Below are 115343 nucleotides of genomic sequence, written 5' to 3'. Positions count from 1 at the left end.
CGAGCGTAAAATTTGATGATTGTCGCGCCGTCAAGCCTGCCAATTGTGCGGTTAGCGCAGCCTTCGTAGAGCCGCAGCAAAGGGTCTAGTTCTTCTAAAACGGAGACGTGAACGGAAAGGGAACCGGGCTGTTTGTAGCCGATCGCACTATCTTCGCAGCAGTCAGCCACAATATCAGGTTTGCTCAGACTGTACAGCATTAAATCTGCCAAAGTGCAAGCTTTTTGATAATTGTCAAACAAACCTTTGATGTCGTTGCGGATTTGAGCCGGGAGTCGGCGGATTGAAGGCCGATCGCCCAAACCGTTGAGAGCGAGATATACCAGCAAATCTTGGCGGCGCTTGTCGGCAATTTTCTCCCAATCATCCGCATCCGTTGCTTGCAAAATTACCCTCCAAGCGCGATTAAAACTGTGAAATTCCTCCTTAATCGCCGATTCTTCCGCTAGTTCGCCTTTAACCGGAAGGCGGCCTCGTTCGCTCACAAAAGCCATCAAAGGAGCGAGCATTTCCGCATAATCCTCAAACCGCTTAACTTGCGATCGCACTCTGGGAGTCGATAAGTGCGATCGAAACCGAGAAGCGCGAAAACCTTCACCTTCCGTAGCATCCCGAAACACAAAATAAATCCCCAAAGCAACAGGAATTGCATCCACACTCAAAACTTGGTCAATATAAATCTTCAACTCTTCCTGTTCGTAATACTTTTGAAAAGTATTCCGAGAAGTAATCACCCCATCCCCATAAGCAATTTGACCTTGTTGGCGATCGTCAATCAAAACCTGAGCCGCTACCACTAATAATTTTTTAGTCAATCCCCAAGCATTCAGCAAAGCTTCTCGTCGTTCCGCCAAAGATTCAATGACATTAATCACATAACCAATATTCACAATATCAGCACAAATTCGCGGAGTATCCGGCTGATAGTATGGGTCCCAACCAGAAATAGCATAACCCTCTTGTGCAATATATTTAACATCCCCGCCGTAACCGCAACCGTAGTCAAAAAAAGTCGCCCCGTCCCTCACTAAATCAGCTTCTAGAACCAGACGCAGGGGTTTAGAAAGCGAATTGCGTACCATTGCAGCTTTGTGCCGCTCGATCTTAGGAATTGATACCTCGCTATTTTCCTGTTTCAAACGCTCGACAACAGTATGATCTTGGATTTCTACACCGCAATATCCCAAATATTTGAGCCAACCCTCGCGAGTGCCGATAACGCTAGTATTGTCAAGCAGCCCCCACTTTTCCTCGCAGCGAGTCAGCCGCGCAAACTTTTCGTAATTGGGATAATCCGCAGCTACAAAAGTTTCCTTACGGTGCAAAACAGGGGGATTTTCGCTGTTGCTGTAATCAAAATATTTAACTTCCCCTGTTGCTAGATTAATCTGGATGCTGGTTTGCAAAGCAGGATGAGCATCTGTATCGAAATCAGGGTAAAAAAGATAAGATATTTTAGGTTGATAAAGTGAAATTTTAACTAAAGTTGCTTCATCAATATTTTCGAGATTGCGTCTGGCACAATTTTCGTAGATTCCGAGGACAGGGTTGAGTGTCTGCAAAGCCGAAACGTGAACGTAAAAAGCCGTCGGTAATTTTTTTCCCACCTTGCTTTCCCGACAGCAGCGAACCACTTTTGCTAGGAGATTGTCAACACATAAATTAGTTATTTCATCGAGCGGGTACAGCACCGCATTTACAGCAGAATCTTGCTCAGAGATAGCCTCATTTTCATACAATAAAACTTCCCGAGCAAAAATCATCAAAGGCGTTAGCCGTTTTTCATCATTTTCTAATGAATCGCTATCTAAAATAGTGTTTGTACTGGTATCGTAATTCATAGCTAAATTAATTATTTTTTTAATTAACCGCAGAGAACGCAGAGGAAACGGAGTAAAGAAACAAACAAAATTTTCCTATAATTTCTATATGTAGGATGCACACTCCGTACCGTACCGCTTTATTTATTAGTCTTTTAGAGAGGAACTTAGTTTTTGTAATGGCGATTTTAATCGCCGACTAATATCGACTACGAGCGAGTAAGATATTAACCCAACATTCTAGTTTCCACAAATTCTTGAACCCGGGCTAAATGACTGGACAAACTCACTAATATGTTCTCAACCCTCTCAATATTTAACAATTCCCCCCCTGGTGGTTCAGATTGAAAGCCTCGCGCTTGATGCTCCAATTGTGCGGCCAAATCCGACATCAGAGCAACTCCCACATTAGCCGAAGTTCCCTTGAGACGGTGTGCTTGATATTCCACAGCTTGCCAATCTTTAGCTTCTACAGCTATTTTGGCAGCAGCCATATCAGCTTGGGCGTCTGCCACAAAAGCTTGCAAAAGCCGCTCGGGCAATTTAATATTAACTCGTCCGAGTTGCTCCAATCTGCTCTTGTCGAACAGTCCGTCGTAGTCTCTATGTTCCCAAGTTTGAAGTGCGATCGCCCTCGGTGCCTGTCCAGCCCCAACCTGCGCTTTTTCCACAACTTCTGTATAATTTGTTGCTAATTGAGATTTATTTTCCGAATTAATACTTTTAACTCCATACTTATTTTCACCCTGAACATTTAGGGCTTCATACTTTTTCAGGGCCGCCGCCAAAGCATCTAAATCTACAGGTTTGCTGAGATAATCATCCATCCCCGCCGCCAGACACTTTTCTCGTTCCCCCGGCATAGCATGAGCAGTTAAAGCCATCACAAAAGTATGCCGCTCGCTTCCTTCGATTTGCCTCAACTTTTGCGCCGTTTTGTAACCATCAAGTACCGGCATTTGACAGTCCATCAGCACTAAATCATAGCTTTTTTTTGCGAGCAACTCCAGCGCTTCTTGACCGTTGACCACGCAGTCAGCCTGATAGCCTAAAACTGCCAACTGTTCGACAAGAACTTGTTGATTGATCGGGTGGTCTTCCGCCACCAAAATTCTCAGCGATGACGGCGAATCGGAAGTAACATATTGAGTATTAACTGGTGGCAACTTGCAAGTATTAGCAGCCTCCACTCTCCCAAAATCTCCCGTTCCCTTCACCGGCGCCAGCATTGCCTCAAGCAGGTGGCTTGGCCGCACCGGCTCGATCAAATATCTGTTAAAGCCCTGACGGCAAAGCGATTCAGCCTTCGGCTGTTCTCGCAAAGCAGTCATGGCGATTAACGAACCAACTATAGAGGTCGATCGCACTTTCCTAGCAAATTCCTCCGCATCCAACTCCGGCATTTGCAAGTCCACAAGCACCACATCCCAGCTTTTTTCCCCCTGCCCTGAATGCTGAGAAATCCCGCCCTGGGCATTTTTAAACCAACTCCAAGCCTCAGCAACAGTTTCTGCCTCATCGCAGCGGGCCCCCCAACTTTGAGCGAGCGATCGCACCGCTGCCCTCCTCAAAGCGCTTCCAGAGACTACTAACAGCTTCTTGCCCGCAAGTTCGGGATCGTGAGGCTCAACTGGCAACTGTTTTTCCAAAGGTACAGTAAACCAAAAAGTCGCACCGCTGCCTAGCAAACTGCGAACTCCAATGTCCCCTCCCATCATCTCCACTAACTGCTTACAAATAGCCAAACCCAAACCCGTCCCGCCGTAAGGTCTAGTAGGAGAATCGTCTACCTGAGAAAAAGATTGGAACAGCTTTGTTTGCCCTTCTGCCGAAATTCCAATGCCAGTATCCCGCACCGAAAATAGCAATCTTGCTTCTTGTCTACCGTCTGCCAGTCGGTTGCCCTGTTTCACAGTTACGTGAACGAGAACTTGACCGCTATCGGTAAATTTTATGGCATTCCCCGTCAAATTCAGCAAAACTTGCTTCAATCTGCCCGAGTCCCCCACCAACTTCCTCGGCACCGAGCTGTCAACTAAAATATTCAATTCAATACCTTTTTCTTCGGCCAAATGCGCTACCATTTCTATCACCGACTCAACGCAGCTATCCAAATCAAAATTACCCTTTTCCAGCCGCATTTCTCCAGCTTCAATCTTAGAGAAATCGAGGATATCATTAATAACGTTCAGCAAATGTTCAGCACTGCGGTAAATAGTCTGAGCGCAATCCCGCTGTTTCGGTTCCAGTGGAGCGCGCAGCAGCAATTGAGCCATTGCCAAAACACCATTCATCGGAGTGCGAATTTCGTGACTCATGTTTGCCAAGAATTGCGACTTCACCCGGCTCGCTTCTAAGGCAGTTTCCCGCCCTTCCACCAACTCATTAATCTTGTCGGCAACCATCACAATTCCCCCGACTTTCTCGTCTGGATCGTACCAAGGGTGAGCAGCCCACCGCAGGTACAGAACAGATCCGTCTGCTCGTTCCCAGGCATCTTCGCTCACAGAAACTACCTTGCCTTGGAGCGCTTCTTGGTGCATTACTTTCCAGCGATTCGGCGTATCTGGAAACAATTCGTAATGGCTGAGATTATTCAGGGACGGCAAGTCCAAATTAAATTGACTAACCCATTTTTTAGAGTTAGCCATATAGCGCATTTGTGTATCGAACATCGCCATTGCTACAGGCACGCAAGTAATAATTTGTCTCAGTTGCTGCCGTTCCCTTTCCAGAGCATCTTCCGCCTGTTTGCGCTCAGTAATGTCGCTAATCATACCGGCCATCCGCAGCGGTTTTCCTTGGGAATTCCGTTGAGCTTTTCCCTGAGAAGTACAGTAGCGGTAAAGACCGTTCGAGTGCAGCAGCCGAAATTCTACATTGTAGTCTATTTCTTGTTCCAAGTGAGCGGCGATAGCCCCGACGATTCCCTCCTTGTCATCGGGGTGCAGGCGGTTGTATAGAGCGTCCATAGTCCTGCCAAATTGCTTTCGCGACAAACCGATAATTTCCAAAAGGCGATCGTTCCAATAAACCTCATTTTTACTTAAATCCCAATCCCAAATTCCGTCGTTCACTCCCTCTAAAACTAACCTGTATCGTTCCTCACTTTCCTTGAGTTTTTGACTGGTATGAAACGCCTGAGATTCGGCGCGATAAACGCGCATAGCATTGTACAAACTGCGAGACAAACTATCGGGAGAAAGCTTATTTTTAGCAATATAATCAGAAGCTCCAGCCTTCATTAATTCCACAGCAATTTGTTCGTCGCCTTGACCGGTGAGCACAATTAAGGGAACTTTCAGTCCCGCTTCTCGTAGATTTTTTACCAAACTCAGTCCGTCTCCGTCCGGCAATCCGTAGTCGAGCAATACGCAGTCAAATTTGCACTCAAATATTTGATTTAATAGCAGCCCCTTTTCTGTCTCCTCAACCTCCCTAAAAGGTTGAGATTTATTGTGTTTGGAGAGTTTTGCCGTAGCCGGGGTATAATTTTTGCTGACCGAGAGTTGGCTCAGGGCATCCGCGCAGTCTTCTGCCTCCGTAACTTCTGCCGAAACACCAGCGGACTTGAGCGAGCGTTTGATCGCCATTCGATCGACTGCATCGTCATCAACTATCAGAATTGTGAGAATTTTGTCCATAACAACCGAATTGTGGATTACTCCGAAAAAGCTGCAGTCTGGAAAAAAGAATTAAAACAACTGCATTCCTGAAAAATCACCAAGCCACATTAAAAAATAATTTTTTTATTAAATTTCCCCTATTTTAGGGAATTTCACTCAGCATCCAGTATCTGTTTAGGGTAGCCATCACTTCCACAAAGTTAGAAAAAGTAACAGGTTTAAGAATATAGCCAGCTACATTCAAATTATAAGCTTTTACTTTATCTCTATCTTCATTAGAAGTCGTGAGGACGATTACCGGAATCGACCTCAAACATTCATCCAGTCGCAATTCTTGCAAAAACTCGATCCCGCTCATTCTCGGCATATTCAAGTCCAGCAAAATCAACCGGCGCGCTTGAGGCATTGGAGGATCTATTTTTCCTTCTCCACGCAATATAGAGAGAGCTTCTAATCCATTGGCAGCAATGTAGAGGGGGTTGACGATGTTATTTTTTTTGAATGCTCGCCGGACGTTCATCACATCAACCTCATCATCTTCTACCAAGAGAATATGAATTTTTTTGTCTTCCATAAATGAGCCACTTTGCAGATGTTTTTTAAGCGCCAGTCTCGTTGGCGAGGTTTAGCCCGCACGGATCGCGAACCCAGCAGGTTTAATCTCTATTGTCCTTTGTCAAGAATCATTTATGCCTGGGCCGCTCGCGGGATCTACCTGCAGGTGTACTCGCCCCTCATGCTCTGAGGGGCGCAGCCGAAATCCAAAAACTCGCCAATAATGCCCGATCGAGCTACGGTAAAATCTACAACTCATCTACATTATTAATCGCCATGTCAGCCGATCGCAAACTCTACGAAGGCAAAGCCAAAATCCTCTACTCCACCGAAGACAGCGAAATTTTGCTGACCCACTTCAAAGACGACGCTACAGCCTTTAACGCCCAGAAACGCGGCAGCATCGTCGGCAAAGGCGAAATCAACTGCGCCGTATCCGCCCACCTGTTTCGGATGCTAGAAGCCAAAGGCATCCCCACCCACTTCATCGACACGCCGGCCCCCAACCAAATGCGAGTCTGTCGCGTCCAAATCTTGCCCTTGGAAGTCGTAGTCAGAAACATTGCTGCTGGCAGCCTTTGCAAGCAAACCGGACTCGCCCTCGGCACAATTATCAATCCGCCGCTGGTGGAGTTTTATTACAAAAACGACGATTTGGGAGACCCGCTGCTGACGCGCGACAGGCTGCTGCTAATGCAGCTAGCCACCCCCCAACAAGTAGACCAACTAGAAATCGCCGCCCGCGAAATTAACGAAATACTCAAAGAATTTTTCAGCCAGTGCGGCATCACCCTGGTAGACTTCAAACTAGAATTCGGTATCGACCAACATCAAAATCTGATCCTCGCCGACGAAATCAGTCCCGACACCTGCCGCCTCTGGGACAACGCAGAAGCCGACCCCGACGCCCGTGTTATGGACAAAGACCGATTCCGCCGCGACTTAGGATCGGTAGAAACCGCTTACCAACAAGTTCTCCAACGCGTTCTCGCTCAGAAAGTCTAGAGGCCTTGGTAATGCGCTAGAATTGCACAGTTTGTCACCCTTCTGCTTTCGATGTCAGCAATCAGCGGTCAACAGTCATCAATTAGCGGTCAGCGCGAAATTCAACCGACTTATATAACTAATGACTAATGACTAATGAATAATGACTAATGTGGTGTGTGGATTGCCCAAAAAAGTGAACAAAAATGCGTTTATCTGCTGTATTGGTGGCAGTTTTTACTGCCTCAGCAACATTCGGGTTATCAAATTCGGCAAGTGGCCAAACATCCTACTCTGAATCAGCAGAGGAAGCTTTGGCTGCCGTTCCGCCTGCCCCGTCGATCGAATTACCCGATCGCCCCATTCCAGAATTAACCCAAAATCCTCCTCAAAACCGCAAAGCCGCTAAAACCGGCAAAGGGGAAGCCCTAAAAATAGCTGAGGCCCCTGCCAGAGGAGAACCCAAGGACCAACCCCCAGATCGAGTCACAGAACCGCCTTCGCCGGTTTCACCTCTGATCCTTCAACTCAAACCCGAGCTAGCATCCAACCCCTCCTCCGCCTCTAGCAGCCAAAACGCCCTGCCAGAGGCGCAACAGGACAGCTCGCTCCCCCCCGAGCCATCGGCTGTAACGCCCGCCTGGCTCGCAGCAGAGCTAGGGAAACCAGAGGAATCAGGGGCGATCGCTCAAAACGCCCAAGTTACCCCCAGACCGGCCCCGACCAGACCGCCGGCTAACACCGTTCCCCCATTACCCCCTGGCCCAGCACCGCAGCCCAGACAAACCCCCGCACCCGCCGGGGCGGCAGAACCGCAAGTGCTAGTTGCAGAAGTTACAGTCACCGGGGCGACGGGAGACTTGGAAAGCGAAATTTACCGAGTCATCAGCACCCAACCGGGACGCACGACCAACCGCAGCCAACTGCAACAAGACATCAACGCCATTTTTGCCACAGGCTTTTTCAGAAACGTGCGGGCAGTACCGGAAGACACCCCGTTGGGCGTCCGGGTGACTTTTATTGTGCAGCCAAATCCGGTGCTGCGGGGAGTGACAATCACCGGTCAGCAAGTGCTGCCCCAAAGCGTAATTGACGAAAGCTTCCGCGATCAATACGGCAAAATTCTCAACCTCCGCCGCTTTGAGGAGGGAGTGAAAAAAATTAATGCGTGGTATCAAGAGAACGGCTATGTTTTGGGCCAAATCACTGATGCCCCGCAAGTAGGAGACGACGGCACAGTCACCCTGGTAGTGGCAGAAGGCCAGATCGAATCCGTTGATGTCCGCTTCCTGAACAAGGAGGGAGAGGCAACAGATGCCACGGGTCAGCCGATCGGAGGCAACACCCGTCGCTTTGTCGTCACCCGCGAAGTAGAACTCAAGCCCGGAGACATCTTTAACCGCACCAAGGCGGAAAGAGATTTGAGACGGGTGTTTGGTTTGGGAATTTTTGAAGACGTGCGACTTGCCTTGGAACCGGGAACGACTGACCCCCGCAAGGCAAGGGTAATTGTCAACGTCATCGAGAAAAATACTGGTTCTTTGGCGGCTGGTGCGGGTTTGAGTTCCGCGACGGGTTTGTTCGGTACGCTGAGTTACCAGCAGCAAAACTTGGGCGGAAGGAACCAGAAGTTGGGCGCTGAAGTACAAATCGGGGAACGCCAAAATCTGTTTGACCTGAGTTTTACTGACCCCTGGATTGCGGGCGATCCTTACCGGACTTCTTTCACCGCTAATGTTTTTAGAAGACGATCGATCAGCGTGATTTTTGACGGCGGCGAACGGGAAGTCAGATTGCCCAACGAGGATCGACCCCGCATCAATCGCACCGGTGCCGGCATCAATTTCACCCGTCCCCTGTCGCGCAATCCTTTTGCCGATGCTGAGTGGACAGCTTCAGTCGGCTTGCAGTACCAGCGAGTCTCAATTACCGATCGCAAAGGCAGGCGCGAATCCCGGGACGAACTCGGCAACCTGTTAAGTTTTAGCAATTCCGGCTCCGACGACTTGACAACACTGCAAGCAGGTGTTGTGCGCGATCGGCGCAACGACCCCCTCCGCCCCACTAGCGGTTCTCTGCTCAGGTTTGGGGTGGAACAATCGATTCCTGTAGGTTCCGGCAGCATCCTGTTAAACCGCCTGCGGGCCAGCTACAGCTTGTACCTACCAGTCAAGTACACTAACTTTACCCCCGGCCCTCAAACCCTGGCATTCAGTTTTAGAGGCGGCACCATATTCGGAGATTTGCCTCCCTACGAAGCCTTCGCCTTAGGCGGCGCCAACTCGGTGCGCGGATACGACGAAGGCGACCTCGGAGCAGGTCGCAGTTTCCTAGAAGCCAGCGTTGAGTACCGTTTCCCGATTATTTCGTTTATCGGCGGAGCGCTATTTTTGGATGCTGGCACTGACTTGGGTACGGGCCAAGATGTCCCGGGCGACCCTGCCGGTATCCGCGGAAAGCCGGGTAGCGGTTACGGTTACGGCCTCGGCGTGCGGATTCAATCTCCTTTAGGGCCGATCCGGATCGATTACGGTATCAACGACACGGGCGACAATCAAATTCACTTTGGGATTGGTGAGCGATTCTAATTAACGAAGAGTCAGTAGTCAGCAGTCATTAGTTATTAGTTAGGAGTAATTGGTAATTGCTAATTGCTAATTGCTAATTGCTAATTAGTAAGCTACGCCTCGGCGCACCCTACAAATCATGTCTAAGGTGCGCGACCAGGCGCACCCTACTGTTAACTTCCCTCTTCCTTCTTCCCTCTTCCCTCTTCCTTCTTCCCTCTTCCCTCTTCCCTCTTCCAAATGACTCAACGTACCTTAAAATCTGAATTTGAACTGTCGGGAATCGGTTTGCACAGCGGCGAACAAACTCGCGTCCGAGTTTTGCCTGCTGCGGTTGGGGAAGGCCGCTATTTTGTCAGAATTGACTTGCCTGGTGCTCCGATAATTCCTGCAAAAATTGAGGCGGTTTGCCAGACTGCACTTTCAACTGAACTGGCAGGTATCGATGCTCAAATTCGCACTGTAGAGCATTTATTAGCCGCTTTGGCGGGGATGGGAGCGGATAATGCTCGAATAGAGGTTGATGGGCCGGAAGTGCCTCTGCTGGACGGTTCGGCTGTGGTTTGGGTAGAGGCGATCGCCCATACCGGCTTAGTTCCTCAAGAATCGAAGCAAGACCCCACTTCCTCCTTCGTCCTAGAACAGCCAATTTGGGTGCGTCACGGGGATGCTTTTGCAGCGGCTTTACCCTCAGCCGAAACTCGATTTAGTTACGGAATTGATTTTGAGGAACAGGCGATCGGCAATCAATGGTACAGTTGGTCGCCAGAGGCAGAAAGTTTTGCTAGCGCGATCGCCCCAGCCCGCACTTTTGGACTTGCTCGCCAAGTTGACCAATTGCGACAAGCAGGTTTGATCAAAGGTGGTACCCTAGAGAACGCCCTAGTTTGCGATCGATCCGGGTGGCTCAACCCGCCTTTGAGATTTACAAACGAACCGGTGCGCCATAAAATCCTAGACTTAGTAGGCGACCTCAGTCTGCTCGGAACTTGGCCAAAAGCTCACTACTTGGCTTACAAAGCCAGTCACAATCTGCACGTCCAACTCGGCCAAGCCCTGAAATCGGAAGCTCTAGCTACGCTAGATAAAAGTTAGGAAAAAACACGTGCTCTGTTAAGATTGCATATTCCTTCTGCCATACTACACTCAAAAGTCTTCAAGCAATGTCCACGCTGACTGAAGTTAACACCCTCAATACTGCGAATTCTGAATCCGTTCCCACTGAAAACGGTGAGGATTCTCCAGCGGTTAAATCTACTTTTACTCTCGAAGAAATTCAGAAATTCTTGCCTCATCGCTATCCTTTTGCACTGGTTGACAAGATTGTTGATTACGTGCCGTCGGAGAAGGCTATAGGAATTAAAAATGTGACTTTCAACGAACCACATTTTCAAGGGCATTTTCCCGGACGGCCAATTATGCCTGGGGTATTAATTGTTGAAGCTATGGCTCAAGTTGGCGGTATTGTTCTCGCTCAGTTGCCCGACATCAAGCAAGGATTGTGGATGTTTACCGGAATCGATCAAGTGAAGTTCCGTCGTCAGGTTGTACCGGGCGATCAGTTGCGGATGACTGTAGAATTGCTGTGGGTAAAACGCCGCCGCTTCGCAAAAATGCAGGCTCTGGCTGAAGTAGACGGACAAAAAGTTTGTGAAGGAGAATTGACGTTTTCGATGGTAGATTAAATTGGGGAAGTGGTGAGGGCTTGCGGGTAATTGTGACTTGTGAGTTTTGAATTTAAATTAAAACTGCTAAGTGTTCGTCGGAACGACGCAATCTTAAAATTTCTAAAATTCCCTCTTCCTTCTTCCGTCTTCTGTCAACATCCATCCGTTAAATCCGTTCAATTCCTTACACTGCGCTTAGCCGAACTTCCTTCCCACTTACCAGCAAAAAAATTGACAAATGCTTACTTTGATTCACCCAACTGCTGTGATTCATCCCGGCGCTGAACTTCACCCGACTGTACAAGTGGGAGCTTATGCTGTAATTGGGGAAAGAGTGAAAATCGGGCCGGATACTAAGATTGGCGCTCATGCAATTATCGACGGGCTAACAGAAATAGGCGCTCGCAATCAAATTTTTCCCGGTGCGGCGATTGGTTTGGAACCTCAAGATTTGAAATACGAGGGTTCTCCGACTAGGGTGAAAATTGGCGACAGCAATCAAATTCGGGAATACGTGACAATTAACCGCGCTACTGGAGCGGGGGAAAGCACGACAATTGGCAATCATAATCTATTGATGGCTTATGTTCATGTGGGACACAATTGCGCGATCGCCGATCGAGTAATTATCGCCAATGCTGTAGCCTTAGCCGGACACGTTAAAATCGAGTCTCAAGCCCGCTTGAGCGGTGTTTTGGGCGTTCATCAGTTTGTCCACATCGGCCGCTTGTCTATGGTGGGGGGCTTGAGCAGAATCGATCGAGACGTACCTCCTTATATGCTAGTCGAAGGCAATCCTTCGAGAGTGCGAGCAATCAACAAAGTCGGTCTCCAACGCGCTGGTTTGACAGAAGAAGATTTGCTAGTTTTGAAGAAAACTTTTCGTATTTTATACCATTCAGGCTACACTCTCAATCAAGCTTTGGAACAGTTGGATTTGTTACCAGAAAACGCCCACTTGCAGCACCTGCGGAGATTTGTACAGCAGTCTATAACCAAAGGGCGGCGCGGTTTGATTCCTGGCAAAAAGTAAATGAGGTAGAATAAACCTATTGTTTGTAGTAAGGACTTTAGTCCTTATTAGCTAAAAGTCGCGTCAGATAGGACTGCAGTCCTCACTACAAACCTATGAGCAGTTAGCTGTAGGGTGTGTCAGTTTCAAGCCTTGACGCAGCTAAAAAAGTTTTGCTCCGGGGCACCTTACTGATGATATCGAGGATTTTATGAAAATTTTTATCAGCACTGGTGAGGTTTCTGGCGATTTGCAAGGAGCTTTGTTAGTTGCAGCCTTAAAACGTCACGCTGTCGCCGCTGGTTTTGAGCTAGAAATAACCGGATTGGGCGGCCCTCGTATGGCAGAAGCTGGGGCTACTATTTTAGGCGATACTGTGGGCATTGGTTCTATGGGTCTGATAGAATCAGTGCCGTATATTTGGCCAACGATCAAAGTTCAGCAAAAAGCTAAACAATATCTCAAAAACTTCCGCCCCGATGCTGTTGTATTGATTGATTATTTGACTCCAAATCTCGGTATTGGCAGCTACATCCGCCGCTGTTTGCCGGATTTGCCGGTGGTTTGGTACATCGCACCTCAAGAATGGGTTTGGTCGATTTCTCGTCGCAATACCGATCTGATTGTCAATATTAGCGACCAACTTTTGGCAATTTTCCCCGAAGAAGCTTGTTATTATCGAAAAAAAGGAGCCCAAGTGAGTTGGGTTGGTCATCCTTTGGTGGATAGAATGCAATCTGCGCCCAGCCGGGAAGTTGCCCGCAAAACTTTGGGAATTGGGCCGGAACAGGTGTCGATCGCCCTAATTCCCGCTTCCAGACACCAAGAACTCAAGTACCTGATGCCGGTTATATTTGAGGCAGCTCAAATTATTCAAGCTAAATTGCCGGAAGTTCATTTTTGGATTCCGCTTGCTAACAAAGCTTTCCGCAGCAAAATCGAAAAAGCGATCGAGAATTACGGTTTGCGGGCTACTTTGTTAGAAAATCAAACTCTGGAAATCTTGGCGGCTGCCGATCTGGCGATCGCTAAATCTGGTACTGTTAATCTGGAGCTAGCTTTGCTCGACGTTCCGCAAGTTGTCGTCTATCGCGTCAGTCCGATTACGGCGATTATTGCTCGCCACGTCCTGAAATTTTCGATTCCTTTTATGTCTCCGCCCAATTTGGTGCAAATGAAGCCGATCGTGCCGGAGTTGCTGCAATACGAGGCGACTGCGGAAAATATAGTGAACCACGCACTGGAATTGCTGCAAAATGCCGATCGACGCCAGCAAATCAAAGCGGGTTATCGGGAAATGCGCGAAAGTCTGGGAGATGTGGGCGTGTGCGATCGGGCCGCTGCGGAAATAATGAAAAATGTCAAATTAAATACAGCTTCTTAAAGCAATTTTGGTATTGAAAGGTTATGTATAAACCCGGTTTCTTTGTAGATGGCTCCTTGACAAACTCAAGATTTATTACCAAAAACCCGGTTAATTTCCTTAATTTCTCTTAAAGCAACTTTGTTATTGAAATGTTATGCCAAGCAATCGGAAAAAGCGACCGATCGCTGTTGATTTATTTGCAGGCGCGGGCGGCATGACCCTGGGCTTTGAACAAGCAGGTTTTGATGTACTTGCCTCAGTCGAAATTGACCCAATTCACTGCGCCACACACCAGTTTAATTTCCCGCTGTGTTCTATTCTGTGCAAAGATGTCGCACAGCTTACGGGTTCGGAAATTAGGAAAAAATCGGCGATCGGGCGGCGCGAGATAGACGTAGTAATCAGCGGTTCGCCCTGTCAAGGATTCTCGATGATGGGAAAGCGCGATGTGGACGACCCGCGAAATTCTCTAATTTTTCACTTTAAACGCTTAGTTTTGGAGCTAAAACCCAAGTTTTTCGTAATGGAAAATGTTCCGGGAATTGCATCAGGAGAACACAAAGAACTCCTGAATATTTTAATTAGCTCTTTCCTGGAAGCAGGCTATCAAGTAGAAGAAAACTATCAAGTTCTCAACGCGGTTCACTACGGAGTGCCGCAAGCTCGCAAACGCTTGTTTTTGATTGGCTGCAAAAAAGATTATGAGCTGCCAAAATACCCTCAGCCAACTACTATACTGCCGAAAGTTAAAATTCCTAAACGCTATAAAAAAGTTAATTTACCTGCTGTCCCGACAGTTTGGGATGCGATCGGAGATTTGCCGGAAGTGGAAAAGTACAGCGAGTTGCTGCACCGAGATTGGGTGATGGCGGAGTACGGAAAGTGCAGCGCTTATGCGAGTATAATGCGCGGAATTGATGGTTTGGATGATGATTATTCCTACGATCGCGAGTACGATCGGCAAATTCTTTCTTGCAGTTTGCGAACTCAACACTCTCTGGAATGTAGAGAAAGGTTTCATGCTGCTAAACACGGCGAAAAAGAGCCGATCAGCCGTTTTTATAAGCTTCATCCCCAGGGAGTTTGCAACACTCTCAGGGCTGGAACCGACCGGGCTAGGGGGGCTTATACTTCGCCGAGACCAATTCACCCGATCGCGCCTCGGTGCATTACTGTCAGGGAAGCTGCGCGACTGCATTCCTATCCTGACTGGTTTAGATTTCACGTTACAAAATGGCACGGTTTTCGCCAAGTCGGAAATTCTGTACCGCCGCTACTGGCGAAAGCTGTAGCAGCGCAGATTATTAGCGCTTTGGGCGTGACAGCAATTAAGCCGAGTCTCAAACTGACCTGGGGAGATGATTCGTTGCTTAAACTGAATTGGTCGGAAGCAGAACAATATTATCTAAAAAGTTAAGAGTTAGATTTAATTATCTCTAACGGGGAATTGGTGAGTAGTAATTGGAAATTGGAAATTGGTAATTGCTAATTGGTAAACAAGTAGTGATTTTTGCCTGTCATCTCCTTCTACAGACCGGATTAGATCAAATCGCATAATTACTTATAGCAATCCTCGCATCATTTGTGAATTTCTTACTCCCGAGCGAGGGGATTCGGGGAGGGTTGCGGTGGGGTAAAAAAATTACGACTCCTGCAAGGATTGCTATATGTAGGACTACCCTTAATTAAGCGCTGGCTACTGTCCCCTGTATCAGTGGACACAGATCGATGACCCGCAGGAGATGTCCGGGGTAGTTAAACAAACCGGGAATGTATTCCGGCGCGTTGTGCAGTTTTTTTAAGGTGACAGTGGGGGAACTGCTTCGACTATGCCTCTGCTATCCAAGGCGGAGCGATCGTCCTATACATCAAATAGCAACATCAATATCTAGATACCATTTAAGATTTTAGATTGTGAAAGTCTCCCGATAAAACATTTTGATAAATTTCGCTGAGTTTTGCAACAATTACGAGTCTTTTGGAATTCTAGAGCTATCGTGTAAAAAGTGTATTTTCAGGAGACTCAACTAATATGGGTTGGTTTAAAAGACTGTTCGGACTCGAAAAGCCTGAAGCCCCGGCTGAACCGATGGCACAAGTAGTACAGCAAGCAGCGCAAGCGCAATCCATCGCTCCTGCTAAAGTCGGCCCAGACGGAAATTTTGACGACAGCGGCCTCGCGAAGCGGGTCGCTTTAGCTTTTGACGGCGATCCAGAAGTTGCTGATATCGAGACTGTTTATGTAGCTCAGCTCAGCAGCACGGTTGTTCTCAAAGGTCAAGTTCCCAGTCAGGAAATTCTCGACAAGTTGGTGGCGATCGCCTCTGCTGAAGAAGGCGCTACAGACGTGCAAACCGATCAGGTGACAGTTGGCTAGTTCTCCGGAACCGAAGCAGTTTCGCTCCGGATGCTGCTCGAATTAGTCAAAAACTCGATTAAACCCGCTGCGGCGGGTTTTTTCTTGCCCTGTGCCCCTCAAAATATTAATTTTTGTAAATTTAACCGATTTATCTTAAAAAACAGTATAATTGAATACAGAAACTAAAAAAGTTTTAGCAAAGAAAACCCAAGCTGGCCTGACTGCCCTTTTTATCTCCATACATATAAGGATCAAAAATATGAAACTCACTTATCGCGGCGTCAACTACGAGTACGACATTCCGACAGTCGATATGATCGAAGGCGAAGTAGCGGGCAAATACCGGGGCCAAGACTGGAACTATCGGTATCCGAGACACATTCCCGGCCCAAATAAATACGGCGGCACAAACTATACTACAAAGCGAGATTCTCAAGGTGGCGATCGGGATAGGGCAGCAGTTCGCACCCCAGGGACGGTTGAATCTTACCCAACTGTTGTGGAAGTGGCGCAAATCCACCAAGCGAATATTTGCAATATTCTCGATCGTAGAAAGCAAGCAGCCAAAGCCAATGGCGATGAAACACTGCTGCGCTTGCTAGAAATTGAGTCCAGACAGATGGTCTGTTAGAGAAAAGCTTCAGAAAACAAAGCGTTTGTCAAGAGGGGGGAAATCAACAGCAGCTTGATTTCCCCCCTATTCCCATAAAGCAATTTTCAGGTAAGTGAAGTACAAATAAATCAGTTTCTGTCACCCCTTGACACAAACCACCTGCTTCAAAGTCGCCACAATTTCCACCAAATCCGACTGCTGACTCATCACCTCATCAATCGGCTTATAAGCCCCCGGAATTTCATCTAAAAATTCCTTATCTTTGCGGCACTCAACCCCCTCAGTCTGCCGCACAAAATCATCGAGAGTAAATACATTCTTCGCTTGATTGCGAGACATCAATCGGCCAGCACCGTGACTGCAACTACAGTAACTTTCAGCATTTCCCTTCCCTTTAACAATGAAAGATTTCGCCCCCATCGAACCCGGAATAATCCCGTAATCCTCTACATCTGCGCGCACAGCACCCTTGCGAGTCACATACACATCTTCACCAAAATGCACCTCTTTTTCCGCGTAATTGTGGTGGCAATTCACCTCTAATAACGGCTTAACAGATTTGCCGCCCGCGACGTGCTTTTCCACAATTCGCTTAAACCGATTCATCATCACATCGCGATTAAAACGAGCATAATCTTGCGCCCACTGCAAATCGTGCCAGTAAGCAGCAAACTCCCGCGTACCCGCTACAAAATAAGCCAAATCTTGATCGGCGAGACTAATTTCTGCCAGTTTAGCTAAATGTTTAGCAGTCTCGATGTGCTGCTGTGCGAGCAAGTTTCCAATGCCGCGAGAACCGGAATGTAGCATCAGCCAAACAAAGTTTTCACTATCAACGCAAACCTCAATAAAATGATTACCGCCGCCGAGGGAACCCATTTGTTTTAAGGCTTTATTGTTTTGGTGCTGCACACCTTGATGAAGTTTCTTAAACTCACCCCATCCCTGCCAGTTGGTGACAGTTTTTTCTACTTCCTTGTTTTCCGCAAATCCCACGGGAATTGCGGCTTCGATATCGAGGCGAATTTGTTTGAGTTTGCCTTCTAATTTGTTGGCGTTAAAAGGCATTTTGACAGCAATTACGCCACAACCAATATCAACTCCGACAGCAGCCGGAATAATCGCTTCTTTTGTGGCAATTACTGAACCGACTAAAGCACCTTTGCCTAAATGTACATCGGGCATTAGTGCGACGTGTTTGAATACAAAGGGCAAAGATGCTACGTTTGCGGTCATCTTGGTTTCTTTTTCGCCCAGGGCGTGATTTGCCCAAGATAATACTGGTTTTGGGGCTGATATGTCTAATTTTTCGTAGGGCATTTTTCTTTAAGTTTGTTTTGCCAACCTGTTATGTAGTATTATTGTAACATACAATTTTTGGATGTCAAACGCATCTGACAGACTAATTCTCGTAGGGTGCGTCAGTCGGGAATTTCTTTTGGGAGTCATAGAATGTTTACTGACGCACCTTACCCACTAATTCTTGCGGCGTCAACTTGACATCAAATGCAGTAGCGGTATTGTTTGTAAGTCCGACAGTCCGACAGGGAATGAATTCCCTGTCTCATAGCTAAAGTCCTCTGAAAGAGGACTGAAATAGATCGTATTTTACCTTAAAATCTAGAGTCGGTTTTAACCGACTTTCGCTTTGAGGCAGGGGTTTAAACCCCTGCCGGATTGCGTCGAAGTGCGTAAAAAGCTGACACTACATTTTACAAATTCGGAGTCTTTCTCGGCGTCTTCTGCACAGGAATAGCTACTGCCTGCGGTTTCTTCTTCGCTGCAAACATCCCAAAGAAATCGTGCAGCAAAATATAGAAACACGGAATAATAAACAGCGTTAGCAAAGTCGCCAGCGACAAACCGGAAAACACCACCACACCCAGCGGTTGCAAGAATTCCGAACCTTCTCCAATGCCCAAAGCTAGGGGAAATAAACCCAAAACTGTGGTAATAGTTGTCATCAAAATCGGCCGCAAGCGCTGAGGTGCTGCCCTGAGAATTGCTGTTGTGCGATCGACCTTTTCCTCTTCCAAAATTTGGTTCGCCAACTCGATCATAATGATGCCGTTATTCACCACAATTCCCACGAGCAAAATTGCACCGATCATCACCGTCGCACCGATCGCAGTTTTGGTCACATAAAGCCCGAATACTCCCGCCGCCAACGCCAGGGGCACTGTCAGCAAAATCACCAGCGGATCGACCAAAGAATTGTACTGCACCGCCATGGCTACAAACACTAGAAAAGTCGCCAATCCCCCCAAAAGCTTGAGAGAAGTTTGCAATTGTTCATTAGTTTCAGCAGCCGAACTCGGCAGAATTCTTACTCCTCGCGGCAACTTCAGTTCTGATAAAACTGCATCGACTTGCTGCACAGCATCGCCGAGACTTGCACCCTTATTCAAGTTTCCGACAACTAAGAAAACTTGGCGCTGATTGAGACGCTGAATTTCTGCAGGCGCTTTGCCGATCGTAATATTAGCCACGTCGCTTAAACGGATGATGCTATTATTACCAGATAACGGAATTTGTCCGAGTTGAGCAATAGATTTTACCGAAGTGCGATCGAACTGCACCCGCACATCTATTAATCGGTTTCCCCGCTGCAACTGAGTGGGAACAGCACCTTCAATTGCTGTCTGAATTGTCTCCCCAATATCTTGGGCTGTCAGCCCGTACACAGCGGCCCTTTCCCAATCGGGACGAATTTGTACCTCTGACTGCGGCGCGTCTGCCTCCGGCCGAAACCGGGCTAATTTTACCTTCTCATCTAATTCTTTTAATATCTGACGGCCGGCTTCCTGCAATGATTGTTCAGTTTCCCCCTGAACCACGACATCAATTTCGCCACCCCGCACGGGAGAATTAGTTAAAACTAAACCCCTAATCGATTCTGGAACTAGCCGCAGACGAGTTCCTTTAGGAAGGTCAAGTTTTTTAAATTCCTCAGTCATTTTTTCCGTAAAATCGGTGGTATTCGTACCTGGTTTTAGCGTAATTGTGCTGCTTCCCCTGAGCAAATTTTCCACCGTATTGTTGCCGAAAAGCAGCCCCCCTGCTGTAGTTAAAGTGTAGTTTGTTTCTGGCTGTGCGAGCAGAAGTTTATCGGCTGCTGCAATCACTTTTTGATTGGTTTCCAAGTTAGTCCCCGGAGGAAACGAGGCAAATAATCTGGCTTGACTTGTATTAACTCTCGGCAAAATTTCTTGGGGAATTTGACCCGCCATCACCCAAGTCCCACCGCCTAAAATCACAAAAGCAACTGCAATGATAATTAACCGCAAACTCAGAACTTTTGACAGCATCGAACCGTAAGCCCGCGTACCGTTCTCAAAGCCGCGGTTGAAATGTTTTATCGGCCCGAACTGACTGATACCGCTGGAATAAGACATTCCCATCAGGCGAGAAGTCAGCATCGGCACTACCGTTAAAGCTACTAGCAGAGATGCTGCTACTGCAAAGCTAATTGTCAAAATTAATTCGTTAAATAGCAGAGAAAAGAAGCCGCCGATCAGCAAAAATGGAAGCACTGATACTAAGTTGGCTGCTGTGGAAGCAACCATTGCTGATTCTACTTCTTCACTCCGCAATACCGACTCTTCTATTGTGCGTTCTTTTCGATCTTTGATTCTGCCTTTTTTCAGATGAGGGTTGCTGTCTAGACCGACTACAATATTTTCTAAAATAACTACGCTGGTGTCGATCGCCTGACCGATACCTAATGCTAAACCGCCTAAACTAAACAAGTTCAGCGACAAGCCGAACAGCCGCATTAAAATAATGGCTGCTAGAGTACACAGGGGAATAGTCAGAGAAATAATCAGCGTTTGTCTGAGAGAACCTAAAAAGAACAAAACTGCGACCGCAGCCAACACTGCACCTGAAACTCCCGCATTCGCCACATCCGCTAAGGAATTGCGGATAAATCGGGATTCGTCTAAGGTAGTAACTACGGTCATGTCTGCAGAAATTAAGCCAGACTCCTGCATTTCTTTGATGCGATTTTTCACTCCGTCTACAACAGTAATGGTGTTGGCGTCCGGCTGTTTTAAGATGCTAATTTTAACGGCTGGTTTTTGATTGAGAAAAACTTTGACTCGCTGTTCTTCCGTGCCGTCATTGACTTGGGCAAAATCGCGCAGGTAAACTCGTTTTGGCGGGTTGGAACCGGATACTTGAAAGGAAAGATTGGCGATTTCAGAGGCTGTTCTAAAGCGACCGATTGTGCGCGTCAGCGGTTCGTTAGATTCTTGCCGCAGGCGACCACCGGAAGTGTCTAAATTGCGCTCGCGCAAAGCATTAAAAACGTCATTAAGATTAACTCCTAAACTTTGCAGCCGGTTCAGGTCAATATTAACTTGAATTTCTTCCTGAACGCCACCGGAAACGTCAACCGAAGCTACTCCTGGAATAACGTTAATTTCCCGGGCTAATTCGTCATCGGCAAATACCCGCAAATCTACCCCTTGTCGCGAGTCTGAAGTCAGGGCAAATTCGTACACCGGCTGTTGAGAAGGGTCAAATTTAAACAGACTGGGCGATTCAACTGTATCGGGAAGTCGGTTGCGAATTCGGTTGACGGAGGCTGTAGCGTCGTTGAGGGCTTGGTTGATGTCGCCCCCTGGCCTGAAAAATAAATCGACGCTGACTTGTCCTTCGCGGGTGCGGGAAAAAACTTGCGTGACTCCTTCTGTTGCTGAAAGCCCTTGTTCGAGGGGGCGGGTAATTTCGTCAACTGCAACTTCTGGCGAGACTCCGGGGGCGTCTAAGCGCACGCTGATGCGGGGATAGGTGATGGAGGGCAGCAAGTCAACGGGCAGTTGGGTGATGTAGAAAATGCCCACGACTATAATCGCAAGTGTCAGCATGAGGGTGCCGATGTGGCGGCGAATCGCGGTCGCGCTAATGCTGAATCCGGGTTTATCGGCGGTCATTTGATTTTAGATTTTAGATTTTAGGTTAAAAAATTGAAAAGTTTACCCAGTCAGCCTGCAAAGGAATGAATCGCAGGGCTGGCGACCAAATTGTTTTCGGTCAGGCTTTATTTTGTATAGGGAGTGAGAGAATATTTACGCTCCGCACCTGACAAGTAGTATAATAAATTTTAATAAATTGTCAAAAATGTTTTTTATAATATTCCTTTAGAGGTAGTCGAGCGCCCAAAACGCAGATTGACATAAGTTGCGAGGGGCTTTTGAATCTCTGTAAGTTATCGCAATCAGGAACAGGCATCTTGCCTGTTCCTAAAGTCTTCTTTCCTTGTTCTCTCTTTCTTCTTTTACTGTACTTGAGAGCCGTGGGCGCGGGGGTCGGAGCTACTTGTTTTTACAGGTCCTGTGGGGGGAGTAAAATTAGAAACTTGACCGCCAGCTTGGACGTGTGGCAGAGGTTTTCCTGCTATTAAAGCTTCTAAGTTAGCTTCCATAATACTGCGCGGCATTTCGCCCATCGTTTCCGCAACGGGGCTGCCTTTATCGTTCAAATAGACAAAGTGCGGAATGCCATCTACTCGATATTTGGTGATTTCTGGCAGCCATTTGTCATTGTCTACATTCAGCATCACAAAATTCATCGGTTCGGCGTATTTCTGTTTGATTTCGCTCAGATCGTTAGCCATTGCCTGACAGCTACCGCACCAATTAGCATAAAATTCCATCAGTGTCGGTTTGCCGTTGATCAAAGCTGTTTCTAATGGCGTTGAAGCTTTTGCCATATCGGTGAGACTGCTTGATGGCGTTTGGGTTTGCAGCCCTAAGAAGATAGATACTGAAAGGGCGATCGCGGCTAACACGATCAATAAGTTTCTGAGGCGCGTGGCGACTTTTGTTTCGGGATTCTTAGCAGCGGGGGGGACAGTTGAGTTGGGGGAATTTTGGGTCATAAAATAAATTGCGGTTTTATTTTTATGTTTTTATTTTAAATAGATTCAGATTATACCACATTTTGAGATAATTCAGACCAATCTCATAAATAATTTTGATAAAGGCAGTAATTAGACCAAGTGCGCTAAAACATAAGATAACTAAGATTGTTTGTAAATTATCGAGGACTTGCAGGGTGAAAAAACGGGTAACACTGACGTTTCCCCAACGATCGATCCAAATGCCTGTCACCTATCGACTGGCAAAGGATTTTAATGTTGCAGCCAACATTATCCGTGCTCAGGTGGCTCCCAATCAAGTGGGCAAACTGGTGCTAGAGTTATCAGGGGACATCGACCAACTAGAAGCGGCGATCGACTGGATGCGATCGCAAAACATCGGCGTTTCCCTAGCCAGCCGGGAAATACTGATAGACGAGGATATCTGCGTTCACTGCGGTTTGTGTACGGGGGTTTGCCCGACAGAAGCCTTGACCCTAGACCCAGAAAGCTTTAAACTAAGTTTTGCTCGATCGCGGTGTATCGTTTGCGAGCAGTGCATCCCTACCTGTCCGGTACAAGCTATTTCAACCAACCTCTAGCCCCTGTAAAAAGTCCTCTGGATCGTCATCTTTTTTTTGCCTGGTTCTCCTAATTGTGCCATTGGATGAAAAAAAACTCTTGGGTTTCCCTAACTCTACTTTTTGTTACTTATTTCACCTTTGGCTGGAAATTATCTGAGTTTGATGTTCCCCCGCACCTGACTTGGTTTTTAGCCATAGCTTCAATTTTAGTGTTCACTGTCGCCTTGTCGTTCCCTCTGAGAGACATAAAAGCCTTAATTATGCGGTGGTTTTCTAGTGATCTCGGTGCTTTTCTTTCTATTATTGTAGGAGCTTTGGTGGCAGTGGTAGTTTTTGCCTGGATGCACCTTTTTGCTACTTGTTTACTCTTGATTTCAGCCGGAGCTTTGGCAAGACTCGATATTCAAATATCTGGTTGGAAAAATTGGCGGGCTTTTGCGGTATTAGCTAGCATTTCTTTAACAGGTGTGGGGCTGGGGGGAGCGATCGAGTTTTGGTCAAAAACAGGCAGGCTCGTATTCTCTTAATGAGAAACGGGAAATTCATCCAACCAAATTCTATAACTCGCAACGGATATTTAGCCGAAAACTATCAGATCGCCCATCAATAAATACAGCTTATTTTGGCGTTGCATAATAGTGATATGAATTGAGGTTAAATCTAATGAAATGTCCTGAATGTGGCTCCAGCCATATCCGTAAAAATGGCAAGATGAGAGGGAAGCAAAATCATATTTGTGTCGATTGTCATCGTCAGTTTATTGATGTTTACACAATCTCCAAAGGATACTCAGATGAAATTAAAGCGCAATGTTTGAAAATGTATGTCAACGGCATGGGATTTCGAGGTATTGAGCGCGTCACAGGAGTCCATCACACCACCGTCATTAATTGGGTCAGACAAGTAGGAGAACGCCTACCGTCCGCCTATGACCCAGAGACGACTCCAGAAGTGGGGGAGTTGGATGAACTAGAAACTTTTGTAGGGCAAAAAAAAAAATCTGGTTGTGGACAGCAGTAGACCACTTTAAGCCAGGAATCTTAGGGTGGGTTTTGGGCGACCACAGTGCGAAGACCTTTGCCCCCTTGTGGGAGCTTGTAGCAACATGGAATTGTTATTTTTATGTCACGGACGGCTGGCGAGTCTATCCAGGATTTATTCCAGATGGAGATCAGATTATTAGCAAGACTTACATGACTAGGGTAGAAGGTGAAAACACACGGTTACGACATTACGCAAGCCCGACTGCATCGCAAGACACTTTGTTATTCCAAGTCAGAGGAAATGCTGAGACACTCGATCAGATTGTTGCTACACTACCTCAAGTTCTGGGATGTGCCGATTCCTCAATGATTCATGGCATCATTCAGCAACGCCCTTATTTTTTTTCAATCCCCCACCCCCGGATTAAAGCCCCGTTCCGCGCCGTAATCAGAGCAGTTTTCAAGCCGGGTGAGGTACAGCATCTCTATTGCCGATTCCCCGCTGGTTGTTACCAATGCCCAATTCCCAACTACCCATTCCCCATTACCAATTACCAACTACCGACGAACCGGGAGTGGAACTGAAAACCGCTATGGCAGTATTGAGGTGTAGCCACTGTTGCTCAAAATGTTATTCCCAAGAGTCCGCAAGTCGGGCAGCCAAAAACTCGATTGCAATAAAAAAGCAGCTTTAGGGAGCTGCTAGTCAGAATGCATGAGGTATTGCTTTTAGAATAGGACAGGTTGAATTCGAGCGGTGCTGGGTTACATTTTTTGATACAGGAAAATTGATGAGTGAATGGACGATCGTAAAATCGTCACATAGGACGATAGCATTGATGCTAAATTTCCCGACAATCAAGTTAGCGTTTAACTGTCCTTGCGCCCTACAGCCCTTCAGCGGTGGGGCCCTTTTATTTTTAGGGAGAACTCAATAGGCGACCTTAACGCATCAGATGAGTCTGCCATTAGTTCTTGTATAAAATCTCCGCATGGCCACATCCTCCTACTTATAAAAGTTACGCCTCACATCCACTCAAACCCGGTGGACTGCAAAATATTGGGTGGTTAAACCGACACATTCAGACAAAAACCAGTATTTTTACCGAAGTCATACCCTTTTAGATTTTAGATTTTAGATTTTGGGAATGACTGATGAAGCTGGTGGTTTGGAGCTTGTGTAGAGTTGCATTATTGTTGGGAACTAATACCACAAGTCCTGAGAAACCTGTTATTTTCTGAGAAACCGGGTTTATGAATGTATCAATTGAGATCGGACCCGGTTTCTGATTTGATAACTTTTTGGATTTCCTCGATCGCCCTAGTGGCCACGGCTTCAGGCCTTTCGCCCACACCAGCACAGACTCGGACATCTGCTTGAGTGTAAAAACGCTCTCGCTCTTTCAAAAGGCTTTGCAGCTTAGATTTGATCTCGCCCTCCTGCAGTAGGGGTCGAGCCGTGTCCGAACGCAGTCGATCGTAAAGTTGATCTACAGGCACATCCAGCCAAACCACTACACCGTAGTGCAAGTAACCCCAATTCATCGATCGGGCCACAATGCCGCCGCCCGTAGCCACAACCGAATTTTGATAAGCAGACAATTCGCCGAGCACTTTAGTTTCTAGTTCCCGAAAAGCCTCTTCCCCCTCTTGAGCGAAAATCTCAGCAATTGACTGATTAGCAACTCGAACAATTAGTTCATCAGTATCAAAAAAACGGTATTTTAATTTTCTTGCCAAAATCCGCCCTACCGTTGTTTTTCCCGCACCCATCATCCCGACGAGATAAATATTTACTCCCCTCAACCCATCCACTGCCAAATCCTCCAATATTTTTCTATTTTTTTAGGTTAATCGATCCGCCACTGGCGCGATCGTCGTCATCAAACTCATCACCCTCATCCAATCCCCAATCATCCTCTGCTTCTGCAAGAGGATTTATTGGTGCTTCATCAGCGGGTTTAGGAATCTCCCCTCCCGGAGGAACCAGCACTCGATACTCCGCATCGTATACAGCCTCAGTTTGCCCCACCCCAGACTGGCTCGGATCTCGATAGCCGTAAGAATATACTGAGCCAGCCCAAGATTTGCTTTTCGGTTCCTGCTTAGCTTCGTAAGCCCTCGGATTTGCCGCTGGAACATCATTTACCTGCGGTCGATCGGGAAAATCGCGATCGTCCCCCCAATCGTCATCACCCCCTTGAGAGCCGGATTTTGAGCCCTCTGAGACCCAATCGTCCTCATCGTCTGCTGCTGCATAAGTCCCCGGTTGAGCGTAATCCTTCGCCCCATCCTGGTTCGGAGTTTCTTGCAGGAAAGTCCGGGAACTGTAACCGGCAGGCGTACCGTACTCAGTTCGGTAGGAACCAGCAGCCTGAGTTTGGCTATTTTCCCTATTCATATCCGGGTCAATTCCCTCTTTTCTAGGAGGGGGAGGTGGCGTGTAAGGTGTTCTCCTGTCCTCTGGGAAAGTATCGGGACGGCTGCGACTGGATCGGCCGGTGCGGTCTCTCGTTACAGATAGGTAATTTGAAAAAGCCAGCAAACCAGAAATCAATAAAGATGTGAGAGATCCCACCACCATGCTGAGCAGAATCCAGATAGATAAGGGCAAAGCAGGCGATCGAACTCCCAAAAACACCAGCGATAATGCTGGCTCCACATTTTGCAGGGCAAAAATAGTCAGCCCCACCACAATTACTAGCAAAAATACAGGTCGCATATTAAAAATATTGGTAATTGGTAATTGGTAATTGGGAATTGCTAATTTAAACTAACAAATCATCAATAACAAATAACAAACTGTCAACTGTCAACTAACTCCCTTCTTCTTCCTTCCAGCGTTTGAGAGGAACGCAATCAATCCCCAACTGGTCTAAAGCGCGAGCCACCACAAAGTCTACCAAATCTTCAATAGTTTGCGGATTGTGATACCAAGCAGGAATCGCTGGTACAATTCTAGCTCCAGCTTCCGCCAAGGTAGTCAAATTCCGCAGGTGAATCAAGCTAAAAGGCGTTTCGCGAGGCACGAGTACCAATTTTCGCCCTTCTTTGAGCTGAACGTCGGCCGCTCTTTCGAGCAAATCCGAACTCAAGCCAGCCGCCAATTTGCCCAGCGTACTCATGCTACAGGGAATAACGATCATCCCTTGGGTGCGAAAGGAGCCACTAGCAATATTAGCACCGACATCTTGCCAGGGATGGCACCGAAGTTTACCCATTGTGGCTACTCCTGCTTGTTCCCGCCAGAATTCCTCTTGAAGCGTCGGCTCTGCGGGCATTCGGGTGTTCTGTTCGCTTTGCCAAACCATGTAAGTAGACTTGGAAGCGACCAGTTCAATAGCGCGATCGGCCTCCAACATAAACTTCAGAGTTCGCACCGCATAAATCAGTCCCGATGCACCGGTAACTCCTACAATGAGGGGGTAGTTATTCGTCATTAGTTATTTTTTAGTTGACCGTTTACTGTTGTTAGTAATTAGTTGTTATATCAAATCTCTTAGCATCGGAATTCTTCCTCTCTCTCTTCTCTACCTCTGCGTGAATCAGCGTCCATCCCTTGTCATCGGCAGTTAATTAATCCTCTTTTTTTTACCGCAGATACAGGTAGATTAACACAGATTAACGCAGATAAATTATATAAATTCCGGTTGCACCGTCCGTGATTGTTAAGTCTTGACTAGATTTTACAAGTCCGATGCTATCGGATTTGATATTATTCCTTAATTATTTAGTGAGGATTGCTGAGTCGAGTTGGCAGCCAACTTCTTAATACTTAGTTGCTAGACAATGACAACTAAGTATTGAGGAAAAGCAACAGTCAACTGTCAACAGTCAACTGATTATTCATCATCATCAAAAGCTTGACTGCCGCCGCCAACAGCAACTAAATCAATTTGCTGGCGGTAGTAGTCAACACTCTTGACCTGAACTTCTACCCGATCGCCCAAACGGTACTGATTGCGGTTTTTCCGGCCCACCAGAGTTTGCTGGCGCGATCGATATTCGTACCAGTCATCCTTCAGCGAAGAAACGTGTACCAGTCCTTCAACTCGCAGGATGTCGCTCTCCGGCGGCCGCACCTCAATTTCCACAAAGAAACCATAAGACTGCACACCTGTAATCAAACCCTGGAAAGTTTGCCCGGTGCGTTCTTTCATCAATCCGGTTTTCTTCAATCCCTGCAAATCGCTTTCGGCATCCTCAGCAACCCTTTCGCGTTCCGTCAGGTGTACCACGGCCGATGCAAACTCCGTCTCAAATTCGTGGTGCAAATCTGGCGGGAGAACATTCCAAGTAATTTGACCGTGACAGGAGGAATGGTGCAAGTCAACTTTTTCCTTAGCCCGTGTTGTGCGACTGCTGCGGCCTTGCTCGAACACCGCTTGCAACACCCGCAGTATCAGCAAATCGGCGTAGCGGGAAAGCGGCGAAGTGCAGCGCGTGTAACCCTCTGACAGCGCCAAACCGAAGTGCGGCTTGGGACTTGTGCTGTAAACAGCGGGCTTCATGGTGTCTTCTAGCAGGTAGGTGAGAACTCTTTCGGACTTAAGGCCGACAAACTGCTGGGTAAATCGCTGAAAGTCCAAGGGCAAAACTTCTTCTTCGCTTTCGAGATACAGTTCCCCTCCGAGGTTGTTGGAGAGTTTGATGAACTCTTGAATGTCTGCCGGGTCTGGCATCGGCTGGACGCGGTAGATTGCTGGGACTCCCAAGGCCTGCAGGTGAGTGGCGACAGCTTGGTTGGCGAGTACCACCAACTCGGAGACAGCCGACTGGGCGGGGGGAGCGAATGCAAAAGCTCCTAATTCGCCTTCGTCGTCGAAGTGAGAGTTAGCATCGGGCAAATTTAGTTCAAAAGCTCCCCGCTTGAGCCTTGCCTTTCTGGCAGCCTGTGAGGCAGCCGACATTTGATCTAGGAAAGGACGGAGGGCGGATGATAAAGGGTGATCTTCGGCACCGCCTGGTTCGAGAATTGCTTGAGCTTGCTGGTAGGTGAGGTGGTAGTCAATTTGAATGACGCTGGCTTGAATTTCGTATTCTAAGAGTTCTCCAGATTCGTCTAGGGTGAGCAGTATGCTGAAGGTCAGCCGTTCGGTATCTGGCAGCAGAGAGCAGCGCTCGTTGAGAATTTCTGGAAGTACGGCGATGATTTTTTCTCCCAGATGGGCGGCGGTGCCTCGCTTGCGGGCTTCGCGGTCGATCGGGGTTTCTGGCTGCACGTACTCGGCGGCGTCGCTGATGTGGATTCCTATTTGCCAGCGGCCGGGCTTCAGGGTTTCGATCGACAAAGCGCGTTCCACTGGCGGATCGGAGAGGAAAGATGTCGGATCGAACTCGTTTTCGGCTCCTCCCTCCGAGAGATTTTCCTCCTCAACTTTAGGGGCAGCGTTTTCGCTGTTGGTTGTTCCCGGTTCGTTTTTGCTGAAGCTAACAGTCAGAATGTTACGCAAATCTAGCCGTTTTTTGATGTCGGTTTTTTTGACTTTGCTGGGCAAATTTTCGGCTGCTTTGATGACGGCGGCGGGGAACGATCGCGGCAAGTCGTGTTTGCAGCATACGATGTCGAGGTCGTCAGCGGCTTCGGCGTCGGAACCGAGTACCTGTACTACTTTGCCGACTGGGCGGTGCGTGCCGAGGGGGTAGCGTTTGACTTCGACGTGTACTAGGTGGTCGATCGCCTCTTGGAGATTTGTGCCATTTGCGAGTAAGTCTAGTTCAAACAACAGGCGATCGTCCAGGGGGATTGCTCTGTAGCTGACTCGGCCGGTGGGGGTGGCGGTTTGCTTGACTCGCGCGAGTACCGAGGGGTTGGCGCGTTCGAGGATGAGCATGACTTCGCCTTCGGGCGATCGGCGGCGGCTACCTTCTTTGATGATTTTGACTAAAACTCGATCGCCATTCCAAGCTGTCGAGAGGTGACTTTCCCGCACGTAAACGTCTTCTGAGCCTTCGGCGTCTTGAATTGCAAAGCAAAATCCTTTGCTGGAACAGCGCAGTTTTGCTTCTACTACGTCGTCTTCAGCTACTCGGCGATAGCGGCCTTTGTCTTTGACTAATATGCCAATTTTCTCTAGAGCTTCTAATGCGATTTGAAGTTTGAGTTGACTGGTGGCGTCGTTGCAGTCGAGTTTTTTCTCCAATGCTTTAGGAGCCACTAATTTGTCTTCTGTAAAATTTGCCAGCAGTGCAGCGATAGAAAATTCCATGTAGCGATCGATCCTCTTGTTTCCAGCAATTAGTCTAAATTTTGGCGAAATCAGCCGCACCCCCTCGGGCCCTCGCAGTGCCTGCTTCCCAACAAATGCGCGGGTTAATAGGTGGAGACGCGAGCACAGCCACCTTGTTTCATCGCGAGGTTTTTTTGAGATTCTCTCCCGACACCGACTTGGTGCTAATTGTCTGCTGTCTGTCTTGAACTGACTGCTGACGGTGCAGACAAATGTCCCGCACGCTATTCCCCAATACAATTTTTTAGCGTTGGTTTGTTTGCTTTTAGGTCAGCAGCGCCGAGCACTTTGCGAATTAGAAAGCCCCTGTCGGTTCTTAAAAGATGGCTCGATACTGAAAGCGACGGCTTGAGTCGAGGATGAGCCGATGGAGGGATGGAGAGGGAGAAAATTTGCATTTCTGCCTTCTGCCTTGTTTCCTTCTGCCTTGTTCCTTCTTCCTTTTGAAGTGCCTCTTGCTTCTTGCTTTAGCAAAGAACTTACCGGAGCGAGGCAAAATTGCTAGTAGCTCGCTGCTGCGATGCCCCTGTTTTTTGCACGCGATCGGCCCTTGCGGACAGAGGTGCAACGAGCGGGTCGGGAGCAATCTGTGCTGTAGAAAGTGCAAGGTACACAAAACCGGAGACTTTTACTACTTTGGCTTAGTTGCTGTGTCATCTCCTATAGGTAGAAATGACCCCCGATGCTTGTTAGCTTAAACCGCTGGATGTGGGATGGGGTTTAGTGGCGTGTAAGGTTGCGCGGATGACTCACCTTTAATTTATTGTATGTTGAATAGGTGCTTTCAGAAAATTGTTTTCTCTCTGGCTGTACTACACTTAAGTCATAAGCCCCTCCTGGTTTCGGGGTCAAAAAATTATGTTTGCTGAATTTCGCGCCCTTTATCCCGCTGGACAGTTAATCTGTGAGTTGCTGACTGTTCATCACGGTAAGTTTGTTGTTCGCTGTCTGGTTCAGGTTGACGGCAAGACTCTTGTTACGGCTATGTCGGCTGCTGAGTCTGTTGAGGATGCTGAAGACCGCGCCCGGTTGCGAGCGATCGCTGTCCTTGGATTTGCTGCGCCCGATCGTGCGATAGCGAGTGTTGATCCGGCTCCGGTTGCTCCGGTTGCTCCGGTTGCTCCGGTTGCTCCGGTTGCTGCTGTTCCCCCTCCCCTTCCTCCTGCTGTTCCGGTTCCTGTTGGGCCGACAAGTGTTCCTCTTCCGGTTCTAGAAATGCCTGTTGCTGATAAAGTGCTTGAAACACATCAAAGCAATTTTGTCAAGACTGAAGCGAAATTAAATGAAGAGCCGATCGCACCTGTACCGGAACCGCTGCCTCCAAAGGTCGATCGCGTAGAGGCTACTGGATTTGTACCGAAGCAGTTAGACTCGGACGCTTGGCTTTCTTCCAGCTACGGCGAACCACTTGAAGAACTGGATGTGCCGACTCCCAGCCAAAGTGAACCGCTACAGGGTGCTGCCGAAGTCAGGGGATTGCAACCGATCGCAGTGGGAATCCCCAGCGATGCGATCGAGGATAATTCTGATACGATCGCCCAAATAGAGGCAATCCTCAGGCGCTTGAAATGGACTAAGAAACAAGAAACTGACTGTCTCGAACAAAATTTCGGCAAGTCGTCGCAGAGAGAGCTTTCTAGCGAACAGTTGGTAGATTTTCTAGAATATTTGGAAATCTACAGCAGAACTACTGAGGAAATCAAACGATTGGGCTGGACTGCCAACCAAGGAAAAGATCATCTCAAACAAGGTTACGGCAAGGAAGCGCGCCATTTCTTAAATCAAGTAGAATTGCTCGACTTCCTGCAATATCTCGAATCTTTGCCTTAGTAATTCTGTAGGGTTTCTAGGTGTGAGGTTTTTTTAGAAAAAGCTAAAAATAGCAGTTTTCAATTGTATGAAATACAGTAATGACTTAACTGTGACGCGGTATCATGCGCCCCAGCATCTGTAATTCACTCCACTGAAAACTGCTATATGACAGTTAAAAATTAAAAATCAAAAATGAAGAATATTTCCTCATTTTTGATTTTTAATTTTTTATTTAGACGACAGCGGCGATCGGTCTGCTGGCGGAAGGACGGCGATCGATCACTTGATCGACTAATCCGTAGTCCTTTGCTTCTTCAGCGGACATGAAGAAATCCCGTTCGGTATCTTCTTCAATGCGGGAAAGCGGCTGACCGGTATGGTTGGCAAGATGTTCGTTCAGGCGGCGCTTGTGGTACAAAATCTCTTTGGCCTGAATTTCAATATCGGTTGCTTGTCCTTGAGCTCCGCCTAGAGGTTGGTGGATCATAATCCGGGAGTGGGGCAAACTCATCCGCTTGCCTTTAGCGCCGGCACTCAACAGAAAAGCGCCCATGCTGGCGGCCAAACCGAGACAAATAGTGCAAATGTCGGGGCGGATGTGGTTCATCGTGTCAAAAATGCCCATACCTGCTGTTACCGAACCCCCTGGGGAGTTGATATAGAGGTAAATATCTTTCTCCGGGTCTTCGGCGTCTAAAAATAGCAATTGGGCAACGATCAGGTTGGCTAAGTCAGAGTCAACCTGTTGGCCCAAGAAGACGATGCGATCGCGCAGGAGTCGCGAGTAGATATCAAAGGCGCGTTCGCCGCGACCGGATTGTTCTATAACGGTTGGGATCATTGACAGGGCCTGCCTATTACGTATCTTTTTTTTATTTTAGCGATTTGGGTTTATTTGTAGTGAGCCATCGGTGGCGGGCGATCGGCTTTTACGCGCAAAATCCTTAAGTTGGGAGGGGTTGAGGCATTTGGGCCGTCGCAATTTCTCGATCGGAAGCTCGATCGGCTGTTTCTGCTTTAGACTAATTGCAATCTAACTGAAATAACGAGATAAGTAGTCGAAACAATTCTGTGTAAAGAAACAGGAAGCAATTGCTAGGCAGTAGCCCTTATGCGAGTCTTGACAGTCGGCTTAAATGTTCTCTGGCAGAGCTTGGTAGGCTGTTGAAATCCTCCTTAAGGCAATACTGCGGACTATTTTGAGATAGGGATGCGATGCCTGCGGCCAGCAACGCTTACGCAGTAGAGCACAGAAGCGAAAAAAGTTAGTCGAATCGGATTTAAAAACAAACAGAAAAAAAAGCACTCTTTTAGGTTAAGCTAAAAAAACACACAACCTCTTCAGATTTACTGATGATTATTATTAAATCAATCTTACAACAAATACCAAGAATTAGTCAACCCAAAAGAAGTTTTTAGGGGTGTTATTTTCAGCTATTTGGCTCGTTTAGGGCAAAGTTAAATTTACAAATCTTAGTTGTCGTTATAGTTTTTTTTAAAAAGTGGAAGAACTGATAATCGTCACTTTCGCAAAGACTTTAACTTTCCACAATTTAATCAAGGCTGCTTAAACAGTGTCGGAACTATTTTTAAGGGAGCTCTGCCTGTCTAATTTTTGACAGATATTGAGTAGGAGAGATACGATGTGTTTAAACTGTATGAAATCTTCTAAGAGAAACGATTAAGCGTTGGCCAAATAAATGGATTTAACCCTCACCTTTGGCATTAAGGCAAATTCGGACGCTGGTTGCGGAACAGGCTCAATCCTATTCAATCGTCATTCGAGAGGGCAGCAAACAGCTTTTAGCTCAGTATTTTTAAGCGAGGTATAGTGTGTGAGTGATTTGGTAGATGAGGCTGCTCCTAAAAATTTATTTGCAGGCGATAGCGAGATGGCGATGCGGATACGATCGCACGATTGGTCGCAAACTTCACTGGGGGCGGTCGAAACCTGGTCGGACAGCCTGAAAACGGCTTGGCAAACCCTGTTGACCGAACTCGATCGCACTCAGCACCCGGAAAAGACGCAGCTAGAATCTAATCTTCTGCCGCAGGAGCGCCCATCAACAGATGCCTTGCGCCAAGCTGCCCAAGCCGATGCGTTTCGAGTCAGGCTCACCAATGCGCTACGCCCGCTGAGTGATGCCAATGAGATTCAGGCAACCGCTGCCCGCATTCTGGGGGATTCTCTAGGAGCAAGCCGCGTCATTTACATCGAAGTGTTACCCGGCGGCAAAGAGGTCATCGTTCATAAAAACTACACGAACGGCGTTGCCGAATTGAGTGGGCTGTACCGTCTGGAAGACTTCGGACGCAACCTGACAGACGACCATCGAGCGGGGCGAACAGCGATCGTTCCCGATGTGGCAAACAACCCTAAATACACAGCAAGCCAGAAGGCAAGTTATCAAGCGATTGATATTGCTGCACATATTGATGTGCCGCTGATCAAGAACGCTCGATTTGTCGCGTTGTTGGCGGTGCATCAGGCAAACCCTCGTCCGTGGAGGGAAGATGAGGTGAGACGAGTCGAGGAAACCGCAGAGCAGACGTGGGGAGCCATCGAGCGTGCCCGTGCCGAAGTCGCATTACGCCAGAGCCGCACCGAACTCGAACAGCAAGTGCGGAACTTCGATGCGATCGTAACTGCAATTCCCGATTTTATTTACACCTTTGATTTGGCGGGACGGTTCACGTATATCAGCCCGGGGTTGCTCGATCTTTGGCAGAAAACTTCGGATGAAGCTCTGGGAAAGAACTTTTTCGAGCTAGATTATCCAACCGATTTAGCGAGCAGACTTCAACATCAGATTCAACAAGTCATCGAGACGTGCCAGTTGCTCAAAGACGAAACGCCCTACACTAGCGCAATCGGGACGCGCACCTATGAATACATTTTCGTGCCACTTTTATGCATAAACGGTGCAGTAGAAGGAGTGGCAGGCGTGATGCGAGACATCACCGATCGCAAACGGGTAGAGCAAGCCTTGCGCCAAAGCGAGGAGCAGACTCGGAATATTCTGGAGAGCATCGCTGAAGCGTTTTTTGCCCTGGATGAAAACTGGCGGTTCACCTACGTCAATCGCTCTGCCGCGACACTGCTCGATCGCACTCCAAGGGGTTTGATTGGCAAGAATTTATGGGAAGAATATCCAGGACTGATTGGCAATGATTTGGAGCAGATTCACTGGATCGCCATGGGCGATCGTGTGGCTGCGTCAATGACCGCGTTTTACCCGGATCACGATCGTTGGTATGAAGTTCGCACCTACCCAGCGCCAAATGGCATCACCGTTTATTTCAACAATGTTACCGAGCAGATTCAAACTGCCGCAACCCTGCGTCAATCCGAAGAACGCTACCGCACTTTATTTGAGTCGATCGACCAAAGCTTTTGCCTCTGCGAAATGCTGTTTGACGAGAACGGTGAACCGATTGATTATCGCTTTCTGGAAGTCAATCCGATCTTTGAAAAGATGACGGGACTTCAGGATGCAGTCGGGAAAACGGTGCGGGAACTGGTTCCAGATCTGGAAGCGCACTGGTTTGATATCTATGGCAAAGTCGTGCAGACTGGTGAATCTGTGCGGTTTGAGAATCAATCCGCTGCGATGAATCAGTGGTTTGATGTCAACGCTTTTCGAGTCGGCGAACCGCAAAATCATCAGTTTGCCCTCTTGTTCACTGATACAAGCGAACGCAAACGGGCAGAAGAAATTTTGCAGCGAGCCGACGAATTCGATGCTTTCGGTGTTTCTCTGGCCGACGCGCTGCGTCCGCTTGCCGACCCAGTGGAGATTCAGGCTACTGCCAGCCGTGTGCTGGGTGAATATCTCGGCGCGAACCGGGTGGCGTACTTTGAGGTTCGCGGTGCTGATTACGTCGTTGAGCGTGATTACGTCAATGGAGCCTTAGGGATGGCTGGCAACTATTCGATTGATTCGTTCGGGCCGAAGCTGCTCGCAGCATACCGCAGTGGTCGCGCCGTGTCCGCATCTGATGTGGAAGCAGATCCCAACCTATCTCCAGATCAGCGATCGGCCTACGCCGCGATCGAGATTGGGGCATACATCGGCATACCCCTGGTCAAGGAGGGCGAGTTCGTAGCGGGGCTGGCAATCCACACATCCGAGCCGCGAGCCTGGACACTGGAGGAGGTGTCCCTGGCCGAAGAAGTGGCCGAGCGCACTTGGGCGGCAGTCGAACGCGCCCGCGCCGAAGCAGCCTTGCGAGACACTGAGGAGCTAAAGCAACGCATACTCCAAAGCAGCCAAGATTGCATTAAAGTCTTAACGCTCGATAGCGAAATTGTCTATATCAATCCAGGCGGATTCTGCTTGTTGGAAATCGACGATCCGTCACTCGTTCTAAACACCAGTTGGCAAGATATCTGGCAAGGTAAATATTATGAAAATGCCAAGGCGGCGATCGCGGCTGCCAAAGCGGGCAACGTCGGTCAGTTGCAAGGCTATCTTCCCACTTGCAAGGGCACACCAAAATGGTGGGACATCATTATCACACCCGTGCGGAATACCACTGGAGAAGTGACGCAACTTTTAGCAATTTCACGTGATATCACGAAGCAAAAGCAAGCTGAAACTGAACTGGAACGAATGCTGGCGCAAGAGCAAGTTGCACGAGAATCTGCAGATCGCGCCAACCGAATCAAAGATGAGTTTTTGGCGGTGCTGTCCCATGAATTGCGATCGCCACTCAATCCGATTCTCGGCTGGTCAAAACTATTGCAGCAGAGGAAATTGGACGCGGCAAAAACCGCAATGGCATTAGAGACGATCGAGCGTAACGCGCAACTCCAAGTGCAACTCATTGACGATTTGCTCGACATCTCTAGGATTTTGCGCGACAAACTGATTTTAACCGTGATGCCCGTCGATCTGAGTAAAGTCATCTCAGAAGCCCTAGAAACCGTTCGCTTGGCAGCAGAAGCGAAAGCCATTCAAATTGACACAACGATTTTACCCAGTGTTGGCATCGTAATCGGCGATGCTGGGCGCTTGCAGCAGGTGGTTTGGAATCTGTTGTCTAACGCAGTCAAATTCACACCTCAGCGGGGACAAGTCGCTATCACCCTCACTTTGGATGAAACCCACGCTCAAATTCAAGTTACCGATACTGGAAAAGGGATTCGCTCTGATTTCCTGCCCTATGTCTTCGAGCATTTCCGGCAAGAAGATGGAGCCACCACCCGCAAATTTGGCGGCTTGGGATTAGGACTGGCAATCGTGCAGCAAATTGTGCAATTGCACGGGGGAACAGTCGCGGTTGATAGCCAGGGTGAAGGACAAGGAGCTACGTTTACAGTTCGGCTTCCGCTGGCGCCTCGCTCTCAGGAATTGCCAGGGATCGAGCAGCCATCCGACTCAACCGCCGGAGATTTAAGCGGCATTCATGTCTTAGTCGTGGATGATGAGGCAGACTCACGCGAGTTTGTGGCGTTTGTTTTAGAACAAGCGGGGGCGATCGTCACCAGCGTTGCCTCTGCAACTAAAGCACTGCAAGCATTCTCCCAAGCGGTTCCAGAGATCGTTGTCAGTGATATTGGGATGCCAGAAATGGATGGCTATATGCTGATGCGTCACATTCGTACCCTGCCGCTTGAGCAAGGTGGACAAATTCCAGCGATCGCCCTCACAGCCTATGCTGGAGAGATGGATTTACAGCAAGCGATCGCCGCAGGCTTTCAACGTCACCTTGCCAAACCTATTGACCCAGATGCAGTGGTTGCGATCGTCACCGAATTAGCTAACCAGACGGGAATCCCCACACTATATCGCTTCGATTAGTGTGGGATGAAAGGCGCGTGAGACTCCTGATTCCACCCGTTGACCAATTCAAGACATAGTTTTGAACAGTAAATGGGTGGATGACGAGACGAACAATCTCTTTATTTAAGAAACCAACCTTGCTATTTAATAAATATAATTATTCACTCGCTTGACAAAGTGTAGTATTTTCTGGTTATTTTATAATAATAAATGCGTCAAGGTCGTAGCGCAATGAAGACAACATATCAGTACCAGTTCTATCCCGAAACCAAACAAAAGCTAACTCTCAACCAGTGGTTAAGAATCTGCCGTTATTGGTACAATCGCCAGCTAGGTGATCGTTTCGATTGGTGGGAGATGAACAGGACTACTGTAAACGCTTGTCCATTGATTGCTAGTATCTCGGCGCCTAGGGAAAAACCCAACTACTACTCGCAAAAGCAACAATTACCCGTCCTTAAGAAAGACTTGGTAAAAGTTTTTCATAGTGGTGAGCTGCTGGACTTTAAACAGGTAGACTCAACCATTCTGCAAGATGTTTCTAAGCGAGTAGATAAAGCCTTTGAGCGGTTTATCGCAGGGGATAGCAAGGGTGGGCGATCGGGTAGACCCCGATTCAAGACTGAAGCGGATTATCGCACGATGACTTTTTCTACGGCTAACAACGATTGGATTAAATTAATTCGCAAGAAGTGGATTTATATTCGATTGCCGAAGTTAGGAGTTGTAAAAATTAGGATGCACCGCTCAATTCCCGCTGGATTTACCATCAGGCAAGCTAGTGTTACTAGGAAGGTTGATGGTTGGTTTATTCAGTTAATGCTTGAAGATGCTTCTGTTCCGGAATTCACACCTGATAAAGTTAGCCCCACTTGGGATAACTCGGTGGGTTTGGATGCAGTGCTGCACGAAGATGTTTATTTGGCAACGTCGTCGGGTGAAAAGCTACCCTCGTTAAAACCACTTCGTACAAATCAAGCCAAGTTAGACCGGATTTCTAGGAAGCGAAACAAGCGGAAACGAGGCTCTAGAGCTAGACGCAAATTAGCCAAAAAAGAAGCTAAACAGCACCAAAAGATAGCTCGTTATCGTCAAGATTTTCATTACAAGACGGCTCACCGATTAGTACGCTCAGGAGCTAAATTCTTTTTTCATGAAGACTTGAACCTCAAGGGCTTAACAAAACGGAACAAAGTTAAGCAGGATAATGAAGGGACTTACCTTCCGAACGGTCAATCAGCCAAATCAAGACTGAATAAATCTTGGTTGGACGCTGCATTTGGTCAATTTTTTAAGACGCTGGAATACATAGCCGAAAAAGCTGGATCAGTCGTCGTTCCGCAAAAACCTGCTTACAGCTCAATGGTTCTGTGCTATCGGAATGAAATCGTTTTCACCGATTGTAGCTTTCGAGGCTATTGGGATGAACAGCATTCTTTGATGGTCGATCGCGATATTAACGCTTCGATTAATTTGAAGAAACTGGGGTTGGGCATTTTCCCCAGTATAAAACGCCGTAACGGGAATCTTTCTGTAGTAGGAACTATGGATGACAGTACCGCAAAGGAAATCTTGTATACCCTTCATCGGGCTGCAAGAAGCCCACGTCATACTGTACTCAGTTGATGTGGGAGTATGTCACTATGCTCTTGTAGTTAATTTAGTAATTAAACAATATAGTCAGCCCGAGTTTTGCCGTGGTATTCACCGACAATACCCAAAGCCTTTTCAAGTAGATCGGGCGCTACCCAGAAAAGAGTTATATCCACTACATACCAAACCACTCAAATTTTTATCGCCCAACCACGGCGGTACATTCCATACAAAATTAACCACCAAAATAAGACCGCAGTCACGGCAAATGCTAGGGAACCATTCAGCGGTCCCGCCCACGGCAAAAACCAGTTCTCGTAAATCCAAGTGTAGGTACTTGGAGCATTTTCACCAGTACCGATATGGGTTTTTAGAAGAATTCTGGCGACAATACCGGAAGCAACAAACAGGAAAATAGCATTCAATCCCATGATTTCAAACGGTCTCCCCCATTTCCAACCTCGCACTTCTATTGTTTCGTAGCAAGCTGCTAGCAATAGCAACGCCCAACCAGCAGTAAACACTACATAGGAACTTGTCCACAGTTGTTTGTTGATCGGAAATAAAAATCCCCACAAGTGGCCGATTACCACGCAACTGAGGCCGCAGATTGCTAAGTTTAAACTGGTGCGGGTTTTGATTTGCTGCACGCGCAGCCATTCTCCGGTAAAGTAGCCGATCAGGACTGTGACAACTGCGGGTAAGGTACTCAACAATCCTTCGGGGTCGAAGGGGCCGCCTTTGTACAGGTGTTGGCTACCGAGAATTAGCCGATCGACATATCCTCCTAAATTTCCTTCTGGCGTGAGTTCGCCGGCAGTGTACCCCCCTACAGCAAACACGGTTAAGGCAGCCCAATAGCCCAAAAGTACGGCAACTGCGAGCAGTTTTTGATTGCGGGGGGAAAGGTTGAGAATGGCGATCGCACTGATGAAATAAGCTAAGCCGATGCGCTGCAATACTCCCATGATGCGGATTTTACCGAAGTTTTCAAGCGGGGCGCTGTTGAGAAGTACGTCAAGGGCGATCGAAGATGTATTTAGCAGCAATCCTAATATAAATAAAATCGCGGCGCGGCGCGCAATTCGGCAGTAAATATTTGAAGAAGGAAGAAGGAATAAGGAAGAAGGAAGAGGGTTTTTGGCGAATTCTGATTTTTGCTTTATTTGTGTAATTTTTGAGGTTTCTATTCCGGTTTTTGGATAATTTTGAATATATTTAGACAGCGAGAAAGACATCGCGCAGCCAACGATGAACAAGAAAAACGGAAATATTAAGTCTGTCGGGGTGCAGCCGTGCCATTCTGCGTGCTCTAGCGGTGGATACACCTGTTCCCAACTACCGGGGTTGTTGACTAGAATCATCGAGGCGATCGCAATTCCGCGAAAAACATCAAGGGATTTTAAGCGCATGGGAGAGAAGAGAGAAGGAAGAGGGAACAGCGAAGACAGAAAAACTACTAATTACCAATTATCAATTACCTATTACCCATTAACTAAATTTCTATTCCTTCCAGAGTCATAATGACTGCATTCTTCATCAACATCTCGCAGCGTTCTGCATAAAAAGATGCGGCCTTATCATACTTATTGATTTGCAAAACGCGCAGAAACATTTGCCTTGCTTGCGCGAATTGCTGCTGGTAGTGAAAAAAAATCCCCTGTTCAAAATAAGTTTGAGTTTGTGCTTTTAGTTCGATCATTGCCGCCGAGTCGCCATCGTAAATTTCAAATACAGCAACAGGTGTTTGTTTTCCTTTGACTTGAACGCGATCGAGAAATCGGCACTTGTAATGTTGAGGATCGTCTATCCGGCAAAGGGTTTGGACGCTAGCTACAATAGCCACCCCATAAAGCTTTGTCAATCCTTCCACGCGGGAAGCTAAATTAACGGCATCAGAAATCACCGTACTTTCCATTCGTTCCGCTTCGCCAATCGTACCTAACATTAAAGTCCCCGTATGCAAACCAATCCCTATCGAAATAGGTTGATATCCACTGTTTTGCCTGTGTTTGTTATAAATTTTCACTTGCTGCTGCATCTCAATTGCTGCTTGCACAGCATCTTCAGCCCTGTTAGGAAACAAAGCCATAATCCCGTCACCAATGTATTTATCTATAAAACCGTTGTACTCGCGGATAACTGGGCCAACTCGGCTTAAGTAAGAGTTAATAAATTCAAAGTTTTCTCGGGGAGACATACTTTCTGACAGACTTGTAAATGAGCGAATGTCGGCAAACATAATCGTCATTTCTGCTTGTACAGAGTCTCCTAGTCTGGCATCAACTATGCTTTCTCTTTTGAGAAACTTCAAAAATTCACGGGGTACAAAACGGGCTGATGCGGCTGCAATTTTTTCTAGTTCGCTTTTGCTGGATTCGATTTGATTGAGCGATCTAAATGCTCTCAGTGCGGTGACTACTGTGGTAAATAATTTTTTGTTAGTAAGTTCTGTTTTGGTTTTGTAATCATTGATATCGTAGCTGACAATTACTACATCTTCTGGTACTTGTCCGGGCTGTCCAGTGCGTAAAATAATTCGCACAATTTGATTATTTAAAATATCGCGGATGTATTTAACTACTTCCAAGCCTGCTTCTTCTGTTTCCATAACTACATCGAGTAAAATCAATGCTATGTCGTAGTTATTTTGGATTATTTCTTTAGCTTCTTTCCCTGAGTAAGCGCTGATAAACGTTATACTTTTTCCTTCAAATTTAAAATCGTTTAACGCTAGTTTAGTAATATTGTGAATTTCTATTTCATCATCTACAATTAATATTTTCCAACTGTCTTCTAGCGGTTTTTGTTCCGCCTCGTCTTCTTCTGCAAATATTAATTCATCGTCGCCCGCCGCGATTAATTCCTCATCGCCTGCAGCCAACAGGTTTTTACTAGCTTCTGACATATATCGTTCTCCTATATAAAACTTATATCCATGTTGGCGGTCTAATAACTAATTGCTCATTTTAGCGGGAAATTCAATTATAAATTTTGTGCCTTTATTTACTTGACTTGTGCAGTTAATTGTGCCTTTTAGTTTTTGAGTAACAAGGTTATAAATAATGTGCAGTCCCAATCCCGTGCCTCCCTGACCTCTTTTGGTAGTAAAAAACGGTTCAAAAATTTTACTTAGATTTTCTGGGTCAATTCCTTTGCCGTTATCGGCATATTCAAATATTAGCCGATCGCCCTCTAGTTTGAAATCAAAAGCCAGAACGCCTTCGTCTTCTCCATCGTAAGCGTGAATTAGGGAATTCAACACCAGATTTGTCACAATTTGACACACTACGCCCGGGTAACTGTCCACTACAATATTTTCATCACACTTAATCTCTATTTTGTGCTTAGTTCTTCTTAGTTTGGCTGTTAAGGATGTCAAAATTTCCTCTAGATAGTTTTTAACATTAAACGTGCGTTTTAACTCGCTCGACTGATCTACAGCTACTTCTTTAAAACTGTGAATCAAGTCGGCTGCCCGCGTGAGGTTAGATAAGATCATATTACTGCTTTGCACGGCGGTATCAAGAAACTTTTCTAACTCGGAACGTTTTATTTGGCCGTTACTGTAAACCTCAAAAAACTTTGTGGCTTTTTCAGCAAGCAGGGAGGCGGCGGTGATGCCGATGCCGATGGGAGTATTGATTTCGTGGGCAACACCTGCAACCAACCCGCCGAGGGCAGCCATTTTTTCCGACTCTACCAGTTTATTTTGAGCCGATTTTAAGTCTTCTAAAGTTTGGGAGAGCTCGGAGGTACGCTGCTGTACTAAATTTTCGAGATTCTGATTGAATTGGTGCAAGTTCGCGTAAAGTTGGGCATTTTCGATGGAGATAGAAATTTGAGAAGACAGCAGTTTTAATATTTCTAACCTGTCTTGTGTAAAAGCGCCTGTAGTCAGATTGTTTTCTAAATATAGAATGCCAGTGAGTTGGCTTTGATTAATTAACGGAGTGCAAAGAATTGATTTAGGTTGAACAGCCATTATATAGGGTGTGCGAGTAAATTGTCCTTCGCGGCTGGCATCGTTTAAAACGATACTTTGCTGGGTGCGGGCGACGTAATTCACAACTGCAACTGCCACCAAAGTTACTTCTCGATCGTCGGCTACAAAATCTATCGGAATTGATTGCATGACAGCAACGCGATCGACATCTACAGAGCCTGAGGCTTCAATCACCCATTGACCCTCTTTTTCTAGTATTAAAAAGCCTGTTTGCGCCCCCGCATTTTCAATAACAATTTTCATCATTTTTGCCAGCAGTTTGTCTAGAACTATTTCGCCGGCTAAGGTTTGCGATGCTTTAACTGCTGTGGTCAAGTCTAGCACGCCTGCACTGTCGTTCGTAGTGGAAGCGCTGCTGGTAGATTTGTGAGTTTCAATATTAGTTGAAATCGAGCCTGAAGTTAGCAAGTGCGAGTATTTCGATTCTAAATGCGCTGCTTTGGCTGTTGCTCCCCAGCGCTGATAGCAATAACGCGCTTCTGTCAAGTAAGTTTTAGAACTTTTTTCTCGTCCTATCGATAGATAAAATGCTCCTGCCAATTCTGCTGCTAGTGCTTGGACTTGTATGTATCCGTTTTCTTGGGCTCCTTCAATTGCGCGATCGTAATATTCCATTGCTCTCACAACATTGCCCAAAACCCGCGCTTTTTCTGCCGTAAGTAAGTCGCATTTATGCTGAAGATTCATGGGCGCCCAAAGTGCTTTTTGTTGCAGTTTCTTCCGGTTACTGACAGCGTAAAAAATATGCTCTTCTTGTTCCTCATTGGTCGCAGATGGATAGGCTGCAAGGCGGGCTAGAGAATCGTAAAACTGGTATTCAGAAACATTAATAAAGCCTGCAACTCCGTCTAAATATACTTCTGCTTGCGCCGCATTTTCTAGCGCTGTAGCGGTATCCCCAAATAAATACGCTAGTATTAATTTTTGCACATAAAAGTGCTGTAGCCCCACCCGATCGTTAGCTTTCAACAGCAGCGACAACAATTTTTCTTCGCTGTATGCTTCATCTAATATAAGGTGTGGACTTTCCAATTTCCCCATCAATTCCAAAATAGTTTGCCGATATATTTGATTCCAATTCAAGACAGTTTCTTGCTTGAGTTGAAACAGCAAATGGTTGTAACTTACCATTCTCCGTTCCAGTTGGGGCAATTCTTGACCGATGAAATACAAAGACTGACAAATATTTACTGCTGCATATCCGACACATTCTAAATCCCCATTTTCTAGCGCGCTTTGATAGGCGTCCTCTAATAGCGGCAAAGAGTCTTTAACGTGATGCTTGCCGTTCATCAAAATGAATGCTACTAAATTAAGCGTTTTGCTTTTGAATTCTAACGCATTTAATCTCTCGCTCAAATTTAAAGCTAATTGACCAAAGCGATCGCCAGATTCAATATCTCTAACTATTCCTTTTAAAATTGCTCCGTAATTAGCATAGCCGAAGGCAGAAAAAGTAGAGTTTCCGTAATTAATAGATAAATTCACTTGCTCGCACACAATCAGTGGCAGCAGCACCGGTTCAACTATAAATGTAGCTGAAAACATACTGGAAAGCACGCGCATAGTTGCTAGCTTGTGCGGATTTGTCATAATCGGCAAGTTAATTAAATCTTCTATTTTCTTTCCTGTTAAATAAGCTGCGGTTTTAGCCAGTGCTTGCTGAATGTGGAGGGGAATCGGCGATTCTGGAAAGTTTATTCCTAACATTTTTAGTGCTTCGCGACCAATTTTTACCGATTCTTGGAGTTTGGCTTGCATCGCACAAGCTATGATTCTGATTTCAAATACTTTGATTTTGTCTAGTTCATTTTTTGCGTGTTGCAGGACAATTCTCGCCCATTTTTCCATTGGCTCAAAGTCGGTATTGAGGTAAGCAGCTTCTGCTGCTGACTCGTAGAGTGCAAGAGTCAATTCGTAGTCAGTTTCCCAACTTTCCGGGGGCAGCAGTTCAATACCTGCGGTTAAATATTTCAGGGCAAGTTCGTAAGCTGCACTTGCTTTTGCTTTGCGGCCTGCAATTAAATTTAATTTGCATAAATGAAGTTGTTCTAATTGGCTGGTGATGATTTCTTTGGCAAAATTTAGTTGGTTTACGGTATCGAAAATATGCTCTTCTAATTGCTCTGGTGGTGCATTGCGTAATAAAAAACTGCCTATTTTTAGATGAATTTCTTGTTTTTGAGAATCGGATATTAAAGCATAAGCTGCTTGCTGCACTCGCTCATGCAAAAATTTGTAAGTTGCGCTCAAAATATCAGCCACTGGCAGGGAAAATTTATCGGTAAAGTCTCTAGATATTGTGTCTGTTACTTCTGTGCTTGCTGCTAGTGCGATCGGAATTTTGTAGGCGTTATTCACGAGCAAAATCAGACCGGACTGAAGTGCCTCACCGAGGTCGGTTGCTGCGGACGCCAGAGGTTTTTCGGCGATTGTCGAGAGAGTTTTTAAATCAAATTTGTTTCCGATACAAGCGGCTACTTTAAGCAGTTCCTGGGTAGCCTCTGAAAGTTTCTGAATGTTATCTATCATTAATTCGACAACATTGTCAGTTATTCCCATTTCTTGTATTTGTTCGATATCCCACTGCCACTCGCCTGTGATATGGCATTTTTTCACAATTTGCTCTGAGATTGGTTGCGCTAAGCCCGACAGGTTAGATTTAGCTAGCTTGACCAAATTATTCGAGGGTGAAAGTTTAAAGTAAATTAAGTTTTTTGAGTTAAGAAATTTAATCAATTGAGTTAAAAAGAAGGGATTTCCAGCGGTTTTTCGGAAAAGCAATTCTGCTAAACTTAGGGATTTTTCTGGGGCGCAGTTCAAAGTATCGGCAACGAATTGGTTGACGCTGCTTATATCTAACGGCGGAAGGGCGATCGCCCTCACAGTTCCGCCTGCTTTTTTAATTGCTTCGGCGGTCAGCATTAGGGGATGATTTGCATCTACTTCCTGCTCTCTATAAGCTCCAATTATTAATAAATATTGAGTTTCTAGGTCAGTTGCTACCAGTTCTATTAACTTGAGAGATGCTGAATCGACCCACTGCAAGTCGTCGAGGAAAATTACTAGGGGGTGTTCTTTTTGAGCAAAAACGCGGATGAAGTTTTGAAATACTAAATTAAAGCGATTTTGAGATTCATTTGCTCCTAAATCGGGCACGGGGGGCTGCGGCCCGACAATCAGTTCTACTTCAGGAATAGCTTCAATAATTACTTGGCAGTTGCCGCCGAGTGCTTTTAAAATTTTTTGTTTCCAAACATGAATTTGTGCGGCATTCTCTGTGAAAATTTGCCGTAACAAATCTTGAAAAGCTTGGAGCAAAAAAGCGTAGGGAATATCGCGCTTAAATTGCTCAAATTTGCTGTCAATAAAATACCCGTTTTCCCGCCGAATCGGCTTGTAAACTTCATATACTAACGACGATTTGCCCACACCTGCACCACCAGAAATCAGCACGATTTCTGTATTGCCTCGCCTCATCCGCTGGAAAATACTGAGAAGCATATTAACTTCTGCTTCTCGCCCGTAAAATTTTTGCGAAATTTGCAGGTGACTTGACTGATCATGTTCGCCGAGGGTTATGTGGGAAATTTTGCCTGTTGTTTGCAGTTGAGCGAGACAATTTTCCAAGTCGTACAAAAGTCCGAAAGCACTTTGATACCTGTCTTCGGCTGTTTTTGCTAAGAGTTTTATGACGATATCGGAAACGACTTGAGGAATCTCTTTGGTTCCTACTTGATTGATTCTGCCTTCGATGCTTCTGTTTTCTACTTTTTGCTTTCTGTTTTCACAAGGGGAAACTGGCGTTTTAGCAATATGGCAGTGTACTAATTCCATGGGATCGATCGCCTGAAAAGGCAATTCGCCACACAGCATTTCGTAAAAGGTGACGCCTAAAGAATAAAAATCGGTGCGGTAGTCGATCGCCCGATTCATGCGTCCCGTTTGTTCAGGAGACATATAGGCGAGAGTGCCTTCGAGTAAATGGGGATGGCTGGGGGCGGGGTTTTCGCCCGGTAGCAGGGAGGCGATCGCAAAATCAGCAATCTTGACATCTCCTGTCTCGATATTGACAATAATATTGCTGGGTTTAATATCTTTGTGAATAATGTGGTGTTCGTGAAGTTGCCCAATAGTTTCTGCTAGTTTGATGCCAATATGCAGAAATTGTTGTAACTCTAGCTGGTTGTTGCTGAGAAAGTCTTTTAGGGAAATGCCACCAAAATCTTCTAAAACTAAAACAGGAAAGTGATTGTATGTTTCTATTTTGTAAAGCTTGACTATTCCGGGCAAACTCAAATTTTTAAGAATTTCGGATTCGTGCAGGAGTTGGGATATTTGCGCTGGGGTAGGGTATGTCGGCGTGAGAGTTTTGAGGATAACTGGTTTTTCTTCCTCAAGCTGCATCCCTCGATAAATAACTGTGTGAGGGTTTGTATAAAGTTCTTCGTCAATGCGGTATCCAGGGATAGAAATCATGATATTTGGGGTAATTTTAAATATCTGGTTAGACAATTTTAAATGTTAGATTGGGAATAATTGATGACATAAGGTTTTGCATCAGACCTACAGTTGCATTCTTTTTTGCCACAAGTATTATTAAGTAAGTGGAAATACACATCGCGAGCGAGTGTGGTTTTTACGGCAGTAAACTGGCTACTATTATATAGCTGAGCTAAATCCCTCCCCAAAGGGCCCTCCTAGATACTTTTTTTGTCGCTTATTTACTTATCTATATTTTAGTCTTCAAAAAATCAGAAGTCGCACTTTGCTATCCCGCCAGTGGCAAAATAAATGGGTGCTTGCAAATCAACAGCTAAAATCTAAAAAAATCATGCAGAATATAACTGCCTCAAATCCAGCTAATGCGACCGATCGCGCTTTTGGCACCGCAGACATTCAATTGCTGGTAGTGGATATAGACGGCACGATCGCAGGTTTGTCAAATACCATCCGAGAACCAGTCAAGCAGGCAATTTTGGCGGCCGAGTCGCGGGGAGTGAAAGTGGCCGTCGCTACGGGCAGGATGTACCGCTCAGCTTTGCGTTTTCACCGCGACATCGGCTCAACATTGCCGCTGATTTGCTACCAGGGCGCGTGGATTCAAGATCACGCTACTCAAAAACGGCTGCGGCACTTGCCGCTGTCGAAACAAACTGCTCTGCAACTGTTAGATTATTTTGAAGAACCGCATTTGCGACCGCTCCTTTCGATCCATTTCTACATTGAGGATCAACTTTACGTGCCGGAAATTACCGCAGCTACCCGAATTTATGCCGAACGATCGGGCATTGAACCAATGGTGATTAAAGATTTGCGGCGAGATCTTCCGGGGGAACCGACGAAAGTGTTGGCATTGTGCGAGAATCCGGGGGTACTCGACGGCTTGCTCAGCAGTATGCGGCAGCGCTACACGCCTGCGGAGCTTTATTTGACTCGATCCGTTGCTACTTTTTTTGAAGCTACGCATCCTTTGGCGAATAAGGGAGATGCGGTGCAGTATTTAGCGGAGGAACTTTTGGGTTTGCAGGCGGCGAATGTGATGGCGATCGGCGACAATTTTAATGATGTAGAAATGATTGCCTACGCGGGTGTGGGCGTGGCAATGGGCAATGCTCCTGATGCGGTGAAGGCTGCTGCTGATTGGGTGGCGCCGGATGTGGAGGAAGATGGGGTGGCGGCTGCGATCGAACAATTTGTTTTGGGCGATCGTTGATATTTGTAGCACGAATACCGCAGGGGCGGGTTTAGCGACATTTGGAAAAAATGTATATCAACTCGCCCCGACCCAGCGACAATTTATTATTATATAACTCTCTAGTTTTGAGTTCTATGCAATCAAATTTTGATTATAAAAAAAATCCACAATTTCGGATTTTTCGAGATTAAGTCCAGTCAATTACTTTGTTTGCAACATCCGAATATTTATTTAACGAACCGCGAAGACGCTAAAAACGCGTTCGGCGAAGCCGTTCCCGAAGGGTAGGAAGAAATGAAGAAAGCGGGGCGGGCTTACAGATCTTCTGGATGTGAATTTATAGATAATTTCAAACTCTTAAAAATGGGTTCCAACAGAAAGAGCACCGACGACTGGCCGTGTTTCGTCTCGGTGCTCTTACTGGTTCGCTCCTCACACGTCCATCAATATAGCTGACTCAGTAAATTGTGTCAATACTTTTTACAAAAATTGTTTTTTGAGTCGGCTGCTGCCGGGATGCTGGTGCGGTGGAGCGAGGTAGAACCTTTGGAAGGCAAGGGTTTTGCTCGATCGCCCAAGGGTTGGATTCAGCATAAAAATTTTACTTCACTTCCAGCAGCCAGTCCAAAATCAGAGCGTTGACTTCACTCGGCCGCTCGTCGTGGGGACAGTGGCCTGTGTTGGGAATGGAAACAAATTTCACTGGTTTATCGTTGGCGGCCAATTGTTGATAAATTTGGCTGCCGGCGATTGGCGTCCAGGGGTCGTCTGCGCCCCAAAGTACCAATAACGGACGATCGACTTTGGGCAGCAATTCTGACGGTTGAGGGCCTGGAGGGGCAGTGAGAATCGAGGCAAACACTTGTTGAGCTCCGGGCTCGCAGGAGGGGGCGTGGAGGAGTTCTACGAGTTCGTCGGTGATGGCTTCGCGGTTCCCGTAGACTTGGCGCAGGGTGTTGCGGATGCGGTGTTTTTGGCGGATGTTGTTGAACATAAATGGGCCGATCAGGGGCGATCGAACTAATTTAGTAAAAGTCCCCATTACTACTCGCAGCGGGAAATTCAGTTCGTCGGGCCGGTGGTTGAGTCCGCCAGCACAGTTGATTAAGACTGCGCCGGCTGATATTTCTGGATGGTTGGCGACTACCATCAAACTCAGCAAAGCGCCGATCGAATTCCCGACAAATACCGCCGGTTCCTGTACCAGATCCGCCCAGAAATCAGTCAGCAATTCTTCCCACAATTCCAGAGTGTAATCTAGGGCTGGTTTGGCGGAAGCACCGAATCCCAGCAAGTCCAGCGCAAATACGCGATAGCCGCCGGCCGCTAGTGGGGGGATATTTTGCCGCCAATGTCCGATCGAAGCCCCAAATCCGTGAATCAAGATCAGAGGGCGGCCGGTTCCTTGGACGGTATATTGGATTTTGTGACCTTTCCAAGTCCAAATTAGCTTTTCAAAACTCGTTGCAGATACTAATTGTTGTGCAGTCACGGCTATTATGTAAAGTTTCGTTAACTACTTTCATCATAGCAGAAGTCAGTAGTCAGTAGTCAGTAGTCAGTAGTCATGAATTATTGGTTATGTGTTATGTGTTATTGGTTATTGGTTATTGGTTATTGGTTATTGGTTATTTGTTATTGGTTATTTGTTATTTGTTGTAATACCCCATGCCCAATGCCCCATGCCCAATGCCCCATGCCCAATGCCCCATGCCCAATGCCCCATGCCCAATTCCCATTTTTAGTTTTTTTCTAGCAACCAATAAGTCATCATATTCCCCTTACCTTTTACCGGAATCACGCCTCGCCTCTCAAACAAATACTTATCTTTCAAAAGCTCATAAGTAACATCAGTAACTTGAATTCTGCCTGCAAAACCCGTAGCTTCCATCCTCGCCGCTACATTCACCGTATCTCCCCACAAATCATAAGTGAACTTGCTCACACCAATTACTCCCGCAACCACCGGCCCGGAATTGATGCCGACGCGAATTGCCAGTTTTTCCCCTGTCTCAGCGCACAACTTTGCTATTTTTGCCTGCATTCCCAGGGCCATTTGGGCGATCGCCTCGGCGTGATCCTGTCTCGGCGTAGGCAACCCCCCGACTACCATGTAAGCATCGCCAATAGTCTTAATTTTCTCCACACCGTACTTTTCAGCTAACTGGTCGAAGTGGGAAAAAATTACGTTCAAGCGCTTGACCAACTCGGTGGGAGACATTCTAGCAGACAACTCAGTAAAGCCAACAATATCAGCAAATAAAACACTTACTTGGGCAAAACTGTCGGCGATCGTGCTTTGCTCTGCCTTCAAACGTTCTGCTATTGGTTTTGGCAAAATATTTAACAGCAACTTCTCGCTTTGTTCTTGTTGAACTTTTAGGGCTTCTTGTGCTAATTTGCGCTCGGTAATGTCCGAAACAGTACCCTCATAGTAGAGCAGCTCACCTTTTGAATCTCGAACAGCCCGGACATTTTCTGACACCCAAATCCGCCGCCCGTCTTTGCGGCATACCATAGATTCAAACCCCGAAACGGCATTGTCAGCATCCATAGCAGCCACGAATTCGACGCGGCGTTCCTGGTCAACATACAGTTGCTGAGCAATATTTTTAATGTCGGACATCAGTTCTTCTGGGGATTCGTAACCGTACAATTTGGCCAAAGCTGGATTAGCGCTGAGATAGCTTCCTGAAGGCGTGCTTTGAAAAATGCCTTCCATCGCATTTTCTACAATACTGTGATATTTTTCTTGAGCAATACGCAGCAATTCTTCTGCTTGTTTGCGCTGAATTAAAGAACCTAATTGAGTGCCGACTGCATTAAAAACGTCTATAAACCGCGCGTCTTTCCGACAAGACGAAATTTTAAAGAAAACTAGCACTGCCAATACTTCATCGCCTACCAAAATCGGTACGCCAAAACCCGCTTTGAATCCAAGTTCTAGTGCTATTTGACTTCGGAGAAAATGGGGGTAGCCCCGGGAAATATCTTCTACCCATTCCGGTTGCTTGGATGCCCAAACTCGTCCGGGTAGCCCTATATTCATGGCAAATGTCAGTTTTTCGCTTTGCCTGCGGAACGATTCCATCCTCGGGTTGCTGGCATACCAGCCCCGGGCAGATTGCAGGACAGTTCCTTCTGCATCGGGAATCCAAGCTTCTCCTACATCCCATCCGATTGTTTCGCCAACTTGGTGCAGAATTACTTCTAAAGCTGAGTGAAAGTCTACAGCTTCGCCGATCGCCCGCGTAGTTTCCAGCAAAAACCGGATTGATTCTTCAGCCCGCTGCCGTTCTGCGATTTCTTCCTGCAATCTAGAATTGCGATCGTGCAGTTCCGTAGCTTGCAGTTGCAGTTTGGATTGCAGCGAACGAAGGGAAAGTTGGTTTTGGACGCGGGCTAAGACTTCTTCTACTTGAAAAGGTTTAGTAATATAATCCACTCCTCCTACTTGAAAAGCTTTAACTTTTTCCAGCACGTCATCTAGCGCACTAATAAAAATTACCGGAATATCTTTAGTTTTTTCGCTGAACTTTAACTGCTCACAAACTTCATACCCGTTCATTTGCGGCATATTAATATCTAGTAAAATTAGATCGGGAGGAGATATTTGTGCCCCTTGCAAAGCCAAGTGTCCGTTAATAGCCTTCCTGACATGATACCCGTAAGATGTCAGCATAGTGGATAAAAGTCGCAAATTATCCGGCATATCGTCAACGATCAGAATGTCTTTAGGAGTCACTGGTAATGGATGGTCGTTCATCATAATATAATTGAGTTAAATCGATAATGATATCAATCCGAAAATTATCGACTAAATCTGTTAAAGCGTTAGCGAGATTTGCCTCTGTTTCGGGAATTTCCTCGATCAGTTCGAGGATGCGCTGGTCATCTACACAAAGTGCTGCTCGGTGCAACTCGACCACCCAGTCTGTGGGCATTACACTCAAATCTTCGGTGGTCAAACTTTTAAGCAGCGTCGGTGTTGAAAAAGAAGTAGATAAGTTTTCTTTCTCATAAATATAACGCAGGTTGAGGTGATGCGCTATCTTTTCAAAGAGTACCTCTTCCCGAAACGGTTTACAGATCAAATCGTTACAACCAGCCGACAAAATTATTTGCCGCTGCTCGTCAAAAGCACTGGCAGTCAGGGCAATAATTATTGTTTCTCTACCTTCTAGAGTTTTTTTGATCTGTCTTGTCGCTTCATACCCATCCATCACGGGCATCAGCATATCCATTAATATCAAGTGCGGCTTCCAAGTTGAATGCAAAGCAATTGCTTCTTGACCGTTTGTTGCTTCCCGGACTTCAAATCCCAGGGGAACCAGCAGCTTAAGCAGCAGTTGGCGATTTTCCGCTACATCTTCAACTATTAATATCCGATAAGTTTCTTGTCCGGCTTCTAAAGCAAGAACTTGTTTAATCGGTGATTTTTCTTGTTCATCACTTTCTGTTACTAAGTTAACCCAGATATTAAAGCTGAAAGTTGTGCCTTGACCGAGTTGACTTTCAACAGCAATATCACCTCCCATAATCCGGACAAACTGTTGGCTGATCGGCAACCCCAGACCAGTTCCCTGCATGGAGTTTCGACCAGTTTCGGTTTGTACAAAGGGCTTAAATAATGTGGAAAGTTCCAAGGGAGAAATGCCGGGACCCGTATCGGCAATTTCAAAAGACAATAGGGATTTGTTTTCTTCGGTGGCGTCTTTTTCAGCTTGGCTGCTGACGCGCAAAGTAACGGTTCCCTGTTGAGTAAATTTAATCGCATTGCCGAGGAGGTTAATTAAAACTTGCCGCAATTTAGCTTCGTCTGTTTGAATGTACTGCGGCAAATCCTCGGCATTTTCAAAAATTAGGTGCAAACCTTTTGAGTTTGCTTTTAGTTGCAGCATTTCTTTGAGACTGTTGAGAAGGTTGTATAGATTAAAGCGGCTGGGATTGATAGTAATTTGACCGGATTCTATTTTGGACATTGACAAAACATCATTGATGAGTTCCAGCAAATGTTCGCCGCTGCGGTTAATAATTTCTATGTATTCTTTTTGTTCTTCCGTGATAGAACTGTTGCGGGCCATTACTTGGGAAAAACCGAGAATGGCGTTGAGAGGTGTGCGGAGTTCGTGGCTCATGGAAGCTAGAAATTGGCTTTTGGCGCGGTTGGCAACTTCGGCGTTTTCTTTGGATTTAATCAGTTCCATTGACTGCCTTTGAGTGCGGGCGAGCAATTCCGCTTGCTGTAATGCTACTCCTAGCTGAGTGCTTACATCAACTACAACGTTGATTTCAGCTTTGCTCCACTGGCGGGGAGCTGAATTTTGATAGGATGCTAGTAATCCCCAGAGCGTTTTTCCGCAGAAAATTGGCACAATAATGTAGGATTTAGCTTGAAATTTTTCTAGCAAATGGATGTAACAAATATCGAATCCTTGCTTGTAAATGTCTGGGACACAAAGGTAAGTTGTACCTCGGCTGAAAACTCCGCCTTGGGTTTCTTGCAAATAGGTATCGCCTACTTCTTGTGAGGGGCTATCTAATTCTTTGACAACGCAACGTTCGCTGTCTAAAGCGCCTTCAGTAAAGTGAGAATCGAGTTCCTGTTGTTGGATGAAAGAAACCCACTTGTGGTCACGGGATTCGGCTACAAATTCGCCGCTCCAGTCTGGATTGAAACGGTAAATGGCGACTCGATCGCACTTCATGGTTTGGCGCAATTCTCGGGTTGTGGCGTAAAAAATTTCTCGGATATCTAAAGTCTGCCGCATTCTTTCAATGATGCGGGCGATCGCTCTTTGTCGTAAAGCACTTTCTTGCAGTTCGGTTTCTGCCTGCTTGCGTTCAGTAATATCTACAGCCATTAGAGCAATGCCGATCGCTGTACCGTTATCGTCAATTAGCTGAGTATTGTACCACTCGCAGATGATAATTCTGCCGTCTTTAGTCCGATTTTCGGTAGTGCCGCTGGATTTGGCATTCAAGTCATGATTTAAAATTTCAGATAATTGCGGGTGGTAGCTTTCAGGTACGATCAAATCGGAGGCGACTCGACCAATCGCTTCTTGCTCACTGTAGCCAAAAATAGCAACGGCCGCGGGATTCCAAGTGATAATTTCTAAATTGAGGTTTAACTCGATAATTGCGATCGGCGTTTGCTGCAATAAAAACGAGATTCTTTGCTGCGATGCTAGCAGTTTCTCTTCGGCTAATTTGCGGTCTGTGATATCATTAGCCGTGCCGAGAATTTGTTTGGGTTTACCATCACTTGTTCTGAGAAATACTGTATCCCAACTGTGCATCCACCGCCATTCACCGTTTTTGTGCCTCATCCGGTATTGAAATTCAAGGATATGACCGTCTTTGGCTACCTCCAATTTTTGGATGTTTTCAAACAACTTTGGCAAATCGTCGGGGTTAACCAGCGTTGGGATCATTGCTGTACCCATATCTTGTATTTCTCGGGCGGTGTATCCGAGCATCGTCGAAATTTGTCGGTTGGTGTAAACATTCCGCTGTTCAATTAAATCGTAAACGTACAATAGGTTGGGATTGGAATCGGCGATCGCTTGAATGAAGTGCTGGCTCTCTCTGAGTGCGGATTCTGTTTGTTTGCGAACGCTAATATCTCGCGCTACGATAATTACTGAATCTGGAGTAAGCGGAGAAACTTTAGAGTCGAGGCAAACTTCACGCTCTCCGAGTCTAAAGCTATATTCAACATTGATGCTTTGCTTCGTTTTTAGAGCTTGTTGGATGGCATTTAATACTAAATCTGCTACAGGTTTCGGCAAAACTTCGTGTGCTGTTTTGTTAATCATTTCGCTGGGAGGTTTCACCAAATTTGTTGATGCTGTCGGAGCGATTTTGATACAGCGCCCTTCTGCATTTCTCACTAAAACTGTGTCAGTCATGGCAGCAAAAATCGCCCGCAATTCTGTTTCAGATTCTTGCAGAGCTTGCTCGGCGCGGACACGGGTGCGAATTTCTGCTTGCAGCACTTTATTTTGCCGATCGAGCTGCTGAATTCGGTTTTTTTCTCGTTCGATCAGTTTAGCTTGAGCGATAGCGAGCCCTACTTGAGCCGCCACAGCTTCTAATAAGTCGATTTCCTCGGAAGTCCATTCCCGGAAACGATCGCACTGGTGCAAACAGATAGCGCCGTTTGCCATGCCTTGGTAGGAAGTGCGAATTGCCAGCATTGATTTTAACCCAACCTTCTGGCAAATCGGTTGAACAGCTTGCAACAGAGGGTCTGAATAAACATTGTTGGAGGCGATCGGCAGATCTTGTATCATCATTTGTATGACGTGAGGATTGCCCCAAATTGGAACAGGTACGTTCCGAATAGATTCGCACTCGGGTTCGAGATACTCGGCCGCCAGAGGAATATCCACTTGGGGAGTAGTAACGTAAGTATGAATCAAACAGCGATTGGCGCAGAATGCCAGACCGATTTGAGTTGCAGCTATTTGAAATATTTGTTCGGGCTGCAAGCTTGAGCGAATTTCTTGAGTTATTTTTGCAATTAACAATTCTCGTTGAACTTGCCGTTCTAAAGCAGCTTTAGCTCCAGCCATTTCTATTTCTGCGTGCTTGCGCTCGCTGATATCAAAAACTACGCCATACCAAACAATATCGCGATTATCGCGTATTTCTGGCCGAGAATTAGATTGCAGCCATTTGAGTTTACCCGACGGTGTAATAATCCGCCATTCAAAGGCAAAAGGTTCTAAAGTTTGGGCGCTAGTAGCAATTTTTTTGACCAGATAATCTTGGTCATCTGGATGATTTTGAGAGAAGCAAAATTCGGGCTCTCTTAATATTTCTTCACTCTCTAATTCGTAAATCTCCCGACAAGCATAACTAATATATTCAAACTTGAAACTTCCATCGGCCTTCTTTATAAATTGATAAAGAACTCCCGGTATATTGACTGCCAATTTCTGCAACCGTGCTTTGCTTTCCCGGAGTGATTGTTCTGTCAGCTTGCGAAATTCTACCTCTTGTTGCAGTTGGGCATTCTGCTGTTTTAATTGTTTTGATAGCTGTTGTATAGTCAATTGACTTTCGATCCGCACTAAAATTTCTTCCACTTGAAAAGGCTTAGTAATGTAGTCAACACCGCCGACTTCAAAAGCTTTGACTTTGTAAAAAGTTTCCTCAAAAACGCTCAAGAAAATAACCGGGATTTCTCTAGTTTTTTCGTTAGCTTTCAGTCTGGCGCACACTTCATAGCCGTTCATTTTGGGCATGGCAATATCCAGCAAAATTAAGTCTGGGAGGACGGTTAAATTAGCATTAACCACCATTTCTCCCGAAATCGCCCGCTGAACTTTATACCCTTCTTTCGTCAATATGTCTGATATAAACCGCAGGTTTTGGGGCTGATCGTCAATAATTAAAATTTGAATATTTTCTTTATCTAATATCATTTTTGTCTGATTGTGAATTTTTTAGTGCTAGCAGCAGGTTGATGATTTAATAAGTTTAGCGATTCCTTTCCGATCGTAATTATTTTTTATTAAACACTTTTTGACCTCACCAACAAAAAGAGTAATTTTAGATATTAGTTCATCCAATAACGCACATTCTCTACTTTTAACTTATTAGTTGCTAGTCTTAAGTTAGCAACTCAAGTTAACCGTATTTTAATTATATTTAATTGCCCACAAAAATCCCCTTATTTGCTGTCCAAATTAAGTTTGTGGAAAAACAATCATCGCTTAGGCACTCCACACCAAAGCAACCGGGTTTTTTAACTTTGTTCAAGGGCTGCGACAACGTATTTTTGTACAACCAGGTTGAGCCGCCTGGGACAGTTTTTTTTACTTGACTTTAGCATTAAAGATCCCAGGAGGGTAACGCAAGTTTCTTGACATTTTGCTGCCATATTCAAAAAGTTTTAGCACATATACATACCTGGACGCAGTGCGAGGCAAATAAACCGGGTTTTTTACTCTTGCCCCAGGGAGCATCTCCACGAAAGCAACCAAGCTAGAAATTGGAGTTTTGAGCCAGCAGACAGGATGCAGGAGGAAAGAGGAAGAAGGAAGTAGTCAGTAGAAGTGTTTTTACAAATATGAGATGCTCCCTTGCCCCAGGCTGCAACGAAGTATGGCTGTGAAAAAACTGGGTTTAGACGCACCCGTCCACAAGTCTTAAGATATTTATAGGTGACTAAGAGTATACATCGCTCATCCCGCACCCCAAGCCTACCATATCAACTATTTTCTCCGTCTTTTCTATGCCAGCAATTCCTTAAGTTTAGCAAAATTTTCATTGCTGAAGTAAATTTTAATTTCTAGTTCTTGGTCAGATTCCCACAGCAGCAGCATATTATCTTCGCCCAAGGCGATTTCGGGATTGTTTAATTCAAGTGTTTGATATTTAACTTCGGGAATGCCTACGCGAATTACCAGTTCCGATTCCAACTGAGGATAGATGTACAATTGCTGTTGCAAGTTGTCAAGTTCTAATTTGTCAACAGTGTTGTTACGTTGGACGGGAGAATCGGGTGTGGACCAATAGAGAGTTTGCTCCCGAATTTCGGGATTGACTATCACAAATGTTTCGTCAAAACGCTGGGGGTGCCAGTGAATTTCGCTCAGACCGCCTATTTGCGGAATTAGTCGCTCTACCCAGCTAATTTCTTTGCCGTTGAGGTTGCCCCACCACTGACTGATATTATGGAGGTTGTCAGCATTTTCGGGGTGGCTGCTGCCGGACTGCCAGACTGTTTTTAGTTGTTGCATATACAGGTTCTCCAGCGAATTTAAATTTGAGATTGCAGGCTTTCAATTGGAGATTCATTCGTTATACAATAATTTTAATGGACTTACCAATTATTTACCACGAAGATTACGTTGCACCTCTGCCACCGGATCACCGCTTCCCGATGGCAAAGTTTCGGATGCTTTACCAGATGCTGCTCGCGGAGGGGGTAGCAGATAAATCGCAATTTCACGCTCCCGAACTTCCCCCTCAAGAATGGATTGAATTAGTCCACGACCACTCCTATGTTCAAGCTTACTGCAACGGGACGCTCGATAACAAAGCGACTCGGCGAATTGGTCTGCCTTGGAGTCGCGCCCTTGTTAATCGCACTTGCACTGCGGTTGCAGGAACGGTACTAACTGCCAAGCTCGCTTTAGACTACGGTTTGGCTTGCAATACTGCGGGCGGAACTCATCACGCCTTCCCTACTTTTGGGTCTGGTTTTTGTATTTTTAATGATTTGGCGATCGCCTCTCGCGTCTTACAAAAAAATGGTTTAGTTCGCAAAGTTTTAATTGTCGATTTAGATGTCCACCAAGGAGACGGAACCGCCGTAATATTCCAAGATGACAGCAGCGTTTTTACTTTCTCAATGCACTGCGAAGTAAATTTTCCCGGCACTAAACAAAAGGGCGATTTAGATGTACCTTTGCCTGTGGGTATGGAGGACGACGAATATTTACAAACATTGGATAAATTCTTACCTGATTTGCTTTCAAATGTCAAGCCAGATTTAGTTTTGTACGATGCTGGAGTAGACCCTCATCACGGTGACAAACTGGGAAAATTAGCTTTAACTGATACGGGTTTATTTCGCCGGGAAATGCAAGTTTTGATGGCGTGTTTGGCTGGCGGCTATCCCGTTGCCTGCGTGATTGGCGGGGGCTATTCGGATGACGCTAAGGGGTTAGTTTACCGGCATTCGCTGCTGCACCGAGCCGCCAGTCAAGCCTACAGGCAGTATCGACTTTGATCCAGATCGGCGAGATTTAAAATTGACTTCAGTATTGTTTTGCGATATGATTGCGTGTTTAGGGTGTCAATTAATACCACAAACAGGCTAAAGTAGCATTTAAATAGATAGCTCGCATTCAATCGCAGTGTATTTTATGGAATCCAAGTCGTTAAGTAGCAGAGAAGATGGGATCAAAGAACCGACTTTGATGCCGATCGACAAGCGCTACCTGCTCGTCCTCAACATCCCATCCTCCTGCGACTCCAAAGGCAGCAGGTATCTCGATCCCCTGTGGGCAAAAGACTTAATCGAACACTTCAAGTATTTGAAAAACTTCACGCTAGCATCGCCGCGCGCGCTAGAAACCCCCCCAGAAAATACCATACAGGTGGATTCGGAAACATCCTTTGCTGATGCTAAATTTATTGACCTTCCCTCGCCAAATACCTACGCCCAAGCAATATTGCTGCTGCCGGCGACGGTTGCCCAACTTTGGGGCGCGATCGCCTCTGCAGATATCGTACACAGCGCCGTAGCAGGCTGGCCGATTCCGATGGCATGGTTAGTGACGCCAATAGTCCTGATACAGCGGAAACCATACCTGATCGTAGTCGAGTCCGCACCGTGGCGGCTGCCACCGGGCATCCCTGCCAGCATTAAAGCCAAAATTCTAGCTTACATATCCGAAACATTGAATCGCTGGTGCATCAACAGCGCCGACTTGACCATCTTTACACAGGCAGAATACCAGCAGAGTTTATTAACAAAACGACACAAAGAAAGTCACATAATTAATGCTTCGTGGATAGATGAAGCATTAATTATTTCGGAAGCCGACGCCAAAAAAATATGGCACGAAAAACTGTCTGCCTCGCCCAAACAACTAAAAATTATATTTGCGGGCAGATTGATTCCAGAGAAAGGCCTGTTAGTTCTCCTAGAAGCAATCAAAATCTTGGACGAGGAAAACATTGCCGTCAAGCTGGACATACTAGGTGAAGGCGAACTGTTAAGCAACTGCCAAGCAGCCAGCAAGGCGATGCAAAAATCGGTACAGATCGAACTTTTGGGAACTATTCCTTACGGCAGAGAATTCTTCAGCAGGCTGCAACAATATCATGCTGTTGTGGTTCCCAGCACCTCAGACGAACAGCCCAGAATAGTATACGATGCTTATTCCCAGGCCGTACCTGTACTGGCAAACAACACAGCCGGACTCCGCGACTGCATCGAAAACGGCATCACAGGCTTGATCGGTAATTGCAATGACCCCGTTGCTTTAGCAAACTTGCTCAAACACTCGGGAGAAAACTTGAACCTACTTCAAAATATGGGCATGGCAGCTCTGAACAAGGCTCACAGCCTGACTCACGAAGAAATGCATCGGCAGCGGTGGCAGCTTTTGTTAACTATGTTGGAGGAATCAAAAAAGTAGGCGATACCTGCAGGAGGGCGATCGCTCCAGCTTGCCAGATGGGTACAACTTGAGCTAAAAAGTTGTTAAACAAACAACGGTACTTATGTCGAAGGCCAGCGAGTCCAATCACCCCTATCCACTGCTGGTTGTCATTGTTAACTACCGAACCTCTAGTTTGACAATTGACTGCTTGCGCTCTCTAGTTAGCGAAGTGCAATCGCTGCCCGGTATGCGGGTCGCAGTTGGCGACAATGCTTCAGGCGATCGCTCCGTCGAAGAAATTAGTAGTGCGATCGCCTCAGAAGGCTGGAGCGAATGGGCATCCTTCGTTCCCCTAGACCGCAACGGCGGATTTGCCTTCGGCAACAACGCCCTGATCCGTCCCGCCCTCCAATCCACCAATCCCCCCCCTTACTTCCTGCTGCTCAACCCAGACACCATAGTTCGCCCCGGTGCCTTAAAAGCCCTCGTCGATTTCATGGACTCCCACCCCGAAGCCGGCATCGCCGGCAGCCGCTTGGAAGACCCCGACGGCACTCCCCAGGAGTCAGCTTTTCGGTTTCACAACCTCTTGACCGAACTCGATTTTGGTTGGCGCACAGGCTTTATATCCAAGTTATTAGCCAACTGGGCCGCAGCGCCTCCCATTTCCCAAGAAACCTGTCAAACTGATTGGGTAGCTGGAGCCAGCATGATCGTCCGTCGCGAAGTATTTGAAAAGATTGGCTTGATGGATGAAGCTTATTTCATGTACTGCGAAGAAATGGACTTTTGCCTGCAAGCGAACAAAGCTGGCTGGAGTTGCTGGTACGTACCCGAAAGTCGCGTTGTCCACTTAGTCGGCCAAAGCTCAGGCGTCACTGACACCAAAAAGCCCGCCAAGCGGCTGCCTACCTATTGGTTTGATTCCCGGCGTAGGTACTTTATCAAAAACTACGGCTTGGTTTACACAGCATTAACTGATGTATCCTGGGCTTCGGGTTTTGCAGCCTGGAGGGTGCGCCGCGTACTTCAAGGCAAACCCGATGGCGATCCACCACAATTACTGAGGGATTTTGTATTAAATAGTGTATTTTTTAAGGGGGGTAAGATTGAAAAATCCAAAAACTTTTAAAGGGAGTTGGTAAATCGGTCAAAGCCAACTAAACCAGGTTAACCTAGGCAAGCAAAATATTTTATGATGCAGCCGAGAAATTAGTATTCTCGATCGATAAAAGCAGATTGCTCCTTCCTCAAAAACCTGAGAAACCAATTAATATCGTCGGCATCTAGCAATAGAGTAAACAAGAAATAGTGTGAATTAGAGCTTATGGTAACTGAGCAAAACTTAATCACGAGTGAAAATCAAGTAGAAGGCCCCGGCCTGGGACTGTGGCAGCAAATTAAAGAAGACTGGATTGCTCATGGTCGAGATTGGACAAAACCGGGATTTCGCGCTGTAGCAGTGCAGCGTTTTGGGGTCTGGAGAATGCAAATAGAACCGAAATTACTTCGAGCGCCTTTGAGCATTATTTATCGCTCACTCTACCGAAAAGTCCGCAATAGTTACGGGATAGACTTGCCTTACACTGTGAAGCTCGGGCGGCGCGTGGTGATTGAACATCAAAACGCTATTATTATTCACGGATATTGTAAAATCGGCGACGATTGCATTATCCGCCAAGGTGTAACGTTGGGAAACCGCTATTTGGACAAACCGCTAGAATCCCCTCAATTGGGCGATCGGGTTAACGTCGGCGCTGGTGCAAAAATTCTCGGCAAGGTAAACTTGGGAGACGATGTAAATATCGGTGCCAATGCAGTCGTCTTGTCAGATGTTCCCGCAGGCAAAACAGCAGTGGGCATCCCAGCCAAGATTCTTCAATCTACTAAAAATTCCGACAGTTAATGCTAAAATCAATCAAGTCAGTTGACAACGGAAGGCTAGTAAAATGCGTTTATTAATAGTCCAGTATGCCGGCGATTACCGCGAATCATTTGAACGCTTTGCTGAAGGTCAAGGAGAAACATACTCTGCTCAAAAATATTCGGTTGACGCAGTTGCTGAAATTGGCAAGCTGATGGAGGAAGTTACAGTTATTTGTTGCTTAACAGCCGCACCTTACAATCGAGTTTTAGCAAATGGAGTACGAGCAATCGGTACCGGATTTCAAGGTAAAATTCAGATAAAAAACTTACTTCGCTTGATAGCAGAACAAAAGCCTACTCATTTAGTTTTGCGAACCCCGATTAGAGAAATTCTTCAATGGGCAATCCGACAAAAAGTTAAAACAATAGCCACGTTAGCAGACTCTTTTTCAACCGAAGGTTGGCGCAACAAAATTAAAACTTATTGGCTAGCTAGCGTATTAAATAACAATCACATTGAATGGATAGGAAATCACGGTATTAATTCATGCCTATCTCTTAAAAAAATAGGTGTAAAATCGAGTAAAATAATTCCTTGGGATTGGCCTTCTACTGTTACCCCAGATTTGTTCACACAGAAAACACTGCCAGTTGGTAAAAGCACTTGGGATCTAGTTTACATCGGCAGCATTACAGAATCTAAAGGCGTTGGCGATGTTATAGAAGCCGTAGCCAAGTTAAAAGCCAAGAATTTATCAATGAATTTAAAGATAGCAGGTGGAGGCGAAATCGAAAAGTTTACCAAACAAGCCAAACAATTGCAAGTAGAAGACCGGGTACAGTTCCTGGGACTGTTGGAAAACAATCGTGTAGTACATCTGATGAGAGAAGCTGACCTAGTTGTCATTCCCAGTCGCCATGCATATGCAGAAGGAGTCCCAATGACAATTTATGAAGCTCTGTGTTCTCGAACTCCTATTATTGCCTCAGATCACCCAATGTTTCAGAACAACTTAAAACATCAAGAGAATGCGATGATATTTTCGGCTAGCGACTCTAGAGATTTAGCGGCACAGATTGAAAAATTGCTGTCAGACTCGGCTCTTTATGAAAGTATCTCATTGGTGGCAGCTGATGCCTGGAAAAGGTTACAAATTCCGGTGAAATGGGCATTGATGATTGAACGTTGGATCGACGGTAGCGAAGAAAATCGGCAGTGGTTGTTAGAACACGCTCTTTCGTCAGGACTCTACAACTCTAGATCGGCATAAAAGCAACTTACAGTGCCTCAAAATCGAACCACAGCTCGTACAGTTGCGGGTGTCACACTATACAGTGATACATCAGCTTCAATGGAGGCGCGATCGATGGCTTTGGCACAACCAAATTTTAACAAATAAGCCTAGGTAGATTGATTAAAAAGTCAACCCTAACTCTGCGGAGATTCAAGCACTCTCCCTACTCAAGTTAGAGATTCCTCTCAAGGTAAACTTCACAAATAAGCACAATAGTCTACATCATTAAAACACTGCACAAACAATGGTTGAGTCAATCATTTCTGCTACAGAAGCAGACTGGAGCCGCGAAAAATCTAGCAAGTGGTGGGAACCCAGTCGCCAACTGCTCAAATCTATCCGCCACTATCAAAAGTGGCAGAAGCAGGGTGGAATTGCAGGATATATTTTATGCCGTTGGAACGTTATCCAGCATCGATTTTGGAGCCTTGTAACGGCAACAGACATCCCTTTAAACTGCCAACTACAAGGAGGACTACTGCTGCCTCATCCTAATGGCATTGTCATTCATCCCAGTGCTTCCATTGGCCCTAACTGTCTGATTCTTCAACAGGTGACAATTGTTGCTGATGTGAAAATCGGCGCTCAGGCTTTGATTGGTGCTAATGCTGTGGTGATTTGTGACGTGCCACCAGGTGCAACTGCAGTGGGAATTCCCGCAAAAATCATCGAAAAAAAAACCCAGGAAGTATGAAAAATAATTTCTAGAAGTCGCAGAAAAATTATGAAATTAGCTGGACTTTTATTAAAATATAAAACGAACTACTCAGTAGTCGAATTTAAGAGGTAAAACTTGAAACAAATTGGATTAGTAGCGATCGGACGAAATGAAGGGCAGCGCCTCCGCCAATGCCTAGTCTCGGCCACCAATAAAGTTGCCCGCGTCGTCTATGTCGATTCCGGCTCAACAGACGGTAGCCTAGAGTTAGCCCGATCGATCGGAGCCGATACAGTAGAACTAGACTTATCTATACCGTTTACCGCAGCACGCGCCAGAAACGAAGGCTTTGCCCGCTTGCTGGAACTAACGCCAGACATCGAATTTGTCCAATTTGTGGACGGTGACTGCGAAGTAGTTGATGGATGGATTGATCGGGCCTACAGCGAACTCGCAGCCAAACCAGACGTCGCAGCAGTATGCGGGCGCAGGCGCGAACGATACCCCGAAGCAAGCATCTACAACCAATTGTGCGACATCGAGTGGGATACCCCCATCGGCGAAACCAAAGCCTGCGGTGGCGACTCCATGATGCGCGCCACCGCATTTCAGCAAGTCGAGGGTTTCAATCCTGCACTAATAGCCGGCGAAGAACCCGAACTTTGCTTGCGACTCCGCCAAAAAGGTTGGATAATTCTTCGCTTAGACGCAGAAATGACCCTGCACGACGCGCAAATGACCAGTTTCGCTCAGTGGTGGAAGCGGGCTCAAAGAGCTGGTCACGCCTATGCCGAAGGTTCCTGGATGCACGGAAGCCAACCAGAGCGCCATTGGGTCAAAGAAACCCGCAGCACCTGGTTTTGGGGCTTAGCCTTGCCAGCCCTAGCCTTGGCAATGACATGGCCGACAAAAGGCTGGAGCTTGTTACTATTGAGTGGCTACCCCTTAGCAACCTATCGCACCTATAACTATTATATAAAGCATCGGGAGCTCAGAACTAAAGAGGCAGCCATCTACGCTTTTTCATGTGTATTAGCCAAATTTCCCCAGCTACAAGGTCAAATCCAGTTTCACCAGCGCCGATTGCTGGGGCAGCAGAGCAAGCTAATCGAATACAAAACAACCAACTCTATTAATTCAGCCAGCTAGAATTACAGCTAACGTCCCAGAAAGTCCACCCCTGAGTAGCCAACAAATGAGTAATAAAAAATTAAAAGTTTTACTAATTGTAGAGCAGTGCAATCCTGACTGGGCATCTGTACCTTTGGTCGGATACAATTTTTTTCAAAAAATTAACAACTTAGTTGATGCAACCCTCGTTACCCATATTAGAAATAAACCCGCTCTAGAAAAACACCCGGAATACGAAAAAATTTTCTATCTTGAAGAAGGAAACTTAAGCAAAGAATATTATAAAATAGTCGCCAAAATTACCGCCAATGGACGAGTAAATTGGCCTCTTTATAATGCCTTGAGCTACCCAATTTATGAAGAATTTAATCAGCAAGTCTATCAAAAATTTAAAGGAAAAATCCTCAAGGGAGATTATGACATAGTTCATGCAATTACCCCGATGATGCCGCGATATCCGTTTAAGGTAGTCAGTGTGTGTCAGCAGACTCCTTTTATTCTAGGGCCTGTGAATGGGGGCATTCCCTTTCCACCAGGCTTTCAAGAAACGGCCAGACAAGAATTTGCTCAATTCAACTTTTTGAGAGCAATTGGTCGAGCATTAATTCCAGGCTATGTAGAAACTTACAAAAAAGCCGACAAAATCCTAGCAGGTTCCACCTATACTTTAAATATGCTAAAGGATTTGTTTGCAATCCCTGACAAAAGAATTGATTTGTTCTACGAAAATGGCATTTCCGAGGAATTTTTAAGTCAGACAAATATCCCCAAGAAAGATGTCAACCATATCAATTTGCTTTTTGTGGGCAGATTAGTGCCTTACAAATGCGCCGATGTTGTCATAGAGTCTATTGGGAAATTAGCCCTGGCAATTCAAAGTAAAATACGCTTAACAATCGTAGGAGATGGCTCGGAAAGAAATAACTTGGAAAACCGAGTGAAGGAGCTTAATTTAGGCGAAATAGTCCGCTTTGCAGGATGGGTAAATCAATCAGAAACTGTGGATTATTACAGGAAAGCAGATATTTTTTGTTTCCCTTCGATCCGAGAGTTTGGTGGCGCAGTGGTAATGGAAGCTATGGCTTGCGGACTCCCCTGCATAGTGGCTAATAACGGCGGTATTGGTGAATACGTGAATGAAGAAACGGGTTTTAAGATCGATCCGATTTCTAGAGAGTATCTCACCCAGGAGTTGACAAGTAAAATTAAGCTGTTAGTCGAAGATGATCGGCTGCGGGAAAGTATGTCAGCTAAGGCGATCGAAAAAGCCAGAGAATTTGCATGGGAAAACAAAGCCCTAAAAATCGTCGAGATTTACGAAAAAATGCTCGGTGAGAAAAGTGTTAGTGCATCGACATAGTAGAGCGATATTGTTGAGTTAAAAATTAGAAAGCAGGTACGAAATGAAGGCAAAAATTGGATACTTTATTCCACAATTTCCAGGACAAACACACATTTTTTTCTAGCGGTAGCGACAATTTATTGCAGAACTGGGAATTGAAACAGATTTAGTATCCACTCAACCGCCCCCCAGAGCGATCGCTTCTCACGTATGGGCAGAAGAAGCTCAAAAAAATACTGTTTATCTATTTCCCTTTGCTGCGAAAGATTTTATTAACTCATTCCTAGAGGTTCTCAAAGCTGGTCCCGCTGCATGGTGGCAGTGCCTCGCAGTTATTGCCAAAGCGAGTGACACATCCTTATCTCAAAAGGTTCGGCTATTGGCATTGGTTTTTGTTGCTGGCAAACTAGCAGGGTTAGCAAGAACAAAAGGTTGGTCGCACATCCACGTTCATTCCTGTGCCAATGCCGCCAGTATAGCGATGTTCGCCTAATTACTCTCAAAAGTATCGTATAGCCTGACGCTGCACGGCCCCCTAACTGACTACGGCCCTAACCAAGAACAGAAATGGCACTTTTCTGCTTTTGCAATAGTCGTTACTAAAAAGCTTTATGACGAAGTGAACAAATGCCTTGCGGGTCATCTTCCTCAAAAGGTTGAAATAGCTCCTATGGGGGTTGACCTCTCCCGTTTCCAGAGAAAAACACCATATTCCGCATGGAATGGAAGTGATGCTTGCCACATTTTTAGTTGCGGACATCTCAACAGATGTAAAGGTCATGCGGATTTGATTGCTGCGATAGATATACTCAGAAAACGAGGATTTAATGTTGAGCTGCAAATTGCTGGAGAAGACGAACAGGGTGGCAGTGGCTACCGCCTGGAGTTAGAAAAGCTGATCGAACAGCTTGGCTTGAAAAGTTGTGTTAGCCTTCTCGGTGCGGTGTCTGAAAATACCGTCAATGAGTCCCTAGAAAAAGCACAGGTATTTGCCCTTGCCAGTTGGCACGAACCTCTAGGTGTCGCGATCATGGAAGCGATGGCAATGGAGATGCCTGTAGTAGTTACAGGGTCAGGAGGAGTAAAGGAGCTTATAGATGACGGCATTGATGGGTTACTTGTAGAACCTGAAGCCCCCGAGCAATTAGCAGACGCGATCGCCAATATACTCCAAAATCCAGAACTTGCTTTGACCCTCAGTCAGGAAGCTCGGAAAAAAATCATCGCCAAATTTAGCCACGGCCGCAGTGCAGAAACTTTAGCTCAGTGCTTGGAAAAACTTGGAATAACTAACCCGTCTTAGTTATTCCAAAGAATAAATTTCATCTCAGAGTGCATCAATCCACGGGAACCCAAAACAAGTTATGCGACTTTTAATTGTTGCTCAGAACGCCTCAACTAAATTCGGCGGCGAGTCATTGCTGCCGGTCAACTACTTCAGGATACTTCGATCGCGCCAAATAGAGACATGGTTAGTGGTGCACGCGCGCACCCAAGCAGAACTCACAGGGCTGTTTCCAGAAGACCGCGATCGAATGCACTTTGTACCCGACACTTGGCTGCACCGGCTGCTTCACAATTGCGGGCGATTTATTCCTGCAAGAGTGAATGAATTTACTTTTGGGCTGCTCAGTCACCTGTACACCCAAGTGCTACAGCGTCGTATTGTCCGCCGGCTCGTGAGCGAACACCAGATTGATATTGTACACGAACCGACACCAGTCTCGGCAACAGTTCCTTCGTTGATGTTCGGATTGGGGGTGCCGGTAGTTATCGGACCGATGAACACGTCGGTTAAATTTCCTCTGGCCTTTCGAGCGCGCCAAAACCCGACCATCGATCTTTTAATCGCGATCGGTCACCAGTGCGTCGATTTCTTCAATCGTCTTTTGCCCGGTAAAATCAAAGCCGAGACGCTGTTAGTGGCAAACGATCGCACGAAGCAGGCACTTGCATCTGGGGTGCAGGGTAAAATTATTGAACTTGTGGAAAACGGCGTGGATTTCTCGGTGTGGCGAGCGGACTCTAGCTTATCCAGAGCCGCGACCGGGCAGGTTCATTTTATTTTTTTAGGCCGACTGATCGACTGGAAAGCTGTAGACTTGCTGCTAGAAGCCTTTGCGCCCGTCGCCGCTCAAACCGATGCAGTCTTGGAAATCATCGGTGATGGGCACATCCGAGGGGAACTCGAAGCTCAAACAGCTCGTTTAGGCATCGACAGCAGCGTTGTATTTAGTGGCTGGCTGTCTCAGCAGGAGTGCGCTCTCAAAATGCAACAAGCTCATGCAATGGTTTTCCCGAGTTTGCGAGAGCCGGGGGGAGCCGTAGTTCTGGAAGCAATGGCAGTGGGCTTGCCGGTGATAGCAACGAACTGGGGCGGCCCAGCGGATTATCTAAATTCCACTTGCGGTATTTTAGTAGAACCAGCTTCTAAAGAAGGCTTTGTGAAGGGACTGACTGATGCGATGCTGAAGCTCGCCCTGTCGGCGGAGTTGCGGCAGAGTATGGGTAGCGCTGGACGGGAGCGGGTCCGGCAGCATTTTGACTGGGAACGCAAAGTCGATCGAATACTTGAAATTTATCAACAAACGATCGACCATTGCTCGAAGCATTAGGTAGCCGACCATTAAAGCATAAAGCAGCAGCTTTCAACCTGAAAGCTGCTGCTTGGGGGTGCTAAAAAAGTATGTGGCGGTCCAAAGACCCCCCTCTACATCCTAGCGATCTAAAAACGGGTTAACCCGTTTGTTTGGTTAACCCGCGAGCTTGGAAACTTGCAGATCAATTAGTTTTGCACTACCAGCTTAACGTTGGCATTTTGCAAACCGCGCTGCTTGACTGCGGCCAAGGTCTTGTTAACTGCGTACTTCTGGTTAATGGAGTTGATTAACTCAGTTTGATTGTGTTTTTTGGCGACGCCCCAGAGGTCGGCAATCAGGTCAAAGGAACCATCGCTATTGCGAGACCAACCTAGGTCATATTCGCCTTCGAGAATCGCTACGATGTCGGAGCGAACGCGCTGACCGTTATAGCCACGAACATCGGCTTCTGACTTGACTGAAATGCCCAAGTCGCGCAGTGAAGCTTTCAGGATTTCGGCATCGGTGATTTTGGTACGCAGAGTGCTAAAGTGAGACATTGGATTTCCTCCTAATAAAAGTGAGAGAGAAACAACAACGGTCTGGATTTAACGGTGCCGCTGGGCGGCTCTTGAATCGAACTGCTAGCTGTTGCTAGCCTTTGCTCCTGTTTGGACCAGGAGAAAGCTTTTAGAATTCCATTCGCTGGTATTCAGCGACGGAAGACGCAGCGGGCCGTGCACGCTGTCTAGCCCAATCTCGCAGGGCGGTGACCTGTTCGGTCATTGTTTTAGACAGTGGCATTGTGGATTTAATGGCCGCGATGATGTCTAGCTGCGTAAACTCTCGATCTTGAGCGAAGGCTTCGTACATTGCGGCTACTAGCGCTTGCTCAATCTCTGCACCTGAAAAGCCCTCGGAAACATTGGAAAGTTGCTCTAAATCGAAGCGAGTAATTTCCCGACGCCGCTTGGACAGGTGAATCTTAAATATATCTTGGCGTTCTTCTTTGGTAGGCAGATCAACAAAGAAGAGTTCGTCGAATCGGCCTTTCCTCAAGAATTCTCCCGGCAACCGCTCGATTCGGTTGGCTGTTGCCATTACGAAGACTGGGGAAGTCTTTTCTTGCATCCAAGTGAGGAAGGAACCGAAAATCCGGCTGGATGTGCCTCCGTCTGAGTCGGCCGAACCAGTGCCTCCTGCAAAGGCTTTGTCTAGTTCGTCGATGAAGAGGAGCGCTGGAGAGATGGATTCTGCGGTTTTGAGGGCATTGCGGAGGTTTGCTTCCGAGCGACCCACCATCGAGCCGTCGTAGACTCTACCCATATCTAGCCTCAGCAGGGGCAGTCCCCAGAGGCGGGAGGTGGTCTTGGCAATCAGCGATTTTCCGCATCCCGGTACCCCGAGAATTAACATCCCTTTTGGTTGGGGGAGACCGTATTCTCTCGCCCTTTCTGTAAAGGCGTTGGAACGCTGTCTCAGCCACCGCTTCAGCTCTTCTAAACCGCCGACTGCATCTAGGGTTTCGTCTTCTTCAATGAACTCTAGAATGCCGTTGCGCCGAATTAATTGCTTTTTCTCCGAAAGAACTATGTCTACTTCTTCTTCTGTGAGGCGCCCAGTCGAAACTTGGGCTTTACGATAAACTTTTTCAGCTTCGTCTTTGGTCAATCCCAAGGCTGCTTTTAAAAGTTTTTCTCGCGCTTCTGTGGTAATGCGTCGCGATTTGGTTTGCTCCAACTGACCAGACAATACTTGGTTGAGTTCCTTCATGTCTGGCAACGCGAAGTCTAATACCACTACTTCCTTTTCTAGCTCGATCGGAATTTGCTGCAAAGGAGACATCAGTATAATTGTCTTTTGCGTTCCTTTGAAGTTGGCGATCGCATCGCGCAACCACCTCGTTACCGGAGGAGAATCTATAAAAGGATGCAAATCTTTGAAAATGTAGATGCTAGCGTTAGTGTTGGGTTCTCGCTGCCTGATCACCCATTCAATTGCTGCCTCTGGCGAGACGGTGTTGTGTTGGGTGGTGGTGCGGGGTTGACCATACTCCACAATGCCGTGAGTTACAGTCCAGATAAATACTCGTCGCTGTGGTTTTGCTTGAGCTATTGTCGAAATTGCTTGCTCACACCGCTCTTCCTCGGATGTCACGAGGTAGATCAGAGGATATTGAGCTTGGATTAGAATACTGATCTCTTCTTGCATAGTCCTCGACCCACTAGAGACGGTGCTATCTTTGCTGAATCTCAATGCTGCCCTTCGCCCTCTTACTGAAAATTTCAGTTTTAGCTTTTTGGGGAAGCAAGGCATTCTTAGCAGGGAACCAATTCTTCCTCTCCCGGTTTGGCCGTGCTGGCGCTGACGCCCGACACCTGCTTTACTGGAAGATCCTGTTCAGCCAATACGCTCGGCTGACTTGTTACGGATGCCAGTTCTCCATCTCGCATTACTACTGAACTCGTGCATTCTGGACAGTTGTATACCCGATGGGTTTGTCCGTAGGAGGCTTCTACTTCGTCAACCAGTTCGGGATTTCCTAGGTAGAAGACAATTGCCCTTTCTGCAATTGATGACATCGGTTCAGTTTCGACTGCGGCTCGGATTTTGAGCTGGCGATGCAGTTCTGGTGGAAGATACAATGTAACTTTTTGCTTTTCTTGCATATGACAGTGAATTGACTTACCCGGGTATGTATATCAGATTAGCCGCTTAATTCTTTGCTGTCAAGCCTCTATGCTGCTTTAGCGTCAGGTTGTAATATTTCGTTACATTTGAGGTAACTCTGGGGCTGTTAAAAACGAAAAGCTTAGGGTTGTAGCTGATGAGGCCGAGGTGCAGCGGCAGGTAGGGGTAGCGTCAAGGACGATCGACCAACTATAAATAGGAACAATAGATATAGAGGAGTAGGGCCAACAAATTCTTTGAGTCGCCATCTGGGGTAAGGTGCGCCATCACCACCCACCCCGCTCATGAGTGGTGAAGAATGCCCCCAAAGGCTTGAAATGTCAAAGCGGGCGATCGATAAATCTTCTTCCTCAAATAAACTACTCGTAATAAATAATATCTATTGCCAATACCCAACGGCTACAATGACGCAAACACGTAGATTGCACTCATGAGCGGGCTGGGTGCTGATAGTCAGCTAGCTCTTAAGTGGCTCAAAAGCTTGGGCTAAAAGTCCCTCAAACGTTTGAAATGTAGTAGTTTGTAGGTGTAGGATGCTATGCGGCACCGAGGTTGAGTTTGTAGAGTGCGCCGCAAGCACCGGTGGACTCAGTAAACAACGAAGTTACTAACTTTGGGCGTTTTGATTTTGAAACCCAGCTCCCCCAAGCAGTTTTTATTGCTTTAAGTGTGAAAAATCCGAACGTGAAATAGCCGTTTTCGGCTTTTTATCGGGCTCAGATTTAACACACCTTGACAGGGCTAGCGCTCAGCACCCTATGGTTAGACTTTTTGGATGACATTGTGTAAGCTGTTACGCACTTAATTTTTTTGCCCCAATGCTCGCTACAAGGACTCTAGGGTGCTAAATATTAAATTTAGATGGGTGTCAGCTTATCTTTAATAGGGCAGTGCTGGGTAATATATACTTGGATGCGGACCTGCTAACCTGAAATTTTTAATTTTAGATATCAAAGAACTGACTGATGGATTTAGACCAACAGATTCAAGCATTGATCGAAAAAGCTCCGCCCGACGGTTCGACGCCACAAATCTTAAAGGCGATCGCCCCGGCACTGGTGTTAATTGCCCAACAGCTACAGCACCTCGAATACTCGATCCTGCAAGCGGTAGACCAAAGTTGGGCGATCGTGGTTTTGAGCAATCTCAAGCAACCGGGACGGGAGAAGAGGGTGATTTATGCTTGGACGAGTATTAAAGAGGCCTCGCAGGCTGCGGCTGCTGGGGGCGATCGCCTCAGACCGGTGCTTTTGCCTGTCACTCACATTTTATTTCAAATGATAGCTCTGGAAGGTCTTGACAGCATTGTTTTTTTTGAAAGTCCCGGAAATCAGGAAGTCGGGACGGAAATCCCTCGCGAGCAAGTACAGAGTTTAATTAACGTTTACTTGCAACAGTATCGATCGGCTCCACCGCCCGATATTGCCTAAACAACTCAATTTTCTATTAATTGGTAACAGGGAATTAGGCATTGGGAATTCCCCATTACCAATTCCCCATTACCAATAAAGTGTAACTTTTTAACCTCTAATAAAGTCTACTCAAAACGTATTCAGCCAAATCAATCAAAGCTTGACGGGACTCTGAATGGGGCAGCGCAGCTAAGTATTCGACGGCTTTTTGTGCGTGATTTGTGGCTAGTTCTCGCGATCGTTCTATGCCTCTAGAATCTTCTACCAGTGCCAGGGCCTGCTCTAGATCTCCTTCTTGGGCAAATTCGCGTTCTATAAGAACTTCCAAGTAAGGTTTTTCTTCTAGGGCGAATAGTGCGGGTGCTGTCAGATTACCGCTTCTGAGATCCGAGCCTGCCGGTTTCCCCAAAGTTTCCGTTGAAGCAGTGAAATCTAATATATCATCAACTATTTGGAATGCCAAACCAATGTTGCGACCGTAGTTGTACAAATCGTCTGCTATTTCTGCTGAAACCTCGCTCAAACAGCCCGCTGCTTTGGAACTGTTGGCAATTAAAGACGCTGTTTTGTAATAACTTTTTTCGAGGTAGGCTTCGATCGACAAGCTGGTGTCAAATCCATTGAGTCCCTGTTGAATTTCCCCCTCAGCTAAATCCATAATCACTTCTGAAAGCAGTTTGACTACTGGCAGGTTGTCGAGATTTGCCAAATGCCAGGAAGATTGAGCAAACAGAAAATCTCCCGCCAATACTGCCACTCGGTTGTTAAACCGACTGTGAACCGTGGGCACTCCCCGCCGCAGATCCGACTCGTCCACCACGTCGTCGTGCACGAGACTAGCTGTATGGATCATTTCCGTGATTTCAGCGAGCCGGCGGTGTTTTTCCGTGATTTCCCCATCGGGCATAGTCGCCTTGGCCATCAACAGAACGATTGCGGGTCTCACTCGTTTTCCCTTTGTGCCGAATAAGTATTCTGCAGCCGCGTACAAGATGGGATGACGGGCACCCACTAACTGTTTTAAGTTTTCTGTCAACAGTCGCAGGTCTTCTTCAACCGAGGAAAATAGGAGAGTGCTAGAGATCATGGATACGCCGACTCAAGCCGTAAAGTAACAAAATTTTACAAATCATATCTTTATTTTAAGGTAATTCTCTGCAATAGAAAAGAAAAATCTAGGCGATCGGCAGTTATTTGTCATCTGTCACCCGATGGGACTCACCCGACTACTAGAGGTGAGTCGCCTGCTGTCAGAGGGGTTGCCCCTATTGTATCGAATTGTTAAGGACACTGCCAAAAAATCTCTAAATCCCAGAAACCCTGTGTTATTATGGGTATTAAGGATTTAAACAATTCTATACATTAAGTACAGCCAGACTGGCAGGTAGCTTTTAGGTGCCTGTAAAAGTTTCGTAGAGCCAGCCTTGTTAGTCGATCGCAGCCAAAATTTCTGGGACAGATTTTTAGTTCCTCGCGGCTAAAAGTTTTCAGAAGTTAAGAGTAGCGCATCTTATGTGCACGGTAGCTCAAAGCAGCTAAAGTGGATGGTTTTAGGCTGTTTAAGCATCTGTAAAGCAGTAAATCATTATAGATGACCGGGAACGCCTAAATGTTCCCGCAGGCTTGATATGGAAAAACAGCCTTCAGAACCAAGGCATGGTCTTGCGTACTGACTTAATGTAGTAGGTCTTGAACTTGTCCTGCTCCTCCTCGTCCTTGACTTTTGGTTCTAATTATGATTTATCGCGATATTCCTCTAATTATTCCCATTCTGGCCGCCGGCTATGTAATGACTATTTATGTACTGCTGATGTTGGCCGAACGCAGCGCTAAAATCACTCGATTGGGCGAGTAGTGCACTGCTGGGCAGCCGAAGTCGGCAGCAGCGTCCTCGCTTCACCCTTGAGAATTCGGAATACTCAATAATAACCCTGCCTTGAATGCTTGCGCGCAAAGGCAGGGTTATTATTTACAATTGCGGGTACCATGATTTTCTGGGCTGCTAGTTACTGCAACACGTAGCTACAGTTATCGATGTTCAATGCCCACAGCCTCTGAGACAGGATATTATATTTAGTAGCAGCTTGTATCACTCACAGCAAGTTTCATGTCAGGGAAACCCGGCAAATATTCCGATAAAGCTATTAAAGTGCTCTCAAAAACGCTGAGTTTGAAGTTATGGGTTATTGTGCCAAAAATCTCAATATTCCTATTTTGTAGGGCAAGAACTTACAGAAATAAAACACGAATTTTCTGAATCTAGCAACCTGCTTGCTCAACTAACGGCATCCATAAACTTGCACTGCCATCAAATATTTCATCAAAGGGTGCTTAACTTGCTGAGTCAGGAAGATAGTCTCTGCCATTTATTCACAGCTTCCCAAGAAGATAATTTGCTAGAGAGATCCACCAAAGTAATTTTAAACTTAGAAAAAATATATTTTTCTAAGTTTAAAAAAACCTACTTGCCAATATTACTGGTTCCTTAAAAATCTATTAAGTGTTGATTAAAAGAACTAAAACACAGAGTAGAAGTTGTCATAAATTATCAAGCTCGACTGCCTAAATTGTTGTCTGAGCCAGACAAACTAAAACAAGTTTGGATCAAAAATCTGATGCACAATGCTTTACAATCTATAGATAATTGCCGAGTTTTAAAAGTAGAGGTGAGAGCAGAAAATCAGAGCCTGCTCGTCAGTGGCAACTGAATTGTCGGGGAATTTGGTCACTAATATTTGAGCAGTTCTTTATCACAAAACCCGCCGACGAAGGCAGCGGGTTGGGACTGGAGATTGTTAAAAAAAGTGTGGAAAAACATTTGGGTAAAATAGAAGTAACATCAGTTATCGGTCAAAGGACGTGTATTGTGTCAATTCCGATCGCCGTTTAGCGCGATCGTACTAAAAACCCTACCAATGCGCGACTAAAAATGCAACTCTAGACCGATGTCAAACCAGGATTGCGGTGAGCGTACCGCGACTGTAAAATCGGAAATCTAAAATGGTATTAAGTGCCGGTTCCGCCTGCATCTATCCCCCTTGATTTGCCCATGTCAACAACAGCTTCTGATACCCAAAGCTTGCTAGAACAGGCGATCGACCCCAAACCCCCGGTGCTGCCTCCAGACACACCCTTGAAAGTCGCAATTGCTGCCATGACTGAGGCGAGAGCCAGTTGCATTTTAATCGCGTTTGAGCAGCAATTGCTTGGAATTTTTACAGAGGGCGATGTGGTGAAAATAACTGCTAGCGAAATACCGCTAGCAGGGGTGGCAATTTCTGAGGTAATGACTGAAAACCCGATCGCCATTTCCCTCGATAAAGCGGGGAATATCTTCAAGGTATTGAGCATATTGCGATCGAAAAGAATCCGTCATTTACCCCTCACAGACGAAGGTGGCAACTTGCTAGGCGCTATCACCTCCGAAAGCATCCGTCAAATCCTCAAGCCTGCAGACTTGCTGAAAATGTGGCGCGCCGAAGAAATTATGACTGCACAATTAATAGTTACTTCAAGCAGCGCCTCAGTTTTAGAAGTCGCAAAACAGATGAGAACCCAGCGGAAAAGCTGCATAGTCATTTGCACTGACAGCGACAACAAAAATCAAAAACCTGTGGGCATAATTACAGAACGCGACATTGTTAAATTCCAAGCTTCTGGACTAGATTTCGCACGTACTCCCGTCACTGCCGCCATGAGTTTTCCGCTGATACCGTTGCAGGTAAAAGCCACCTTGTGGCAGGCTCACCAGTTAATGCAGCAGCACGGCATCCGGCGCTTGGTGGTGGTGGACGAGGAAGGATATTTAGCCGGAATTGTGACTGAAATTAGCCTGCTGCAGGCCTTAGATCCGGTAGAAATGCACGCAAATGTCGAGCTTTTGCAGGAAACAGTTGCCGACCAAATTCAGGAGTTGAACAAAATGAACGAAGAATTGCAAAAAGAAGCGTTGCGGAGAACAGAAGTCGAGGAAAAATTGCGAATTTTAAATGAAAATTTGGAAGAACAAATCAAACAGCGAACTTTAGAATTAATTAATGCCAACAGTCAGTTAAAAAAGGAAATAGAAGACCGCACCACCGCTGAAAATGAAGTTCGTCGCCTCAACACGGAACTCGAACAGCGAGTTCTAGACCGCACGGTTCAACTAGCAGCCAGTAACGAAGAATTGCAGCAACAAATTAGCGGTAGAAAATTGCTCGAAGAAAAATTGCACTTTTCTGAAAGGAAAGTCCGCGCCGTTTTTGAAGCGATGACCGACATCGTTCTCGTGCTAGACAGTCAGCGAAACATAGAAGTTTTGCCAACGAATGTGGCAGCGGCTTCTGAGCCTGATTGTGATATAGTCAGCTTGACCATAGAACATTTTTTTGACGACGACAACCCGGATGATTGGTGGGTGTTAGTTCAGCAAGTGTTAGAAACACAACAAACTCTCAATTTTGACTACAGCTTAACAGTTTGTGACCGCGAAATTTGGTTTTCCGCCTGCATTTCTCTGTTCTCAAAAGATGCAGTCATTTGGGTTGCCCGCAACATCAACGCCCGCAAAATAGCCGAGTCAGCGCTGTGCAAAAAAAATGCAGAGTTATCTCATACCTTAGAAGAATTGAAGCGGACTCAAAAAGAACTCATTCAATCAGAAAAAATGGCAGCCCTCGGACAGTTAATTGCTGGAGTTGCTCATGAAATCAATTCTCCTTTAGGGGCGATTCGCTCTTCGGTGCAGAACATCGCCGACTTCTTGACCGAACAATTGCAGCAGTTGCCGATATTTTTTCAAGAACTATCCCCGGAACGGCGGGAGGATTTCTTTGCTTTGCTACACAACTCCAGCCAAGAAACAGATACATTATCTAGTAAAGAAAAACGTCAGTTAAAAAAACTTTTGCAGGGGCAATTAGAATCAGAAAACATTGACGACGCCGCCAGTCTTGCCTGTACTTTATTGGATATCGGCATCGGCAATAATGTAGAACGTTTTTTGCCTTTGTTGAAAGACAGCCAAAGTCGAAATATTGTACAAACTGCCTACCAATTTGCTACGGTACAAAAAAGCACTAAAAATATTGCTACGGCTACGGATAGGGCAGCAAAAATCGTTTTTGCTTTGAAAAGCTACTCTCGCTACGACCAGTCGGGTTCTAAAGTAATAGCTAATATTACCGAGGGTATTGATACTGTTTTAACGCTTTACCACTACCAAATCAAACACGGTGTGGAAGTAGTCAGAAACTATGGTACTAATTTGCCCTCTGTGCTATGCTATCCTGATGAACTCAATCAAGTTTGGACAAATTTGGTTCACAATGCTTTACAAGCTATGGGCAACAAAGGAGTGTTAAAAATTGATGTCAAACACCAAGCGAACGCAATATCAGTCAGTATTACCGACAGTGGTCCAGGCATTCCCCCAGAGATTATGCCGAGAATTTTTGAGCCGTTTTTCACAACTAAACCTCCAGGGGAAGGCAGTGGTTTGGGATTAGATATAGTGAAAAAAATTCTGGAAAAACACCAAGGTGAACTGCAAGTAGAAAGCGTGCCTGGTCAAACAAAATTTACTATATCCTTGCCCATCGGAATCCCTTAATAGCAATTAAAAAAAGAGGGAAATACCCCAAAGTTTAAAGTTTAATAGAAGTAAAGTTTTATGCCTAAACCAGTAATTTTGTGCGTTGACGATGAAGTTGTAGTGTTAAATAGTTTAAAAATTCAACTTAAAAAAGAATTTGGGGATGCTTACCTCTATGAAGTAGCAGAAAATGCAGATGAAGCTCTGGAAATTATTGAGGAAATTCAAAAAGAAGATGAAAGTGATATTTTGGTCATAGTATCTGACTGGTTAATGCCAGGTATTAAAGGAGATGATTTTTTGATTATGGTTCACCAAAAATATCCCAAAATTGTGAAAGTCATGCTGACCGGGCAAGCCGACGAAGTAGCAATAGCACGGGTGAAGGAGCAAGCAAACTTGCACCGTTGTTTGTACAAGCCGTGGGAGCGGCAAGAATTAGTAGAAACTATAAAATCGGGTTTGACAAAAATATGAACAATAAACCTGTGATTATTTGCGTGGATGACGAACCGATAATTCTTGAGAGTTTGAAAATTGAGTTAAAAAAAACCCTGGGGGAAGAACATTTATTAGAAACCGCTGAAGGCGGCGAAGATGCTTTAGAGTTAATAGAGGAATTACTGGCTGAGGGCAGCGAAATCGTAGCAGTGATTTCCGACTATCTGATGCCGAATATCAAAGGGGACGAATTGCTGAAGCAGATTCACAGAATTTTGCCAAAAACTATCAAAATTATGCTGACGGGGCAAGCAGACCTAGAAGCAGTGGCGAATACTATTAAATATGCTAAATTGTACCGATACATATCGAAACCTTGGCAGTCAGAAGATTTGAAGTTGACGGTAAAAGAAGCGATTAACAGCTATTTTAGGGAGAAGCAATTAGCGGTACAAAATTCTCAACTCCAAAAGCTGAATCAAGAATTGGAAACTTTAGTCGAGGAGCGGACTGCACAACTGCGATTGTCTGAGGAAAAGTTTGCTAAAGCTTTTCGTTCTTCTCCCAACCCGATTACTATTACCAGACTTAATGACGGTCGTTATTTAGAAATTAATGAGGCTTTTTGCCAGACCATCGGTTATTCAGCCGCAGAAATCCTCGATCGCACGGCGCTTGATTTGAATCTTTGGGAAAATATACAAGCCCACGGCGAGTTGTTTAAAATGTTAGATGAAAAACAAATTATTCTCAACTACGAATTTGATTTTCGCACTAAAACAGGGGAACTCAGAACCGGGCTGCTGTCAGCAGAAATCATTGACATTCATGGCGAAACCTGCGTGATTTCAGTGATTCAAGATATTAGCGATCGCAAATTAGCCGAAGAAAAACTCCGAGCTGTAGCGGCTTCTTTAGCAGCAGCGCAAAGAATCGCCCGTGTCGGTAATTGGGAATGCGATTTCTCTGCCAACACAACTACTTGGTCGGAAGAGTTATCTCGGATTTTTGGGTTCGATCCAACCCAGCCTGCGCCAACACTAACTGAGTTTTCGCAATACGTGCATCCGGACGATCGACAAAAGTGGCAAACAACGATCGACACTGCTATTGCTAGCGGGCAATCTTACAGTTTGGAATATCGAATTCTGCGCCCGGAACCAAAAATTGCTGCAGATAATAGCCCATCACAAATAAGTGAAGCCGGCTTCATCCGCTACATCGAAGCCAGAGGAGAAGTAGTTGTCAACCACCAAGGGCAAGTGACAAAACTATTCACAACTTTGATGGACATTACCCCACGCAAGCTGGCAGAAATAGCTCTAGCAGAGAGCGAAGAAAAATACCGTCATTTAGTTGAAACTTCCCAAGATATTATCTGGTCTTGCAATGCTCAAGGACACATTACTTTTGTGAACCAAGCAGTTAAACAAATATACGGTTACGAGCCGGAAGAAATGCTCGGCTGTTCTTTTAGCGATTTCTTGGCTCCAGGAGAAATAGACTGGAAATGGGAACTTCAGCAGCGCTTGCTGACGGGAAAAACTGTATTTCAGTACGAAAATATAGTATTAGGAAAAGACGGCAGAAAGATTGATGTAAATACCAAGGCGATCGCGCGCATGGACGCTGAAGGAAACATCATCGGCACCACAGGCACTGCTAGCGATATTACCGAACGCAAACAAGCTGAAATAGTCCTGCAAAAAGCCAAAGAAGAAGCCGACAGAGCCAACAGGGCAAAAAGCGAATTTCTCTCGAATATGAGCCACGAATTGCGGACTCCCCTCAACGCAATTCTCGGTTTCAGCCAACTGCTGGCCCGCGACCCAAACCTCGGTGCCGACCAACAGCAATACTTAGGAATTATTAGCCAGAGCGGGGAACATTTGCTCGTTCTGATCAACAATATTCTACAAATGTCAAAAATTGAAGTCGGGCTGGTGACACTTAATAACAGCACCTTCGGCTTGCACAAAATGCTAAAAAATACTGAAAATATGCTGAAACTGCAAGCCGACAAAAAAGGCTTGCAGTTAATTTTTGATTTCCGACCCGACCTACCTCAATATATAGAAACTGACGAAAGCAAGTTGCGACAAGTATTAATAAATGTCGTGGGAAATGCTATTAAATTTACTGCGGAAGGCGGTGTTAATTTGAGAATCAAACATGAGTTGCTAAAAAATACAAATTACCCCGAGATTTCGCCAAGAGAGAATTGCTGTTTGCTATTTGAAGTGCAAGACACTGGTTCAGGAATTTCTGCCGAAGAAATGGACAATTTGTTTAAACCTTTCGCGCAAACAGAAAGCGGGAAAAAAGCTCAAGAAGGAAGCGGTTTGGGCTTGCCAATCAGCAAACAGTTCGTTCAGTTAATGGGAGGGAAGATGACGGTAACAAGCACCCTCGGTCGCGGCAGCATTTTTAAATTTGATGTTAAAGTTTCACTCCCTAATGAAATGGAAATTCAGGTGGCTCAAACAGCTCGCCGAGTGGTGGGTATTGAACCCGGACAGCCAGAATACCGGATTTTAGCTGTTGACGATCGCCTGGAAAGCCGCTTGCTGTTGGTCAGAATGCTGACATCGCTCGGCTTTGCGGTGCAGGAAGCTGAAAATGGCGTTCAAGCTGTGGAAATGTGGTCGAGTTGGGAACCTCATTTGATTTGGATGGATATGCGGATGCCGGTGATGGACGGTTACGAAGCTACTAAACAGATTAAAGCGCATTTGAAAGGTCAAGCAACGGTGATTATTGCTCTGACTGCAAGTGCTTTTGATGAGGAGCGATCGCTGATTTTGTCTGCTGGTTGCAATGATTTTGTAGCGAAGCCTTTTCGGGAGCAAGTGATTCTAGAAAAGATGGCTAAGCATCTGGGAGTCCGCTATGTTTACGATCGAGAAGCTTCGCTAAGTTCTGATGCTGCGGTGTCCGCCGAGGTTTCTATGGCAACTGAAACGGCTGATTTGGCTTTTACGCTCAATACTTCATTTTTGGAAGCTATGCCTCCTGAATGGATTGATGAATTGTATTCTGCGGCGGATGCGGTTGATAACGAGGAGATTTTTCGGCTGTTGTTGTCGATTCCTTCTATTAATGCTAGTTTCCGCAGCGCGATCGCCGATTTGGCAAATAACTTCCGATGCGATCGGATTATCGATTTGATTGAGGAGTTTAGAAATTGTTGAAGGATGACAGAAGAAGGGATAGGGGCAGGCTCAGGATTATTGATGGTTTAGGTCGCTCCCCTATTTGTAAACTCGCCCGCAGGCGATCGGGTAATTGACTTGTAGCCAAGCTCCACACCCTGGTAATCATCAGTAATTCCCAATTCTTTAATCTCAAATCTCAAATCTCAACTACGGTAAGTTCTGTAAATATCAAAACAGTTGCTTGAAGAGGGAGTGCTATAATGAGTATTTAACCAGTTTTCCTAAAATTAACAATTATTAAATTAACAAAAAATAGCAATCGATGACCACAAATACAATAGAAGAAAATAAAGGCAACATATTAATTGTTGACGATACTCCAGAAAATTTGCAAGTTTTATCAGCAACGCTCTCCGATCGGGGCTACAAAGTCCGCGGCGTAATTAACGGTAAAATGGCCATCAGAGCCGCGCGCTCTGGTTCTCCCGATTTGATTTTGCTTGACATCAAAATGCCGGAAATGGACGGCTACGAAGTCTGCACGCAGCTCAAGGCAGATCCGAAGACCTCAGAAATTCCTGTTATTTTTATCAGCGCTTTAGATGAAGTATTGGACAAAGTAAGCGCCTTTCAAGTTGGAGGGGTAGATTATGTCACAAAACCGTTTCATGTAGCAGAAGTTTTAGCGCGAATCGAACACCAACTGACTATCCAAAGACTGAAAAAACAATTGCTCGATCGCAATAAAGAACTGCAAGAAGAAATAATAGAACGCAAAAAGGCCGAAGAAGCAGCGGCCGCTGCATCGCTCGCCAAAAGTCAATTCGTTGCCAACATGAGCCACGAATTGCGGACGCCCCTGAACGCCATCCTGGGTTTTACCCAAGTCATGAGCCGCGACTCTTTGCTCAGCCACGAAAATCTTGAAAATCTCCGAATTATTAACCGCAGCGGTCAACATTTGCTGGAACTAATTAACGATGTTTTAGACTTGTCGAAAATAGAAGCAGGGATAATTGGCTTAGATGAACGCAGCTTTGACCTTTATCAACTCCTCGACACTCTAGAAGAAATGTTTCAAATCAAAGCTGAAACAAAAAAAATGCAACTGAGATTTTCCGTTCAGGCAAATGTTCCGCAATATATAAAAGCTGACGAAAAAAAACTGCGCGTCTGCTTAATTAACCTGCTGGGAAATGCCATGAAATTTACTCGCGACGGGGGTCGTATTTGGCTGCGCGTGAGCGTGGAAAGCAACCAGCCGCAGCAGCCGGCCGAATCGGAAAGTCATCCTAACTCTACCTCACTCGAACCCTTGTTAATTTTGTTTGAAGTTGAAGACACGGGAATTGGCATAGCAACAGCAGAAATTGATACTTTATTTGATGCTTTCGTGCAAACACAAGCGGGGAGAAAAGCGGCTGATGGTACGGGGTTGGGTTTGACAATTACTAAAAAATACGTGCAGATTATGGGCGGGGATATTTGGGTAAAAAGTGTTTTAGGTGAGGGAACCAGTTTTAAATTTAATATCCGAGTATGTGCGGCTATTTCGTCTGAAATAACAGTGGCGACATTGCAGCGGGTGATCGGACTAGAAGCAGATCAACCGGTTTATCGGATTTTAGCAGTTGACGACAATCAAGAAAATCGGCGGCTGCTGGTTAAAATGTTGCAACCAATTGGTTTTGAAGTCCGAGAAGCAGAAAATGGCTACCAAGCGGTTGAACTTTGGGAAAGTTGGCAGCCTCATTTAATTTGGCTGGATACGCGAATGCCGGTAATGGACGGTTTTGAAGCTGTCCGACAAATTAGAGGTAAAGAGAAACAAACTCAGTGGCGAACTGTAATTATTGCTCTGACTGCTAGCACTTTTGAGGAAAAAAAAGGCGACATTATCGCCGTAGGTTGCGACGATTTTGTGCGGAAACCTTTTCAAGAACAAATCCTGTTTGATAAGATGGCTTGCTACTTGGGAGTGCGCTATCTTTATCAAGAGTTGCCCCGCCTCCCAGCCGGGGCTTTACCGCGTTATTGTGTGAGCGAAAAACCGGATTCATTTTTCGGAGGGCTGCTGGCTCAGATGCCTCAAAGCTGGGTGCAGGAACTCTACGATGCAGCTAATGATGTTAATGAAGAGCTGGCGATTCAACTTGTCGATCGCATCTGGGAAAGTCATCCAACTTTAGCTGAGGCTTTAAAAGATTTGCTTGCCGATTACAGACTCGACAAGATCATGGATTTAACTCAATCGAGTTTAAAATAAATGGATAATAGCGAAATTAAAGTATTGGTGGTTGATGACCAACCGAGCAATCTGCGGTTCTTATCCAAACTGCTAACATCCCAGGGATATCAAGTTTACCGAGCTATTTGCGGTCAACTGGCGTTGAATGTTGCGATCACCTATTGCCCCGATTTAATTTTGCTCGACATTAGAATGCCGGAAATGAACGGTTATGAAGTTTGTCGGAGACTGAAAGCGACACCGGAAACCGAACAAATTCCGGTGATATTTTTAAGTGTATTAGATGAAATGAACGATAAATTACAAGCTTTTCGAGTAGGAGGAGCCGACTATATTACTAAACCATTTCAAGTAGAAGAAGTTTTAGCGCGCATCGACAAGCAAGTCGGCTTGCAAAAACTGCAACAGCAATTAAAAGAACAAAATTATCAACTGCAACAGTCGCAATCGCTGCTTGCTAGCATATTAAATAGTTCCTTAGACTGTGTGGTGGCTTATTCTGCAGTCCGCAACCGTGAGGGAAATATTGTAGATTTCCAGTGGCTCTTGATCAACGCTGCTGCTGAAAAATTTTATGGTCTCCTATTAAATGAGATAGTTGGTAAAAATTTGTTAGCCCAAGTTTCCCAAGTTAGCAATAACGGGTTATTTGATTTGTATGTTTCTGTAGTAGAAACAGGAGAAACTGTAGACCAAGAATTTTATTACGAACACGAGCGAGATACAATTGTTTGGCTGCACATTGTGGCGGTCAAATTAAACGACGGTCTGGCAGTCACATTTCGCAACATTACCGAGCGCAAACGAGCAGAAATAGCCCTGCGAGAGAGCGAAGAACGCTTCCGCGCGATATTCGAGCAAGCTGCGGTCGGCATAGCTAAAACCGCGCTTTGCGGTAAATTTATACGGGTAAATCCCGGCTTTTGTCAAATTGTTCGCTATGCACAATCCGAATTGTTACAGCAAAACTGGGAGGCAATTACTCACCCCGATGACAGAGAAGCGGACAGAGAATACTTGCGCTCGCTGTTATCCGGGAAGATTCAAACTTTTTCTGTGGAAAAGCGTTTGCTATGCAAAGATGAAGCTGTGCGCTGGGCAAATGTTACTGTTTCGGCAATGCGCGATGTCAAAGGGACGCTGCAGTATTTGATTTGTGCGATCGAGGATATTTCCGAACGCAAGCTGGTACAAGAACTCCTGCAAGCGAGTTTAGACACTCAAACCCGCTACGCTCAAGAATTAACTCGTTCTAATGCCGAACTAGAACAGTTTGCTTACGTGGCTTCTCACGATTTGCAAGCGCCTTTGAGCACGATTGCCGGCTACGCTCAACTATTAGAAAAACGCTTTCCCCAACAACTTGATGCCCAAGGGAATAAATTTATCCGCAATATTGTTAATTCTTGCGAGCGGATGCAGGCGCTGATTGATGACTTGCTGGAGTATTCGCGGGTCGGCCGCAGTCAGAAACCTTTTGAGATGATAGATTGCAATCTGGTTTTTGACGATGCTTGTGCTAATTTGCATTTGGCCATCCGCGAAAATCAAGGTTCAGTTACTAGGGGGAATTTGCCAAGGGTAAAAGGTGACTCTTTTCAACTGCTGCAACTGTTTCAAAATTTAATTGGTAACGCCATTAAGTACCGCAGTAGTGAGGCGCCGGTGGTGCATGTGGACGCTTCGCGTCAGGGGGATAGCTGGGTGTTTTCAGTGCAGGATAATGGTATTGGGATTGCCTCACAGTACCATCCGCGAATTTTTCAGATTTTTCAGCGCTTGCACACCCAAAAACAGTATTCGGGAACTGGTATCGGTTTAGCGATTTGTCAAAGAATTGTCGATCGGCACGGCGGCAGCCTTTGGGTAGAATCAGAACCCAATCAAGGCTCGACTTTTTATTTTTCTATTCCTATAACCAAGTGAAGTCAGCAGTCCGCCTGAAGCAGTCACCTGTCCTTTACTTAAGCTTTAAATATCTTTATGTTTTCTTTACAAAAATGCTGATAAAGTGTAGCATATTCACTGATGACATCGAGCTAAAAATCTATCAATATATATCTATTAGCTCTCTCCTTCTACAACTTATAAATCAGCGGTGCGCGCAAGACTTGTTAATTTTTTTCAACTGTATCCAGAGCATCTTGCTTTGGGATGCAGTAGTTTCCCTCGTAGTTGGCGGACAAGGATTTGTGATGTGTTTGCAGTTTGCCGCTTCTCGGACAGACTGCCAAGTGAAACAAGCATGATTCGCAAACCTTTGCAAATGGAGAAAAACGGTAAATTGCTGCAACACAATTTCAGTGTTCTCAGCCAGATTTACCGGATGATGGCAAGAGATGCTTTGCCGGTACTCAGACACGGATCACAGTCCCGCAACCTCACAAAAGACGTTCGTAGTGAGGCAAAGCCGTGAATTATAAAAAGAAAAAATTTACTCTTTTAATAGCAAACGATGACGAGGATACGCGCTTTTTGATGGAAGAAGCACTGGGAGAAGTTCGATTAGCAATTACGAGCGAATTTGTGGAAAATGGAGAACAAGTGCTAGACTACTTGTACCGTCGCGGTCAATATTTTGCTAGCAGCAATTGGCATCAGCCAGACTTGATACTTTTGGATCTGAATATGCCGAGGCTGGACGGGCGCGAAACACTAACTTCGATCAGATCTGACCCCCATTTGCAACACATTCCGGTTGTAATGCTCACAACTTCCCACCGCAGAGGAGATATCTTGCTTTGCTACCGCTTGGGAGCCAATTCTTTCATATCCAAACCAGTCACTTTTGAAGGATTGCTTGAAGTAATGAAGACTTTATGCGAGTATTGGTTTGAAATCGTTTCACTCCCGCCGGATATGTAAACTTTAATGGAGGGCTAAATCCATAGTTTGAGGGTATAGTGAATTTGATAAGCAGAAATATTGACCGATCGCAAGTATCGCTCTCGAAACAAAAAAGTGGCCTTAGACCCGCTCCAAACGCTATAGTTGTGTTAACACGTAACCAATGTCTGAAAATTTTGTTGGTTGAGGATGACCTGGGAAATCCGACAATGATCCAAGACCTTCTAGGGTCATTCAGCGACTCTCTATTTCTTCTCCAAACTGTTAAGTCTCTGGAGATAGGAGTTGGGCGTCTGGAAGTAGACAAGTTTGACGCCATACTATTAGATTTGTCAGGGTCAGACAGCTTGAGGGGAAGCGAGGATCTCGCAGTTTTGAAAGGGCGATGGCCCACATTGCCAATTGTGGTGCTGACAGATATCAACGATGAAAATATGGCCCGGTCGGTATTGCGCTGGGGCGCTCAAGATTGTTTGGTAAAGGGAAGATTCCACCGAACTCTTCTGGTGCGGGCAATCCATTACGCGATCGAACGCCAGCAAATCGAAGAACAATTGCGGCAGCAGGCTCTGCGACAGCGGCTGTTGGGCAAAATGATCGAACATATTCGATCGTCAATTGATCCGGCAAGCATTCTCCAAAATACCGTTGCAGAAGTGCGCCAATTTCTCCAAACAGACCGCGTTTTAATTTATCGCTGTCAGGATTGGGCGTCTCAATTGGACGGCGAAGAGCAAAAAGGTGCGATCGTCGCCGGTGACGGTTTGCCAGAAGGTTATATTGAAAACCAAAATATTAGTGCTGCTTTGGCGGTGTCCTGCTTTGTTTTAGTCGAATCCCAGTCGGTACAAGCAATAGCAGATGTCAGCACTGCCCCCTTGGCTGGCAGTTGCAAAGAATTGCTGGCAGATTGTGAAATTGCAGCAGTTATCAGCGTGCCAATTTGGCAATCAGGCGACTGGGAAACGGCAAAAGAAACACAAGAAGCCCTTGTTTGGGAAGTCGAGAAAAATCCAGATGCAGCAGAAAATTATATCTGGCAGCAGGCGAGTGGCAAACCGCAGGCGGAGGGTAAAAATTTGCCGGATTCGATCGCAGAAAATGGCAATAGTTTGTGGGGAATGGTGACAGCATACAATTGCTGCGGTGTCAGGGAATGGCAGCAGTGGGAAATAGATTTTTTACAGCATTTGGCAAATCAAGTGGCGATCGCGATCGAACAATCTCAACTTTACCGCAAGCTAGCAATAGCCAATCAAAAATTGCAGCAACTGGCAACTACTGACGGACTGACTGGCATTGCCAATCGCCGCCAGTTCGATCGGGTTTTGAGCTTAGAGTGGCGCCGATTGGCAAGAGAGGAACTGCCGCTGTCTTTAATTATGTTTGACATCGACTTTTTTAAACTTTACAACGAGTTTTATGGGCACCTGGGCGGGGACGATTGTTTGCGCCAAGTTGCCGGGGCGATCGCCACAGCCACCAACCGGGCTGGGGATTTGACTGCCCGCTACGGTGGCGAAGAATTTGCCCTAGTGCTGCCGAACACCAGCGCCCAAGGGGCAAACGTTGTCGCCCGGAAAATTTGCGACGGCATCGCCAGCTTGAAACTGCCCCACGCGCGAGCGTCGATCGGGCCCTACGTTACCCTCAGTTGCGGCATTGCGACAGCGATTCCTTCTGCCCAGGAATCTCCCAACACCCTAATTCGCAGCGCTGACAGCGCCCTTTATCAAGCCAAAACCGAAGGCAAAAACCGCATTTGTCACGCCAGCAGTAACTCGGAATCTTCCCCGATTTTTATGTAAAAGCTGAAGGTCATTGGTAATTGATAATTAGTAATATCCTGTTTAATTTTTTACTCATAATTCAGAACTCCTAACTCATATTGTTGACCTTTGCATCGGAATAATAATTTTCCGAGTGCAGTGCGAGCGGGACGCGATCGAGTGACCCGGAGCAAGGATAATGCTCGCTTTCAGGGTATAATTCCGATGCTACGGTATTTGATATTACTGAGATGCTGCACCCTTCTCAATTACTTATTTAGGAACAGGCAAGATGCCTGTCCCACAAGAAAATTCACTCTGTGTGGAACAGGCATCTTGCCTGTTCTTGAAAATGGTTAAAGCTGTGAGATATTACTCATTTCCGCTGCCCCTTTTCTAATTACAAATTCCTAATTTATTGCCCCAAATTTGAGTTCGTACCAGTTAAATTCGGCCGCACTGGAATTTCAATCAAAAACTCCGCTCCGTCTCCTGGTGTGGAAATACAGCTCAATCTGCCGCCGTGGCGATCGACGATAATCGAGTGAGAAATCGACAATCCCAAACCCGTACCTTTGCCCACAGGTTTAGTCGTGAAAAAGGGGTCAAACAGCCTCGATCGCACTGACTCCGGTATCCCCCGCCCGTTATCCGCAATGGATACCGCTACGAAGCCGGCAGCCGCCTGATAGCTGCGAATAGCGATCGTGCTTGGATGTCGATCGCACTCCTCGATCGGACGCTGCTTGTCTCGTTCTTCCAAAGCATCGATCGCATTAATTAAAATATTCATAAATACCTGATTCAACTCGCCCGGAAAACATTCAATTTGTGGCAATACTTGGTAATCTTTAACTATCAGAATTTCTCCCTGGCTGCTGTGAGATTTTAACCGATTTTGCAAAATCATCAAAGTGCTGTCAATTCCCTCGTGAATGTTAACCAACTTCCCAGCAGACTCGTCCAATCGGGAAAAGTTACGCAACGATTTCACGATCTCGACAATTCGCTCGGTTCCTACTTGCATCGAATTAAACAATCTCGGGAAATCCTCAGCAATATAATCCAAGTCTATTTCATTAATTTTATCCAAGACTTGGGCTGGAGGATTAGGACAGTAATGCTGGTAAAATTTAATCACTTGCAGCAAATCTAAAGTGTAATTGCGAGCCGGAGTGAGATTGCAGTGAATAAAACTAACAGGGTTATTAATTTCGTGAGCAACACCAGCAACTAACTGACCCAAACTCACCATTTTTTCATTTTGAACGAGCTGAGCTTGAGTGGTTCTGAGTTTGTTAATAGCTGCTTCTAACTCTAGCGCTTTTGAACGTTCTCGCGCTTCCGATTCCTGCAAAGCTGACTCGGCTTGTTTGCGATCGGCAATTTCACTTTGTGCTTGCTCAAACAGCATTGATTGCTGGATTGCGATCGCCAACTGCACGCTAATTTGTTTGAGACACTCGACCTCAATTTCCACCCAGTGGCGGGGACCAGCGCACTCGTGAGCAATCAATAGCCCCCACAACTTCTCGCCTTGCAAAACTGGCACTACCAAATTAGCTCGCACCTGAAATTGACTTAATAAATTAATGTAGCACTCGGAAAGATCAGCTTGGTAAATATCATCGACCGCTACAGCACGACCGTGTTCGTAAGCAGAAGCATAGCTGTCTTCAAAGCAGGAATCGTTAATAGTTATTCCCTGAATAGCCCGCCAATTTTCGCCCACTGACTCGACATTTACAAAACCGCTCCAATCGGGATTAAACTGATAAATAACTGTCCGGTCTGTTTGTAAAAAATGCCGTACTTCAGCAACAGTTTTTGTCAAAATTTCTTCTAAATTGAGAGAAGAGCGAATGCGTTCCAGCATTCCTACCACCAGGCGTTCTCGCTTTAATTGCTGGCGCAAGATAGCCTCGGCAAGTTTGCGAGTGCTAATATCTTCAATCACACCAATTACATAGCTAGGTTCCCCAAATCCATCCCGCACTAAAGATACAGTCATATTAGTCCAAACAAATGAACCATCTTTGCGAATAAAGCGTTTCTCAAACGAATAATTAAAAATTTCTCCAGCTAACAGTCTGTGGCGCGACTCGACATCTGCTGCTACATCTTCAGGGTGAGAAATATCCCCAACATTTCGCGCTTTCAGTTCCAATTCCGAGTATCCGACAATATTGCAAAAGCCTTGATTTGCATTCAAAAATTGACCGTCTTGCCACACTTTCACAATGCCGATCGCCGCTTGTTCAAATACAGCTCGAAATCGCTGTTCACTTTCTTGCAAAGCAGTTTCGGCTTTTTTGCGATGGGTAATGTCCATTGCCGTGCCAAACAGCCTCACCACCTGACCCAACTCATTTTTAACAGATTGTCCTTTAGCGTTAACGTGCCTGATTTCTCCTGATGGAACATAGATGCGGTGGTCGATGTCGTAAGCTGTCCCTTCAGTCACTGCCTTTTGCACAACTTGTGTAAACCTTTCTTTGTCATCGGGATGAATTTGCTCTAAAAGTTCTTCCATTGTCGGCGGCCGATTCAATTCTCGACCGTAAACTCGAAACAGTTCTTCTGACCAAGTAATAATTCCTGTCTCCCTATCGGATTCCCAATTGCCGATGCGGGCTATTTTTTGCGCGGCTTGCAACTGTTCGGCAAGTAGTTGCAGAGATGCGATCAACTGCGTTTTTTCGGCTTCTGCTGCAACGCGGGCGCTGATATCTTTATGAGTGCCTGTTATCCGCAACGGCGCACCCCATTCGTCGTACTCGACTACCTTGCCCATCGCCAGAATCCACTGCCAATTGCCCGCTTTGTTGAGCATCCGAAATTCAACTTCATAGATATCAGTCTCACCTTCCAAATAGGAATTTAAACGTTCCATTACCTTCGCTCGGTCTTCTGGATGCAGCAAACTTTCCCAACCTTTGAGGTTATTTTCAATTTCGGTTTCTGCATAGCCAAGCATTGATTTCCAATAAAAGTCGAAATAAGTTTCGCCAGTAGGTATATTCCAATCCCACAGCCCCAAATAGCTGCCTGAAACCGCCAACTGCAATCGCTCTTGACTGAGTTTTAATGCCGATTCGGTGCGTTTTCTTTCTGTGAGGTCGGCAATTATGGCTATCATTCCTATCGGTTGACTAGCGCTATCTTTAATACAGTTAGCTCGCAAGAAAGTTTCTATAATATTGCCATTTTTACTCTTTATTTGAATTTCAGTTTCCCAGGAAAAACCTTTCCGCAGCACCCTAAATAACTTTCTCAACTCTTGAGATTTGGGGTACATTACTGCTGGGCCGCCGGCATTATTTAGTTCCTCAACTGTATAGCCGTAACGCTGAATAAATGCTTGATTGTGATAAACGGAATAACCGTCCAAATCTGCGATCACGATCGCATCACTAGCGCTGTCTACAGCTTGAGTTACCAGGCAGAGAGTCAGTTCGGCTTGTTTGCGATCGGTAATGTCAAAAATCGCTCTGTCGAGCCACGAAACCAGCCCTTCTAGATTGTAAGTTGGCCTACCTCTTTCCGATATCCACCGCACCGCCCCGTCAGCGCGAACAATCCGGTATTCTAGATTGTACGGCTGTTTTGACTCTACTGCTGCGCTGATTTGTCGATCGACCATTTCCTTGTCTGCCTCATGGATAATGCTAGTAAAACTCCAGCAGTTCTTGCCAATAAAATCCTCAGCAGGATAACCGCTAATTTCCTCAATTTCATCGCTAATAAATACCATCGTCTCATCAGCATCATACAAGCTGCGGCAGATAGCGCCGGGGATATTCTCAACGAGCGAGCGAAATCTGGCTTCGCTCTCCCGCAAAGCTGCTTCTGCCTGTTTTAAATCAGTAATATCCAGCACCATGCCTTCCCAAACTATATCGCCTTCCTGCCCTATTTCTGTGGGAAAATTAACTCGTTCCGGTCTCGAAACCCCTTGCAACCACTTAATTTTTCCCGACGGGAAAACCGCGCGCCATTCCTGGTACCAAAGCTGCATATTTGCCGCAGAAACAGCAATTGATTCTTCAAATTTTTGGCGGTCGTCTGGATGAATACAACTAAAAAGTAGTTGGGGATTTTGCTGAATATTTTCGGGTTCCAATTCATATAAATCGCGGCTAGCCGAAGAAATATAAGGAAAACTTTTTTGGCCGTCGGTTGATAGGCGAAATTGATAAATTATTCCCGGCAAATTGGCAGTAAGTTGCCGCAGTCTAGCTTCGCTTTCTTGCTGGGCTAATTGTTTGCGCCTATCCTGAGTGATATCTCGAATTATCCCCACAAGAATTTTACTGCCATCGGTATTTTCAAAGACAGTTTTTTTAGTAGACACAATGTGCTTTGCACCGTTGGCGTCCGTAAATATTTCCTCACTCTCGTTTTCTTTCCCCGTCCTAAACACTTGTTGGTCAGTATGCCAAAAAATCTCAGCTTCTTGTTTTGGGAAAAAGTCATAATCCGATTTGCCCATCAGTTCCTCGCGCTGCTTCCCGATCAGCTTGCAAAAAGCATCATTTAACAGTATCCAACGGTGCTGTTCATCCTTGACAAAAAGTGGGTCGGCAACTGCATCGAGCGTATAATTCAAAAACTTTTTACTAGCTTCGAGTTCTGAAAGAGCTAAAATTTTATCTGTAATATCGTTGATAGTTCCTGTCGTCCCCTGCGCCTCTCCGTTCCCGCCCAAAATAAAAAACTCTTGCACTTCCACCCACCGAATTTCGCCATGTTTGGTAACATATCGACTTTGATAACAACAGGGTGTTTCTTGATTTGGTCTCCGATGTCTAAACAAATTTAAATAGTGGTATTGATCCTCAGAATGAATGTAACTCAAACAGGAAGTTCCTAAGCTTTCATCAACGGTAAATCCGGTAATTTCCGTCCAAGCCGCATTAAGAAAAGTCCAATTCCCAGCAGTATTTGTTTCAAAAACTACTTCTCTGATATTGTCAACAACCCGCAGGTATTTCTCTTGACTTTTTTGCCATTCTGCTTGCCGTTTCTGGCGGGCGATCGCGCACCTAAGCGTCCGCACCAGCAGCCGGCTGTCTACCTGTCTTTTCACCAGATAATCTTGGGCGCCGGCGGCAATTAACTCGACAGCCAGTTCTTCGTCATCGGCCGCTGTCAGAAGGACGATCGGAGTATTTATACCGCAATCTTGAAGGCGGAAAAAAGTATTAAATTTTAGGCTGTCAGGAAGTGAAAGATCTAATAAAATTACATCAAAAATTTTGTCGCTTAAAATTTCTATAGCTTCCCGGAGGCGAACTACATTGGTCAAATCAATTGATTGTCCTAGTTGGGACTCAGACAGCAGTTCTTGAATGAGTTCTGCATCTTCTGCACAGTCTTCTACTAAAAGAATTTTCAAACAAGCAGGGGTTAAAGTTGACTCAAAAACAGATGTCATACCATTTTAGATTTTAGATTTTAGATTTTAGATTTGGAATGACTGATGACTATCGCAGTTTGGCTGTTGCGTAAACTGGTATTTTTTTACTGGTATCCTTTTGCTAGTTTTTAGGAATAAAAAAAATTAGCAGCGGATGGAGTTACCTAGCTCATTATTGGGGAACTTGAAGCGCACGCTTGAGAGTGCGCTGTGTGCTTGCAGAGCCCGCAGATTTATTTGTAGAGTTGAGTTGTTCGCTGCAAGTTTTCCGCCTCACCCGAAACCTAGTGGCCCAAACTTATCATAGTCTTACCAATATTGCAACTCAACTCTATTTTAATTTACAACCTTTGGCAGGGGAATAGCAAGAGGCAAGTCAAAATAGCGCGGAGTAATCAGAATTTGCATTGCTGATAGCCTTTGAAACTTTAGATTTTAAATAGCCGTTTAAAGCTTGTCTAAAGTGGCATTATTTTTTCAAAATGGTATTACTACTAAGTTACGAGAATTACCGTTGGTTTACAAGATACGCTCTGAGATTGTGTTCGGTTAATAGCCCGCAATTAGCGCCTATTTATATTGAGCAATGCAAGTCATCTCTCGATAGAGGAACCAAGACTTGCATTCCTTGCTACAAATTTAATTACAAACTTAATTATGGTTGTCTAACCGGACACCATTTAACTCAGTTGAGTCGCTCAATTTTTCTGCGGTTTGGGCAGCACCACTGTAAACACGCTGCCTTGACCGACATTGCTGCTAATAGCAATCTCACCGTTAAAAGGTTTTAAAAGTTCAATACAAGTATAAAGTCCTAGGCCAGTTCCTGTCGGTTCCCCTTCGGTTTTTTCCTCGCCTTTAGGCGGCTTGGATGTGTAAAAAGGGTCAAAAAGTTTTGGCAAATCTTCAGATGATATGCCGCATCCCGTATCTGCAATATCCATGTATATGTTCGACTCGTCTTGCCGAGTCACGATAGTTATTTCTCTGCTTTTCTTTTCCCACATAGCATCCATTGCATTATTGATTAAATTATAAAATACTTGAGAAAGATAGGAATAAATTAAGGGAATACTGGCAATTTCTTCGTCATAAAAGTATTTTTTCCTAATCTTATTTTTAAAATACAGGTTGCCTTCCAATAGCTGAATTTCTCGCTGCACTAAATCGTTGATATTCACAGGGTGCAAATCTTGCTTTTGCTCGTTTCGGCTTTTCATCATCAGAGTATCCATGATCTGATTGATTTTTGTGACAGCTTGAAATATATACTTAGTATAATTAAACAGAGAGTCTTCTTGAATTTGTGTGGCTTTTGTTTCAATCAAATCGACGCTAGTCTGGATCACTTGCAGGGGACTTTTGAGGTTGTGAACCATTCCCTGGGTCAAACGTCCGATGATGGCTGTTTTTTCCTGGTTTATTAATTGCTTGGTTTTTTGTTCAACAAGTCTTTCCAGGTTTTGGTTGAGGTGGGCAAGTTCGAGGTTTTTTTCTTCGAGTTTTTTCTGCAAGCTGCGGATTGTCAAGTGGGTTTGAATCCGGCTCAAAACTTCTTCGTGCTGGAAAGGCTTAGTGATGTAGTCAACTGCTCCTGTCTGAAAGCCTTTTACTTTATCAGGCGTATCGGAAAGGGCGCTCATGAATATGATGGGAATATCTTGCGTTGACGAGTCTCCTTTCAAACGTCGGCAAGTTTCAAAACCGTCAATTCCTGGCATCATGATATCCAAAAGAATCAAGTCTGGATGGATGTAGTCAATTTGCTCGATCGCACTTTCGCCGTCTAGAGCCACTAATACTTTAAACCCGTAATTCCTTAACAACTCGAAAAGTACGTCCAGATTTGTTTGGTTATCATCGACAATTAGTATGATGCTTCTTTCGGAATTCTTATCGTTCATATTCAAGGGAAACATTCAATTTTTTTACTTTTTAGTTGTGGGTTGTGAGTTTAAATCGGATTCAAGTGATTTTCTGCAGCTCTAGAAATCCGGTTGCTTCCTAGATGCTTTTATTTCCAATCACTTTTTGAGGAGCCCGCTGCGAGTCAGGGCCGCCCAAGCAAATTAAGTTGTCGCTTCGCGGGAGGGCAGAGCCCCTGATTGAGAATGGTACTCAGCGCGCGAGATTTAACTGATTTTGACTTATCTGTTAGCTACCGTCAATTTTAGGACAAATGTTGCTTCAAAAAATCTCGAATTTGCTTGAGCTGAAATCCTTTAGCAAGTTGGCGCAGGTGATGAACGAAAGGCACTAATGTCGCGTCAGAATGTTCGAGTTTAGCAGTTTCTTCCAGAATAGCTTCAATATCGCCCATTGCAGCCAATCTTAACAACGCCAAGACTGACTCTGAGGCAGGAGACACCATCGTTGAGTCAGCAGCAGCAATCTCAGAACAGGCTTTTGCAGTTTGATCGATCCGCTTTTTGCTTTGTGCTCTTTCTTCGTAAACCCATTCTAGTCTCAAATGCAGGCGCAATAATTCTAAAAGCTCGTTAGTTTGAATCGGCTTGGTGAGAAAATTATCGCAACCTGCAAGTATACTCTCTTGCTTGGTAGTCTCGTAAACGTTAGCGGACAAAGCAAGGATAACCGTATCTTTTAATTCCGGCAACTGTCGCAGCCGCCTGGTAGCTTCCCAACCGTTCATTACGGGCATCAGCAAATCCATTAAAATTATATCCGGTAGAAATTCCTGTGCTTTGTGCAAGCAGTCTTCGCCGTCTGTAGCTTCTGCAATTTCAAAGCCTAAATGAAAAAGCAGCCTGTGCAACATGGCGCGATTTACTTCGTGATCGTCCACTATTAGCACTTTCCGCTGGGCGCCGATAAAACCTACAAGCTGCCTTTTTTCTTGCCGGCAGGGGACTTCCGAACACTGGGCGACTGCTGGCAAGTCTAGATCCAACCAAAATATGCTGCCTTTGCCGGAGGTACTTTGGACGCGAATTTGGCTGCCCATCATTTTGACTAATTTTTGGCTGATGGAAAGTCCCAGTCCCGTACCTTCGACGAAATTGTTATGATCGCCCACTTGATGAAAAGGCAAAAATATTTCTTCTAATTTATTCTGCCCGATGCCAATGCCGGTATCTTCGATTTGAAAGCGAATTTTAGGCGTAGGGGCACGATCGCCGGTATTGTCTGCTGCTATCACCTCGGGCGCTTCTTTTGTTCCCAGCGGCGGGAGCGACATTTGCTGCGCGTCTAAATTCGCGGTCAAATCGATCATCGTTTTAGTGGCAATTTCCGCTGTCAAATTACAAGTTTCGCACTTGGTTTGAGGATAATTATCGGGGAAATTTTCTGCATAACCGACTTTGAATGTAACGCTGCCGGTGTTCGTAAACTTAACGGCATTGCTGAGCAAATTAATCAAAACTTGACGCAACCTTTTTTCGTCTGCCAAAATGCCCTCTGGGAGCGCTGAAATCTGCTCGTAATTAAAGGCAATCCCTTTTTGAGCCGATCGCATCTGGAACAAATCAATAATACTTTTAACAAAACTGGAAAAATGCACGTTTGTCAGCGACAGCTCCATTTTACTAGCTTCGATTTTTGAGAGGTCTAAAACATCATTAATCAGCATCAGCAGGTGGTTGCCGCACTGGTGAATGTTGTTAAGACTTTCCTGCTGATCGGCGGTAAAGTTTTTCTCCACTTTGAGCAGTTGAATGTATCCCAAAATCCCGTTCAAAGGCGTCCGCAATTCGTGGCTCATATTGGCGAGAAAGTCGCTTTTAGCGCGGTTGGCGGATTCGGCGGCTTCTTTAGCTAATTGCAGGGCGGCTTCTGCAAGTTTGCGATCGGCAATTTCGGTTTGTGCTTGTTCAAATAGCGTCGATTGTTGAATGGCGATCGCCAACTGCACCCCCAATTGTTTTAGGCACTCTCCCTCGAATTGCTGCCAGGGACGCGGGCCCGTGCAGTGGTGGGCAATTAACAGCCCCCACAACTTTTCGCCTTGCAAAATCGGCACTACCAGATTCGCTCTCACATCGAGCCGAGTCAACAAAGCCAAGTGGCAGTCGGCCAGGCCGGCATTGCAAACATCTTCTGTGGCTCTAATTCTGCCGTCTAGGTAAAGAGGAACGTAGGCTGCCCCAAAACAGGGGTCATAAATTTCCGTTCCTACAATTGGTCGGACATTTTCGGCAACCGACTCGACAGCGATAAATCCGCTCCACTCCGGATTGAATTGGTAAATAATAGTACGGTCTACTTGCAAAAACTGCCGCACTTCTTCGACACTTTTGGTAAGAATTTCTTCAAGATTGAGAGAAGATCTAATGCGTTCTAGCATGGCTACTACCAAGTGTTCCCGCCTTAACTTTTGGCGCAAAATTACTTCTGATTCTTTGCGTTTTGTGATATCAGTAATTACTCCTATTAAGCCGATGTAATTACCATTACTATCTTGAATACTGTCGGCTCGCACGAGAGCAGTTACTGCTTCGTAGCTCTTAGTTCGCATGGCCACTTCGCCACACCACGAGCGACCTTGGCGAAGGCTTTTATAAATTTGTTTGTAATTTTTATGCCGGACGTAAAGCGCGGTCATATCGCCAATATCATTGAGTTCTTCCACCGTGTAGCCGTAGCGCTGAATGAAGGCTTGATTGTGGTAAATAGACCGCCCTTTCAAGTCGGCGATCACGATCGCATCGCTGGTACTTTCGACGGCTTGAGTGACCTGCAGTAAAGCTAATTCTGCTGCTTTGCGATGGCTGATATCCGTCATCGAACCCACCATCCGCAGAGGGTTTCCGGCTTCGTCCCACACTGCTTGAGCGCGGGCGAGCACCCACTTATAGCTGCCGTCTTTGCACTGCAAGCGGTATTCGGCGGCGTAATTGGGGGTTTGGCGATCGAGATAATCTTGGATTGCTGCTTGCACTCGCGAGCGATCGTCTGGATGGATGCGATCGATCCATGCGCGGTTGCAACTGTCTATTTCGCCCTCTGCGTAACCGATAATTTCGTGCCAGCGGGCCGAGCGAAAAGCTTCATTTGTTTGAAGATTCAGATCCCAAATTCCGTCTTGATTGCCTTTGAGAACTAACTGCCAGCGTTCTTCACTTTTACGCAATTCTTCTTCGGCTTGTTTGCGCTGAATATGATCGCCCAACTGAGTCGCTACAGCCTTAACCAACTCTACAATACGCGGTTCCATAATCGAGCGGTCGCGCTTGCAGAATACTAAAACTGCCAGCACCTTGGAGCTAGCGTGAATTGGCACTCCAAAACAAGCTTTCAATCCGACTGATGCCGCCATCTGCGATCGGGTAAAAAGATGATTTTTAGCTAGAGAAATATCTTCAATCCATTCTACATTTCTGGTTGACCAAATCCGTCCCGGTACTGCCACTCCGGCGGCGAATCTAATTTTTCTACTTTCGCGGCCGAACTTATCTAAATCGCGATCGCTAGCGTACCAAGTTTCGCTGTGTTCCAAAAAAGTACCATTAGCAGTCGGTATCCAAGCTTCCGCAAAATTCCAGCCGATCGCATTGCACAGCAACCGCAGGATATCTGGGAGGGCGCTGTGAAAATCGGCCGACTGACTAATGGCTTGAGTTGCTGCCAGCAACAGCTTTATTTCATCTTCTGCTTGCTTGCTTTCTGTAATATCAGTTCCCGTGCCGAGAATTTGTTTTAACTTACCATCTGCTGTTTTTGCAAATACAGTATCTCGGCTGACAATCCAGCGCCAAAAACCATCCTTGTGCCTAATTCTGTATTCAATTTCAAAGATATCCCCTTCCGCACCAGTTTCGACTTGCTGTAAATAATCAGGTATTTTGATTGCATCTTCCGGGTGCATTAAAGTTGACATCATCCACGGCCCGATTGCCTGAATCTCCTCTACTGTATAGCCGAGAATGCGGTATATAGAAGCGTTCGCATAGATATTTTTTTGTTCTATTAAGTCATAAACATACAACATATTAGGACTTGCCCCAGCAATTTGTTGAGCGAACCGCTGGCTTTCCCGCAGTGCTGCTTCTGTTTTTTTTCTTTGGGAAATATCGCGAACAATGCAAATGATTTCCCCGCCGGGCAGCATTGTCAGCGAGACATCTATAGGGACTTCCGAGCGGTCGCGACGGCATCCTACTGCTTCGGTGCTGTAAGAACCTTTCTGCACTAAAGTCGGCAGGACTTCTTGCTCGAACCTTTGCAGCTCTGCACCTTGGTAGAATGTTGTCCAACTTTTACCTAAGATTTCTTCGAGAGAGTCGTAACCGTAGATTTTTACTCGGGCTGCGTTGCAATAAATCACCTCTTTGTCGGCACTGAATATGGCGATACCTTCGGAAGCTTGGGCCATGGCTGCTGCTTGCCTCTGGAGGACTGACTCAGAGCGTTTGCGTTGAGTGATATCGCGGACGATCGCGATAATTTCGTCCTCCGTGCAGAAGACAATTCTCGCTTCAAAATCGTACAGTTCACCATTAACTGGCATTTGATATTCTACGAATTGAATCTCGCCATTGTCGATCGCTTGTTGATTGCCGGACAAGATTTTTTCAGCAAAAGCAGTCGGCAATATGTCTTGTGCTTTTTTGCCAATTAGTGATTTTTGTGGTAGGATATTCTCGAAATCTTTGGCAGGTTTGAAGTCTACAAAAGTGCCGTCTGCCCGACAGCGAAATATCATGTCTGGTATCGCATTTAAAAGAGCGCGGTTGGTGGCTTCGCTCTTACGCAATTCAGCTTCAGCTTGCTTGCTAAATGTAACGTCGCGAGCCACTGCATAAATCAAACCTTCTTCTGCAAACGGCGATGCTGTCCACGACAGCCATTTATAAGTACCATCTTGGCAAAGATAGCGGTTTTCTAAGCTAATAACAGGGTGGCTTTTTTTAAGTTTTTCTAATTCCGCTACAGTAAATTCTAGGTCTCCTGGATGGACGAATTCTATCAAAGGTTTGGCTAAGATTTCATTACTGCTATAACCTAATAAATTCGACCAAGCGGGGTTGATGCGTTTGAAATAGCCATCAAAACCTGCAATGCAAAGTAAATCCAGGGAGAGATTAAAAAATCGATCGCGGTCTTGCTGGGTTTGTTTTAATTCCGTAACATCCATCACCAAACCGTCCCAAACTATATCGCCGTTGGCTTGCTTTTCTGGCTTGGACGCGCCTTGCAGCCATTTCACTCGATCTCCCATAACTTGCCGCCATTGGTGTTGCCAAGCTTGCTGAGTCGCCGCTGAAGCTGCTATCGAGCGCTGCAAGTCTGAGATGTCGTCTGGGTGAACTGTTGCAAAAGCCAAAGTAGCATTTTCTTCTATTTCTTCTGGTTTTAAATTATAGAGCTGCCAACTGCCCGAAGAAACGTAAGTAAAAGATGTTTTACCATCTACATAAAGCCGATATCGATAAATCATTCCCGGCACGTTGTCGGTCATTATTTGAAATCGAGCTTCGCTTTCCTGCAACGCAATTTGTTGGCGTTTGTATTCGGTAACATCTCGCATTGTTCCGACCAACATTTTACGACCGTCGGCGTTGTTAAAAACTGTTTTTTTGGTAGATATAATGCGTTCTTTTCCGCCGCCATCGGTAAAATTTTCTTCCGTTTCCTGAGAAATACATCTTTGCAATACTTGCTCGTCTTGTTGCCAAAAAAAAGCCGCTTGATCTGGGGGGAAAAAATCGTATCCTGACTTGCCAATCAGTTCCGATCGCCTTTTCCCTATCAAATTGCAAAAAGCATCGTTTAATACGATCCATCTGTGCTGCTCATCTTTGACAAAAATCGGGTCAGGAGTAGAATTAATCGTGTGATTTAAAAACTCTTCTGATGCTTTTAATTGAGCTTCGTAACGGTAGCGATCGCTCACATCCAAGACTACTTTAATCAGGTGGTCGATCGAGCCGTCGAGGGCGCGAATACAGCGCATGGAAACTCTAGTATAAACTGTTTTTCCGTCTTTTTTCCGCCACCTTTGGTCTAAAACATAGCCTTCACTCTCCCCTGCAAAAATTTTATTTAATTGCTCTAAGGTAGGCTGCACATCTTCAGGAAAAACCCACCTATCCCAATTCTCGTGCAAAAAATCTTGGCGATCGTATCCCAGCAAATTGCAAAAAGCATCGTTCACTTCCAACCACTCGCATTTTTCTGGGGCTGAGGGGGAAATAGGAGGAGCCAGAATGGCAATTCCGACGAGAGAATTCTCGACTACCGAGCGATATTTTTCTTCGCTTTTTCGCAAAGCTTCTTGGTTGTGCTGTCGCTCGACTGCGTAGCGAAGCGATCTAATTAACACTTCGCTGTCGATTTTTCGCTTGACTAAATAATCTTGAGCTCCCGCTTGGATTGACTGCACGGCAAGCTCTTCATCGTTGCGGGCAGTCAGTACGACAATCGGAGTATTTAGGCTATATTCTTGTATTTTGACAATTGTATTTAAGTCTTGGCTGTCGGGCAGCGAAAGATCTAGTAAAATCACATCAAAATGTTCGCTGACCAAAAGTTTCTGCGCTTTGCTGAGACGGTCTGTACAACTTACTGATAGCCTTTGGGGTTGGGCTCTACTGAGATTTGTTTCTAATAATAATTCTTCGATCAGATCGGCTTCTGCTTGATTGTCTTCGACCAGAAGAACTTTAAAGCCGTTTCGCTTTGCGGGGGGGCTCAAAACTGATATCATATACCTTGTTCTTTGTCATAAAGCAGTCGAGAAAACAATTATAGCATATAAATAGTTCCCTCGCTCCAAATCTCGCGGCTCCAAGTTAAAAACTCTGCGGTTCAATAATTACAATCCACTCTATGCGACTGTTTTTTTGCTCTAAGTAGATCCACGCAATCAGAGGCCAAAATTTTACGGTTTTTAGGATCTCGGTTTCAGGAAAAAACTAAGCTGCTGGGTGTTGTGTTTTTTTGGGCTAGCACCCCGGTCAGTCGATTTTAGGTTTTAAATTTTAGATTAAGTCCACAGATGAATCGGGGAAGTTGAACTAGAATCTAAAATTTTGGGTGACTCACGGCTCCTGTCGGAAAGTAAGTATCTGTTTTTGGGCGGAGTCAGCCGATCGCGCGATCGAACTCCATCCTTTGTTGTCTGTCAATTCCGCTAGCAACACCATCCGAGCGATATCCCCGCACCAATGAGCGCTCAACGCCAAAAAAGCGGTGGGAACTATCTTCGCTATTCATATTTTTACCAGTTCTTTTATGATACCTTAGATAAACTCATTACTGCGATTTCTTTACTTTTTGCAATCAAATAAAAAATCTCCACAGGCCTTGCTATTTAGCAAAAAAGTGATAATCTTGAAATAGAGGCAATCGAATACTCGGTTGATACAGCCTAGGAAAAAATCAGAGAATTTTGGTAACAAAATTACAATTAAAAATAAGCTGTCTTTTGTTTTCTGTCCTTGAACAGAAATGAGATGAAGTTGAGAGGTAAAAAGCAATGCTCGACAATTTAGCAATTGAACAAAGAGTCGGTTTAATTCCCAAAGAAAAAGCCTTAGTATTGTTGTTTGATGAAGTCGGCATCGCCGACATCCCATTAGTAGGCGGAAAAAATGCTTCTTTAGGCGAAATGATTCAACAGTTAACCGCCCAAGGAGTCAGAGTTCCCAGCGGATTTGCAACTACAGCACACGCTTATCGGTACTTCATCCAGTCTGCGGGTTTAGAAGCTAAATTGCGCGAAATTTTTGCCGATTTAGACGTAGAAGATCTGCAGAACCTGCGACAAAAAGGCAAGCAAGCGCGGGCACTGATTCTGGACACACCATTTCCGCGAGAACTACAAGCGGCGATCGCAGATGCTTACGAAAAATTGTGCGATCGCTACGGCGACAGTACAGACGTAGCAGTGCGTTCCTCCGCCACCGCCGAAGACTTACCAGACGCCAGTTTCGCCGGACAGCAAGAAACCTACCTCAACGTCCAAGCTTGCGCTGGCGTCCTCGAATGCTGTCACAAATGTTTTGCTTCCATATTCACCGATCGCGCGATTTCCTACCGCCAACAGCGAGGTTTCGATCACTTTGAAGTCGCCCTATCAGTCGGCGTCCAAAAAATGGTGCGATCGGACTTAGCATCCTCCGGCGTCATGTTCAGCATCGACACCGAAACCGGATTCAAAAACGCCGTATTAGTCACCGCCGCCTACGGATTAGGCGAAAACGTCGTCCAAGGCACCGTCAACCCCGACGAATACTTCGTGTTTAAACCAACATTAAAACAAGGTTTTCTCCCGATTTTAGACAAACGACTCGGCAGCAAAACACTCAAAATGGTGTACGATATCGGCGGTTCTAAATACACCAAAAACGTCTCCGTCATAGCAGCCGAAAAAAATAAATTTGCTATACAAGATGATGAAATTCTGCAACTAGCAAAATGGGCAGTATTGATCGAAGAACACTACTCTAAAGTGCGCGGAACTTATACCCCGATGGACATTGAGTGGGCAAAAGACGGCAATACGGGCGAATTGTTTATCGTCCAAGCCCGACCCGAAACAGTACAATCTCAAAAGTCGGCTAAAATTTTGCGAAACTACAAATTGCAAGGCACCAGTGCAGTTTTAGCAAAAGGACGCGCCGTTGGGGAATCAATCGGACAAGGCAAAGCCCGCGTAATTTTAGATGTTCACAAAATCGCTGAATTTCAATCAGGAGAAGTTTTAGTTACCAACAAAACAGACCCGGATTGGGAACCGATTATGAAAAAAGCAAGTGCGATCGTCACCAATTCCGGCGGCCGCACTTGTCACGCCGCCATCATCGCCAGAGAAATGGGAATTCCCGCCATTGTCGGCACCGGCGACTCCACCCAAATCTTGAAAAACGGGCAAGAAATCACGATTTCTTGTTCAGAAGGAGACGAAGGCAAAGTTTATGCCGGTTTGCTTCCTTTTGAAATTCAAGAAACTGCGATCGAGAATTTACCCCGCACCCGCACTCAAATTTTAATGAATGTCGGGAACCCAGAAGAAGCCTTTGGTTTATCAGCAATTCCTTGCGACGGCGTAGGCTTGGCGCGACTGGAATTCATCATTGCCAATCACATTAAAGCACACCCGCTGGCACTAATTCACTTTGACGAATTGGTAGATGAATCAGTCAAAGAAGAGATTGCAGAACTGACAGCACTTTACCCACACAAACCCGATTTCTTCACCGACAAACTCGCCCACGGAATTGCCACAATTGCCGCCGCATTTTATCCAAATCCAGTTATCGTGCGGATGAGCGATTTCAAGAGCAACGAATATGCTAACCTTTTGGGAGGGCGGCAGTTTGAACCCAAGGAAGAAAACCCGATGATCGGGTGGCGCGGCGCCTCTCGCTATTACGACCCAAATTACCGCGAAGCTTACGCTTTGGAATGCAAAGCATTAAAGCGAGTTCGCGACGAAATGGGCTTGACAAATGTGATTCCGATGATTCCATTTTGTCGCACCCCGGATGAAGGGCGAAAAGTGTTGGCAGAGATGGCAAAAAACGGTTTAGTCAAGGGCGAGAACGGCTTGCAAGTGTATGTGATGTGCGAATTGCCGAGCAATGTGATATTTGCTGACGAATTCGCCCAAGTTTTTGACGGATTCTCGATCGGCTCTAACGATTTAACTCAGCTAACATTAGGATTAGACCGGGATTCTGCTTTAGTCGCGCACATTTTTGACGAACGGAATGAAGCTGTCAAGCGAATGGTAGAAATTGCTATTAAAGCCGCTAAGAAGTACAATCGCAAGATTGGGATTTGCGGTCAAGCGCCCAGCGATTATCCTGAGTTTGCTCGTTTCTTAGTTGAGTTGGGAATTGATTCGATTAGTTTGAATCCCGATTCGGTTTTGAAGACTTTGTTAGATGTTGCTAAGGTGGAAAGTGCGGGTTCGTTGATGGATTTAGCGGGGGATGTTGCTAAGGTTTAACCGTTTTGGTTTTTGAGAGCAACCGGGTTTCTCAAACAATAGCTGCCCCATGTTCTGACTTGGTTGTTTTTGAACTCGACCCGGTTTCTCATATCTAGTCCTGTAAAATAACCGATTTTGCGTTTGTAGTGATGAATCCAAGTCCTCTGATTTTTATCAGGACTTGCAGTCGTCACTACAAACCTATTCGATTGCGGGTAATTGACTGAACATAATATCACACCCTACCTGGGCTTCTGGCTTTGTTGGGCCCTGGCGATGCGCTTTACGAAGAAAGCGGCTCCAACAGCTCGCGCCCTCCTCACCAGCCAGCAAACGGTTAACGGTTTAATAGTTTGACACTTGGCTCGGAACTTTTATGATTTAAAACCGTCTTTTCGGGGATGATTTTCTGTTGCCGATCGCCTAAATTAAAACAAATATTCTCCACATAAGCTCTGAAAAAGTGCTAACTGCTCTCCTGATTATTTTCATAGGTTTAGCTCCCTCGCTGCTGTCTTTGTGGGTGATGCGCTCTGCCCAGGGACAAGCCCGCGACAGAATTGCAGCGGCCAGACTTGCGGTAGCCAATAGATCCCTGCGAACTCAACTACCAACTGCCGATCGCACCTACATACAAGGTCTCGGTTATCCGATCGGCGATATCACTTGCGAGTATAACGCCCGCTCTAATTACATTCGCTGCGCTGTCAATCCTTCAGGGCCCTGTCAAGATTGTCGGTACTACCAAGCCAGAACTCTTGACGTTCGCGGTGAAAAGATATAGCTTATATTGATGCTTGTATCTATGCCTATTTGGGGATGTAATAATCAATGAGTTAATATATACTTACGTGTAATGATTCTTGTTGGAGCTTGTTTTGGACGACCCACGCCAAAACTCAGCAATTAAAACCTAATCGAGCATTATTGCTTGGTTACAGTTGCCATAACTGGCGGAGTGCGATCGGTGTTTTTCTAGTTGAGGATTTACGATCAGAAACCAAGTTTAGATGATAAATTTTGGTTGGGCGGCGAGAAACCTAGGAATAAATTGGGTTTCTAGTCTTCTGGGCGTAACTCCTGCAGTTAAGAAAATTAGCCAACAAAAATCGTAAGTAGCTGAGGGGCAAATCTCCAAATCAGTTTCTCCAAAACATCATAAAAAATTCTGCACGAAACATTGTCCCGAGCATTTATCTTAAACAGAAACCAGCTCGAAGACTCTAAGTTGGCAACTTGAGAAGTTGCTTGTGGGCGGCACTAATCTGTTTTTGCGATCGTAGCGAAACAGTCTCAAACCTAGATTGCTATCTCCAGACTCCAAGTCATGAATTTTTAAGACGCTTCGTCGATACAGGGTATGCCAATTTCAATTGAATCTCATATGTTGCACCATTTTCAAGAATAGGCTTTCCGCCCTGTTTCACAACAAGTGAATTTTCTTATGGGTTGGGCAGGAGAACCCCCCATAGAAGGCTTATTGAGAATGGTACAAGATTTCAGTTGAATAACACTTCGGGCACGGCCGCCATAATTATGTCACGGCTATAACTCCCTAATAAATGTCTGGTTGCTATTGTGAACAGGGCTTGCACACCAAAACCAAAGAAACCTAGTTGTTTACCGGGAGCGAGGGCTGCAAAGAAGTCTTTTCGTCCCTCAAACCAGGTTTATACATCTAGAAATAGTGAATTTTCTCTGCAGATTAAAGTGCATTAGACGATGTACAGAAAACCTCATTAAGTAATTTTTTGAGAACTCGTGTTATTATCTACTGCGCTATGTAAGAGATAAGCGTGTAACAGATACACTCGCTAACAGAAAAGAAAAAAGCCGAAGGCAAAATATCACCCGATAGAGAGATTATGGGGATTTAACCCCCAAATCCTCAGCGCTTCTGCAGGCGATATTGGCAATGCTATCAAATATCAATATAGCACTGCTTTGTGCTGAGTAAAATTCGCTTTTTGCTCTTGTTCCAAGTCAAGCAGCAGAGCCTCTTACTCTGCAATTAAACCTTTTCAATAGGTGATAATGATCATCGGGAAATGGGTACATCATCTACAATCCGTGAGCCAATTTGACCATGCAAAGCATCTGCAACAAACCAATTTTTATCGCCCCCAAAATATGTGACTCCACCGCAAGGATTGCGGGCGCTAACTCCCAATCAACAGCAACTTATCATCAGAAAAAACCAATAAAACAAGTAAAAACAGAGGAGTGTTTCCTGTCCCAGAAACTTCGTGGCGACATCAGAATTGGGCATCCCCACAGAGAATTTTTGCGAGCAACCGTAGGGGCAAACCCCCCGTGGTTGCCCCCTCGGACTCTAAAAAATGTACTGTTCCTCGATGCCAGAGTAGAGAACGGCGACAGCTTGGCAAGAGGAGCAACAGCCGATACAGAGGTATTTGTACTGGACTCGACGCGGGATGGAGTCGAGCAAATTACTAGAATTTTGACCCATTACAGCGATTTAGACAGCCTTCAGATAGTTTCTCACGGTCGAGAAGCGGGGGTGCAGCTAGGGTCGATCGAACTCTGCAACGAGAACTTAGAAACCTACAGCCATTTGTTACAGCAGTGGGGAAAAGCCCTCAGCGAGAGAGGAGATATCTTGTTATTCGGGTGCAGCGTCGCAGCGGGGGAAAGCGGCGAGGCCTTCGTGCGGCGGCTGAGCTTGATGGTCGGTGCAGATATTGCAGCTTCCGACAACTTGACGGGGAGTGCGGCACTCGGCGGCGACTGGCAATTAAAATTTGCGACCGGGGAAATAAAAGCGAGAATCGCCATTGAAAAAGAAGTGCTCGAAGCCTACCCTTACGCCCTCGGCACATTAGTTAACGAAACTTTCAAAAACTCCACAGTTAGGGGGCCTTGGATTTACGGGGGAAACAACGGGGCACTGTTCAATCCCACCAGCGGGGTTCCAGCAGCCAATCAACGTATCCCCGGCATTACCGGAGGCACAGTATCCGGCGTACTTCCGGCTTTGGGCGGTTCGACTCCCGGGGATGGCGCTCTGCAATTAACTCCAGCAGCAGGTGATAGGGAAGCCTTTGTCATCTACAACAACCCCATTCCTTCAACCGACGGTCTCAGAGTCCAGTTTGATTTTTATTCTTACAATTCAAACCAGCAATATAGGGCTGAGGGCCCCTTTATTAGCCCTCAGCCAGGGGATGGTCTGGGTTTCTTCTTGATTGACGGCACTGTTAGCCCAACAAGGACTGGGGGTTATGGTGGTTCTCTGGCCTACGCTCCACGAACGGGTATACCCGGTATTAAGGGAGGTTATTTAGGCATTGGACTTGACGAGTTTGGCAATTTTTCCACATCCACAGAAGGGCGCTCCGGCCCGCAGCCACCTCCGATTCCCGGCTCCTCTATTGGTTCTTTCAGACCTGATTCAGTAACGGTTAGAGGCAAGGAAGCAGATGGTTATAAGTTTTTAACAAATGCGATCGTTCCCTTCGGCATCGATAACATTCCTACGAGCATTGACTTTAGTGGCCCTGAACCCGGCAGCAGTTTTAACTTCAGCAATACGTTCACGAGCGATCGCAATTTAGCCAAAAGATCCGTTCAAATTACGCTGAATCCATCTAACGATCCGGTGAATCCCTCTCGCCTCACCGTTGCCTTCGATGAAAATTTCGACGACATCTACGAAACTACATTGATCGACATCCCCAACTTGGCCACCGAAAACGGCCCAGTACCGCCACTTTTCAAATTTGGTTTTGGCAGTTCCACCGGAGGCGCCAACAACATTCACGAACTTCAAAACGTGGTAGTTGAAACTATCAATCCTCCCAGTATCGCCGCAGAGGTTGCCACTATTAAGACCGGTCCGCAGTTCGTCAAGTCCCAAGGCAGCATTACCTACACGATTACTACAGTAAACAAGGGGCCAGCGCCTGCTACAAATGTTCTGATTCAAGACGAAATACCTGTAGAACTGCTGCGTCCGGGCGGATTGCCCCCGGTTCTCAGTGCCTCCAACAACGGCACTTACGTGAACCAAACGAAGGCTGTCACCTGGCCGTTAATTCCGGTTCTCAATGCCGGCGAGACTGTGACTTACACCCTGACAATTGATTTGCCGCCCGGTTTAACCAGCGGTAGGAGTTTTGCCAACGTTGCATTCAGCACTAGCTCGACTTTCGACCCCGACCTTAGCAACAACAGCGGTGTGCTTGCGCCAGGGCAAATCGAGGCGCCTGGTGTAGTCTTTACCACAGTTGTCGATACAGTCGCGGATTTAGTTACTACCAAAAGTGGCCCTGTGACTACTTCGGCCGGGTCAAGCGTCGCCTACACATTGACTACCACTAACATAGGGCCAGACCCCGCTGCCGATGTGACCATCACTGACAGCATTATTCCGGGTTTAACAGGAGTCAGCGTATCGGACGGCGGCAGTTACGACCCAGTTTCGGGCATTGTCACCTTCCCAGCACTGACAGCGCTGGCAAATGCGGCTACTGCGACCCGCACCATCAGTTTCATTGCCCCAGCCACCCGTACCGACATCAGCAACACCGCCCGGAGTAGCGCGGCGACTTTCGATCCGATCCTCACTAACAACAACGGCTCGGCAACCAACAAAGACGGCACTCCCACTAACTCTACGGTTACGACAAGTATTGCGCCCAACGCGGATCTGGCAACCACCAAAACCGGCTCTACGGATGCTCGCGCCGGTAGCTCAGTCAGCTATACGATCGCCACAGTCAACTTAGGGCCGAGTCCTGCAGAAACTGTAACCATCACTGACAGCATAGTTCCCGGGTTAACCGGAGTCACGGCATCTAACGGCGGCGTTTACGATCCAGCGACAGGCATTGTCACCTTCGCGCCCGTGGCGATCGCCAACGCGGAGACAGTCACCCGGACGATCGGCTTCAAAGTACCGCCCACCCTAACTTCCATCAGCAACACGGCAAGAAGTACCTCCATCACTCCCGACTCCACTCCGGCCAACAACAACGGTACAAACCCCAACGCCACCGTCACTACCTCGATCGATGCTGTGGCCGATGTTGTCACCCAAAAAACGGCTCCGACCAGCATCAAGGTGGGCGACACGCTCCTTTATACAATTACTACTACCAACAACGGGCCGAGTCCCGCGACCAACGTAGTCATCACCGACAGCCTGATTCCCGGCTTAACGGGAGTCACCGTATTCGACGGCGGAACCTACAATTCTGCCACAGGGACGATCGAGTTCCCAGCGATCGCGACTTTAGCCAGCGGCAGCAGTGTCACCCGCCGCCTAATTTTTGTACCCCCGCCTACCCTGACGAGCATCACCAACATTGTATTGAGCCGGTCGGACACTCCAGACCCTGACTTAACGAACAACAACGGTTCGACACTCGCAGTGCCCGGTGAGGCGGGGGGCCGAGTCACCACCTCGATCGATCCTGTGGCCGACCTGGTTACGTCCAAAAGCGGTCTCACATCTGCTCCTGCTGGTAGTTCCGTAACTTATACTATAACTACCGCCAACAATGGGCCGAATGCTGCTGAAAACGTAGTGATTACAGACAGCATCATTCCCGGTTTAACGGGAGTCAGCGCATCCGATAACGGCACTTACGACCCCCTGACAGGGGTTGTCACCTTCCCAACAATTCCCAGTTTGACTAGCGGCAGCAACATCAACCGCGAGGTAACAGTAGTCGTTCCAGCGACGGGCAGCATTAGCAATACTTCCCAGAGTCGATCAACCACTTTTGACCCCGAACCCAGCAATAACAACGGTTCCGAGTCCAGAGCCACTGTCACCACCGCCATCAGCGCGCAGGCAACACCCAACAAACTTCCATCAGCCAACAGTAGCAACGCTGCGCTAGCGCCCAACAGCGTTGTCCAAATTAGCGGGCTCGGAGGCAGAGACTCAGACGGCACAGTGGTTACATTCACCATCAGCACCCTGCCGCCGGCAAATCAAGGCGTCCTGTTATTGGGCGACCCCGCAACGGGGGGAGTCGCCGTCACGGCTGGTCAAACCCTGACAGCCGAGCAAATGACGCAGTTATTCTTCCAGTCGGCCGGCAATTTTACAGGGGCAAACTTTAGCTACACCAGCAAGGACAATCTCGGTGGCAGCAGTCCTGCAGCCACAGTTTCTCTGGTGTCGCTGGCGTTCAACTACCCGCCGGTACCCACAAACTTCAGCAAGACCCTAGCGCCAAACAGCACGGTCAACCTCACAGGGCTGACGGCCAAAGACCCCGACGACTCGATCGAATTCTTCACCATCCACACCCTGCCACCCACTAATCAAGGCGTCCTGTTCTTGGGCGATCCCAGCCAGGGAATCAGGATCACGGCAGGCCAAAGACTGAGCACAACTCAAATCAGCCAGTTATTCTTCCAAGCAACCAGCGAATTCGCAGCCACCAACTTTACCTACAGCGCCACAGACCGCCGCGGCGCCATCAGTCCAGCCCCCGCTACAGCCTCCCTGCTAGCACTATTAGCGACGGGCGACCAGCCACCCGTCGCCAACAACTCAAGCGTCGCTTTGTTGCTGGAAACAACCGTGAACATCCCCGGACTCGGAGGAACCGACCCAGACGGGACGGTGGTTTCCTTTACCGTAAACACCTTGCCGCCAGCCAATGAAGGCACGCTGTTCTTGGGTGATCCCAGCCAGGGAGTGCGGGTCACGGCTGGTCAAACCCTAACAGCCGAGCAAATTACCGAGTTGTTCTTCCAGGCGTCCGGCAATTTCACAGGGGCAAACTTCACCTACAGCGCTACAGACAACCTCGGCGCCACCAGTGCGGCAGTCGCCACTGTCTCTCTCATTCCCCTTAAAGAATCGATACCGACACCCGCGCCGACGCCGACGCCGACACCCGCGCCAGAACCAACACCCGTCCCAGAACCGGAACCAACGCCGACACCCGCGCCGACGCCGACGCCGACACCCGCGCCAGAACCAACACCCGTCCCAGAACCGGAACCGATACCCGTCCCAGAACCAACACCAACACCCGCGCCGACGCCGACACCCGCCCCGATACCGACACCCGTCCCAGAACCGGAACCGACACCCGTCCCAGAACCAACACCCGCGCCGGAACCAATACCAACACCCGCGCCCGCGCCGGAACCAACTCCAACACCCGCGCCCGCGCCGGAACCAACTCCAACACCCGCGCCCGCGCCGGAACCAACACCCGCGCCGGAACCAACACCCGCGCCGGAACCAACACCAACACCCGCGCCGGAACCAACACCAACACCCGCGCCAACACCAGCGCCGGAACCAGCCCCAGAACCAACCCCTATCTTCAACCCAGTACCCGAACCGGATACCAGTTGTGGTTGCGACCCCTTGCCCCAGCCGCCGAACATCACATTTACCCCCCCCCAGCCTTCGCCCATACTCAACTTCGACTCCAACGCCGCACAACTCATCGACATCCAAAACACCCGCATCGGGACTGAAGGAAACGATTCCTTAACAGGAAACGAAACTAACCAACTGTTTCTCTCCAAAGGCGGCGACGACACAGTGTTAGGTGAAGGCGGCAGCGATATCCTTTATGCCGACCAACAGCGAGACTTCATCGCAGCAGGCCTGGGCGACGACATCGTTTACAGCGGCAAAGACAACGATGCCGTATTTGGCGGCAAACAAGACGATCGCGTTTTTGGCGATCGCAATGGAGACACATTGTACGGCGATCGCGGTGCCGACACCATAGTCGGCGACAACGGCAACAACATCGACTT

General features: G+C 46.2%; 65 protein-coding genes and 1 pseudogene (1 of these 66 running past the window's edge). 39 read left to right on the top strand and 27 right to left on the bottom strand.

From position 1 onward, the window contains the following. The 3 genes from QUA62_RS09845 to QUA62_RS09835 form a co-directional block, all read right to left on the bottom strand. Positions 1–1841, bottom strand: partial view of a DNA phosphorothioation-associated putative methyltransferase gene (locus QUA62_RS09845; protein ID WP_333403644.1) — the 5' portion only. The gene continues 487 nt to the left of window position 1, outside the view; only the first 1841 of its 2328 coding nucleotides appear in the window; its start codon is at positions 1839–1841; its stop codon lies off the left edge, out of view. 206 nt (positions 1842–2047) lie between these two features. Beyond that, a complete protein-coding gene (locus QUA62_RS09840) occupies positions 2048–5464 on the bottom strand; it encodes a response regulator (RefSeq protein ID WP_333403642.1) in 3417 nt (1138 codons plus the stop codon). 124 nt (positions 5465–5588) lie between these two features. Further along, a complete protein-coding gene (locus QUA62_RS09835) occupies positions 5589–6020 on the bottom strand; it encodes a response regulator (protein ID WP_190658331.1) in 432 nt (143 codons plus the stop codon). A 257-nt stretch (positions 6021–6277) separates the two neighbouring features. Between QUA62_RS09835 and purC the strand changes: the two genes are divergently transcribed. Together purC and QUA62_RS09825 are read left to right on the top strand one after the other, a co-directional pair. Next, a complete protein-coding gene (gene purC / locus QUA62_RS09830) occupies positions 6278–7006 on the top strand; it encodes a phosphoribosylaminoimidazolesuccinocarboxamide synthase (RefSeq protein WP_190658532.1) in 729 nt (242 codons plus the stop codon). Positions 7007–7191: 185 nt separating this feature from the next. Next, positions 7192–9573 carry a BamA/TamA family outer membrane protein gene (locus tag QUA62_RS09825; RefSeq protein WP_333403640.1) on the top strand — a complete coding sequence of 794 codons (2382 nt, stop codon included), beginning with the start codon at positions 7192–7194 and terminating at the stop codon, positions 9571–9573. 84 nt (positions 9574–9657) lie between these two features. On the opposite strand, the gene QUA62_RS09820 is transcribed toward QUA62_RS09825, so the two are convergent. After that, complete coding sequence (locus QUA62_RS09820; protein ID WP_333403638.1) at positions 9658–9801, bottom strand: hypothetical protein; 144 nt, start codon at positions 9799–9801, stop codon at positions 9658–9660. On the opposite strand from QUA62_RS09820, the gene lpxC reads away from it, so the two are divergent. The 7 genes from lpxC to QUA62_RS09785 all read left to right on the top strand — a co-directional run bounded on the left by lpxC (position 9793) and on the right by QUA62_RS09785 (position 16587). After that, positions 9793–10647 (top strand): UDP-3-O-acyl-N-acetylglucosamine deacetylase, encoded by an 855-nt coding sequence (gene lpxC / locus QUA62_RS09815; RefSeq protein ID WP_333403636.1) that lies wholly within the window; start codon positions 9793–9795, stop codon positions 10645–10647. The two genes, QUA62_RS09820 and lpxC, sit on opposite strands and share 9 nt — an antisense overlap. Before the next feature lie 68 nt (positions 10648–10715). Beyond that, on the top strand, positions 10716–11237 hold the full coding sequence (gene fabZ, locus QUA62_RS09810; protein WP_190658337.1) for a 3-hydroxyacyl-ACP dehydratase FabZ: 522 nt from the start codon (positions 10716–10718) through the stop codon (positions 11235–11237). A gap of 220 nt (positions 11238–11457) precedes the next feature. Continuing rightward, entirely contained in the window at positions 11458–12252 is a 795-nt protein-coding gene (gene lpxA, locus QUA62_RS09805; protein ID WP_190658339.1) for an acyl-ACP--UDP-N-acetylglucosamine O-acyltransferase, read from the top strand. A 190-nt stretch (positions 12253–12442) separates the two neighbouring features. Continuing rightward, complete coding sequence (lpxB, locus tag QUA62_RS09800; protein WP_333403634.1) at positions 12443–13615, top strand: lipid-A-disaccharide synthase; 1173 nt, start codon at positions 12443–12445, stop codon at positions 13613–13615. Between the two features lie 136 nt (positions 13616–13751). After that, the gene (locus QUA62_RS09795) at positions 13752–15014 is read left to right on the top strand and encodes a DNA cytosine methyltransferase (protein WP_333403632.1); all 1263 of its coding nucleotides are present in this window, start codon (positions 13752–13754) and stop codon (positions 15012–15014) included. A gap of 615 nt (positions 15015–15629) precedes the next feature. Next, positions 15630–15974 (top strand): BON domain-containing protein, encoded by a 345-nt coding sequence (locus QUA62_RS09790; RefSeq protein ID WP_190737264.1) that lies wholly within the window; start codon positions 15630–15632, stop codon positions 15972–15974. A gap of 241 nt (positions 15975–16215) precedes the next feature. After that, positions 16216–16587: a DUF4278 domain-containing protein gene (locus QUA62_RS09785; RefSeq protein ID WP_333403630.1), complete on the top strand. Its 372-nt coding sequence runs from the start codon at positions 16216–16218 to the stop codon at positions 16585–16587. Positions 16588–16707: 120 nt separating this feature from the next. On the opposite strand, the gene QUA62_RS09780 is transcribed toward QUA62_RS09785, so the two are convergent. The 3 genes from QUA62_RS09780 to QUA62_RS09770 all read right to left on the bottom strand — a co-directional run bounded on the left by QUA62_RS09780 (position 16708) and on the right by QUA62_RS09770 (position 22453). Continuing rightward, complete coding sequence (locus QUA62_RS09780) at positions 16708–17889, bottom strand: RtcB family protein (RefSeq protein ID WP_333403628.1); 1182 nt, start codon at positions 17887–17889, stop codon at positions 16708–16710. 392 nt (positions 17890–18281) lie between these two features. Beyond that, positions 18282–21506 carry an efflux RND transporter permease subunit gene (locus QUA62_RS09775; protein WP_333403626.1) on the bottom strand — a complete coding sequence of 1075 codons (3225 nt, stop codon included), beginning with the start codon at positions 21504–21506 and terminating at the stop codon, positions 18282–18284. Positions 21507–21850: 344 nt separating this feature from the next. Then, positions 21851–22453 (bottom strand): thioredoxin family protein, encoded by a 603-nt coding sequence (locus QUA62_RS09770; RefSeq protein ID WP_333403624.1) that lies wholly within the window; start codon positions 22451–22453, stop codon positions 21851–21853. A gap of 176 nt (positions 22454–22629) precedes the next feature. On the opposite strand from QUA62_RS09770, the gene QUA62_RS09765 reads away from it, so the two are divergent. From QUA62_RS09765 to QUA62_RS09755, 3 genes and pseudogenes are all read left to right on the top strand, one after another. Further along, entirely contained in the window at positions 22630–23034 is a 405-nt protein-coding gene (locus tag QUA62_RS09765) for an NIL domain-containing protein (protein WP_006635751.1), read from the top strand. A gap of 65 nt (positions 23035–23099) precedes the next feature. Then, entirely contained in the window at positions 23100–23543 is a 444-nt protein-coding gene (locus QUA62_RS09760) for a hypothetical protein (protein WP_333218034.1), read from the top strand. A gap of 136 nt (positions 23544–23679) precedes the next feature. After that, positions 23680–24369: pseudogene (locus tag QUA62_RS09755) on the top strand (IS1 family transposase). An 893-nt stretch (positions 24370–25262) separates the two neighbouring features. Here the strand turns inward: QUA62_RS09755 and QUA62_RS09750 are convergent. The 4 genes from QUA62_RS09750 to QUA62_RS09735 all read right to left on the bottom strand — a co-directional run bounded on the left by QUA62_RS09750 (position 25263) and on the right by QUA62_RS09735 (position 30208). Then, entirely contained in the window at positions 25263–25814 is a 552-nt protein-coding gene (locus tag QUA62_RS09750; protein WP_333219147.1) for a shikimate kinase, read from the bottom strand. 22 nt (positions 25815–25836) lie between these two features. Next, positions 25837–26721, bottom strand: coding sequence for a LapA family protein (locus QUA62_RS09745; RefSeq protein WP_333403622.1), 885 nt, complete (start codon positions 26719–26721; stop codon positions 25837–25839). 94 nt (positions 26722–26815) lie between these two features. Next, positions 26816–27439, bottom strand: coding sequence for a flavin prenyltransferase UbiX (locus tag QUA62_RS09740; protein WP_190737279.1), 624 nt, complete (start codon positions 27437–27439; stop codon positions 26816–26818). Between the two features lie 402 nt (positions 27440–27841). Then, positions 27842–30208, bottom strand: coding sequence for a ribonuclease R family protein (locus tag QUA62_RS09735; RefSeq protein WP_333403620.1), 2367 nt, complete (start codon positions 30206–30208; stop codon positions 27842–27844). Positions 30209–31087: 879 nt separating this feature from the next. On the opposite strand from QUA62_RS09735, the gene QUA62_RS09730 reads away from it, so the two are divergent. Then, a complete protein-coding gene (locus tag QUA62_RS09730; RefSeq protein WP_333403618.1) occupies positions 31088–32059 on the top strand; it encodes a hypothetical protein in 972 nt (323 codons plus the stop codon). A 214-nt stretch (positions 32060–32273) separates the two neighbouring features. Here QUA62_RS09730 and clpP read toward each other — a convergent pair whose 3' ends face one another. Further along, complete coding sequence (gene clpP, locus QUA62_RS09725; protein WP_333047400.1) at positions 32274–32906, bottom strand: ATP-dependent Clp endopeptidase proteolytic subunit ClpP; 633 nt, start codon at positions 32904–32906, stop codon at positions 32274–32276. 1027 nt (positions 32907–33933) lie between these two features. Here clpP and QUA62_RS09720 point away from each other — a divergent pair. Then, positions 33934–37845 (top strand): PAS domain-containing protein, encoded by a 3912-nt coding sequence (locus tag QUA62_RS09720; RefSeq protein ID WP_445301652.1) that lies wholly within the window; start codon positions 33934–33936, stop codon positions 37843–37845. 213 nt (positions 37846–38058) lie between these two features. Further along, complete coding sequence (locus QUA62_RS09715) at positions 38059–39453, top strand: transposase (RefSeq protein WP_333403614.1); 1395 nt, start codon at positions 38059–38061, stop codon at positions 39451–39453. A gap of 158 nt (positions 39454–39611) precedes the next feature. Here the strand turns inward: QUA62_RS09715 and QUA62_RS09710 are convergent, their stop codons facing one another. The 3 genes from QUA62_RS09710 to QUA62_RS09700 form a co-directional block, all read right to left on the bottom strand. Then, a complete protein-coding gene (locus tag QUA62_RS09710) occupies positions 39612–40832 on the bottom strand; it encodes a heparan-alpha-glucosaminide N-acetyltransferase domain-containing protein (protein ID WP_333403613.1) in 1221 nt (406 codons plus the stop codon). An 83-nt stretch (positions 40833–40915) separates the two neighbouring features. After that, the gene (locus QUA62_RS09705; protein WP_333403612.1) at positions 40916–42328 is read right to left on the bottom strand and encodes an adenylate/guanylate cyclase domain-containing protein; all 1413 of its coding nucleotides are present in this window, start codon (positions 42326–42328) and stop codon (positions 40916–40918) included. 48 nt (positions 42329–42376) lie between these two features. Next, the gene (locus QUA62_RS09700; protein ID WP_333403610.1) at positions 42377–47905 is read right to left on the bottom strand and encodes an ATP-binding sensor histidine kinase; all 5529 of its coding nucleotides are present in this window, start codon (positions 47903–47905) and stop codon (positions 42377–42379) included. Positions 47906–48260: 355 nt separating this feature from the next. On the opposite strand from QUA62_RS09700, the gene QUA62_RS09695 reads away from it, so the two are divergent. Continuing rightward, the gene (locus QUA62_RS09695; protein ID WP_333281157.1) at positions 48261–49142 is read left to right on the top strand and encodes a Cof-type HAD-IIB family hydrolase; all 882 of its coding nucleotides are present in this window, start codon (positions 48261–48263) and stop codon (positions 49140–49142) included. 583 nt (positions 49143–49725) lie between these two features. On the opposite strand, the gene QUA62_RS09690 is transcribed toward QUA62_RS09695, so the two are convergent. From QUA62_RS09690 to QUA62_RS09675, 4 genes are all read right to left on the bottom strand, one after another. Further along, positions 49726–50616 (bottom strand): alpha/beta fold hydrolase, encoded by an 891-nt coding sequence (locus QUA62_RS09690; RefSeq protein ID WP_333403608.1) that lies wholly within the window; start codon positions 50614–50616, stop codon positions 49726–49728. Between the two features lie 249 nt (positions 50617–50865). Beyond that, positions 50866–52893, bottom strand: coding sequence for an adenylate/guanylate cyclase domain-containing protein (locus QUA62_RS09685; RefSeq protein ID WP_333403606.1), 2028 nt, complete (start codon positions 52891–52893; stop codon positions 50866–50868). Further along, positions 52859–57559 carry a PAS domain S-box protein gene (locus tag QUA62_RS09680; RefSeq protein WP_333403604.1) on the bottom strand — a complete coding sequence of 1567 codons (4701 nt, stop codon included), beginning with the start codon at positions 57557–57559 and terminating at the stop codon, positions 52859–52861. The genes QUA62_RS09685 and QUA62_RS09680 overlap by 35 nt, the downstream gene beginning before the upstream one ends. An 810-nt stretch (positions 57560–58369) precedes the next feature. Then, complete coding sequence (locus tag QUA62_RS09675; RefSeq protein ID WP_333403602.1) at positions 58370–58879, bottom strand: hypothetical protein; 510 nt, start codon at positions 58877–58879, stop codon at positions 58370–58372. Between the two features lie 77 nt (positions 58880–58956). Between QUA62_RS09675 and QUA62_RS09670 the strand changes: the two genes are divergently transcribed. The 10 genes from QUA62_RS09670 (at position 58957) to QUA62_RS09625 (ending at position 70162) form a co-directional block, all read left to right on the top strand. Then, entirely contained in the window at positions 58957–59874 is a 918-nt protein-coding gene (locus QUA62_RS09670) for a histone deacetylase (RefSeq protein WP_333403600.1), read from the top strand. A gap of 136 nt (positions 59875–60010) precedes the next feature. Then, a complete protein-coding gene (locus QUA62_RS09665) occupies positions 60011–61291 on the top strand; it encodes a glycosyltransferase (protein ID WP_333403598.1) in 1281 nt (426 codons plus the stop codon). An 85-nt stretch (positions 61292–61376) separates the two neighbouring features. Further along, positions 61377–62387, top strand: coding sequence for a glycosyltransferase family 2 protein (locus tag QUA62_RS09660; RefSeq protein ID WP_333403596.1), 1011 nt, complete (start codon positions 61377–61379; stop codon positions 62385–62387). 195 nt (positions 62388–62582) lie between these two features. Beyond that, the gene (locus QUA62_RS09655; protein WP_333403595.1) at positions 62583–63161 is read left to right on the top strand and encodes a serine acetyltransferase; all 579 of its coding nucleotides are present in this window, start codon (positions 62583–62585) and stop codon (positions 63159–63161) included. Between the two features lie 43 nt (positions 63162–63204). Then, positions 63205–64392 (top strand): glycosyltransferase, encoded by a 1188-nt coding sequence (locus tag QUA62_RS09650; RefSeq protein ID WP_333403594.1) that lies wholly within the window; start codon positions 63205–63207, stop codon positions 64390–64392. A gap of 268 nt (positions 64393–64660) precedes the next feature. Next, entirely contained in the window at positions 64661–65110 is a 450-nt protein-coding gene (locus QUA62_RS09645) for a serine acetyltransferase (protein ID WP_333403593.1), read from the top strand. A gap of 99 nt (positions 65111–65209) precedes the next feature. Further along, complete coding sequence (locus QUA62_RS09640; RefSeq protein WP_333403592.1) at positions 65210–66223, top strand: glycosyltransferase; 1014 nt, start codon at positions 65210–65212, stop codon at positions 66221–66223. A gap of 46 nt (positions 66224–66269) precedes the next feature. Continuing rightward, entirely contained in the window at positions 66270–67565 is a 1296-nt protein-coding gene (locus QUA62_RS09635) for a glycosyltransferase family 4 protein (RefSeq protein WP_333403591.1), read from the top strand. 499 nt (positions 67566–68064) lie between these two features. Further along, positions 68065–68850: a glycosyltransferase family 4 protein gene (locus QUA62_RS09630; RefSeq protein WP_333403675.1), complete on the top strand. Its 786-nt coding sequence runs from the start codon at positions 68065–68067 to the stop codon at positions 68848–68850. A 61-nt stretch (positions 68851–68911) separates the two neighbouring features. Beyond that, positions 68912–70162, top strand: coding sequence for a glycosyltransferase family 4 protein (locus QUA62_RS09625; RefSeq protein WP_333403590.1), 1251 nt, complete (start codon positions 68912–68914; stop codon positions 70160–70162). Between the two features lie 170 nt (positions 70163–70332). On the opposite strand, the gene QUA62_RS09620 is transcribed toward QUA62_RS09625, so the two are convergent. From QUA62_RS09620 to QUA62_RS09610, 3 genes are all read right to left on the bottom strand, one after another. Further along, complete coding sequence (locus QUA62_RS09620; RefSeq protein WP_006635781.1) at positions 70333–70686, bottom strand: DUF1257 domain-containing protein; 354 nt, start codon at positions 70684–70686, stop codon at positions 70333–70335. A gap of 130 nt (positions 70687–70816) precedes the next feature. Then, complete coding sequence (ycf46, locus tag QUA62_RS09615; RefSeq protein WP_190658409.1) at positions 70817–72337, bottom strand: stress-responsive protein Ycf46; 1521 nt, start codon at positions 72335–72337, stop codon at positions 70817–70819. Positions 72338–72444: 107 nt separating this feature from the next. Further along, positions 72445–72795 (bottom strand): hypothetical protein, encoded by a 351-nt coding sequence (locus tag QUA62_RS09610; RefSeq protein WP_172188736.1) that lies wholly within the window; start codon positions 72793–72795, stop codon positions 72445–72447. Between the two features lie 987 nt (positions 72796–73782). On the opposite strand from QUA62_RS09610, the gene QUA62_RS09605 reads away from it, so the two are divergent. Beyond that, positions 73783–74247, top strand: a complete 465-nt coding sequence (locus tag QUA62_RS09605) for a hypothetical protein (protein ID WP_333214466.1) — start codon at positions 73783–73785, stop codon at positions 74245–74247. Between the two features lie 97 nt (positions 74248–74344). Here QUA62_RS09605 and sds read toward each other — a convergent pair whose 3' ends face one another. Then, a complete protein-coding gene (gene sds / locus QUA62_RS09600) occupies positions 74345–75316 on the bottom strand; it encodes a solanesyl diphosphate synthase (protein ID WP_333403589.1) in 972 nt (323 codons plus the stop codon). Positions 75317–76873: 1557 nt separating this feature from the next. Between sds and QUA62_RS29345 the strand changes: the two genes are divergently transcribed. The 9 genes from QUA62_RS29345 (at position 76874) to QUA62_RS09560 (ending at position 90303) form a co-directional block, all read left to right on the top strand. After that, a complete protein-coding gene (locus QUA62_RS29345) occupies positions 76874–77119 on the top strand; it encodes an ATP-binding protein (RefSeq protein WP_445301651.1) in 246 nt (81 codons plus the stop codon). Between the two features lie 159 nt (positions 77120–77278). Further along, on the top strand, positions 77279–79822 hold the full coding sequence (locus tag QUA62_RS09595) for a CBS domain-containing protein (protein WP_333403588.1): 2544 nt from the start codon (positions 77279–77281) through the stop codon (positions 79820–79822). A gap of 60 nt (positions 79823–79882) precedes the next feature. Beyond that, the gene (locus QUA62_RS09590) at positions 79883–80281 is read left to right on the top strand and encodes a response regulator (protein ID WP_190658413.1); all 399 of its coding nucleotides are present in this window, start codon (positions 79883–79885) and stop codon (positions 80279–80281) included. Further along, positions 80278–83436: a PAS domain S-box protein gene (locus tag QUA62_RS09585; RefSeq protein ID WP_333403587.1), complete on the top strand. Its 3159-nt coding sequence runs from the start codon at positions 80278–80280 to the stop codon at positions 83434–83436. Before QUA62_RS09590 ends, QUA62_RS09585 begins: the two co-directional genes overlap by 4 nt. Before the next feature lie 286 nt (positions 83437–83722). Further along, complete coding sequence (locus QUA62_RS09580; RefSeq protein ID WP_333403586.1) at positions 83723–85666, top strand: response regulator; 1944 nt, start codon at positions 83723–83725, stop codon at positions 85664–85666. Beyond that, positions 85667–87574, top strand: a complete 1908-nt coding sequence (locus QUA62_RS09575; RefSeq protein ID WP_333403585.1) for a PAS domain S-box protein — start codon at positions 85667–85669, stop codon at positions 87572–87574. A gap of 319 nt (positions 87575–87893) precedes the next feature. Next, positions 87894–88064 (top strand): hypothetical protein, encoded by a 171-nt coding sequence (locus QUA62_RS09570; RefSeq protein ID WP_333403584.1) that lies wholly within the window; start codon positions 87894–87896, stop codon positions 88062–88064. Further along, complete coding sequence (locus QUA62_RS09565; RefSeq protein ID WP_333403583.1) at positions 88061–88513, top strand: response regulator; 453 nt, start codon at positions 88061–88063, stop codon at positions 88511–88513. Before QUA62_RS09570 ends, QUA62_RS09565 begins: the two co-directional genes overlap by 4 nt. A gap of 38 nt (positions 88514–88551) precedes the next feature. Continuing rightward, positions 88552–90303: a diguanylate cyclase domain-containing protein gene (locus tag QUA62_RS09560; protein ID WP_333403582.1), complete on the top strand. Its 1752-nt coding sequence runs from the start codon at positions 88552–88554 to the stop codon at positions 90301–90303. Between the two features lie 376 nt (positions 90304–90679). Here QUA62_RS09560 and QUA62_RS09555 read toward each other — a convergent pair whose 3' ends face one another. From QUA62_RS09555 to QUA62_RS09540, 4 genes are all read right to left on the bottom strand, one after another. Continuing rightward, positions 90680–95701 (bottom strand): PAS domain S-box protein, encoded by a 5022-nt coding sequence (locus tag QUA62_RS09555; RefSeq protein WP_333403581.1) that lies wholly within the window; start codon positions 95699–95701, stop codon positions 90680–90682. A 680-nt stretch (positions 95702–96381) separates the two neighbouring features. Beyond that, a complete protein-coding gene (locus tag QUA62_RS09550; RefSeq protein WP_333281085.1) occupies positions 96382–97602 on the bottom strand; it encodes a hybrid sensor histidine kinase/response regulator in 1221 nt (406 codons plus the stop codon). A gap of 251 nt (positions 97603–97853) precedes the next feature. Then, positions 97854–104351, bottom strand: coding sequence for a PAS domain S-box protein (locus tag QUA62_RS09545; protein WP_333403580.1), 6498 nt, complete (start codon positions 104349–104351; stop codon positions 97854–97856). A 377-nt stretch (positions 104352–104728) separates the two neighbouring features. Next, on the bottom strand, positions 104729–104860 hold the full coding sequence (locus tag QUA62_RS09540; protein ID WP_333403579.1) for a hypothetical protein: 132 nt from the start codon (positions 104858–104860) through the stop codon (positions 104729–104731). Between the two features lie 262 nt (positions 104861–105122). Between QUA62_RS09540 and ppsA the strand changes: the two genes are divergently transcribed. The 3 genes from ppsA to QUA62_RS09525 all read left to right on the top strand — a co-directional run. Next, a complete protein-coding gene (gene ppsA / locus QUA62_RS09535; protein ID WP_333403578.1) occupies positions 105123–107600 on the top strand; it encodes a phosphoenolpyruvate synthase in 2478 nt (825 codons plus the stop codon). 445 nt (positions 107601–108045) lie between these two features. Further along, a complete protein-coding gene (locus QUA62_RS09530; RefSeq protein WP_333403577.1) occupies positions 108046–108366 on the top strand; it encodes a DUF6464 family protein in 321 nt (106 codons plus the stop codon). 1500 nt (positions 108367–109866) lie between these two features. Next, positions 109867–115343: DUF4347 domain-containing protein (locus tag QUA62_RS09525; RefSeq protein ID WP_333403576.1), on the top strand; the 5477-nt coding region annotated here is incomplete at its 3' end.

The sequence above is a fragment of the Microcoleus sp. MON1_C1 genome (assembly GCF_036701945.1).
Taxonomy (GTDB): domain Bacteria; phylum Cyanobacteriota; class Cyanobacteriia; order Cyanobacteriales; family Microcoleaceae; genus Microcoleus.
This window is presented reverse-complemented; position numbering and strand designations above follow the sequence as displayed.

Excerpts from the sequence above, each read along its gene's own strand:
- QUA62_RS09840 (WP_333403642.1), bottom strand. The coding sequence starts at position 5,464 with ATGGACAAAATTCTCACAATTCTGATAGTTGATGACGATGCAGTCGAT.
- QUA62_RS09835 (WP_190658331.1), bottom strand. The coding sequence starts at position 6,020 with ATGGAAGACAAAAAAATTCATATTCTCTTGGTAGAAGATGATGAGGTT.
- purC (WP_190658532.1), top strand. The coding sequence starts at position 6,278 with ATGTCAGCCGATCGCAAACTCTACGAAGGCAAAGCCAAAATCCTCTAC.
- QUA62_RS09825 (WP_333403640.1), top strand. The coding sequence starts at position 7,192 with ATGCGTTTATCTGCTGTATTGGTGGCAGTTTTTACTGCCTCAGCAACA.
- lpxC (WP_333403636.1), top strand. The coding sequence starts at position 9,793 with ATGACTCAACGTACCTTAAAATCTGAATTTGAACTGTCGGGAATCGGT.
- fabZ (WP_190658337.1), top strand. The coding sequence starts at position 10,716 with ATGTCCACGCTGACTGAAGTTAACACCCTCAATACTGCGAATTCTGAA.
- lpxA (WP_190658339.1), top strand. The coding sequence starts at position 11,458 with ATGCTTACTTTGATTCACCCAACTGCTGTGATTCATCCCGGCGCTGAA.
- lpxB (WP_333403634.1), top strand. The coding sequence starts at position 12,443 with ATGAAAATTTTTATCAGCACTGGTGAGGTTTCTGGCGATTTGCAAGGA.
- QUA62_RS09795 (WP_333403632.1), top strand. The coding sequence starts at position 13,752 with ATGCCAAGCAATCGGAAAAAGCGACCGATCGCTGTTGATTTATTTGCA.
- QUA62_RS09790 (WP_190737264.1), top strand. The coding sequence starts at position 15,630 with ATGGGTTGGTTTAAAAGACTGTTCGGACTCGAAAAGCCTGAAGCCCCG.
- QUA62_RS09785 (WP_333403630.1), top strand. The coding sequence starts at position 16,216 with ATGAAACTCACTTATCGCGGCGTCAACTACGAGTACGACATTCCGACA.
- QUA62_RS09780 (WP_333403628.1), bottom strand. The coding sequence starts at position 17,889 with ATGCCCTACGAAAAATTAGACATATCAGCCCCAAAACCAGTATTATCT.
- QUA62_RS09775 (WP_333403626.1), bottom strand. The coding sequence starts at position 21,506 with ATGACCGCCGATAAACCCGGATTCAGCATTAGCGCGACCGCGATTCGC.
- QUA62_RS09770 (WP_333403624.1), bottom strand. The coding sequence starts at position 22,453 with ATGACCCAAAATTCCCCCAACTCAACTGTCCCCCCCGCTGCTAAGAAT.
- QUA62_RS09760 (WP_333218034.1), top strand. The coding sequence starts at position 23,100 with ATGAAAAAAAACTCTTGGGTTTCCCTAACTCTACTTTTTGTTACTTAT.
- QUA62_RS09745 (WP_333403622.1), bottom strand. The coding sequence starts at position 26,721 with ATGCGACCTGTATTTTTGCTAGTAATTGTGGTGGGGCTGACTATTTTT.
- QUA62_RS09740 (WP_190737279.1), bottom strand. The coding sequence starts at position 27,439 with ATGACGAATAACTACCCCCTCATTGTAGGAGTTACCGGTGCATCGGGA.
- QUA62_RS09735 (WP_333403620.1), bottom strand. The coding sequence starts at position 30,208 with ATGGAATTTTCTATCGCTGCACTGCTGGCAAATTTTACAGAAGACAAA.
- QUA62_RS09730 (WP_333403618.1), top strand. The coding sequence starts at position 31,088 with ATGTTTGCTGAATTTCGCGCCCTTTATCCCGCTGGACAGTTAATCTGT.
- QUA62_RS09720 (WP_445301652.1), top strand. The coding sequence starts at position 33,934 with ATGGCGATGCGGATACGATCGCACGATTGGTCGCAAACTTCACTGGGG.
- QUA62_RS09715 (WP_333403614.1), top strand. The coding sequence starts at position 38,059 with ATGAAGACAACATATCAGTACCAGTTCTATCCCGAAACCAAACAAAAG.
- QUA62_RS09710 (WP_333403613.1), bottom strand. The coding sequence starts at position 40,832 with ATGCGCTTAAAATCCCTTGATGTTTTTCGCGGAATTGCGATCGCCTCG.
- QUA62_RS09705 (WP_333403612.1), bottom strand. The coding sequence starts at position 42,328 with ATGTCAGAAGCTAGTAAAAACCTGTTGGCTGCAGGCGATGAGGAATTA.
- QUA62_RS09700 (WP_333403610.1), bottom strand. The coding sequence starts at position 47,905 with ATGATTTCTATCCCTGGATACCGCATTGACGAAGAACTTTATACAAAC.
- QUA62_RS09695 (WP_333281157.1), top strand. The coding sequence starts at position 48,261 with ATGCAGAATATAACTGCCTCAAATCCAGCTAATGCGACCGATCGCGCT.
- QUA62_RS09685 (WP_333403606.1), bottom strand. The coding sequence starts at position 52,893 with ATGATGAACGACCATCCATTACCAGTGACTCCTAAAGACATTCTGATC.
- QUA62_RS09680 (WP_333403604.1), bottom strand. The coding sequence starts at position 57,559 with ATGATATTAGATAAAGAAAATATTCAAATTTTAATTATTGACGATCAG.
- QUA62_RS09675 (WP_333403602.1), bottom strand. The coding sequence starts at position 58,879 with ATGCAACAACTAAAAACAGTCTGGCAGTCCGGCAGCAGCCACCCCGAA.
- QUA62_RS09670 (WP_333403600.1), top strand. The coding sequence starts at position 58,957 with ATGGACTTACCAATTATTTACCACGAAGATTACGTTGCACCTCTGCCA.
- QUA62_RS09665 (WP_333403598.1), top strand. The coding sequence starts at position 60,011 with ATGGAATCCAAGTCGTTAAGTAGCAGAGAAGATGGGATCAAAGAACCG.
- QUA62_RS09660 (WP_333403596.1), top strand. The coding sequence starts at position 61,377 with ATGTCGAAGGCCAGCGAGTCCAATCACCCCTATCCACTGCTGGTTGTC.
- QUA62_RS09655 (WP_333403595.1), top strand. The coding sequence starts at position 62,583 with ATGGTAACTGAGCAAAACTTAATCACGAGTGAAAATCAAGTAGAAGGC.
- QUA62_RS09650 (WP_333403594.1), top strand. The coding sequence starts at position 63,205 with ATGCGTTTATTAATAGTCCAGTATGCCGGCGATTACCGCGAATCATTT.
- QUA62_RS09645 (WP_333403593.1), top strand. The coding sequence starts at position 64,661 with ATGGTTGAGTCAATCATTTCTGCTACAGAAGCAGACTGGAGCCGCGAA.
- QUA62_RS09635 (WP_333403591.1), top strand. The coding sequence starts at position 66,270 with ATGAGTAATAAAAAATTAAAAGTTTTACTAATTGTAGAGCAGTGCAAT.
- QUA62_RS09625 (WP_333403590.1), top strand. The coding sequence starts at position 68,912 with ATGCGACTTTTAATTGTTGCTCAGAACGCCTCAACTAAATTCGGCGGC.
- QUA62_RS09620 (WP_006635781.1), bottom strand. The coding sequence starts at position 70,686 with ATGTCTCACTTTAGCACTCTGCGTACCAAAATCACCGATGCCGAAATC.
- ycf46 (WP_190658409.1), bottom strand. The coding sequence starts at position 72,337 with ATGCAAGAAGAGATCAGTATTCTAATCCAAGCTCAATATCCTCTGATC.
- QUA62_RS09610 (WP_172188736.1), bottom strand. The coding sequence starts at position 72,795 with ATGCAAGAAAAGCAAAAAGTTACATTGTATCTTCCACCAGAACTGCAT.
- QUA62_RS09605 (WP_333214466.1), top strand. The coding sequence starts at position 73,783 with ATGGATTTAGACCAACAGATTCAAGCATTGATCGAAAAAGCTCCGCCC.
- sds (WP_333403589.1), bottom strand. The coding sequence starts at position 75,316 with ATGATCTCTAGCACTCTCCTATTTTCCTCGGTTGAAGAAGACCTGCGA.
- QUA62_RS09595 (WP_333403588.1), top strand. The coding sequence starts at position 77,279 with ATGTCAACAACAGCTTCTGATACCCAAAGCTTGCTAGAACAGGCGATC.
- QUA62_RS09590 (WP_190658413.1), top strand. The coding sequence starts at position 79,883 with ATGCCTAAACCAGTAATTTTGTGCGTTGACGATGAAGTTGTAGTGTTA.
- QUA62_RS09585 (WP_333403587.1), top strand. The coding sequence starts at position 80,278 with ATGAACAATAAACCTGTGATTATTTGCGTGGATGACGAACCGATAATT.
- QUA62_RS09580 (WP_333403586.1), top strand. The coding sequence starts at position 83,723 with ATGACCACAAATACAATAGAAGAAAATAAAGGCAACATATTAATTGTT.
- QUA62_RS09575 (WP_333403585.1), top strand. The coding sequence starts at position 85,667 with ATGGATAATAGCGAAATTAAAGTATTGGTGGTTGATGACCAACCGAGC.
- QUA62_RS09570 (WP_333403584.1), top strand. The coding sequence starts at position 87,894 with ATGATTCGCAAACCTTTGCAAATGGAGAAAAACGGTAAATTGCTGCAA.
- QUA62_RS09555 (WP_333403581.1), bottom strand. The coding sequence starts at position 95,701 with ATGACATCTGTTTTTGAGTCAACTTTAACCCCTGCTTGTTTGAAAATT.
- QUA62_RS09550 (WP_333281085.1), bottom strand. The coding sequence starts at position 97,602 with ATGTTTCCCTTGAATATGAACGATAAGAATTCCGAAAGAAGCATCATA.
- QUA62_RS09545 (WP_333403580.1), bottom strand. The coding sequence starts at position 104,351 with ATGATATCAGTTTTGAGCCCCCCCGCAAAGCGAAACGGCTTTAAAGTT.
- QUA62_RS09540 (WP_333403579.1), bottom strand. The coding sequence starts at position 104,860 with ATGAATAGCGAAGATAGTTCCCACCGCTTTTTTGGCGTTGAGCGCTCA.
- ppsA (WP_333403578.1), top strand. The coding sequence starts at position 105,123 with ATGCTCGACAATTTAGCAATTGAACAAAGAGTCGGTTTAATTCCCAAA.